This window comes from Arthrobacter sp. R3-55, assembly GCF_054161505.1.
The window spans coordinates 277,068-389,498 of the sequence record NZ_CP096423.1 but is presented as its reverse complement, the minus strand read 5'-3'; the positions used below and the strand labels follow the sequence as shown (position 1 = coordinate 389,498).

Sequence of the window (112,431 nt, the reverse complement as noted above, 5' to 3'; positions counted from 1 at the left end):
CTGATCGCCCGCGAAGCCGTGGACGCACACCTTGCCGCGGCGGGCGACCTCGCATCAGCGGACGCAAGCCTGCAGGACAAGGCGAGGGCCGCCGTCGGGGCTTCCGGCTTTTACGCCAAATGGCTGCCGAAGCTCGTGGCAGGTGCCGGCATGGATCCGCGTTCCTATGCGGAATTCGGGCGTTTGGCCAAGCAGTTGCGGTTCGTCGAGAGGTCCTCGCGGCGGCTCGCGCGGCAGACTTTCTACGGCATGGGCAGGTGGCAGGCGAAGCTCGAGCACAAGCAGGCGTTCCTGGGCAGGATCGTGGATATCGGTGCCGAGCTGTTCGCGATGGCGGCGTGCTGCTCGCGGGCCGAGATGCTGCTGCGCAAGCACCCCGAACAGGGCGCCACAGCGTTCGAGCTGGCCGAGGCGTTCTGCGAGCAGGCGCGCGTGCGGGTGGACGAGTACTTTGACCAGCTGTGGAGGAACACCGACGACGCCGACCGCGGCCTCTCCCGCAAAGTCCTTGACGGAGATTACACCTGGCTGGAGGCCGGAATCCTTGACCAGTCCGAAGGCACGGGGCCGTGGATCGGTGACGCCTCACCCGGCGCCACAACCAAGGAGAACCTGCACCGGACGTACCGGTGATGAGCTAGAGCACGTCCCCGTCCACGTAGAACCATTGCTTGTTTTCCCGTAGGAACCGGCTGAGTTCGCGCTGGACGCTGCGTTCGCCGTCGAGCCTGTAGTGCGCAGCGAACTCCACGGTGCCGGTAGTGTCCAGCGGGCCGCCCTTGGCTGTGTTGAGAATGTCCAGCCTGCGCCACTGCATGTCTGAATCCAGGCCTATGGATCCGGGCCTGGTTGAGGCGTGCCAGGTTCGCAGGAGGTAAGCGGGGTCCATGACCACAAAGGCCGAATAACGGGAGCGCATCAGCTGCTCGGCTGTGGGCGCGTCGGCGTCCCCGCGGTGGAACCGGGCGCAGCAATCGTCATAAAGCTCCCCGGAAAGGCAGGGACAGGCGCCGTTGCGGAGCCGGGCGAGGTCAGGGGTCACAAGGGGCCAATCTGAAGCGGTAAATGAGAGCTGGGCAACATATTTTCCCACGTCATATAACAGCTTTGAAACAACCCCGCCAGAGGAGGGGGCGGCGCGTGATTCCGTCGGTGCTGGACCGTAGGCTGGATACGCAAGCTGGGTGGGCAATGCGCGCATCACAAAACGACAGCCAGGGGAGGCTACGTGGAGGATCCGACAACACTCGCCATCAATCTGACGTATTTGGGAACGCTGGGACTCGCTGTCCTCATGTTCCTGGGGCTCGGGTTGATCATTATCATCACTCTGGTGGTCGCTGGAGTCGGGCGGCTGCTGTCGATAGTTCTCCTGGCGATGGTAGGGATCTTCCCCAAGAAGGAAACCACGCCGATCGTGCACCTGCCGCCGCGCCCCGCCCGTGTCCCTGACCCCGTGACCGGCGTGGAGTCTCCAGCACCCGGGGAGTCTCCACTGGACGACCTCGCCTACCTTGAAACCGGGTCCACTGCCCGTGTTGCTCCGGCTGCGGGGGTCGCTCCGGCTGCGGCCGTAGCAACTTCACCGGCACCTGCCGCACCCGCAACTTCACCGGCTCCTGCCACTCCCGCAGCTTCCCCCGCGCCTGCCGCACCCAAGCGCGACGTCCTGGCCGACGTTCGACGACGACTCTCGGGCGCGTCGACTGCCGTCAAGGAGGGAGCGTGGAAGACCAAAGTAGACCCCCGCAACCTGCCGAAGCCGGCGGAGGTCAAGTCCGTCGTCGAAAACCAGGCGGCCCACCATCCAATCGTCGTGGCGGCCACCAAGGAACCGCCGGTCCTGGCGAAGGACTGGGCTGACGCCGTGGCGGAGGCGGACCGTCGTGCAGCCGCCCGCGCGCAGGCTGACCAGCCGCCCGCCATCAAGGTGACCGTCCGCGAGTTGGATGAGCCTACTCCTGCCGCCAATGGCACAGCGCCTGGGCCGACCACCCCGGATGCTTCGGCGAAGCCGGCGGGCAGTGAGGGGTCCGGCGGCGGCAACGGCGGCGGCGGCAACGGCGCAAAGAAATCGGGCCCGAACACTTCCAAGAATGGGAAGTCTCCAAGCCCGATCCGCAAAGGGTCGCTCAGCAGCGCCAGCCGCAACTCATAACCGCGCCTACGCGGCCAACTGCCGGAACGTCGCGCCGTGATAGATGAGCGGCTTCGAATCAGTATTAATGGTGGTTGCTTTCACTTCCAGGACGACGATCGCGTGATCCCCGGCGGGCGTCTCCGAGACAACCTCGCACTCGAAGCCCAGCACGGCGCCGTCGATCAGTACTGCACCTGAATCACCCACGCTGGTGGCCAGCCCGGCGAATCGATCCCGCGTTTTCGAAGCCAACTGGAGCGCGGCAGCTTCCTGCCCTTCAGCGAGGACCGAGACACCCAAACGCCTGGCCTGACGGAGCTTGGGCCACGTGGTGGAGGAGTTCTGCACCGCGAACATCACCAGCGGCGGCTCCAGTGAAACACCCACAGTAAATGAGGACGCCACCAGGGCTTCCGGCGTGAAATCCACCATCGCGCTGAACGCGGCAACTCCGGACGGGAACTGCGCAAAGGCAGCCTTGATGGCTGCTGTTTCTTCAACTGTGGTCTGTGTCATTCCGGTTCCCCTCATCGTGCGGTGCTTGAGTTCCTTTCCCATAATTCACCTGCCGGCGGGATCGGCAATATTTGTTGATCCGAAAGACATTTGTGTTGCTGCATGTCAAGAAATGTCGCGAACCAAGGCCTCTTCCATTACCTCGCAAGACGAAAAACGAAGAAGTTCTACCGCTTGCGTTTCTGCGTCCAAATGCCGTGTGTAGCCTCGATTGAACAGTCCCACCCCTCCAGCAGTCCCACCACAGGAAGCCTGACATGAGCCTCAACGAGCTACGAACGCTTGGACGCACTGGCGCCCTGATCAGCCCCCTCACTCTGGGAACCTTGAACTTCGGCACCGGAGCCGCGCCCACAGGTCCCGCGGAGAGCATCCGCATCATCAAGGCAGCGCTCGACGCCGGCATCACCAGCATCGATACCGCGGACATCTACTCCCAGGGCGAGGCCGAAACCGTGGTTGGCCAAGCCATTCACAGCCGACGCGACGACGTATTCCTTGCCACCAAGTTCCACGGGCAGATGGGCTCCAACCCAGCGCACGCGGGCAACTCCCGCCGGTGGATCGTCAGGGCTGTGGAGGACAGCTTGCAGCGGCTGAACACGGACAGGATCGACCTCTACCAAGCGCACCGCCCGGACTACAACACCGATCTGTTGGAGACCATCACTGCGCTCAATGACCTCATCCGCCAAGGCAAGATCCTGTACTACGGCACCTCGGTCTTCAGCCCCGCCCAGCTCGTGGAGGCTCAATGGATTGCGAACACCAATCATTTGACGCCGCCTGTGGTGGACCAGGTTCCGTATTCGCTATTGGTGCGCGCCAACGAACGCGACGTTTTCCCCATCACCCAGCAGTACGGCGTCGGGGTTTTGAGTTACGGACCGCTCGACGGCGGGTGGCTGGCCGGCGGATATCGCGTGGGTGCGGGGCAGCCTGAAAGTTCCCGATCGGCTGCCGTTCCTGGCCGTTTCGACGTCAACGCGCCCTTTAACCAGGGAAAGCTGCACGCTGCCGACGCCTTGGCCCAACTCGCAGCCCGGCATGGACTGACCCTCATCCAGCTCGCGGTGGGCTTCGCCCTGAGCCACCCGGCGGTGACCAGTGTGGTGATCGGGCCCCGCACCGAGGACCACCTGACCGACTACTTGAAGGCCGCGGATGTGGTGCTGAGTGAGTCGATCCTCGATGAAATCGACGACATCGTTGCCCCGGCCGTGAACTTCCTGGAGCGCGACGCGGGCACTGTTGCGCCGCACCTTGAGTACCCGGAGTTACGACGCCGGTAGCCCCCTTCCGTTGTGAGGCCCGCTCTGCGTGGTGTGTTCTTGTTTTGACGCGCAGAGCAGGCCTCGCAACGAGCTATTGACGCAGGTTCGGCCGTAGCATGATCCTTGTCCTAAGTGCTGCGGCGCTCCGCAGCACTTAGCTTCCAGTAGAACGCCGCCGTCCCATGTCCAAGCACCCCGTCAAGCAAAGGGCAGCGAAAGCCGCCACCGCCGGGCAGCCGACCGAAGGTCCCCTGACCCCTGAAGAACTGCAACTCTCCGGCCGGAACCATTCCATGCCGCTTGAGGCCCTGCACGACGACATCACGCCGGCCGGCCTCCACTACCTGCTCATCCACTTCGACATTCCACACGTCCCCGCTGATACCTGGCGGTTACGGCTGAGTGGAGCTGTTGATCGCGGCTTTGAACTGAGCCTGGACGACATCAAAGCCCGCCCCTCTGTCACCATGCCCGTGACCATGGAATGCGCGGGAAACGGCCGGTCCCTGTTGAAACCGCGGCCCCTGAGTCAGCCGTGGGTGGTCGGCGCGGTGGGCACGGCCGAGTGGACCGGAACTCCCTTGGCACCCCTGCTGGAGGAAGCTGGTTTGGCGAGTGACGCCGTCGAACTTGTCTTCACCGGTGCGGACGCTGGAGTCCAGGGCGGCGTCGAAGAGCCTTACGCGCGAAGCCTGTCTGTGGCCGAGGCGATGCATCCCGAAGTCATGCTGGTCTATGCCATGAACGGACATCCCTTGCCGATCCAGCATGGGTTCCCCCTCCGCCTGTTGGTGCCCGGCTGGTACGGGATGGCAAGTGTGAAATGGTTGACGTCGATCGAGGCCGTGACGTCGCGGTTCATGGGTTTCCAACAGGCTGTTGCCTATCACTACCTGCAAGGTCCCGACGGTCCCGGGCTGCCCGTGACTCACATTCGTGTGCGCTCCCTGATGATCCCTCCCGGAATTCCGGAATTCTTCACGCGACGTCGGATTGTGGAAGCTGGTCCGGTCATGCTGCACGGCCGCGCCTGGTCCGGGCACGGCGAGGTGGAACGCGTTGAAGTGGGGATCGACGGCGAGTGGATGCCCGCGCATATTGACCCGCCCGTGGGTGATTTCGCGTGGAGGTCGTGGTCCATGGTGTGGGTCGCGAGTCCGGGTGACCATGTGCTGCGGTGCCGGGCGATGGATACATCGGGAGCGCTGCAGCCCACGGAACAGGTGTGGAACTATCAGGGCATCGGGAACAACATGGCGCAGGTGGTTGAGGTGACGGTGCGGTAGGGCTCCTGGCTGCGCCCCGCCTGCCTGCCTGCCCGCCCGCCCGTTCGAGATCGCCGAGATCGCTGGAATGCTGCGGGATCGCCGGAACTTTCCGGGGGTTTTGGCTGGCTTCCCACGACCTCGGTGCTTCTGGGGTTCCCGCAGGGCTTGCGAGGCCCGGTTAGACTCTTCCCAATCATGAGTATCCCGTCATCTTCACCGGCAAACGTCCGAGTCGACGCCTGGCTTTGGGCGATTCGTGCCTACAAGACCCGCTCGGCGGCCACCGCTGCCTGCCGTGCCGGCCACATCCGCATCAACGGAAACCCCGTCAAGGCGTCGCAAAGCGTGATCATCGGCGACACCATCCGGGTCCGGGAATCGGGCTGGGAACGGATCCTCGAAGTCCGGAGGCTCATCGCGAAGCGTGTGGGGGCTGAGGCCGCTTCCCATTGCTTCACCGACCACACTCCCCCGCGTCCCGTGGCCCCCAAGCTAGGGCTCCCCCAGCGCGACCGCGGCGCCGGCCGGCCCACCAAGAAGGACCGCCGGGATATGGAGAAGCTGCGCGGGTAGGTGGTTTTCCACAGGCCGCAGTTACCGACGTGAATCTGGCTTCCCTCCCGACCTAGACTGACCGGCACAACGCCAAACAGCTGCTGGGGAGCCTGTCATGTCACGCCTTTCGTTTGCCACTTTTCCGTCTGTCCGGCCATGGACGGTGGCCGTGGGTCTCACCCTTACGCTGCTTGTGAGTGGATGCCAAGGCGGCTCTCCACCCAGCGGCAAAACTTCCGAACCAAGCACGACGACGGCGTCGCCCGCCACGAGCGCATCGGTCCCGGCTGCTTCGGCTACTCCTTCAGCATCCGCCGTGTACAAACCTGCGGACGCGAAGGGGAAAGCGGAGAATGTGCCCGTTCCCGTGATGCCTGAGCTGGCGAAGGAGAACTCGAAGGCGGGGTTGGAGGCGTTTATTGGGTACTGGTTCCAGCTGCTTAGCTACGCGTACGAAACCGGTGATTCGAGTAGCACGTCATATTTGGCCTCTTCTACATGTGCGCTTTGCCAACATTTGGCGAAATCGGTCGACGCCAATTACACGGATGGGCGCTGGCTAATAGGGGGAAGATTCCGAGCTCCAGTCGCGGAAGCCAGTTGGGACGCTGACTCATCGTCGCAGCAGGGCCGTGTTCAGGTCATCCAAGAAGAGATTCACTACATGGACGGCAACGGGACTGAGAGCCGCGGACTCACAATGGCAACGAATGATGCTGCAGCTTTCTTCGCTAAATATCAGGGCGGGTCTTGGGTTGTCACAGACTTGGGCATAATCCAATGATGTTCCGAACCGTGGTATCCCTGTCGGCCTTTGCCATTCTGGCCCTCGTGGCCGCTCCCGGGCACCTGCCAGCGGGCCGAGCGGACTCAGGTGCCGAGGCTCAAGACAACCGGAATTCCGCACCGGACGCAGGCTTCAAAGAGGGATCGGTGTTTATTGGCGCTGTCTGGAAGTTCGACCCCCAAACTGGAAAATCGACGCCGAAATCTGACAGCTCGTCTCCGGGCGCCGAGGACCCCAATCAGTACATGGCTGACACCCACTGTCGCGCCGATGGGCCCGACACCAAGGACCCCGGTTGCGATGCCCTCGAATGCCCAGCCACCGCAACCAACACTGAAGCAGGCACCCCCGTCATCTGGAAGGAAGCCCCCAAAGCCATCACCAACCCAGGATGGACAGACTGGATCCCCGTCAGCGGACCCACCTGCCTCTACGCAGCCCAACCCGAAAACGTCCTGGCCAACATCGCCGAACGTATCCTCAACGACTTCCAACAACTACCCATCAACCCCGGAACCCTCCAAGCCCAACCCTTCCCCCACACCCTCAAAGGCGGACCCACCAACTTCTACACCACAACCGGCGAGCAAGCCTTCGACGTCACCATCCTCGGCCAAGCCGTCCACCTCACCGCAACACCCGCCAACTACACCTACACCTACGGCGACGGCACCACCCTCGGACCAACACCAGCCGCCGGCTACTCCATCCCCGAAACCGAATGGCTCAACAACCAAACCCGCACCAGCCACAGCTACACAGAAACCGGCAACTACCAAGCCACCCTCACCACCCGCTACACCGGCACCTACTCCGTCAACAACGGCCCACCCCTGCCCATCAACGGAACCCTGAACCTCACCACACCAGCCCAAACCATCCACGTCTGGAAAACAGAAAGAGCACTCGTCGCCGACACCTGCCAGGAAAACCCCAACTCCTGGGGCTGCCCCGACGCAGAACCGAAATAGCCGGCGGCTCACCTTGGGCCCTTGCCCGCATCACGTACCACGTACCACGTACCCCGCACCACGTACCCCGCACCATGTACCGCCATCACCCACTTCGAAGGCGAACACCACGGCAACACACCGTGCAGATGGCGAGTCAAGCAATCCAAGATTCAAAGTGGGTGGTGGCGGGCTGCGGATTGGGCACGCCAAAAGAAGAAAGCACCGGTTCCGAAGAACGGTGCTTTCCGCTGGCTGATTTCTAGGAGAACCAGGTACCTGGAGGGCCCATGAACAACAGGAAGCTGAACACGGCACCCACGGCTACCAACGTGACAACGACGGCCAGAATGGGATTGCGCAGAACCCAAGCCTGGGCTTTCTCGAACCCGCCCCGCGGCGATTCTCCCCCGGCTGCCAGGCGCCAACCGCCGGCGAGGAGGCCACGGCGGTCCAGCGACTTCTCCATGGGAATGGTGGCATACGGAATCACGGCTGAACCGATGGCAAGGAGACCGGTTCGTGTTGACCACTTCTGGTTGATCCAGGTGAAGGCGGCCGTCGCGGCGTAGCAAAGGAACACGAAGCCGTGAATACCTCCAGCGATGCTCACTCCGACATCGGTGGTGCGCGTGACGTACTTAAGGAACAACCCGATCAGCAGCAGCGTCCAAGTCACGGCCTCGGCAAAAGCTACGGTGCGGAACAAAGTGCGGGGCTGCATGGAAGTCCTCAGGTAGGAAACGGGAGACACCTCGTATTTTACCGGCTGTAGAACTTCCCGTGGGTCACCTACAAACAACAAGTCACTTCACCGAGGGCAGTGCCTGCCCGTTCCGGATACGGGAATCGCCAAACTCGATGGCAACGGGCGCAATCTGCATCTGAGGTTCGTGCCTTGTCCGGACTTTGCCGACGGCGACGTGAGGCAACCAGCGGGGCGACCTGTAACCCAGCGCCGGTGAGCTCAGGATGAAGTCGTCAATGTTGTCCAGGCCCAGGTCGTCCAGAAGTGTGTGGAGCCCTTGCACCAAAAGTGCCTGATAGTCGTGCACTTCCTGTGGCACATCCACCTCGAGCCCCATCAGGCGGCCACCGCCCAAAGGGATCAACTTTTCCGCCTTCCCCAGAAAGCCCTGCAACACCGGCAGTTCGGTCAACCAACTGGCGATCTCCGGAAGTGCCTGTTCAGGTGACGACAAACCCTTGGTCCAGGCTGCGATGTCCTTGCCAAGTTCATCGAGTATTCCAACGTGGAGCAGGGTCAGGTGCAGTCCCGGCGGATTTCGGAGCGAATCCACATACCGGGATAAGCCGTCATAGTCAGCTGGTCCCGCGCCGATACGGAGAACGGGTACCTCAACCGTGATGCGAGGTCCATGCGGTTTGCTTCCAGTGGGGTTGCTGGCCGTCATGGTTGCCATTATGCGCCGAACGCCCAGCAAGCGGGAGGCCGACGGCGGAACTCGCCGAACGCCGTCGGGCCCTGATCCTTACTTCTTGGGACGGGCCTGGACAAGGTTGGCGAACGGAAGCCGCCCGTGGGCCGCCACGAAGTCGGAATGGTAGGCGGCCTCGGCCGCATTCACCTCGGAGGCGGGGAGTTCCTTCCACGCAACCACCAAGTCCAAAGCATCACGCAGCTGCCAGATAAGCCGTGCGTCCCAAACGACCGTGGGCCGCCCGCGGCCGTAATCCATGAACTCCTGGATCTGCTTGCGCAGTCCCCGGTTGCCCTGACTGCCGGCGCTGGCTTTGCCCAGGTAAAGCACGGAAGCGTCCGCTATCCACTCGGATTCCAGGGCTTCACGTTTGAGGGAGGGGTCCTTCTTCTTGAACGTGCCGGCAGTGCTCTTACTGAGGAACATCGGCTCAAAATCCGCGGGGCACAGGATGGCGAAGATTCCGGGGCCTTGGGGAATCCTCATGGGATCGAGTTCGTCGAGCGGCCGGAACCCGGTGAACCCGTCCTGCATGAGCGACTTTTTGGTGAAGAGCATGGTCCATTGTGTCAAGCTCCTGGAAAGACATCGTCTCGTGCCAAATTCTTCAGGCAAACCCAACCTCAAGGGGCCAGCTGTCGACGTAGGCAACGACTACTAGTGTCGGCGTACGGCGACTTTTCGAAAAGTTGCCGTACGGCGACAGGTGTCGAGATTGCGCACTGTACGTGAGGCTGGCCCGCTAGCCCGGATGCGCTGCTCGGTGATGACAAGATCGGACAGTTGATCAGCATCCTCCGCTCCATGGAGAACCACGCGAAGGTGGGCTGAACGCGAGCGGTCGGTGCCGCACGGGACCCCCAAACCGTGAAGCAAGCCTTTCAGCGTTGACAGCCGCTTGTGACCCGTGCCATATTCGAAACGTGAACCTGTCAGACAGCCGGACAGCCGGACAGCAAGAGCCCCAGGGCGGGCATATGCCCATTTCCCGCATCTCCGCAGCTGAAGCGGTCTTCGCGGCCCTGCGGCGTGCGATCGAAGGCGGGCAGTTCGATATCGGCACCAAGCTGAGCTCGGAAGCAACGCTCGCGGGCCAGTACGGCGTGAGCCGCTCCGTCATCCGGGAAGCGCTGAGATCCTGCAACACCTTGGGCCTCACGGTAACCAAAACGGGCAAGGGCACGTTCATCGTGGCCAACAAGGTCGCTAATGACCTTACCTTGGGTCAGTACAGTGCGCGTGATCTCAACGAAGCACGCCCGCACATCGAGATTCCCGCAGCCGGGCTTGCCGCGCAAAGAAGAACGGACGAGGAACTTGAGCACCTCAAGGACATCGTCCAGGAAATGCTCAGCGAAAACGATCCCGAAGCCTGGGTGAACCTGGACGCGAGCTTCCACTCTGCCGTGGCCCGCGCCAGCGGAAACCGGGTCTTCGCCAGCGTCGTTTCGGACATCCGCGAGGCCCTGGCACACCAATCCGAAACCCTTAACCTCGTGGCAGACCGCCAACACCGCTCCGACGAAGAGCACGTCGCCGTGCTCAACGCCATCGAAGCCGGCGACTCCGAGGCCGCAAGTAAAGCGATGGCAGCCCACCTGCAGGCCGTCAGCGTTGCACTGGACAGGATCCTCAGCAAATGACCCACTCAAAGGACACCATGCCCGCCCCCGCAACAACCGCCAGCCAGCCGGAACTGGCGGCAAAGACGCCGCACCACGTCCCACTCGTGGAGGTAACCCGTGACGGCTTGGTGGAAAGCATCCACTATGGATCGCTGATCGCCCTCCGCAGCGACAACAGCACGGCGCTGGAAGCCGGCGAACCCGAGGCACCCATGTACCCGCGTTCAAGCCTGAAGCCTCTGCAGGCTGTGGCGCTGCTCAAAGCCGGGTTGGATATACCCCAGGACCTCCTCGCGCTGACCGCGGCCAGCCACTCCGGTGCCCGGATGCACCGCGATGGCGCCACCGAAATCCTGAAGCTGCACGGCCTCACCGAAGCGGCACTGGGAAACAGCATGGACCTCCCTTACGGCGTGGCTGAACGCGAAGAGTGGCTCCGCGCCGGCAATGGCCCCACCCAAATTGCACAGAACTGCTCTGGCAAACACGCTTCCATGACCGCCGTCTGCGTCATCAACGGCTGGCCTGTGGAGGGGTACTTGCACCCCGAGCACCCGCTGCAGGTACTGGTCCGCGAGACCATCACTGAACTGACCGGCGAAGAAGCTGCCGCGGTCAGCACGGACGGTTGCGGCACTCCGTTGTTCGCCCACTCGCTTCATGGCATGGCCCGCGCCTATGGCCGCCTCGCCGCAGCCGAAGAAAGCACCGACGAGGGCAAGGTTGCCCACGCCATGCGCCGCTACCCGCAGATGGTGGCCGGCGAAGGCCGCGATGTCACCGCCCTTATGCGGGCAGTCCCGGGACTCCTGGCAAAGGACGGTTTTGAGGGCCTTCAGCTGGTCGGCCTCCCGGACGGCACCGGCTTAGCAGTAAAAATTTCCGACGGCGGTGATCGCGCCCGCATGCCCGTCACCGTTGAGGTTCTCCGCCGGTTGGGCGTCGACGGCGGCAGCCTGGACACGCTTCAGGGCCCACCTGTGCTGGGCGGCGGCCTTCCGGTCGGCGAACTCCGTGCAGCCCAAATTTTCAGCAACTAAACCAAGGACAGCTATGACCACCGTCGATCAGGCGATCCCCCTCCGTTCCGAACACGACCTTTTGGGCGACCGCAATGTACCTGCGGATGCCTACTGGGGCGTCCACACCCTGCGGGCCATCGAGAACTTCCCCATTACAGGGCAGCCACTCTCCACTAACAAGCACCTGGTCAGGGGCCTGGCCGCCGTGAAGCAGGCAGCCGCACGCACCAACCACGAGCTTGGCCTGCTGGATGCCGAGAAGGCCGCGGCCATTGAGCAGGCTTGCCAGGACGTTATGGACGGCATGCTCCACGAGCAGTTCATGGTGGATGTGATCCAGGGCGGCGCGGGAACCAGTTCCAACATGAACGCCAACGAGGTCATCGCCAACCGTGCGCTGGAAATCCTTGGACACCCCAAGGGCGATTACTCCAAGCTGCACCCGAATGACCACGTAAACCTGAGCCAGTCCACCAACGACGTCTACCCGACGGCGGTGAACCTCGCCACGATCTTCTCCGTGAAGGAACTCCTGGAAGCCCTCGAAGAACTCGAGCTGGCCTTTGCCGAGAAGGGCCGGGAGTTCCGGACCGTGGTGAAGATGGGGCGCACCCAACTGCAGGACGCTGTTCCCATGACCCTGGGCCAGGAGTTCGGTGGTTACGCCGTGACCATTGGCGAGGACCGGGCACGCCTGGACGAGTCCCACATGCTGATCCACGAGATCAACCTTGGTGCTACGGCAATCGGCACGGGCTTGAACGCCCCGGCCGGCTACGCTGAAGCCGCCTGCCGCCACCTGGCCGAGATCACGGGCCTTCCCCTCCTCACTGCCGCTGACCTCATTGAGGCAACCCAGGACGTGGGAGCTTTCGTCCACCTCTCCGGCGTGCTGAAGCGCGTGGCAGTGAAACTCTCCAAGATTTGTAACGATCTCCGCTTGCTGTCCTCCGGACCGCGTGCGGGTTTGGGCGAGATCAACCTTCCGGCCGTGCAGTCCGGCTCGTCGATCATGCCCGGCAAGATCAATCCGGTGATCCCGGAAGTGGTCAGCCAAGTGGCGTATGAAGTCATCGGCAACGATGTCACCGTCACCATGGCCGCGGAGGCCGGCCAGCTTCAGCTGAACGCCTTCGAACCGATCATTGTGCACAGCCTGCACAAGAGCATCTCCCACCTGGAAGCAGCGTGCCGCACCCTTACGGCGCGTTGCGTCCGGGGCATCACTGCAAACACCGAACGGCTACGGCTTACCGTGGAGCAGTCGATCGGTCTCGTCACGGCATTGAACCCCCATATCGGTTACGCCTCCGCCACAGCTATCGCCCAGGAGGCGCTGGCAACGGGTAAGGGCGTTGCGGAACTCGTGTTGGAGCACGGTCTCCTGACCGCCACCCAACTTGAGGAATTGCTGAGCCCCGAACGTCTGGCAAATCTCAGCAAATAGGCCGAAACTGGCCTGTAAACGCTCCAACCAGCCGTCACGCCCCATGAGGCATACCCTCACGAGGCCTTGTTTTGTGTGCCCGGACTCCCTGCCGGACGCGCCCAGGACACCCCCAACAGGACACCCCTAAGGATTCCAATGACCAATCCCATTACGGACCACACGGTCCCGGCCCAAGCGCACGCCAGCGAGAAAGCCCTCCACAAGGAGGACTCCGGCTACCACAAGGACCTCAAGCCCCGCCAGATCCAGATGATCGCGATCGGCGGCGCAATCGGTACCGGCTTGTTCCTGGGCGCCGGTGGCCGGCTCAACGCAGCAGGCCCTTCCCTCGTGATCGCCTACGCAATCTGTGGCTTCTTCGCCTTCCTGATCCTCCGGGCACTCGGTGAACTCGTTCTGCACCGCCCGTCGTCGGGATCCTTTGTCTCCTACGCCCGTGAGTTCTACGGCGAAAAGGCAGCCTTCGTTTCGGGCTGGTTCTACTGGATCAACTGGGCCACCACCACCATCGTGGACATCACCGCAGCGGCACTCTACATGGAGTTCTTCGGCAAATACGTCGCGTGGATAGGCGCCGTTCCGCAGTGGGCGTGGGCGCTCATTGCACTGGTTGTGGTGCTCTGCCTCAACCTGGTCTCCGTGAAGGTCTTCGGTGAAATGGAGTTCTGGTTCGCGCTGATCAAGGTGGCCGCGCTGGTGGCCTTCCTCCTGGTGGGCACCTACTTCGTCATCTTCGGCACCCCGGTGGAGGGTCAGGAAGTCGGTTTCAGCCTCATCGCGGACAACGGCGGCGTCTTCCCCAACGGCGTCCTTCCCATGATCATCCTCATGCAGGGTGTGCTCTTCGCTTACGCATCGATTGAACTCATCGGTACTGCAGCCGGCGAAACTGCCAACCCGGAGAAGATCATGCCCAAGGCCATCAACTCCGTGGTCATCCGCATCGCCCTCTTCTACGTTGGCTCCGTGATTCTGCTGGCTCTCCTGCTGCCGTACACCTCTTACGAGAAGGGCGTCAGCCCGTTCGTGACGTTCTTCGGCTCGATCGGTGTGGAGGGCGTGGACGTCATTATGAACCTCGTGGTCCTCACCGCAGCACTGTCTTCGCTGAACGCCGGGCTCTACTCCACGGGCCGCATCCTCCGCTCCATGTCGGTGGCCGGCTCTGCCCCGAAGTTCGCCCAGCGCATGAACAAGGCAGGCGTCCCCTACGGTGGCATCGCCATCACGGCCGGCGTTTCCCTGCTCGGTGTTCCGCTGAACTACCTCGTTCCGGCCGACGCTTTCGAGATCGTCCTGAACGTCGCTTCCGTGGGCATCATCGTCACGTGGGCCACCATTGTCCTGTGCCAGATGCAGCTCAAACGCTGGGCTGACAAGGGGTGGCTGAAGCGCCCCTCCTTCCGGATGTTCGGCGCCCCGTACACAGGCTGGTTGTCCTTGATCTTCCTGGCGGCAGTGCTGATCATGGTGTTCATCGAGTCCCCGTTGACCATGCTGGTCACAGGAATTGCCTGCGGACTCATGGTGTGGGGCTGGTTCCTGTGCCGCAAGCAGATCCATGAGCTCGCTGCTACCCGCGACGGCTACACCGGCAGCGCGCCGGTCATTGCCAACCGCCCGCTGCCCGGCGGCGACAAGTAACAAGCAACACCCGCTGACTCACGACGGCGGCACCGCGGGTTCCGTGACAATCGGAACCCAGGTGCCGCCGTCGTGGGTTAACGCCCCCAACCAAGTGGCAGCTGAGCGCGTTTTGAGTACTGAAAACGCGCTCAAATGCGACTCAGCTGGGTGGGGACGCGGCGGAGACAGACATCGGATCATTCGTGGCTACTATTGGTCCATGGCTGTCACAGATGAGGCGATCAGCAAGATCAAGGACATGCTGATCCGCGGCGAACTCAAGGCCGGCGATCGACTTCCGCCGGAAAAGGAACTGAGCGAGCGGCTCGGTCTTTCGAGGAGTTCGCTGCGTGAAGCCGTGAAAGCCCTGGAGCTGATCCGAGTGCTGGATGTCCGCCGCGGTGACGGCACCTATGTCACCAGCCTCGACGCCAAGCTGCTCAACGAAGCCGTGGCTTTCGTGGTGGACCTGCACCAGGACAGGTCCATCCTGGAACTCTTTGAGGTCCGACGAATCCTGGAACCCGCCACGGCACACTTGGCCGCGGGAAAAATCACGCCGGACGAGCTCCTGGCGCTGAGGGGCACCATGGACGGCATCGACGAGAACACCGACGTCGAGGAACTGGTAGCCCATGACCTTGAGTTCCACAGCATCATCACCGAAGCCGCCGGAAACGACTACCTCGGCAGCCTGTTGGAAGCGTTGTCCAGCAGCACCGTGCGGGCCAGGATCTGGCGTGGCCTGACACAGGAAAAAGCTGTGGCCCACACCTTGGCCGAGCACCGTGCAATCGCCGACGCCCTCGAACGAGGCGACGCCGAACTGGTGCGCGCGCTGGTGACCGTGCACATCAGCGGCGTGGAGAACTGGTTGCGGCAGGCGCTCTAGCTGTACTAGCCCTCGGCCAAGGGAGTGACAGCCAAGCCATACGTCCGGATGGCGGTCTCTTCCAGCACGGCGTCCTGCTCCGATGGGCTCAGCGAAGACACCAACTCCAACAACACGTCCAGCGTCCGGCCATACGGCGCCCCGAGCGTGCTGACGGGCCAGTCGCTACCGATCATCAAACGCTCCGGCCCGAAGGCCTCCAAGGCTGATTCGAACAGGGGCTCCAACGCATCTGCGGTGTACGCAACGCCCGGCAAATGCAGCCCCGAAAGCTTGGCCACCGTATTCGGCTCCCGCCCCAGCGCCCGGAAGTCAGCACTCCACGCCTCCATAAGCCCAGCATCAGCCAGCGGCGGCTTCCCCAAATGATCCAGCACCACGGTCAGTTCCGGCATCTCGCGGGCAAGCCGGACCGCCCCTCCCACATGCCGGGGGAAAGCATCCGGTATATCCAGGGTGAGCCCGCGCTGAGCCACCAAGGCCAGGGAATCACGGACCGCGGGAAGATCCAGGAAATCATCCCTGGGATCCTCATGCACCAAATGCCGGACACCCTTGAAAACCGGGTGGGCCGTGAAGCGGTGCAACTGCTCATCAGCCTCTGCCGGCGCATCCAGCCTGATCCAGCCCACCACTCCGAAGACCCACGGGTTCCTCGAGGCAACAGCCAACATGCTCTCGGTGTCGGCAACGGTATCGTCGGCCTGGACCAGCACCGCTCCCCGCACACCGGCCGCATCCAACGTCTCATGCGCCTCGTCCTCGCCAAAGCTCCGGAAAAGCGCACCGTGCTGCGGACCGAGCCAACCATAGGGCCGCACTCCCCCGGTGACGAAGGAGTCCAACGTCCACAGATGCAGGTGCGAATCAATCACCGGCCAACACGCTCCAAAGCCTCCCAGAGCTCTTCGGGCACGGTCTCTTCCATGCGGGCAGCGTTCGTGGACACCTGTTCAGCGGAAGTCGCTCCGGCTGTCACGTTCACCACCGCCGGATGCCGCAACGGGAACTGGAGTGCCGCCGTCGGAAGTTCCACGCCGAAGTCGCGGCAGATGGCCGCGAGCGCACGCGCCCGCTCCAGCACTTCCGGGGGCGCCTGCTGGTAGTTGTAGTGTGCGTCTTCGGGGACCTCGGGGCGGGCGAGGAGCCCTGAGTTGTAGGCACCAACGCTCACGACGCCGGTGCTGCGCTCAACGCAGCGTTCCAGCAGCGGGACGTCGGGCTGCTCAAGCAGGGTGTAGCGGCCGGCGAGCATCACGAGGTCAAGGTCCGCAGCTTCGACGCATTCCAACGCCGCTTCAGCAGAGTTGATGCCCACGCCTATGGCCGTGACCAACCCTTCGGTGCGGAGCTTTTCAAGCACAGGCAAGGCCTGGGAGATTCCCGCCTGGAGATCGTGGATGTCGGGGTCATGCAGGTAGGCGATGTCCACATGGTCCAGGCCCAGCCGTTCCAGGGAGTCTTCGATGCTGCGCCGGATACCGCCCTCGGAGAAGTCCCAGACGCGCCGCGTGGTGGCGGGTACATCGAAGCCTTCCGGGTCCCTGCCGCCGTCGGAGTTGGGTTCCAACAGCCGGCCCACTTTGGTGGAGATGACGAACTCGTCCCGGGGTTTATCCCTGAGGACGGCGCCCAGCCTTTGTTCCGAGAGGCCCAGCCCGTAGTGCGGCGCGGTGTCGAAGTAGCGGATACCCGCATCCCAAGCGGCCAACACAGTGGCCAGAGCCTCCCCGTCCGGGATGGCCCTGTAAAGATTTCCGATGCCCGCTCCGCCGAAGCCGAGTTTGCCGAGACTTCCCGGTTTGCCGGGTTCGCGTGAGTTCATGGCAGCTCCCATACCTTCTGGATACCCGCATCCTCCCCCGAGTAATCGTCCTGGACGGCCAAAAGTTCAGCCATTCGGGCTTGCCACGGCACATTGGCCGGGTGACCGGCGAGCGCATGCCGCATGGCCTGGTAGTCCTCGACGTCCACCACGTGAAAGAGATCCAGTCCGCTGCGCCAGATCCGCCAGTTCTTCACCCCTGCCTCTTTGAGGGCTGCCACCAATTCGTCGGGAATGTTCGCGTGCGCGTTGGCGTACTCCTCTTCGGTCCCTGGTTTGAGCTTGGTGTGCAGGGCGATGCTCTCAGCCATTTACTGCCTCTGTCTCCCCAGCCGACGGCGTCAGGAACAGTTCCAGCACCGGGACGGCGACGTCGGGCCGCTGTACGGGCAGCTTGATGGTGAGTGTTCCGGGTGGTTGGCCGCCGGGGGTCATGTTCATGGCTTGCTGCGCAGGGTCCAGTTCGCGCAGGAACACCTCCGAGGCGTCATTGAGCAGCTGGGCGTATTCCACCTTGCCGGCGAGGTTGGGCAGGTGGACGTACTCGAACGGCCAGGCGAACAAGTGAACGTAGAGCCGGTTTCCGCGCTGGGTATAGCGGGCATCCGTCGGTGCTGTGAAGGTCGAGGCACCGGCACCGTGGATGGCGCGCGAGTGCAGCTTCATCCATTCGCCAATGCCCTCCAGCGAACCCAGCGCCCTCGGGTCCAGGCTGCCCCTCCCTGTGGGGCCCACGTTGAGCAGCAGGTTGCCGCCCTTGGACACGCCATCCACCAGCATGCGGATGAGCAGGTCCACGGGCTTGTAGTTCAGGTTGTCCCTGTCATAGCCCCAGCTGCCGTTCAGCGTCTGGCAGGCTTCCCAGGTGACCGGTTCGCCGTCGACCATCATGGGGCCGGCGGGCTGGTACTGCTCCGGTGTGACCAGGTCTCCCGGGATTTCCAGCCGATCGTTGACCACAATGGCCGGTTGCAGTTCCCGCACCATGGCAAGCAGGGCATCGGAGTCCCAGTCTTTCCGGCCTTTGCCGCCCCAATATTCTTCCTGGTGTCCGCCTGTGTAGGAGAAGTCGAAGAACAGGTAGTCGATGGTGCCGTAGTCGGTGAGGAGCTCACGAACCTGACCGTGCAGGTACTCGCGGTACCGGTCCATGTCACGCCCGGCATTCAAACTTTCGACGTCGGACGAGTTGCGTTGGGGGTGTACCCCGTCCACGGTGAAATCGGGATGGTGCCAGTCGATGAGCGAGTGGTAGAAACCGACCTTCAGCCCCTCGGCGCGGAGGGCTTCCACATACGGCGCAATCAAATCACGGCCTGCTGGCGTGTTGGTTGCTTTGTAGTCCGTCAGGGCCGAATCCCACAGGCAGAAGCCGTCGTGGTGCTTGGTGGTGAGGACCACGTACTTCATCCCGGCGTTACGTGCAGCCCGGGCCCACTCGCGGGGATCGTAGAGGTCCGGATCGAAGCGCCGGAAGTACTTTGAGTACTCCTCCACAGTAGTTTCCTCCTTGTTCATCACCCACTCGTGGCGTGCAGGCAGGGCATAGATACCCCAATGAACAAACATCCCAAAGCGTGCCTCTTCAAACCAAGGTGCGTGCTGGATCAACGGGATTCCTTCCATACGGGGCCGTTCGGAAAGCTGTACGCGGCCAGTGTTTCACGGAGCATTTGGTTCCCCGCGCCAGGATTCGACGGCGGCCAATACGCGCCGCCGTGGACAACAACGGGTGTGACGAAGTGTTCGTGGAGGTGGTCCACGAATTCGATGGTCCTGTTCTCCTTGGTTCCGGACACCGCAACGAAGTCGAACATGGACAGGTGCTGCACGGCTTCACACAGGCCAACCCCGCCGGCATGTGGACAGACCCTCACACCGAACTTGGCGGCGAGAAGGAGGATGGCGATGTTCTCATTGACCCCCGCTACCCTGGCTGCGTCAATCTGCAGGACCTGCAGCGAGCCGGCCTGGAGCATCTGTTTGAACACCACCCTGTTCTGTACGTGTTCGCCGGTAGCCACAGGGATGGGCGCCACTCCGCGGGCGATGGCAGCATGGCCAAGGATGTCGTCCGGGCTGGTGGGCTCCTCGATCCAGGCGATGTCATACGGGGCAAGGTGTGCCATCCAGTCGATGGCTTCCTGCACGTCCCAGCGTTGATTGGCGTCCACTGCGATCTTGATATCCGGACCAACCGCAGCACGAGCCGCCCTCACACGGCGAATGTCGTCCTCCAAGGAGGCACCCACTTTGAGCTTGATCTGGGCAAATCCGTCAGCCACGGCTTCCTTGGCCAAACGCGTCAGTTTCTCGTCGCTGTAACCCAGCCAGCCCGGCGTCGTGGTGTACGCGGGGTAGCCCTCGGCGCGAAGTGCGGCTTTCCTCGCTTCCCGTCCGGGCTCGGCGGCCCGGAGGATTTCAAGGGCCTCGCCAGGGGTCAGGGCGTCGGTCAGGTAGCGGAAGTCCACCAGTGCCACCAGCTCTTCCGGCGTCATGCCGGCGAGCAACTCCCAGAGGGGCAGGCCTGCCCGTTTCGCCTTTAGATCCCAGAGCGCATTGACCACGGCGCCGATGGCCATGTGCATCACACCCTTCTCGGGCCCCAGCCACCTGAGTTGGGAATCGTGGGCCAGCAGCTTCCAGGTGGCGCCCATGTCTGCCAGCAGCGCCTCAACATCGGCGCCGAGGAGGTGTTCGCGGAGCGCGTTGATGGCCGCAGTTTCCACCTCGTTACCCCGACCGATGGTGAACACGAAGCCGTGCCCTTCATGCCCGTCATCGGCATCTGTGCCAATGATCAGGTAGGCAGCTGAATAGTCCGGGTCCGGATTCATGGCATCGGAACCGTCCAGTTCCAAAGAGGTGGGGAAGCGAATATCAAACGTTTCCATTGCAGTGATGATGCTCATGCGGCTCCTGAAAGTGCGTCACGATTCTCCACCGAGCCTAAACATCCGATGTCTGCCTTGTCAATGGGTCACATTTCCGTATTATGGGGGAAAACACCACACTAGAGCTCGGATGTTAGTCCCGAACACGGAGGAAGCCATGACCTTGAAATTCGCCAGGCTGGGAACGGCCGGAAACGAGCAACCGGCCGTCATCGCCCAAGACGCTCACGGTGCTGAAAAGTACTTCAGCCTCACGCCCTTGACGCAGGACATCGACGGCGGTTTCCTCGCCTCGGATGGCATCGAACGCACCCGCGAAGCCCTGAACAGCGGAGAACTTCCCGAAATCTCCCCCGAGGGCCTGCGCATCGGCGCGCCGGTTGCCCGACCCGGCGCAGTAGTAGCCATCGGCCTCAACTACACCGCCCACGCCGCCGAATCGGGTGCGACGCCGCCCGAGGTTCCCGTGGTCTTCCTCAAGCCCACCAACACGATTGCCGGACCTTTCGACGCCGCACCCATCCCGCCGTCGTCGGAAAAGTACGACTGGGAAGTGGAACTGGCGATCGTGATCGGCAAGGAAGCGTCATACCTTTCGTCCGTTTCCGAAGCCAAAGCGTGCATTGCCGGTTATGCCGTGGCCAACGACCTCTCCGAGCGCGACTACCAGATTCCCGGTGCTGCGGGACAGTGGACCAAGGGCAAATCCCTCCCCGGTTCCACCCCCCTGGGCCCATGGCTCATTCCGGCCTCGGACATCGATGCCGGCAACCTCCGCCTGCAGACGTTGGTCAACGGCGAGGGCCGGCAAGACTCCAGTACCTCGGACATGATCTTCGAACCCGCCACGATCGTCCACCACCTCAGCCAGTACATGGTCCTGGAACCGGGCGATGTGATCATCACGGGCACGCCCGAAGGCGTGGCATTGTCCGGCAGATTCCCCTTTATCCAGCCCGGCGATGTGGTGGAGTTGGAGATCGAAGGACTGGGACGCCAGCGCCAGGAGTACTTCCGGGCCCAAGCCGCTTCGCCAATCACCGCTCCTGACCGCGTCAGCGCCTGAGGTGATCATGGCATCCTCAGCGGGCAACGACTTTGAGGGCCTCGCGGCACTCGTGACCGGCGGCGCCTCCGGCATTGGGGCGGCTATCGCGGACCGTCTCGCTGCCGGAGGTGCGCAGGTCGCTGTGCTGGACCTCTCCCCCGAAAACAGCCCGCACTTTGGTGTCCAGTGCGATGTGGCTGATGACGCGTCGGTGCGTGCCGCCGTCGAGCATGTTGTGCAGCAGTTCGGACGACTGGACATCGTCATCAACAACGCGGGCATCGGTGCGCAGGGCGATATCTCGGCGAACGACGACGACGAGTGGTTGCGCGTCCTCAACGTCAACGTGGTGGGCATCGCCCGTGTCAGCCGCGCGGCGCTGCCGTATTTGCGCGAGTCTCCGGCGGCCGCGATCGTGAACACCTGTTCCATCGCGGCGACCGCGGGACTGCCGCAACGTGCCCTGTACTCGGCGTCAAAGGGTGCGGTCCTGTCCCTCACGCTGGCCATGGCCGCCGATCATATCCGCGAGGGGATCCGGGTCAACTGCGTGAATCCGGGCACCGCTGATACTCCCTGGGTAGGACGATTGCTGGATTCCGCCACCGACCCCGCCGCCGAGCGGGCAGCCCTGAACGCCCGGCAACCCCACGGCCGGCTGGTCGAGGCTGCCGAGGTGGCCGGGGCTGTTGCATACCTTGCAAGCCCCCTGTCCGGTTCGACGTCGGGAACCTCACTGGCTGTGGACGGCGGCATGCAGGGTCTGCGGCTCCGCCCGGTTCAATAGGGTTTTCGTAACGCAACTGGCCCGCAACCTCCTGCAGCAGTGCTTCGCCTATGCTCAACTCCAAGAGATCAACGGCGACTCATTTAGCAGACTCAGGAGATACAGCCATGAGCAATTGGCGCATCAGGGACTTCCACTCGTCCGATTTGGACGGCATCCTGCACCTCTGGGAGTCCCTCAAAGCCGACGGCGTGGAGCCGGTCTACGCGCTGTCCGAGGTCCTGGCGTCCTGCGAGAAGGACCACGCCGTGGTGGCAGTCCAAGGCGAGCAAGTGGTGGGTGCCGCCGTGGGGCGTGCCGCACACGATCAAGGCTGGATCGTGTTCCTGGCAACGTTGACCGAGTTCCGTGGCCGCGGCATCGGCACCTCGCTGCTGTCCGCCGTCGAGAACCGCATGGCCCCGCACGGCCTCAACAAACTCTCCGCACTGATGCCCGAGACCGAAACCCGCGTCGAAGCGTTCCTGGGGCGCGGCTTCGTGGTGAAGAAGAACCTGCGCTATTTCGAGCGGACCATCCCGGTGCAGCGGCAGGAACTAGGCGCTTTGGGACTCCTTGGCGGGCGTATTCTGGCCCGGGACCTGTGGGAGAACGTGGCTGGCATGCGCCGCGAAAAGGAGTTGCTGGAACGCCGGCTCGTTTTGCCCTTGGCCGAGGCCGACCTCGCCGACGAATACGGCGTGGTGCCGCCGCGCGCCGTCGTGCTTTTTGGTCCTCCAGGCACCGGTAAGACAACCTTCGCCAAGGCCATCGCTTCCCGCCTCGAATGGCCGTTCGTGGAGGTCTTCCCGTCCCGCTTGGCCTCTGATCCCAAGGGCCTGGCCGGAGCGTTGCGCGAGACGTTCCTGGAAATTGCCGAGCTGGAACACGCCGTGGTGTTCATCGACGAGGTGGAGGAAATCGCGTCGCAGCGCGCCGGTGATCCGCCGTCGCCGTTGCAGGGCGTCACCAACGAACTCCTCAAGATCATTCCGGCCTTCCGCGAACAACCCGGCCGGCTGCTGGTCTGCGCCACCAACTTCATCCGCGCCCTGGACACCGCATTCCTGCGCCACGGCAGGTTCGACTACGTCATCCCCATCGGGCTCCCGGATGTCCACGCCCGCGAAGCGATGTGGCAGCGGTTCATCCCCGCCAGTGTGGTGGACTCGGTGGACATCGCCCAGCTGGTGGAACGGACCGAGGGCTTCTCACCCGCCGACATCGAGTTTGCCGCCCGCAGTGCCTCCCAGCGCGCCCTGGAAAAAGCAGTGTACGACGACGGTGCTGCTTCGGGCGGTTCAGCCGGCGCTGCGTCCGGGGTTGGGGCTGGGGCCAACGGGCGCAAGGGACCCGTGACGCAGGACTACCTCGATGCGATCCGGGAGACCCGGACCACCGTCAGCGCCGAGGTGCATCAGGACTTCCTGGAAGACATCGACGTCCTGGGGCGCGTGTAGGGGCTGCTTCTCCTCGAGATCGCCGGAACGCTGCGGGGTCGCCGGAAGGTTCCGGGGGGTCTCGACGCATTCCGGCGATCTCGGCGCAGAGGCAAGGGCAGCGGTAATCTTTGAGCCATGTCCTCGAATCCCCTCCGCCATGCACTTTCCCGCATGGGCGGCCGCGATCCCCATGAAAAGCACCGCACAGCAACTCCGCTGGAGCTCTTCTTCGACCTGACCTTCGTCATCGCTTTCGGTGTAGCCGGCAACCAGTTCGCCCATGCCGTGGCGGAAGCGCACTTCTGGCCCGGGCTCCTCGCCTTCTCCTTCGCCATGTTTGCCGTGATCTGGGCCTGGATCAACTTCACGTGGTTCGCCAGCGCCTATGACACCGACGATTGGGTGTTCAGGGTGGTCACCATGATCCAGATGGTGGGCGTCCTCATCCTGGCCATGGGTGTCGAGCCGGTGTTCCACTCGATCATCGAGGGCAAGCACGTAGACAACTTCACCATGGTCCTGGGCTACATCGTGATGCGGGTGGCCCTGATCTTCCAGTGGCTGCGTGCAGCCCGCCAGGATCCCGAACGCCGGGAAACGTGTTTGCGCTACGCAAAGTACGTGGCGATCGTCCAGGTGGGGTGGGTTGTGGTGCTCCTGGTTGATGCAAGCGTCCTCACCACGTTCCTCATGGCAGCTCCACTGTTCGTCATGGAAATGGCGGCCCCTTACTTCGCAGAACGGAACATCCGAACCCCGTGGCATGCGCATCACATCGCGGAAAGGTACGGACTCCTGGCCATCATTGCCTTGGGTGAATGCTTGATTGGCGCCATTGAAACCCTGCGTGCCATTGTGGCCACGCACCAATGGTCCATGGATGCAGCCTTGGTTGGATTGAGCGGGACAGGGCTGGCCTTCGCAATGTGGTGGATCTACTTCATCCTGCCCTCAGGCCCGGCACTGCACGTCCAACGGCACCGTTCATGGGTGTTCGGCTACGGGCACATGCCGGTCTTCGCAGCCATTGCCGCCACAGGTGCCGGACTGCATGTTGCCGCCTATTTCATTGATCACGAAACCCATATTCCCGCAGCCGCCGCGGTGGCCTCCATCGCCATTCCCATCATTCTGTTCAAAGTCTCGCTCAGCACGTTGTACGGGATCCTGCTCGGCATGGACCGGGAACACCTGTGGAGCTCCACACTGGTGGTGCTGGGTTTGGCGTCCAGTATTGCCCTGGCCGCAGCCGGGGCATCCGTGCCCATCTGCATGCTGGTCATGATGGTGGTTCTGGGCCTGTCCATTGCCTACGACGAACGACGCGGGCACAAGGGCCGGGCGGCGGCACTCCGACGCTTGGAAACCGCCGCGGGCTAGGCCACAACCAACCAACCCTCACGTTGCGGGGCCCGCAAAACACCCCAAAACCCACACCAAGCACGCAAAACAGGCCCCACAACCCACCAACCCTCACGTTGCGGGGCCCGCAAAACGCCCCAAAACCCACACCAAACACGCAGAACAGGCCCCACAACGGAGGGGGCAGGGGTCACTCGGGGGCGATCTCGTCCAATTCGCGGAGCAGGTAAGGGTTGATCCGCTCCAGGATCATCCGGACTTCTTCGCGGGGAACGGCCGTGTACAGCACGGGGCGGGCATCGGCATAGCGGGTGACCGGGGGCTTGTCCGGCCACTTTTCAGCAAGCGCTTTGACCCTCTCCGGCAGGGAATTGTGGGCATTGTCCGCGATCTTCACCAACGTGGCGTCGTGGTCCTCCGCAACGAAACGGATGCCGGCGTCGTAATCATCCGGGTCGTCGTGGAAGCGGCGGGTGACGCGCTCAATGATGTCCACCGCCCGCTCCGACACTCCCATTTCCAACAGGGCTTGCCTGGTGATGGGCGTGTCCTCGGCGATGTCGTGAAGGTAGCCGGCGATCCGGATGTCGTCGTCGAAGTCGGCGAGTGCGTCGCCAACAGCCAGGACATGCTCGCGGTACGGCCGCTTGAGCTTGTCCTTCTGCCGGTTGTGGGCCACCTCCGCCAAGACTTGGGCTGTTTCTACGGTGAAGCGTGGTTCGGTCATACTGGCCTCCGGGTTGGGCATGGGACCAACGGGGATTGGTCCCATGCTCAGGCTATCCGGTGTTCCGGATCCGTAAGCACCGGTGGCCGGACCTACCAGTACTACCAGTCCTGAACTGCCCGGGCAGCGATGGCGACGGTAACAGCCCTCGGCATACGCTGGGCGAACCCGGCGGTAACCCGGTTGACCCAGCCCGAAACCACGCTGCCGGGTGTGTCCTTGCGATCGAGTGCCTTGAGCGCAGTGCCGACCACCTGCTCAGGGGTCTGCATCTTGCCAACTGCCGCGGATTCACCACCGAGGACTTCAAAGAACTCAGTGCTCGTCGCACCGGGGCAAAGGGCCAGGACGCTGAGTCCAGAGTTCTTGGTTTCGTGGGCAACGGCTTCGGTGAAGCTCAGGACGAAGGCCTTGGTGGCGCCGTAAACGGCCATACCGGGGATGGGCTGGAACGCGGCAGTACTGGCCACGTTCACCAAGGAGCCCTTCCCGGAGGCGAGCAAACCGGGGAGGAATGCCCGGGTGATATCCACCAGGGAAGACACGTTCAGGGAGATCTCCGAGGCAATGGTCTCAGGGTCCTCCTCCACCAAAGGACCATGGGTTGCGAAACCTGCATTATTGATCAGCGTATCCACGGCGATACCGCGGCCGGTCAGTTCGTTGAAGAGCTCGCGTCCCGCCCCTGCCTGGCCCAGGTCCAAGGGCAACACGGTCACTGTGACACCGTGGCGGGAGCGCAGGTCCCGGGCCAACTCCTCCATGCGGTCCGCGCGCCTTGCCACCAAGACAAGATTGGAGCCTCGGGCAGCAAACTGTCCGGCGAATTCAGCGCCGAGGCCGGAACTGGCGCCCGTGATCAGAGCAGTAGTGCCTTGGTAAGTCATGGTCATGGCGGAATCCCATCGGTTGAGTCGGAGACTAATGTAGTCGCTGTCTACATGGTAGGCAGCGTCTACTTTGTTGTCAATGACTACATTGGCTTAGACTCTATCCATGACTGCCCAGCCGTACCACCATGGCAAACTTCGCGAGGCCCTCTTGGAACGCGCCAGGGAGACCATCGAAGAAGCCGGCGTGGACGGACTTTCCCTACGTCAACTGGCCCGGGATGTGAATGTCAGCCACGGCGCCCCAGCCAAGCACTTCCGTGACAAGCAGGCTTTGATTGACGCCGTGGCATTGGCTGGCTTTGAGTCAATGAATCGCCGCATCCAAGATGCCGCGCAATCCGGGCACGAACTCCGGGGCCGATTCGTGGGGATCGGCAAAGCCTACGTCGACTTTGCTGTTGAGCACCCCGCCCTGCTGACGGTGATGTACTCCACCAAACACCACCCCGATTCCAGTGATGAGCTCAGAAGCACTGGTGCACAAGGAATACACGTTGCCCGAGCCATGATCACCGAGGCGCAGGAGGCGGGCGTCCTGGCCGCAGGCGACCCCGAAACACTGGCCATGGTGTGCTTCGTAAGCCTTCACGGAACGGCCCTCCTGGCGGCCGGCGGGCACCTGGACGGGAATTCCGTGGAAGACGTCGTCACCGCCACCACAGATACCTTGTGGGCAGGAATGGCGGCAGGAGTCCCGGCAGCACAACAAAGCTAAACAGCGAGCCCCGCGATCACTTCCCGCACCGCCGAGCTCAACTGGAAGTTGCGGCACCCCACTCCCCCGGGCTCCGCCGTTTGTGGCACGTACCCAAAGCCGAGTTCATACACAGGGTCCGCGAACCCCAAAGATGCGCTGGCGCCGTCGTGCCCGAACGCGCGGTAACTGCCGAACGGCATCCGGGTGTGGGACTTCATGAAAACGGTGGCGAAGCAGCCGGTCTCACCAAAGACGCGGTCGATCCCGAAGATCTGTTCGGCGGACACCGTCCGGATGGTCTCTTCAGTCAGGAGGGGCATGGGATCCCCGGAGCCGGCCAAGCCCGTCAGCGCCGCAGCATAGATCCTCGCCATCCCCTCCGCACTGGCCACACCGGCAGCGGAACTCAGCCCCGCGGCCCGCACTTCCCGGATGTTGGGCAAGTCCAGGATGTCGCCCACGGCCGCATTGGCAGCCAGCCCAAAATGGCTGGCGGGATCCACCCACGGCCAGGAGGGATCCGCTGCCCAGCGGAACGGTGCGAAGCGGTCTTCTTCGGCCTCGGGCAGGCCCAGGTAAAAGTGGGCCCCGGTTACTGCACGGATGCGTTGCTCGAAAACATCCTGCAGCGTGGAACCGGTGATGCGTCGGCAGAGCTCTTCCATGAAGATGCCTATGGTCAGTGCGTGATATCCAAAAGCCGAGCCAGGTTTCCACAAGGGCGGCAGCCCGGCGAGTTTGGCCGCTGCAAGCCCGGAGTTGTTGACCTCGTTCAAGGTCAGGCCGCCTTCCACCCCCAGGAGCCCCGCCTGGTGCGATAAAAGCTGCGCCACGGTGATGGAGGATTTGCCCTCGACACCAAACTCCGGCCAATATTTGACCACCTCTGCGTCAAGATCCAGGGTGCCGTCTTGAACCAGCAACGCCATCACCAGGCCAGCCATGCCTTTGGAGCATGAGAAGACGCCGGTCACGGAGTCCGGCCGGATGTGCGGGCCCCCGCTAAGATCCAGAACCTTGACGCCACGATGGTAGGCCGCCACCTGCGCAGAATAGTCAGGATCCTGGGCGAGGAAACTACCGAAGAGCTCGGCGACGGGCTCGAAACCTGGGGCGATCAGCTGTGAATGCATCCAGCCAGCCTACGCGGTGGCTGGTTCAGGACCGGGGAGTTTTCCACACCCACGGCTCCGTGGGAAGGGTCCCGGGGTGGAAGTGCGGCAGCGCGTTATCCAAGGTTCCGGCCGGGAGTCCAAGCGACTCAAGGATCAGGTCACGCACACGTTCTGCAGGAATTCCGACGGCGGCGAGGTCGGCCAGCGTGACGGCACCGTCGCGCTTTGCCAGCCTGACGCCGTCGTGGTTCACCACCAAGGGAACATGGGCGTATTCCGGCAAAGGCAGCCCCAACAGCGTTGCCAAATATGCCTGCCTGGGGGTGGACGGGAGGAGGTCGTCGCCGCGCACCACCTGGTCAATTCCCTGGGCGGCATCGTCCACCACTACTGCCAGGTTGTAGGCGGTCACTCCGTCATTCCTGCGGAGCACAAAGTCGTCCACGACGCCCACATAATTACCCTGCAACTGGTCCTCAACAGCCCACTCGGAGACGTCGGTCCGCAGCCGGATGGAGGCGGGACGCGTCGCACGCCGAATCTCGATTTCAGCGTGGGAAAGCCGTCGGCATGTCCCCGGATAGGCGCCCTGCGGGGCATGAGGCGCGGAAGGGGCCTCCTGTATCTCCCGCCGCGTGCAGAAGCATTCATAGGTGCGGCCTTCAGCCGTCAGGCGGGCAATCGCTTGGTCATACAGTTCCGCACGCTCGGTCTGGCGCACGACGGCGGCGTCCCACCTGACGCCGACGGCCTGCAGATCGCGGAGCTGCTCCGCCTCAGCGCCGGAACGGGCGCGGTCCAGATCCTCGACCCTCAGCAGGAAGTCACGGCCGCTGGACTTCGCGAACAGCCACGCAAGAATGGCGGTTCGAAGATTGCCGATGTGCAATTCGCCGGAGGGGCTCGGGGCGAAACGGCCGGCAGAAGTCATGGTTCAAGCCTATGTGCCGGCGGCGGTAAACATCTCCAGAGAACACAAGAGCCCCTCAGCTACCGCAACGATCCGGTAGCTCAGGGGCTCTTGCTGTGGCGCCCGGATGAACGGGCGGGTGCGGAATGACAATGCTGTGAACAAGAGTCAATCAGCGGCTGCTTCCTTGCGGGAAACCTGTGCAGGGCTCCGGGTGGTGTTCCGGGTTCCTGTTGCCTGCGGGTTTTGGCGGTAGCCTCGTCCTGCTTCGTTGTCACCATTTCAGCAGGAGGCATACAGTTGGTGCAACGGACGTGATAATAGTTGGTCGATCTGACCAGTCTCATGCGAAAAACTCGACAGGAAGTGGTCACTTTGCAGGAACTCGACGCCACGGACCGGCGAATTCTGGCCGCCCTTGATGAAGATCCCCGCGTGCCCATCATGGTGCTGGCCCAAAAGCTGCACCTTGCACGCGGAACAGTTCAATCGCGCCTGGAGAGAATGACGGCGTCCGGTGCGCTCCGTCCCAACAGCAGCCGCGTCCTGCCCTCAGCCCTGGGACGCGGCGTCGCTGCCGCCGTCAGCGCCGAACTCGACCAGAGCCACTTGAACGAGGCGATCGCCGCCCTCCGGGAGATCCCTGAAGTCCTCGAATGCCATGCCCCCGCCGGTGATACCGACCTCATCATCAGGGTGGTGGCAAAAAGCCCGGACGATCTCTACCGGGTCTCCGAAGAGATCCGGCTGTGCCCGGGAATCGTCCGCACGTCCACCAGCATGTTCCTCCGCGAAGTCATTCCTTACCGGACAACGGGCCTGCTGGCGGAGTAGGCCCTAGACGGGTGGGCCGATGTTGGTCTTCAGGTTTTTCATTACCAGCGTGGATGTCAGGCGTTCCACCGCAGGAAGTGCCGCGAGTTCGTCGTCGTAGAAGCGCTGGTAGGCAGGCAGGTCCGCGGCGATGACCTTCAGCAGGTAGTCGGGAGAGCCGAACAGCCGCTGGGCCTCCACGATGTTGGGACTGGCTGTTACCCGCTCCTCAAACTCCGCCATGATGGTGCGCTCCACCTGCTTGAGCGTGACAAACACTATGGCCTCGAAGCCGAGCCCCACCGCGGCGGGATCGATGTCAGCCCTGTAGCCGCGGATCACTCCGGACGACTCCAGATCGCGGAGCCGCCGATGACATGGAGCCACCGTCAACCCCACCTTCGAAGCAAGCGCAGTGGCAGTCATCCGGCCGTCCTCTTTGAGGTGGCGCAAAATAGTTCTATCAATCCCGTCAATCACGCAAATATCTTACCCAAAAGGCCATCGGCTGGGCTAAAAACGGGAACACTTATGGCGCAGATTTCCCTAGAGTTTTCCTACCACCTAGCCCTGGAGAGAAAACGTGAACCCGCAGCTGTTCCTGGCCTTCATGGTCGTCGCCGTCAGCCTGGCCTGCACGCCCGGCGTCGACTGGGCGTACTCGATTTCGGCCGGCCTGCGGCAACGCAGCTTCGTCCCCGCAGTGGCAGGTCTTTGCAGTGGCTATGTCATTCACACTTTGCTGATGGTGGCAGGATTGGCAGCCCTCCTGGCCGGCGTTCCAGGGCTCCTGGGATGGCTGACCATAGCGGGAGCTGCCTACCTGCTGTGGCTCGGCGTCGCGACCCTCCGCTCGTGGCGAGGCGCGAGCTTTAGTGCGGAAGGCGGCGTCGTGCAGTCCGGAAACCAGCTCCGTACGTTCCTTCAGGGGATGGGCACCAGCGGCATCAACCCAAAGGGGCTGCTTTTCTTCGTTGCACTGGTGCCGCAGTTTGTCAGCCCCGAGGCAACACTGCCCGTGCCGATCCAGTCGGGCTTGCTGGGCCTGACGTTCGTGATCCTCGCCGGCGTGATCTACACGGCCGTGGCATTGACCTCCAGGAAGCTGCTGGCTTCCCGGCCGGGCGCCGCGCGTGTTGTGACCTTGGTCAGCGGAATCATCATGATCGGGCTGGGGACAGTGTTGCTGTCGGAACAGCTTCTCCCCCTGCTGCCTCAGATTCTGGCGGCCGGCCACTAGGCGGCTACGCGCTCAGCAGCTAGGCGGCAGGGCGTCAGGCAGCTACGCGCTCAGCAGCTCGTCAAGGCGCTCGTATCCTTCGATCACGCCGTAGTCCATCCCGGTCGCCAGGGCCATGTCGCGTGCTTCAACCGAGGGGTAGACCTCGTGCGCCGACATCCGGGTCCGCCCATCGATCTCCTCGAAGGTTGTGGTGCTGATGACCACTTGGTTGGGCGCGCCCTCGAACTCGATGGTCTGGATGATCAAGGCATCCGGCTCAACCGTGTGGAAGACCCCGCGGAAGCCGTACATTCCGTTGTCGTCGCCGCTTTCATAGCGCCAGCTGCCGCCTGTGGTTGCGTTGTACTCGGTGATTTTCGTCTGCGTGCTACGCGGGCCCAGCCACTTGGCCAAGAGGTCCGGGTCTACGTGGGCCTTGAAGACGGCACTGACCGGGGCATCGAATTCGCGGACTGTGTCAACGAACGGGACGCCACTATCAGCGGTGATTGTTGTTGGGTTGCTCATCTCAGTTCCTCTTTCTTCTTTGCTGTGTTCTCTTGTTCCGGGTTCTCTTGTTCCGGGTGGGAGGCGGCGGCATTTTGCGAAGCGCCCAGCAGCTCGTCCAACTGCCGGAAACGGGACTCGGCCAGCAGCCGATACTGGTCGATCCAAGCCGTCAGCCGCTCCAAAGCTGCCGCATCCAAGTGGACCGGCCTGCGCTGTGCGTCGCGCGAGCGGGTGACCAATCCTGCATGCTCCAGGACCTGTATGTGTTTGGAAACCGCCTGCTTGGTGATGGCGAATGGCTCCGCGAGCTCGTTGACGGTGGCGTCCCCTCGGGAGAGCCGGGCCACCATGGCCCGCCTCACCGGATCAGCCAAGGCCATGAAGGCCCTGTCGAGAGCATCTTGTTCCATTCCGTATTGCACCCTTCTCATCACCCAACGGTTAATCAACCTTCCGGTTGATCAACCGTTGGGTTGATTAAGACACTACGCCTGTCCCGCTTAACGCACAAGGGTGTTTTATTCGCCGCCCAACTGCCTGAAGTCGTTCTCCCACAGGCGACGCATCTCCGCGTCCTTGCGGATAACTTCCAAGGTCTCCAGCTCTGCCGGCGGAGCAGGACGCTTGGACCGCGGAGTCAGGGTACGGCGTCCTTGATCCAGTGCCAGGAGTGCCCGGTCAGTCAAGGCGTCGTTCTTTAGCGCCAGATTGGTCTTCCGACGACGCAGGACCTCCTTCAAAGCCACCTGCGCGGACTCGAAGTCGCCCCTGGCCCGCTGCGACCGCGCGCGGATCAACAACAGCGCCGCCGAGAGGTCGTCGGTATTCAACAGGCCTTCGGTCCAGAGCACCACGTCGCGGTGGCGTTCCAACGAATACGCCGCCGTGCAGCGCGCCAACGCAGAAGGCAACGACGGCGGCAAAGTCACCACCGCTTCCAAGGCGGCCTCGGTCATCCCCATTTCCCGGAGGCAATGGGCCAGCGCCAGGAACACTGATTCCTCGCTGAAAAGGACTGGAACCTCCACGCGCTCGGCCACCTCGACTTTGGTGACCACCTGCCCCAGGTACGTGGCCGAGAACAGGCTGGCGTCGTCGTCGATCCTTGTTGTTAAACCGCGCTGCAGCAACTCCGAAGCCCTCAAGAAACCGCCGTGCTTGTACGCGAGCAGTCCCGCCATCACGTGGCATAAGCCCGCCCATCCCGGATTCATGCGGCCGAAAGCTAGAAGCCGATCCGGTTCCGTGGACGTGAACACGGCGTCGTGCATTGCCTTGGCCGTTTTGGAGGACAACATCCTCAGCCGCGGGATGTTACCCACCACGGATAACCTCGCATGGTCACGGCCGCTGAGGACGCCGGACAGGACATCGTTGACGCCGTCGGCCAAGCCACGGACCGGGGTGCGGACGTAGCCCTCGCGGAAAGGCGTGAGATCGCGGGTGTCGTGGAATATCGTGTGCACACGTCCGTTGGGAGCTTGGCTCATAAATCCATGCTAACCGCCGCTGAACAGGCCCTATCCCCTGCTATCGGAGGCGTTTGAGGAGTATTATGGCGGCGTCGGCAAGGTTTTGCGACACCCCTTGCCGCACGCGGCTCTCCATGAGAAGAGCCGGCAACCGCGTGAAAAGGGAGGACTGATGACCACCGCTTCGCACCCCGCCGAACACCACCACATGATGGGGTTGACGCTTCGCAACACCGCCATGGGCGTTGGCATTGTATTTCTGCTGGTAGGCATCCTGGGCTTCATCCCGGGAATCACCACCAATTTCGGCGCCATGACCTTTGCGGGACATGAATCCGGCGCCATGCTGCTTGGAATCTTCCAAGTGTCCGTACTCCACAACATCGTTCACCTGCTGTTTGGCGTGGCCGGCTTGGCCATGGCAAGGAACGCACGCATGGCCCGCATGTTCCTCCTGGGCGGCGGCGCCGTGTACATCGTTCTTTGGATCTATGGCCTGGTCATCAACCAGGGAACAGCTGCCAACTTTGTCCCGTTCAACACGGCCGACAACTGGCTGCACCTGATCCTCGGCATTGTCATGATCGGGCTTGGCGCCTGGCTGGGCAGGGATGCCATGGACGAGCCACGGACGGCCCGAAGGAACATGTAACCTTCACGTACGTCATGTGAACAACGACGGCGGCCACCCCCTTTCGCGGGACGGTCGCCGTTTTTTGTGCCTAATAAGCGCTCGACGGCGGGTACCCGGCTTAGCGCGGGGCGCGCCCACCCAGCCTCGTTGTGACCTTTGCTGCTGCTGCTGAACAGGCTTCACCGAGGCTGTCCAAGGTGTCCTGGGAAACCCGGAACTTGGGAGCCGGAATCAGGACCGAGGCCACAATGTCGCCACGATGGTCATAAACGGGTGATGCCACTCCGACTTCTTCAATGGAAGTCTCCCCAAAGTTAACTGCCCAGCCGCGCTCCACGGATTCCTCAACCCTCGCCAGGTACGCCTCAATGGCATCCCCGTCCAGGCCGGGAAGGGTGATCGACCCGCTGCGCAGGAGCTGCCGCACACGATCCTTGTCCTCCGCGCCGAGGAACACCTGCACCGACGAGCTCAGGGCCTCGTTGTAGCGGGCACCCAACGGAGCAAGGTGTTTGACCTGATGGCGGCTGGGGATCTGTTCCACGCACATCGACTCGTTGCCATTCCACACCATGAGGGCGCTCGTCTCCCCCGTGCGTTCTGTCAGTTCGCGCAGCACGGGGTAGGCCACGCGGCGCTCTTCGAGTTCCGCCAGGAGGGGGCCTGCCATGGCGATCATCCCCAGCCCCAAGCGGAACCTGCGCGAATCGACGTCGCGCTCTACCAGGTTTTCCTGTTCCAGCGTCGCCAGGATGCGCGAAACGGTGCTCTTGTGCAGGCCAATACGGCCGGCGATTTCGGTGACTCCCAGGAGCGGTTCGTCGGCGGTGAAGCTCCTCAGCACCGCGATGGCGTTGACGATTACGGAGGTGTTTTTGCTGTCACCAGTGCTGTTGCTGTTCTCAGGAGTGTCGCTGGATTCAGTGGGAGTCATGGGTTCACTATATTTCGCTGGAGATATTCCGACGGCGGCCGCCCCACCGGGTTCGGCCGGTGGACACCACGCTGTGTCCACCGGCCGGGTCATTAGGCTCCGATGATGTTGTACTCGGGACCGAACGGGAACTTGGTGATGTTCTCCGCACCGTCCTCGCCCACCACCAGGATGTCGTGCTCACGGTAGCCGCCGGCACCCGGCTGGCCGTCCAGCACGGTGATCATCGGTTCCATGGAAACCACCATGCCCGGTTCCAGGACGGTGTCGATGTCCTCGCGCAGTTCCAATCCAGCTTCACGGCCGTAGTAGTGGCTCAGCACGCCGAACGAGTGACCGTAGCCGAACGTCCGGTTGGCCAGGAGCCCGTGGCTGACGTAGATCTCGTTGAGCTCTGCGGCGATGTCCTTGCAGACGGCACCGGGCTTGATCAGTTCAAGGCCGCGCTTATGTACCTCCACGTTGATGTTCCACAGCTCCAGGGAACGGGCGTCCGGTTCGCCGTAGAACAGGGTCCGTTCCAATGCGGTGTAGTAGCCGCTGGTCATGGGGAAGCAGTTCAGCGACAGGATGTCGTGTTCCTGGATTTTGCGCGTGGTGGCCCAGTTGTGGGCGCCGTCGGTGTTGATGCCGGACTGGAACCATACCCAGGTATCGCGGATTTCCGAGTCCGGGAATGTGCGTGCGATCTCGTGGACCATGGCTTCGGTGCCGATCAACGCGACCTCGTACTCGGTGATGCCGGCTGTGATGGCGTTGCGGATGGCCTCGCCGCCGAGGTCGCCAATGCGGGCGCCGTGCTTGATGACCGCGATTTCCTCGTCCGACTTGATCATGCGCTGACGCATCGCAGCCTGCGCCACATCCACCAACGTTGCTCCGGAGAAGGCGGCTTGGATCTTGTTGCGGTTGTCCAAAGGCAGCGAGTCATCTTCGACGCCGATGCGGCGCGGGTTGATCCCGCGGGTGCGCAGGACTTCCTGGATGGCGTGGATGTAGTTGTCCCGGCGCCAGTCCGTGTACACCAGGTTCTCGCCGTAGCTACGGCGCCAAGGCATTCCGGCGTCGATATTTGCCGTAATGGTGACCGTGTCATCCTTAGTGACCACCATGCCGTAGGAGCGGCCGAAGTAGGTGAAGAGGAAGTCGGAGTAGTACTTGATGGAGTGGTAGCTGGTGAGGACCACGGCGTCGAGGTCCTTCTCGGCCATGATGCTGCGCAGGCCGCCGAGGCGGCGTTCAAACTCAGCGTCGGAGAAGGTCAGCGAGACTTTTTCGCCATTGTTGAGGACTTTGGTGCGCTCGAGCTTGGCCACATCGTTGACGGCCTCGTTCTGAGTGATGGTCATGGTGGTTCCTTTCAATGGGTGGGAAACTATGGCGGCCGCTGGCGGTCATGACGATCAAGATGGCGGCCATGAACGGTGCGCTGCCATGGAGGATTCATGGTCAGGTGTCCAACAAGGTAAGAGTGGTTGCGCTCAACGCAACGCTGTTGCACCAGACTATGTGCGGGAGTGGTGGCGGTCAAGGGTAATCCTGAATGTGTTTTCCCTGCCCAGTGGTGTCCCTCGATAATTTCGGCGTTGATGGCATGTTGTTTCAGAGGAGACATAGTTGCATCAGACGCATCACTCCCGTACCGACGCTCTCCCACATCCCTAGCCCTTCAGCCCATCGCTATCCCACTTCTTGAAGAAAGCCGGCAACCGGACGGAAACTTCAGCGCGGATGCCATAGTTCGAGCCCGCGCACGGCAACACGCTCCCAGGCACCCGAAAGGTTTGGGCCTGGGCTCAAGCACGCGGGGCGTGGGAGGGGGACGCGATCAAGCACGCGGGATGTGAGAGAGCAACGCGATCAACAACGCGGGATGTGAAAGAGCGTCGCCCTCAAGCACGCGGGATGTGAAAGAGCGTCGCCCCCAAACACGCGGGATGTGAGAGACGGTTAGAGGACCTTGCGGATGGTTTCTTCGAAGCTGACTACGTGGTGCAGGGCGAGTTCGGCGGCGCGGTCTTCGTCGCCGTCGGCAATGGCGGTGAGGAGGTCGGCGTGTTCGGAGATGTGGCCGGAGACGGAGGGCATCTTCTCGAGCATGTGGCACCAGATGCGGGTTGCGAGGTTGTCGTACCGGATCAGGACGTCCTCGAGGTGTGCGTTGGCCGAGGCCTTGTAGATGAGCCGGTGCACCTGGATGTCGTAGCGCATGAGTTCCTGCGAGGAATTGTCCTGGCCGTCAAGATCACGAATGGCGGCGGCGACGGCTCGGAGCTCGGAGCGCATGGCGGGGCTGGCCATGCGGGCAGCCTTCCTGGAGGCAAGGGGTTCCAGGAGCTCGCGGATTTCGGAGACTTCGGCGAGCTGGGTGATGTCCACGCCGGTGGCGAACGTGCCGCGCCGCGGATATGAGACCACAAGGTGGTCGCTTTCGAGTCGCTTGATGGCTTCACGGACAGGAGTGCGCCCGATGCCCAATTCGGCGGCAATTTGGCCGTCGTTGATGGGATCGCCGGGTTTGACGTCCAGCATGATGAGCCTGTCGCGCAGCAGCAGATAGGCGTTCTCCGCGAGGGACGTACCCTGCGGAACTGATTCCAGTGCTTCCAATGCGGCGCTCATTGCTCTCTCCCGTCGTCGTACCCCTGCCTGCTGGATGAGTTACCGCAGACCCGTTGACGACCATGTGACCTTCAACATACTATGGCAATAGTTCTAATATATCAGTTGCCTAACAGTCGGCCACTAGACAAGCCTTTGAAGGAGAACACCATGGTTGAACCGCTGATCCGCCCCCTTGCACAGGCGGACCCGGAGGTCGATCAGGCGATCGCCCAGGAACTCATCCGCCAGCAATCCACGCTGGAAATGATCGCCTCTGAGAACTTCGCACCAACGGCCGTCATGGAAGCCCAGGGCTCGGTGCTGACCAACAAGTACGCCGAGGGCTACCCCGGTAAGCGTTACTACGGGGGCTGCGAACACGTTGATGTGATCGAACAGCTGGCCATCGACCGCCTGAAGTCACTGTTTGGTGCAGAGTTCGCCAACGTCCAGCCCCACTCCGGCGCCCAGGCCAACGCCTCGGCCATGCATGCGCTCATCACCCCGGGCGACACCATCATGGGCCTGAACCTCGCCCATGGCGGTCACCTGACCCACGGCATGCGCATCAACTTCTCCGGCAAGTTGTACAAGGTTGTTCCTTACGGAGTCCGCGAGGACACCCACACCGTAGACATGGCTGAAGTTGAGCGTCTGGCCCTTGAGAGCAAGCCCCAACTGATCGTCGCCGGCTGGTCGGCCTACTCCCGCCAGCTGGATTTCGCCGAATTCCGCCGGATCGCGGACCTGGTGGGCGCCTACCTCATGGTGGACATGGCCCACTTCGCGGGTCTCGTTGCTGCAGGGCTGCACCCGTCGCCTGTCCCGCACGCGCACATTGTCACCAGCACTACGCACAAAACCCTTGGCGGCCCCCGCGGCGGCGTCATCCTCACTAACGACGCCGACATCGCCAAGAAGGTTAATTCCGCCGTCTTCCCCGGCCAGCAGGGTGGTCCGTTGGAACACGTCATCGCCGCAAAGGCCGTGGCCTTCAAGATGGCAGCCGAACCGGAATTCCAGGAACGCCAGGTCCGCGTCCTGGAAGGATCCAAGATCCTGGCCCAGCGCCTCCTCCAGGACGACGTAGCCGCAGCCGGCATCTCCGTTGTCAGCGGCGGAACCGACGTCCACCTGGTGCTGGCCGACCTCCGCCACTCCGTCCTTAACGGCCAACAGGCGGAAGATACCCTTCACCGGATCGGCATCACGGTCAACCGCAACGCCGTCCCCTTCGACCCCCGCCCGCCCATGGTTTCCTCCGGCCTGCGTATCGGCACTCCCGCCCTCGCCGCCCGCGGCTTCGGCGCCGAGGACTTCACCGAAGTCTCGGACATCATTGCGACGGCGTTGATCGCCGCAGCGAACAGCGGCACCAAAGACGGCGGCACTGAGGCAGGCACCGAAGCAGCCAGCAGCGAAGCCGACGTGACCCTGGACGAGACCACCGCCGTCGAGCTCCGCCGCCGCGTAACCGCCCTGGCGGAGAAGTTCCCGCTTTACCCCCACCTGAACAACAACGGCAAAGGCGCCGTAACCGAAGCAGAACTGATTGGAGCAGCCCAGTGAGTGCCGACCACCTCCCCGAACACCCGGACTTCCTCTGGCGTAACCCGGACCCGAAGAAAAGCTATGACGCCGTGATTGTGGGTGGTGGCGGGCATGGCCTGGCCACTGCGTACTTCCTGGCGAAAAACCACGGCATGACCAACATCGCCATCCTGGAAAAGGGTTGGCTGGCCGGTGGAAACATGGCCCGCAACACCACCATCATCCGTTCCAACTACCTCTGGGACGAGAGCGCTGCCATCTATGAGCACGCACTCAAGCTCTGGGAGATCCTCCCGGAAGAGCTGGAGTACGACTTCCTGTTCAGCCAGCGCGGTGTCATGAACCTGGCCCACACCTTGGGCGATGTCCGTGAAAGCGTTCGCCGCGTGGGTGCCAACCGGCTCAACGGCGTGGATGCTGAGTGGCTGGATCCGCAGCAGGTCAAGGAACTGTGCCCCATCCTGAACATCAGCGACAACATCCGCTACCCCGTCATGGGTGCCACGTACCAGCCGCGTGCAGGCATTGCCAAGCACGACCACGTGGCCTGGGCCTTCGCCCGCAAGTGCGATGAGCTCGGTGTGGACATCATCCAGAACTGCGAAGTCACCGGCTTCATCAAGGACGGCAACCGGGTCACCGGTGTCCAGACCACCCGCGGCACCATCAACACCGAAAAGGTGGGCCTCTGCGCCGCCGGCCACAGCTCGGTCCTGGCAGAAATGGCCGGCTTCCGCCTGCCGATCCAGAGCCACCCGCTCCAGGCACTGGTGTCCGAACTCCACGAGCCTGTCCACCCCACGGTGGTCATGTCCAACCACGTCCACGTCTATGTATCCCAGGCCCACAAGGGCGAACTGGTGATGGGTGCCGGCGTCGACTCTTACAACGGCTACGGCCAGCGCGGCTCGTTCCATGTGATTGAGGAGCAGATGGCAGCAGCCGTGGAGCTCTTCCCGATCTTCGCCCGGGCCCACGTGCTCCGGACCTGGGGCGGCATTGTGGACACCACCTTGGATGCCTCACCGATCGTGGGCCTGTCCCCCGTGGAGAACATGTTCGTCAACTGTGGTTGGGGAACGGGCGGCTTCAAGGGCACCCCGGCCGCGGGCCTGACCTTCGCGCACACCATTGCCACGGGCGCACCTCACAAGCTGAACAAGCCCTTTGCTCTGGAACGCTTCGAGACCGGCGCCTTGATCGACGAACACGGCGCCGCAGCCGTGGCCCACTAGCGCCCACCCAGGACAGGACAGGAAAAGACATGCTCCTCATTTCATGCCCCAACTGCGGGCCACGCGACGAAACCGAATTCCACTACGGCGGCCAAGCACACGTTGCCTACCCCGAAAGCCCCAATGACCTCACGGACCGCGAATGGGCTGAATACCTGTTCTACCGGGAGAACACCAAGGGCACCTTCGCCGAGCGCTGGGTTCACAGCACCGGCTGCCGGCAGTGGTTCAACATGCTCCGCGACACCGTGAGCTACGAGATCCACTCCATTTACGGGATGGGCCAGGCCCGCCCGGACCTTGCACCCGCCGCCCCAACCACCGGCGTCCCGATCTCCGGCTCCACAGCACCCACCTCCTCGGAAGGAGTCTAGAAGTGACCAGCAAGAACGCACGTCTCGCCACCGGCGGACGCATCGATCGCAGCATCTCCTGGCGCTTCACGGTGGACGGCCGGGAATTCACCGGCCACCCGGGCGACACCATCGCTTCGGCGCTTCTGGCCAACGGCCACATCAACGCCGGCAACTCACTGTACGAGGACCGCCCCCGCGGCATCATGGCCGCCGGCGTGGAAGAGTCCAACGCCCTGGTCAAGATCGCTCCCCGTTTCCGCGGACACGTCGCCGAGTCCATGCTTCCCGCCACCGCAGTTTCCTTGGTGGATGGCATGAACATTGAGCTCCTCTCCGGACTTGGCAAGCTGGATCCCAACGAGGACAAGGCCGAGTACGACAAGAAGTACGTACACACCGATGTCCTGGTGGTCGGTGGAGGCATTGCCGGCCTGGCAGCAGCCCGCGAAGCTGTCCGTACCGGCGCCCGTGTCATCCTCATCGACGACCAGCCTGAACTCGGCGGCTCCCTGCTCTCCGGCTCAACCGCAGAAGGACTGGCCGAGCAGATCGAAGGCAAGCCAGCGCTGGAGTGGGTTGCCGACGTAGAAGCCGAGCTGGTTTCAGCCGGCGAATGCACGGTGCTGAACCGCACCACGGCTTTTGGCTCCTACGACTCCAACTACTTCATCGCAGCCCAGAACCGCACGGACCACTTGAGCGTTCCGGCAGCTTCGGGTGTTTCCCGCCAGCGTATTTGGCACATCCGTGCCAAGCAGGTTGTCCTGGCCCCCGGCGCCCATGAGCGTCCGCTGGTGTTCGAGAACAACGACCGCCCGGGCATCATGCTTGCCTCAGCGGCCCGCACTTACCTCAACCGCTACGCTGTGGCAGCCGGTTCACGCGTGGTCATCAGCACCACGAACGATTCCGCTTACGCCCTGGCTGCGGACTTGCAGGCAGCAGGCGTGGCGGTTGCCGCCGTCGTCGATGCCCGTCCGCAGATCAGCGCGAAGGCCGCCGCCGCCGTCGAGTCCGGTATCCGGGTCCTGATCGGCAGCGCCGTGGCTGACACGTCCGCGGATGAAATCGGCCGCCTGAATGGGGTGACCGTCCGCAGTATCAACGACGACGGCGAACTCACCTCGGGCGTCGAACAGCTGGCTGCCGATCTCCTGGCAGTTTCCGGTGGTTGGAGCCCTGTGGTCCACCTCCACAGCCAGCGCCAGGGCAAGCTGCGTTGGGATGACGAGCTCGCAGCGTTCATTCCCGCCGCTCCCGTCCGCAACCAACAGGTGGTGGGCGCAGGCCGTGGCAGCTTTGAACTCCAGGACTGCCTGGCAGAGGGCATCTCGGCAGGAGCAGCAGCGTCCATCGCCGCCGGCTTCGAGTCCGAAACCACACCGGTGCAGCTTCAGGCACCGGCGGCAAGCGCTCCGAGCCGCCAGCTGTGGCTGGTTCCCGGCCAAACGGGTGAGCCCGGCGAATGGCACCACCACTTCGTGGACTTCCAGCGCGACCAGTCCGTAGCCGACGTCCTCCGCTCCACCGGGGCAGGCATGCGGTCCGTGGAACACGTCAAGCGGTACACCTCCATCAGCACGGCCAACGATCAGGGCAAGACCTCCGGTGTCAACGCAATCGGCGTCATCGCCGCGGCGCTGAAGTTCGGCGGAGCTGAGAACATTCCGGGCGTTGGCGAGATCGGAACCACGGCATACCGTGCACCGTTCACCCCCGTGGCCTTCGCAGCATTGGCAGGCCGCCAGCGCGGCGAACTGTTCGACCCCGCCCGCGTCACCTCGATCCACCCATGGCACGTAGCACAGGGCGCATTGTTCGAAGATGTTGGGCAGTGGAAGCGCCCCTGGTACTACCCGCAGGCCGGGGAGGACATGGACACCGCCGTTCTGCGCGAATGCGCAGCGGTCCGTGACTCCGTGGGCTTCATGGACGCCACCACCCTGGGCAAGATCGAGATCCGCGGCAAGGACGCCGGTGAATTCCTGAACCGCGTGTACACCAACGCCTTCAAGAAGCTCGCCCCGGGGTCCGCCCGCTACGGTGTCATGTGCACCTTGGACGGCATGATCTTCGACGACGGCGTGACCCTCCGCCTGGACGATGACCGCTACTTCATGACCACCACCACCGGCGGCGCAGCCAAGGTGCTGGACTGGTTGGAAGAGTGGCACCAGACGGAGTGGCCCGAGCTCGATGTGGTCTGCACCTCCGTCACGGAACAGTGGAGCACCATTGCGGTAGTTGGCCCGAAGTCCCGCGCAGTGATCGCGAAGGTTGCTCCCCAGCTCGCCGAAAACGGTGGCCTGGATGCTGAAAACTTCCCGTTCATGACGTTCCGCGAGACCACCCTGGCGTCCGGAGTGCAGGCACGCGTTTGCCGGATCTCCTTCTCCGGTGAACTGGCCTACGAAATCAACATCCCGTCCTGGTACGGCCTCAACACCTGGGAAGCAGTTGCCGCCGCAGGTGCCGAGTTCAACATCACCCCGTACGGCACCGAAACCATGCACGTCCTCCGCGCCGAGAAGGGCTACCCGATCGTGGGGCAGGACACCGATGGCACGGTCACCCCGCAGGACGCCGGCATGGATTGGATTGTCTCCAAGGCCAAGGACTTCATCGGCAAGCGCTCCTACCTTCGGCAGGATGCAAGCCGCGAGGACCGCAAGCACCTGGTGAGCGTCCTTCCCGTGGACCACTCGCTGCGGTTGCCTGAAGGCACCCAGCTGGTGGAAAAGGGCATCCCGGTCAACCCGGCTAAAGGACCCGTTCCCATGGAGGGATTTGTAACCTCCAGCTACCACAGCGCCGCACTGGGCCGTTCCTTCGCCCTGGCCCTCATTCAAAACGGCCGCAACCGCATCGGCGAGACCCTGGTGGCCTCGTTGGGAGACCAATTGGTGGACGTGGTTGTTGGCGAAACCGTACTTTTCGATGCTGAAGGGACCCGCAAAGATGGCTGAAACAGCAACACCAGCAGAAACCGCACACGTCAACCGCGTCCGGGGCGCCCGCCGCAGCCCGGCCGAACACCTCGCGGACGCTTTCACCTCCGGCTCCGTGCCGGGCACGGTGACGCTCACCGAAATTCCGTACCAGACCATGGTGGGCGTCCGGGTTCACCCAGCGTCCGACGCCGGTACCCGGGTTGCGTCCGTCACCGGCGGCTTGCCTGCCACGTGCGGCGCCGTGACGGGGACCGGTTCCGTGAACACCCTGTGGCTCGGCCCCACCGAGTTCATGGTGGTGGCACCGGAAGAGGCCCACGATTCCTTGGTCGGCGATCTGACCAATGCCTTGGGCAACGACGCAGGCCAGGTGGTGGACCTGTCCGCCAACCGCACCACGTTCGAGCTCTCCGGCAGCCACGCCCGCGCCGTTTTGGAGAAGACCTGCGCCTTGGACCTGCACCCCCGCGTCTTCAAGGCCGGTACCGCTGTCTCCACTGAGCTCGCGCACATTCCGGTGATGCTCTGGAAGACTTCGGACGAGTCCTACCGGATCTTTCCCCGGGCCTCGTTTGCCGACTTCCTGGGACGCTGGCTCCTTGACGCCATGCGGGAGTACGCCTCCCCCGAGGTCCCCTAATGGCATTGAGTGTGCTTGACCTGTTTTCTGTTGGCATCGGGCCCTCGTCTTCACACACGGTTGGCCCCATGCGCGCGGCAAAACAGTTCACGGACGGACTTGAATCCTCCGGCCAGCTCCCGGCTACGGTGCGCGTCCAGGCTGAGCTTTTCGGCTCCCTGGGCGCCACCGGCCGGGGCCACGGCTCAGACAAAGCTGTGGTTCTGGGGCTGCAGGGCCACTCACCCGAAACCGTGAACACCCACACCGCCGATGACCAGGTGGCCGCCGCGGCCCTCGACGCCGAACTCCGGCTGGGCGGCAACCACCGGGTGGACTTCAACTGGGACGAGGACGTGGTCCTGCACCGCCGCAAATCGTTGCCCGCCCACCCCAACGGCATGACCTTCCGCGCCTTGGACCACACGGGCACCGTGCTCCGGGAACGCAGCTACTACTCCATCGGGGGCGGCTTCGTGGTGGACGGTGACGTCTCGGGAGCCGACAAAGTGGTAGCCGATGACACCGTGCTGCCCTACCCGTTCACCACAGCGGACGAGCTACTGGCCATCTGTCTCCGCGAGGGAAAATCGATCTCGGACATCATGCTGGCCAACGAGCTTGTGTGGCGTTCCGAGGATGAGCTCCGCGAACGCTTGCTCAGCATTTGGGCCGTCATGCAGGAATGCGTGGACAACGGGTGCTCTGCCGAGGGAATCCTGCCGGGAGGTTTGAAGGTCAGGCGACGGGCGCCGTCGTTGTTCAAGAAGCTCTCCGAAACTGACGCCGAGCTGAACGGAGCAAGTTCAGCGGACCCCCTCCTGGCCATGGAATGGGTGAACCTTTTCGCCTTGGCCGTGAACGAGGAAAATGCTGCGGGCGGCAGGATCGTCACCGCGCCCACCAACGGTGCCGCCGGGATTGTGCCCGCCGTGCTGCACTATTACACCAAGTTTGTTCCGGGAGCCAACGACGACGGTGTCGTGCGGTTCCTGCTGGCGGCGGCCGCCGTCGGAATCCTGTTCAAAATCAACGCGTCCATCTCCGGTGCCGAAGTAGGCTGCCAGGGCGAGGTGGGTTCCGCCTGCTCCATGGCCGCCGCCGGGCTCTGCGAAGTCCTGGGTGGAACACCGGAGCAAGTGGAGAATGCCGCTGAAGTGGGCATCGAACACAACCTGGGCCTCACGTGCGATCCCGTGGGTGGGCTGGTGCAGATTCCCTGCATCGAACGCAACGCAATCGCCAGCGTCAAGGCCATCAACGCCGCGCGCCTTGCCCTGCATGGCGATGGCAGCCACAAAGTTTCTCTGGACAAAGCCATCAAGACCATGCGCGAGACCGGCGCAGACATGAAATCCAAGTACAAGGAGACCTCCCGTGGAGGCCTCGCCGTCAACGTAGTGGAGTGCTAGCCATGACTGCCATCCAAACTGAAACTGCCGCACCATCCTCCGCGGAAACCACGGTGGAACACGTCCTCACCCTCGACTGCCCCGAAGGCCCGGGAATCGTGCACGCAGTGTCCGGTTTCCTGCTGGAACACGGCTGCGACATCATCGACAACAAGCAGTTCGGCGACCGCGCCGAAGGCCACTTCTTCATGCGGGTGCACTTCGCCTCGTCCGGCGACACCTCAACGGTCGATGCCTTGCGGACCGCCTTTGCCCCCGTGGGGGAGAAATACAGCATGAATTGGGAGCTTGAGCGCCAGGGCTACAAGCGCCGTGTGCTGATCATGGTCTCCAAGTTCGGGCACTGCCTGAACGACCTCCTGTTCCGCGCGAGGATCGGCGAGCTGCCCATCAACGTGGTGGGCGTAGTGTCCAACCACACCGACCACCAGGGCCTGGCGGAATGGCACGGGATCCCGTTCTTCCACGTTCCCGTCACGGCTGCCACCAAGCCTGCCGCCGAGGGGCGCCTGCTGGAGATCATCGACGAACTGGACGTGGAACTCATTGTCCTGGCCCGGTACATGCAGGTGCTCAGCGATGATCTTGCCCGCAAGCTGGACGGCCGGGCCATCAACATCCACCACTCGTTCCTGCCCAGTTTTAAGGGTGCCAAGCCCTACCACCAGGCCTACGCGCGTGGCGTCAAAACTGTGGGCGCCACCGCCCACTACGTGAATGGCGAATTGGACGAAGGTCCCATCATCGCCCAGCAGGTAGTGGAAGTGGACCACACGTTCGGGCCGGACGATCTCGTAGCCGCCGGCCGGGACACCGAATGCAAGGCCCTCAGCAACGCTGTTCGCTGGCACTGCGAGGGGCGGATCATCCTGAATGGGAACAGGACGATCGTGTTGAAGTAGGGCTCTGCAAAGCAACCATTTCGATGGTTCCCTGCGTATACGCTGTTGCGAACGGCACCGTATGCAGGGAACCATCGAATTGGCGTTTAACGGGGGCCTACAAACGGGCCAGCCGGGTTGCCAGATGCAGCGCGGCCAGCCGGCCTGTCCCCCGGGGATCTCCCCCGCACAGGTCAAAAATCCGTTGGAGCCGGTGATGCAGCGACTGCCGCTCCAGATGCAGCTCGCGTGCCGCCTGGGCCGTGTTGCACCCCGTATCCAGCCAAACGGCCAGCGTCAGCATCAGTTCAGACTTTTTCACGCGGTCATGCTCGACGACGGCCCCCAGCTGCCGCTCCACGAACCCTTCACGCGTGGCCGGGTCCAGCGACTCGTCCGCAAGGAGCTCCACTGCCAAGGTGTCAGCATCCACCACACCATTGCCTGCCGGCGCTAGTTCAAGTGCCCGACGCGCCTCAGCCAAGGACCATGGCGCCTGGGCAATTCCCCTGCCCAACGGGCCCACCGCCACCAAGGATCCGGCCGGAACTTCCAGTTGGCGCAGGGCATCCAAAAGGCCCCGCCGGGTGGCAGCCCCATCGCCCAAGGCAGCGAGCGCCATCAGCTCAGCATTGTTGGCATAACTCGCACTGTGCGGAACGCACTGGCGGAGCAGCGCGTCCACGGCCGGACGTAGGTGCCCGGCCCCGGTGGAGCGGATCACCACGGCGGCCACTGCACCTTTAACAGGAAATCCCGACGCCGGCCCGAGCTGCTGCAGCTGCCACTGCTGGCTTCCCGAATTGATGGCCCGCATGAGTTCGATGCCTGCGAGTTCCTTCAGCCCGGGCGGCATCCGTTGCAACAGCGCCAGGCCCAGGATGTCTACGGATCGTTCACCGGCCACCCGCGCCAAGGCAGCGTCGCCGCCGTCGTGCATGTGAAGTTCCAGACGCGCCGCCAGGACACCGCGCACCGGCACGTCCACCGTGGTGACGCTGCCGCCATCGTCCATGGCAATGGTGTTGTTCGTTGCCGGACTGCCGTCCGGTGCGGAGGCGCTGCCGGCGGGAAAGGTGCCGCCGGAGGCGCCGAGGGTGAGGCCCGACGGCGAGACCAGCCTTGCACTTGCGCCTGTCCTTTCGGACAGCACTGCCAGGAGCTGGTCGAGCCCGCCGCCGTGGGCAAGCTCCGCAGCCATCGCGTGGCTTGCTTGGTCGCCGCGCTGAAGATGCTCCACGGATTCGCTGACCAGGAGCGAGTTGATCTCCTGCATGACTCCAACAAACGGGACCACGTGGCGCAGCTCAATGACGGGCAACCCAGCGGCCTCGGCTATTGCCAGCATGGCTTCCGGCACTTCGGGAAGGGCAGGACCGGTTTCCAGCGCCAGCGCCGCAATCCCCCGGGCTGCCAGTTGCCGGACGTAGTCCGCCTGCCGTTCAGGGGTAACGCCTGCGAGCGCCTGCCCGCCGCTCAACAACAATTCGCCACCGCTGAGGAGCGGTGCGATGTCCAGGACCTCGCTGGAATGCACCCAGCGAACCGCCCTGTTCATGGCATCCGGGACCAAGTTGAGGACCCGGGGAGCAGCAGATTTCAGGCTTTCGTACTCCAAGGCTGCGCCTAAAGGGATAGACATGACACTCCGTATGGTGAGGCGGCATTTGCTTAGACACATCGTATCTTGTTGCTGTGATCCGGGGCACATACGCTGAAAGGGTCCCTTTCACACACGGAGGCTCTCCCCATGCAAGACAACCTCTCCCCCGCGCCTTCAGGCCCAGCGCCGTCAGGCCCAGCGCCTTCCAACTCAACGCAGTCAGATCCGGCAACGGCGCCGGGTCACGACAGCGAAGCCTGGCTTCAGCCCATCCCCGAAGCCGACCGCACCCGCAAAGTTTCCGGACAGTTCTGGATCTGGGCCGGCGCCAACCTTGCGCCCATCAACTGGGTGCTCGGCGCCCTTGGTATTCACCTCGGCCTCGGCTTCGCGGACACCGTGATTGTCCTTGTCCTCGGAAACCTGATCGGCATGCTGCTGTTCGGCTGCTTCGTCCTCCTCGGCCAGAAGACCGGCGCCACGGGCATGGTGTTGGCCCGCGCCGCTTTCGGCCGTCAAGGCAACTACCTCCCGGCCGCCATCCAAGCCCTGCTGGTGATCGGCTGGTGCGCAGTCAACACCTGGATCATCCTGGACCTGGTGATGGCGCTCTTCGGAACCCTGGGCTGGGTGGATCCGGAGGCAAAGAACTACGCCTGGAAGATCGGAGTCGCCACGGCCATCATGGCGGCCCAGGTGGCCATCGCTTGGTTTGGCTACAAGGCCATCGCGGCCTTTGAAAAATGGACCGTCCCGCCCACCATCATCATTTTGGCTGTCATGTCTTGCGTGGCCTGGTTCGGGATGAAGATCGACTGGGGCTACGCAGGACCCGCCGGCAACATCCTGGAAGGGTCCGAGCGCATCGCGGCCATGAGCGCCGTGATGACGGCCATCGGCATCGGCTGGGGGATCACCTGGTTCACCTACGCCGCCGACTACTCCCGCTTCGTCAGCACCTCGGTTCCCAAGCGCAAGGTCTACCTCGCTTCGGTCCTGGGCCAGTTCATCCCCGTGGTGTGGCTCGGCGTTCTCGGCGCAAGCCTGGCCACCAACAGCGGTGAGATCGACCCCGGCAAACTGATCGTCCAAAACTTCGGCGTCCTCGCACTCCCCGTCCTGCTGATGGTCCTGCACGGCCCCATCGCCACCAACATCCTGAACATCTACACGTTCTCCGTGGCCACCCAGGCCTTGGATATCAAGATCAGCCGCCGCAAACTGAACTTGTTCGTGGGCGTCTTCTCGCTCATCGCCGTGGTGTTCTTCATCTTCCAGGAGGACTTCGCAGCAGTGCTCGATGCCTGGCTGATCGGCCTGGTGGCCTGGGTGGCTGCCTGGGGCGGGGTGATGCTGGTGCATTACTTCTGGCTCGAGAAGCGCTGGCCGGCCAAGGTGGATCGTCTCTTCGACGGTGTTGGAACGCACCGCTTGCCGGTCATCAACTGGGCTGGAATCACGTCCCTCCTGGTGGGCATCTTCTCCACCTGGTTGTTCATGTACGGGCTCGTTCCCGCCATGCAGGGCCCCATCGCCGTGGCCCTGGGCGGCTGGGACCTCTCGTGGCTGGCCGGTGGACTCACCAGCGCGGCGAGCTACGCCATCCTCGGCCCACGGGCCCACAAGAAGTTCCTCCTGGCGGACTCAAACCATGTCTCAGTCACCCAGCCCGCCCCCACCCCGGCTGTTGAAAGGACCACAGCATGAACAACCCCGCTTTCGCTGATTCGCTCCACCCGATCACGTGGCCTGAGGGATACCAGGCAGCAGCGTCCTTCACCTTCGACGTCGATGCCGAGTCCTGCACCATCGCCCATGACCCTGCCAGCACCAAGCGCATGTCCCTCATGAGCCACCAGTCCTACGGCCCCAAGATCGCAGTACCGCGGCTGCTCAAGATCTTGGACCGGCAGGACATCAAGGCAACCTTCTTCATTCCCGGCTTCACGGCGGAAAGCTACCCGGACGTGGTCCGCAGGATTGCCGACGGCGGGCACGAAATTGCTCACCACGGCTACCTTCACGAACCCATGCAGGGCATCGATGCCGCCACCGAGGCCAGCTACCTGGACCGCGGCCTCGAAGCACTGGCCAACGTCGCCGGAATCCGGCCGGTTGGTTACCGGGCACCGTGGTGGGAGCTGAACTGGCAGTCCCCGGCGCTGCTGGCGGACCGCGGATTCCTCTACGACTCAAGCCTGCTCGACGGCGACGCCCCCTACCGCATGGCCGTGGCCGAGGACGACTCCCGGGACATTGTGGAGATTCCCGTGGACTGGGCGCTCGATGATTGGGAGCAGTACGGGTTCTACCCCGGAGTCACCGGCAGCGGGGTCATCGAGAGCCCGGCCAAGGCGCTGGAAATGTGGACCCTCGAAGCGCAGGCGCACCACTCCCAAGGAAGTTGCTTCGTCCTGACCAACCATCCGTTCATTTCCGGACGACCGTCCCGCGCCGTTGCATTGGAACAGCTGATTGAGAGGGTCAAGGATCTGGACGGCATGTGGGTCACCACGCTGGCTTCCATTGCCCAACACACCAAGGACACCGTGCAGGAAATCCACACGCACGCACGGATCGACCTCCCGCTGTTCCCCGGTGCCGGAGCCGCCTTCCGCCCGGCGCAGGTCCACGCCCCCGTTGGAGCGCCCGCACACCACTAAACGCCCCGCAAACTCCCGCCGAGTTGGCACTTCACCCCCATGTTTGGCCGCGACATGGGGGTGAGTTGCCAACTCGGCGCAGTTTTTAAGGGGAAGGCACAGTGTTTAAGGGGAAGGCACAGTCTTTTAGGCGCAGTGCTTTAGAGGGAATCTAGCCGTTCACGGCGTTGATCCACACACCAATGATCCACGTACTTGCAGCGGCACAAGCGAGTCCGAATTCCACCAGGATGCCGATGCCGGTGGCTTTGAGCGCGGCACCGCTCGAACGGACGGCTGTGCGGAATTCACGGGTCCGCTGGACTTCGCTCAGGAGCAACCCGACGGCGAACCCCACGAAGAGCCCCACCACCGGAATGACGAACATCCCCACCACGCCCAGCACCACGCCAATCAGTACCGACCTGTTGGGGATGCCGTGTTGTTTCAGTTTCCGTCCGGTAAGCACGGCACTGGCTGCCATGCCGGCCACCACAAAGACCATTCCGACGGCGAAGATCACCCAGCCGAGCGGACCGGCGCCTCCCCAGATGGCCCATGCCAACAAGCTGGCACCGATGAGGATACTTCCGGGCAGCACGGGAATGATGGTTCCGGCGACACCGACCGCAATGGCCAGGCCGCACAGGATGGTCACAATGAGTTCGGCGTTCATGGCCCCCAGTCTATGGGCCGCTTGGCCGGCAGACGGCGCAGCCGGACCGGCTTAACCACAAACGACGGCGACGCTCCCCAGCACGGGGGCGTCGCCGTCGTCGGTCCAGCAGTAGTAGCCGCTACACAGTCGTGGCTACTCAGTCACGGCTGCGGCAACCGCCGCGGTGACAGCCGGTGCCACGCGGGCATCCAGCGGGCTCGGCACGATGTAGTCGGCAGAAAGGTCTTCGGCTGCCAGCTCAGCGATGGCGTTGGCAGCGGCAATCTTCATGGCGGGCGTGATGCGGCGGGCCTTGGCGTCGAGGGCGCCGCGGAAGATGCCGGGGAAGGCCAACACGTTGTTGATCTGGTTGGGGAAGTCGCTGCGGCCGGTGGCCACAACGGCTGCGTACTTCCGTGCAACCTCCGGGAGAACTTCCGGGTCCGGGTTGGAGAGGGCGAACACGATCGACTGATCGTTCATGAGCTTCAAGTGTTCTTCGTCCAGCTTGGAGGAGGAGACACCAACAAACACATCCGCACCCGTCAGTCCCTCACCCGGGCCACCGCTGACGCCACGGGGGTTGGTGCGCTGTGCCATGCGTGCCTTGACGCTGCCGGGATCGGCCACGAGGTCGGCACGATCGGCGTTGACCACGCCCTTTGAGTCGAGCAGGATGACGTCCTTGACGCCAACAGCCAGAAGAATTTCGGCAATGGCAATGCCTGCGGCACCTGCGCCGGAAACAACAACCTTGAGCCCGGCAAGTTCGCGCCCGGTCACCTTGGCAGCGTTGGTCAGGGCGGCAAGAACCACGACGGCGGTGCCGTGCTGGTCGTCGTGCATGACCGGGCAGTCAAGGGCTTCGATGAGGCGCTCTTCGAGTTCGAAGCAGCGGGGAGCTGAGATGTCCTCGAGGTTCACGGCGCCAAAGCTGGGGCGCAGGCGGACCAGGGTCTCGATGATCTCATCAACATTGGTGGTGTTGAGCACCAACGGGATGGAGTCAAGGTCCCCGAAGGACTTGAACAGCGCGGACTTTCCTTCCATCACCGGAAGGGAGGCGCTCGGGCCGATGTTGCCAAGGCCCAGAACGGCGGTGCCGTCGCTGACCACAACTACCAGGCGCTCGGCCCAGGTGTGGGTGCGGGCAAGCTCGGGGTTGGCGTGGATTGCGCGGCTGACCTGCGCAACTCCGGGGGTGTAGGCGATGGAGAGGTCGCGCTTGTTGTTCAGCGGTACGGTGCTGGAAATGGTCAGCTTGCCGCCTTCGTGGGCTGCGAAGATCTCTTCTTCGCTCAATACCAGGGCGTCGTTGTCTGTAGCAATTGTCTCAATGGACACGTCTTTGTCTCCTCAGGCTAGCCGTGGACCCACGGCATGGTTCGGGCAGGAACAGAACTGCTGTTGCGGACCAAGGATGGCTGGTCCGGCGTTGCTTCTGCAGATAGGGGGCTGCTAGCCGCTTCGGTGTTTCCAGCCTAAGGAGCGTGAAGGGGTACAAGATTCAATACCAAGAGAGACGATTCGAGAGTAAAACGTTCAACCAGCAGTAAAAGTGATCCAGCTCACGCGAAAAAGCGCATTCCGAGGAGGAGGTGGTCTAGACCGGAGAGCACATTTCGTCATTCACCCGTCAGCAGGGTGCAGGCCTTCTTCAGATCCTTCTCCGCCTCAAACAGGGACAGCCTGCGGCACCGCACCGCCTGCACAAGGCCGCTGACCAGGTGCAACAAGATCCTCGCCCGGACCGCGTCCTTGCCGGTGTCCTTGCTGAGCGAGCCCACCACTTCCTCGGACAACGCATCAATTTCCCGCAGAAGCTGCGCCGTGTCATCGTCCTTGCCTGCAGGCCGGATCAGGCAGTGCTCCACGCCGGGCTGCATGACCCTCAGGTGGAAAATTTCCATCATCAACCCCGCGAGCGCGTGCCCTTTGCCTTCGCGCCGACGGACGCCGTCCCGGAGCTCCCGCAACTGCTGCCTGTACACGGCCAGCATCAGGTGGGCTGTAGAGGGAAAGTAGCGGTAGAGCGTGCCAAGGGGGATGTCAGCGCGGGCCGCGACGTCGGAGAGGCTCAAAGTATCAAACTGCCGCTGGGCAAACCCTTCCGCCGTTTTCAAGATGCGGGCATAGCGCAGCTGCTGCCGCGGGGTGGTAGGCGCGGCAGCCATACGGGGCAACCCCGTGGTCAGGTCAAGGGAATATGGTTCCAGTGAGTTTGAGGCGGGCATTTCCGGCGATCTCTTGGCAGGCTGACAAGGAAGCGGCCGGCTGGGTCAAGGACCCGCGGCTGGCCGATCGCATCAATGATACGGGAGCTAAATGACCGTTTCCTGAGAGCGTGCCGGCCATGAATGCACGCACGCCGTTCCCGTGTATTGCTGCTCTGCGCACATACACTGCATGCAGGTCTGGAGCACAACCGGGCACGCAACGGGAGGAATACCACCATGGGGACATTTCGACGCCGGATGGCAGCGGCGCTGCTGACCGCCGCTGTGGCGGCCATGACACTTGGTCCCGTCCCGGCGTCGGCCGCTCAAAGCAGCGGACCCGATCCCGTGCTCAGCGGAAAAGCTTTCGTCGGCCACAAGCTCACCGCGGACATCGGCCCCTACACTTTCTACGGCTGCGGAGGCGGAAAAGGCCCCGATTTCACCATCTACTGGACCCGGGACGGTTTCCTGGTAGCCGGCGAGACCGCGCGCACTTACGCGCTGCAGCCCGACGACACCGGGGCGCGGATGGCCGCCCACGTGACCGCCAGCAAGACCGCCTGCAGCGGCGAGTCCCTGCACAGCGACGAAACCAAACCCGTGGGCGCCGCCAACCGGGCGGCCGGGTTTACCGGCAGGAGCTTCGAGCTGCTGGCACGCGGCAATGACGGCGCGTTGCAGCTTTACGGCCGCAAGGGAACCGCATGGGAGGCTGCCCGGACGGTGGGCTGGGGCTGGAACATCTTCAACCTGACCTTCTCCCCGGGTGACTTCAATGGCGACGGCAAGGGCGATGTGATCGCCAGGGACGCCGTCGGAACCCTGTACCTGTATGCGGGCGATGGAACCGGCGGCTGGAAACCAGCCCAGACCATCGGCAAGGGCTGGAACATCTTTGACACGATCGTGAGCCCCGGAGACTTCAACGGCGATGGCCACAACGACATCCTTGCCCGCGAACCGGGAGGTGCCCTCTATCTGTACCCGGGAAATGGTGCCGGAGGCTGGTTGGCAAGGACCGCCGTCGGGCAGGGCTGGCAAATGATGGACGCGCTGCTGACGCCCGGGGACTTCAACGGCGACGGCAATGTGGACGTGCTGGCACGGGACCGCAGCGGCTACCTCTACTTCTACGGCGGCAACGGTGCCGGCGGCTGGACAAGGTCGTGGTTGATCGGGGTCGGCTGGAACGCGCTGAAAGCAGCGGGTGCCGCCGGGGACTTCGACAATGACGGTTTCAATGACGTTTATGGCGTAGACCAGCAGGGCCGGCTGGTGATCTATTACGGCAATGGGCGCGCAGGGTGGCGCGGGTCCGAGGTCGCCGGTAATGGTTGGGGCGGATTCACCGCGATCTTCTAGAGAAATCCCCGTCGCGGTAGAATTGGCCGCATAAAGTCTGGGGAGGACATCATGAATGCACCAACGCGCCCTACGTCAGGTGTGCGCCGGGTGGTGGCTGGAATAGCAGCGGCGGTTGTCGCCGCCATCGCCTTCACGCCGGCACCCGCAATGGCAACCATGGACCCGTCGGATCCCGTGATTCATGGTGCACCCTTTGTAGGCTCAACGCTCACGCTTGAAATCGACCCCGCGTCCTACCGGGGTTGCGGCGCTGCCGCCGGACCGGACTACGGCATTTACTGGACCCGCGACGGCGTTCGGGCCCAGGACCACTCGGCATGGTGGACTTACACTCTCGATGAATCAGACCGCGGCAAGACCATTGCCGCCCATGTGGTGGCCAGCCAAAACGGCTGCGAACCCTTGGAAGTTTCCAGTGAAGAGACCGCACCGATCGCTGCTTCGAACAGGGCGAACGGATTCACCGGACGCGGCGCCTATGAATTGCTCGCCCGGCGCACTGACGGCACCCTCATGATGTATCCGCGCGTTGGCAATGCCTGGGAATCTCCCCGCACGGTCGGGCCAGGCTGGAACAGCTTCGGAACAGTGGTCTCCCCCGGCGACTTCACCGGCGACGGCGCCAACGACATCCTGGCCAAGGACTCCGCCGGCAATCTCTTCCTTTATGCAGGAACGGGCAACGGTGGTTTCCTTGCCGGACGCCAGGCAGGCAGCGGTTGGAACGCCTTCACTTCGATCGTTTCCCCGGGCGACTTCAACGGTGACGGCAGCAATGACATCCTGGCACGCGACGCCGGTGGCCTCCTCTACCTCTACCCGGGCAACGGCAAAGGCGGCTGGCTCAACCGTTCCGTGGTGGGCACAGGTTGGAACGCGGTTAACAAGATCATCACCCCTGGCGACTTCGACGGCGACCACAACGTAGATGTCATGGCACGCGACGCCGCTGGAGCCTTGCGCCTCTACAAAGGCAACGGCGCGGGCGGCTGGGCCGGCATGGCTGTGGTTGGCCAGGGCTGGGGCGGCATGACTACCATCGGCGTGGCGGGCGACATTGACGGCAACGGCAACGTAGACGTCTATGCGGTGGACGGCTCCGGCCAACTGCTCGCCTACTACGGCGACGGCGACGGCGGTTGGAACGGCGCCGGTGCCATCGGCTGGGGCTGGGGCGGTTTCAGCGCAGTCTTCTAAAGATTGGGGGATTCCATGACACTTCATTCTTCCGTTCTTCCTTCACGGCAGCCCATGCGGCGTGGTTTCCACCTTCTGCTGGCAGTACTCCTGTGCGCCGCCCTCGCCATCGCCATCCCACCGACGCGGGCAACCGCGGCAGGACCGGCGCCGCTCCCCACCGTCGTCACGCGGACATCACCTGCCACAGTGGTTCCCGGCAACGTCATCTCCCTGTCCTTCACCCTCAGCGGCCCTGCCCAGGAAGTCGGCTTCGCCTACGTCAACGAGGACACGTTGGAGCAGGCCATCCTCTACGGACCCACCAGTACCGCTCCGGGGCCCTACAGTGCGCAGGCCAAAGTGCCGGTCAACGGAAGCGCATTCAAACGAACGGGCCGGTACAAACTCCTCAGCGTCAACATTGTGCTTCCTTCCGGACAAGGGTCCGTGCGCTATGGCCGCGACGGCAACATCCTCTCCTTGAGCCAAGGCCTCGAAGCACCTACGCAGCGGCCAGGCGCTTTGGACGGCGTCGACTTCGCCGTGAACAACCCCAACTTTCCGCTCATCGACAATCCCAACACCAAGCCACCAGTGGTGTCCGGGGTGGCCCGCTACGACCAAGTGCTGACCACGGACAACGGCACCTGGACCTACCCGCCCACCGGCTTCGTTTACCAATGGCTGCGGAACGGTCAGCCCATAGCCGGCGCCACCGTCAACAGCTACCGGGTAGCCGAAGCCGACCTCGACCAGACCCTGTCCGTCAGGGTCACGGCCACCCGGTCAGGCTACCGGGCTGTATCGGCATCTTCCCTGCCGCTCACACCCACCTCGCCCATCACCGCAACTGCCCCCACGCTCCTGGGGAAACTGACCATCGGCGAGAAACTCACCGGCCTCTTCAACGAGGCCGGCGTTTCCGCCGGAACAGCCGGCGGTACCGTCAGCATCAGGTATGAATGGGTGCGGAACGGTACCCCGATCAACGGGGCCACCGCCAAAACCTACACGCTGACCGCGGCCGACCGTGGCGCCGTCGTGGGCTTCCGTGCAGTAGTCCAGGCCGGCAACCCGGCCACGGCCACGCGGCCCTTCACCGTGTACAGCCGCACCGTGGTGCGGAACAAAGCCCACACAGCAGGATTCGACGCCGGTACCTCCTTGGACCTGTTCGCCCGGAACGCCTCGGCGAATCTGCTGCTCTACCCCACCGACGGCGCCGGACGCTGGCAGGCCGCGAAGACAATCGGATATGGCTGGGATGTCTTTGACCGCGTGTTCAACGCCGGTGACTTCAACAGCGACGGGTTCAACGACGTCCTGGCACGCGACGACGCCGGTACCCTGTTCCTCTACCCGGGCAACGGAACCGGCGGATGGCTGCCCCGCAAGGAAGTCGGCTGGGGTTGGGACGTCTTTGACGCCGTCATTCCGGCCGGCGACTTCTCCGGGGACGGCACCAACGACCTTCTGGCACGCACGCCCGCAGGAGGCCTGGTCCTCTACCCCGGCAACGGCAGCGGCGGTTTCCGCTCCCCCGGCGCGGTAGGCCAAGGTTGGGATGCCCTGAGCCAGGTCTTCTCCCCCGGCGACTTCGACGGCGACGGGAATCCCGATGTCATGGGCCGCGACAATGCCGGGAATCTCCGGCTCTACGGCGGGAACGGCAGCGGCGGCTGGACTACAGCGCGCGCCGTCGGCACCGGTTGGAACGTCATGGCACGCATCGGCGGCGCAGGCGACTTCAACGGCGACGGCATCAACGATGTCTGGGCCATCGACTCCGCCGGCCAGCTGAACATGTACTACGGCAATGGCAGCGGAGGCTGGAAGGGCGCTGGCGTTGTCGGTTGGGGCTGGGGCGGGTTCACAGCGGTGTTCTAAGCCGATTTTGGTTGAGTTTCGGGTTTGACTTGTCTTTTCCCTGAATTTTTGCCAGCAAATTCCCAGACTGTCGTTCCGCCGTTGTACTCTCAAGTCACTTACACCCGCCGGCCATCCGGGACCGGCCCGATTTGGGGGAACAATGGGGATCACTCCTTTGCGCCGTGTGCGCAGCTGGCTGGCAATGATGACAGGCAGCATCGTCTTGGTTGGCGGGCTGGGCTTAGCCCCGGCAGCGCAGGCCGATGACACTTTTGCGCCGGTCCCGGTGGCGGTCTCCACTACGCCGGACTCGATCGCTGCGGGCGGACAAGCGACATCCAGAATTACGGTCCAAGCCTCAGGTCCTATCAACGACGTTTACGTGCTCTTCCGCAACACCGCCACCGGCAAGCTGCACACGCAGATGACGCAAGGCTCCTACAGCGCTGCCGACTCGACGTACTCGTTCGACGTGTTCTTCGCTCAGGGGACTTCGCCAGGAACGTATGTTGCGCAGTATCTGCAGATCCTCACCGCTGCCGGTCAGGAACTGGGCTACTGGCGCGACGGTTCGCTGATCCACAACCCGGGCAATTTGCCGGGCTCCGGCACTGCTGCTGTTGCCCTGGATGCCTTGGACTTCAACTACGTGACGCCAGTGGACATTGACCGGCCCCACACCTCAGGCTCTTACCGCACAGAGTACTGGGATCCCTACACCATGAGCCTTTTCATCCGTGACTCCTCAGGCCGCTTGGGCTTGTTTCCCACCGGAGGCAACGGTACGTGGAAGCAGGCCTACGAAGTTGGCTCCGGTTGGAACATCTTCAACCTGATGTTCTCCGCCGGTGACTTCAACAACGACGGCGAGAACGACGTCATTGCCCGTGACAATGCAGGTTCTCTTTTCCTCTACCCGGCAGATGGCCAGGGCGGCTGGTACCCCCGCCAGCAAATTGGTTGGGGCTGGGGCATCTTCAGCTCGATCTTCCCTGCCGCCGACTTCAGCGGTGACGGCAACAACGATCTCCTGGCACGCAAGCCCTCCGGTGAGCTCGTCCTGTATCCGGGCAATGGATACGGCGGATTCCTCGGTGCGTCAACAGTTGGCTGGGGTTGGAACGGCATGACATCCGTCTTCTCACCAGGCGACTTCAACGGTGACCACAAGCCCGACGTCCTGGCCCGCGACGCTGCAGGTAATCTGCGCTTTTATGGCGGTAACGGTTACGGAGGCTGGACCACCAGCGGCGTGATCGGCCAGGGGTGGAACGCCATCACCAAGCTGGGAGGAGCAGGTGACTTCGACGGCGACGGCGCCAATGACGTCTGGGGTATAGACACCTCCGGCCAGATGCGCATGTACTACGGCAATGGTTCCGGTGGATGGAAGACCTCGGCCGTTGTCGGATGGGGCTGGGGCGGCTTCAACGCCGTCTTCTAGTAGCTTTCGCTACTTTCACCAACGAGTCGCCCCGCCGAGACCCGGGCAGGGTTCCTCCGAGTATTTTTCAATGCATCTACCGCTGCCGGAACCAGGCAGCCTCTTTCCCTGGAGGAACCCTTTGGAGACCAGTACTCCTACGCCCGCGGTTGCACGCAAGCCACGGCGTTTGTTTTCAGTCCTTGCCGCGTCCTTGGTGGCTGGTTTGCTCGTAGCCCCGGCGCTGCCTGCAGAAGCGGCCGTGCCCGCGATTGGAGTGCCTGCGCGCTTGGTTTATGTCAGTACCCCACCCCAACTGGGCGGCGACGCAACCGTCGGGGGCTTGCTGGTGATGGACATCTCAAACACATTCGCCCATGTGTCACCCGAAGGAGGGAGTCCGGCCGTCTCATTCGCCTGGATGCGTGACGGAGCTGTAATCCCTGGTGCAACTGGAACAACGTACCGCGCAACGTCAGCTGACTTGGGACGAGTCGTAGCCGCTTCCGTCACGATCACCTATGACGCAGACTCCACAACGACGGTTCAAGCCTCCCACCCGCTGCGCATCGCGGCAGCTGCCCGCGCCCGCGGATTCAACGGCGACGGTACCCTGGACATCTTTGCGCGGGACGCCTCGGGCCGGCTCCTGTTGTACCCCACGGACGGGCGCGGCAACTGGCAGCCAACCCAGGTGATTGGGTGGGGTTGGAACAACTTCAATATATTGGTCTCACCTGGTGACTTCGATGGCGATGGCACGGTGGATGTCCTGGCCCGCGACGGTCAGGGACGCCTATTCCTGTACCAAGGAAACGGTTCTAGCGGCTGGAAGAAGGCACTCCAAGTTGGCCAGGGTTGGCAGAGTTTCACGGACCTCATCGCGCCCGGAGACTTCAATGGGGACGGCACCAATGACATTCTCGCCAAGGACTCAGCCGGCAACTTGGTCTTGTATCCCGGCAACGGTTGGGGTGGCTGGCTTACCCCCCGCAAGATCGGCCAAGGATGGGAGGGTTACTATGCCGTCGGTGCTGGGCACTTCCTTGGCACGCCAGACCTTGTTGTTCTCACCCGTCCTTTCTGGGGAAATCTCGAAGTGCGAACCACTCACCGGAACGGTTGGTTCGAAGAATATGGCTTGCCTGGCGGTTTTGCCGGCTCCATCGGCTGGGGTTGGGAATCGGTAGCGCGCATCGGCGTGGCCGGTGACTTCAATGGCGATGGAGACTTCGACGTTTACGGGATAGATGGCAACGGCCGTCTCACCATGTACCTGGGCGACAATTCGGGTTACTCGCGCTTCGGCATAGCCGGTTACCGCTGGAAGGGTTCCTCGGTTGTCGGCTGGGGTTGGGGCGGCTTCACAGCAGTGTTCTAATCCGAACCCTTCGGCTTTTTGGCTACTCAGCACTCAATAGGAGATGTGAAGATGACGAACTCGCCAACCCCACCCCCAGGGCGCCATCTGCGTATCCTGGCACTGGTCCTCACGGCTATGCTGGCCGGTCTTCTACAGCACAGCCCAGCGGCTGAGGCGTCGCCGTTGGAGGCTGAATCGTCGACCGTGGAGTCCTACGTTTGGCCACCGGACCCTGCCTTCCTGACTCTGGGAGCAGCTACCACGGCCCCCATACCTGTGTCAGGCGAGATGCGCTTGAACTTCACAGTGGCTCGTCCGGCCACTCGTCTTACTATCGTGATGGTCGACCCATCACAAGCCACCGAGATATACCTGCATTGGAGTATGCCGGCCGGCGGAGAACCACGGACATCCGGATCCGTGGTGCGGACTGTCAACGAGAAAGACGCAGCAGGGAAATACACGCTTCGGCAAGCCGCCGTTGACTTTGCAGACGGCTCAAACACCACCATAAAGCCTCGAAAATACGGAGGGGATAAATCGGCTACCGAGGACTTCCCAAAAGCTGCTTTCGAGGTCATCAACCCGGCCGTGCGACTTCAGCAGAATGTCAATCTGGCGCCCGCCTTCGTTGAGGGGGTTCCCGAAACCGAAATCTGGGCGAGAGCCAATCTTGGTCAATGGCAAGGCAGCGTGTCCCACGCCGACTATCAGTGGATGCGGGATGGTGTGGACCACTACCGAACGACATACGACTATGACTTTTCTTCTTTTGACGTCGGCTCCCTGATTTCCTTCAGGGCGGTGGTCTACGCGCCCGGATACCTGCCCACAGGGATTGTTTCGAAAGCGGTAGGACCCGTCATTCAGCCTCGACGCCCGAAAGTCTTGGGCGAAGGAGCAGTTGGTTCCATTCTCCGTACTGACTTCAGCCTTGCCGAAGTTCCTGTTCCGTCCGGGGCAAGTCCAGTTGTCAAGTACCGCTGGGTGGGACCTCCCTATGCCGAACGCCCGGGCGGTGCGACGTATCGTCCCACCCCGCAGGACCAAGCGCACAACTACCCAAACCACTTCGTCGCCGCTGAGGTCACTGTTTCCTCCGGCTGGGACACCTTGCGGCTTGTAACCAGCGAATGGAAGGAAAATATCAAGGATTCCCACTGGTCCAGTGGTTTCGATGGCGATGGAACGACGGATGTCCTGGCCCGTGACCGCGCCGGCATCCTCAACATGTATCCCACGTCTGCCCAGGGCGGATGGCAGACGCCGCGTGCGATCGGGCAGGGATGGTCTGAAATGACGTCCATTTTCAAGGCAGGTGATCTTGACCGCGATGGCAGGAACGACGTCGTGGCCAGGGACGCTGCGGGACGCCTGCTCCTGTACCCGGGAGACGGCCAAGGCGGCTGGCTCCAGCAGCGTCAAATCGGCACTGGCTGGAGTGTCTTCAACACCATATTTGCGGCAACCAGTACAGCCAGCGACGGTGGTCACAGCGGCATCTACGGCCGCGACTCCAACGGAACTCTCTGGCACTTCGCCAGTTACAGCGGTGGGGGCCTTACCTACGGCGGGAACCCGGTCGGAACTGGCTGGAACATGTTCAACACAGTCTTCCCTGCCGGCGACTTCAACGGCGACGGCGTCGAGGACCTCATGGGGCGGACACCCTCCGGACTGCTTTACAGCTACCGACTGAATGGCTCGGCCATCGACCAACGCCAGGTCATCGGTGTTGGGTGGCAGGTCATGGCCAGAGTTGGAGCTGCCGGTGATTTCAACGCAGACGGTCATCAGGATGTTTATGGCATCGACTATTCAGGCCGAATGCACATGTACTACGGAAACGGGGCCGGTGGCTGGAAAGGGTCCACCGTAGTCGGCTGGGGCTGGGGCGGTTTCACAGCCGTCTTCTAGGACTAGTCGACGCTCTTGATCTTCACCACGAACACGGCACCCAAGAGCCCGATGACTGCGGCGGCTACGTAAAGCGAGACGTAGCCGCCCCAGTAGAGGACAAACGGAGAGGCGATCAACGGGGCGATCACCTGGGGCAACGAGTTGGCAATGTTGATAACGCCCAAGTCCCGGCCGCGGTCCATCCCCGTCGGGAGGACCTGCGTGATGAGGGCGAAGTCGACGGCGAGGTAGGCTCCAAACCCGATCCCCAACACCACCGCACCGGCAAGCCCGCCGATCCATGTTGGTGCGAAGGCGAGGATCAGCGAGGCCAGCGCAATGATGACCGACGACGCGATCACCAATGGCTTCCGTTTGCCCATCTTGTCGCTCAGCCGGCCCCCAAGCACGCTGGTGATAATGACCGAGACCGCATACAGCCCGGTAAGTATGAGGACACCAAACGAGGGATCGATTCCCTCAGTTTCCTTCAGACGCACAGCATCACTAAGGAAGAACAACAGATACAACGTGACCATGTGGTTGCCCGTGCTTACCAGCAGACGGGTCAGCCAAGCCCACGCGAAATCCGGATAGCGTTTAGGCGAGACCCAGAAGCCCTTGAGGAAGTCTGCCAGGTTGAACGGCGGGCGCTCAGTTGGCGGAAGCTGCTGATCGTCATTCTTGAAAAGGTAAAGCACGACGCCGGCCAACAACGCCGCAGCGCACAGCCAGTACCCGGCGGCGAAGTTTCCAACGACGACCGCCGCGATAACCGCGCCGATCAAGATGCCTACTGTCTGCCCCATGGCGGCTAGTCCACCTACAGTTCCACGCTGTGGAACAGGGACGCGGTCAGGTACGGCGGCCGTAATGGCGGCGTACATGGCGTTGGCTCCGGCCTGCACAAGGCACCAAAGCAACGTCATGGCTGCAACGTTGGGAGCACCGGCCAAGGCAACGAGCGCAACAGCTCCCAGGATGGCGCCCATCAGGACCCAAGGAACACGCCGACCAAACCGGGACGTCGTGCGGTCGCTGAACGCCCCGAACAGCGGGTTTGCCACCATGGAAACGGCTGCTCCACAGCCAGTGACCAAGGCAAGGATCGCTTCTTTCTGGCCTTCGTCAAAGTGGGCTGCCTGCAGGCCGAGGAGCACTTGGAGGGGGCCGAAGAACGCTGCGTTGATGCCGAGGTTGACCAGCACAACGCCGGTAACCCAGATCGGCCGGACCCGGGCAACAGGTTCGGCAAGTGCCGTGGTGGTTCCGCCGCGAATGACGGCAGGATCCGGCACCGGACCCGGCAGGTCGGACAAGCTCATGGCAGGTTTCCCCTCATTTGAATGTTTGGATTCAGCCTAGCGCGGCGAAGCGACCATGAGCCGCCGTCGCGCCTTTTATCCACATAGGCCGCTACAAGCGGTGCTATGGCCCCGTCGCGAGCGTTAGTGTGGCCTCACAGCGACTGAGGAGAAGCATTGTGAGCGAGCAAGTGAATACGGCCGATCTCTACGACGAACGTGGGGAGGAACTGGAGTCCATAGCCATTCAGTTCCACAACCTGGGTGGGAACACCCATTTCAGCGGACCGGTACGCACCATACGGTGCTTTGAAGACAACGCCCTGGTGAAGACCATCCTCAACACCCCCGGCGAAGGAGCCGTTCTGGTCATTGATGGACAAGCGTCACTGCGGACTGCCCTCATGGGAGACCTTATTGCGGCGAGCGCTGTGGCCAACGGCTGGTCCGGCGTGGTGATTAACGGAGCCATCCGGGACCGCGAGGCCATCTCCCGCCTGCCCCTTGGCGTCAAAGCCCTCGGCAGCAACCCTAAGAAAAGCGCCAAGACGGGTGTTGGTGAGGTGGACGTTGAACTGGTCATTGATCGCGTTCGCATCCAACCCGGCGTGATGATCTACTGCGACCCGGACGGCATCCTGATCGAGCGCTGACTCTTCCGCGGCTCCCGACTTAGAAAGGAAAGTGGAAGAAATATTCTCCCGGAGGGAATCAACCCGGCAGTAAGATAGTTACTGAAAGCAACTATCCTGCTTAACCCACTTTTCTGCCACCTCTGGAGAAGATATGTCCAAAACCACGCCCGTACGGGCCGCCGGCGAGGTGCTGACCCATCGTCAGACACTCACCGTCATGGTGGGACTCATGCTCGGCATGTTCCTGTCGTCGCTGGACCAGACCATTGTGTCCACGTCCATCTACACCATCGCCAACGATCTCGATGGCCTCTCGCTTCAGGCGTGGGCCACTACCGCGTACCTCATCACTTCGACGGTGAGCACGCCCCTGTACGGCAAGCTCAGCGACATCTTCGGTCGCCGCCCGCTGTACCTCGTGGCCATCGTAATCTTCCTGGTGGGATCGCTCTACGCCGGATCCGTGCACTCCATGACCGAGCTTGCCATTGCCCGCGGCATCCAAGGCCTCGGAGCCGGCGGCTTGCTGGCGTTGGCACTGACCATCATCGGTGACATCGTGGCCCTGAAGGACAGGGCCAAGTACCAGGGCTACTTCATGTCCGTTTTTGGCATTTCTTCCGTGCTCGGTCCGGTGATTGGCGGGGCTTTCGCGGGCTCCGCCAACATCCTGGGTTTCGAAGGCTGGCGTTGGGTCTTCTTCATCAATCTACCCATTGGGCTCGCCGCCCTTGTGGTGGTCTTCATGTACCTGCACTTGCCCGCGCGGCACGTGAAGCAAAAGATCGACTACTGGGGTGCCGCAGCCATCACCTTGGCCATTGTTCCGCTGCTTCTGGTCGCAGAGCAGGGCCGCGTCTGGGGCTGGGCATCGGGAGCCTCTTGGCTCTGCTACGGTCTCGGCGTCATTGGCATCGTGGCGTTCCTGCTCGCTGAAAAGCGGGCCGGCGACTACGCCCTGATTCCTCTGCGTCTCTTCAAGAACACCACTTTCGGCTTGTCCTCGCTGCTGAACTTCATCATCGGCATCGGAATGTTCGGCGCCATCGCCATGCTGCCCATGTACCTGCAGCTCGTGAAGGGGCTGACTCCCACCGAGGCCGGCCTGATGATGATCACGTTTACTGTAGGCATCCTCTTCGGATCGATTTCCGCAGGCCGAACCATCTCCTCATCAGGGGTGTACCGGGTCTTCCCGATCATGGGTACGGCGATCCTGGCTGCTGCCGCTACCGTCATGGGCCTGGTCCTCGGCGTCGATACCGGCCTGTGGGTTCCCGGGCTGATTGCCGTGTTCTTCGGTGTAGGTTTGGGCTTCTGCATGCAACCCCTGACCCTTGCCATGCAGGTATCCGTTCCGCCTAAAGATATGGGCGTGGGCACGTCAACGGCCGCCTTCTTCCGCTCGATGGGTGGCGCGGTGGGAACTGCGGTGTTCATCTCCATGTTGTTCAGCGTTGCGGCCGACAAGATCGCCGAGGGCATGAAGACCGCCGCTTCCAACCCGGACTACCAAGCTGTCATGAAGGACCCGGCTGTGGCATCCGATCCCGCCAACGCCAAGCTCTTTGACTTCTTCAAGAATGGCGCCAACAACGAATCCTTGAATGACACCAGCTGGCTCCACACCGCCAACAGCACGCTGACACGGCCCATCACTGAAGGCTTCGCCCAAGCGATCGACATCGTCATGCTCACGGCTGCCGGGCTCATGGTCATTGCCTTCCTGATCAGCTTCGCGTTGCCGAATAAGAAGCTCACCGATCCGAAGGCAGCAGCCAAGGAGTCAGTGCCGGCGCACTAGCAATAGTTCACCTCAGCATCTCTCCGCCTCTAGTAGCGGTGGCGACGTGGCGACGAACGAAAGGCAGCCCTCGGGCTGCCTTTCTTTCTTGAGCTACCAAGGCATCCCGCGCTTCAAGCGATGCGTTCAATTAGTTCTGTCATCTGCTGCGTTTTCCACATCCTCGGACGTCATTTTCGCAACACAGCTAGCATGTAGGGGCCACCCAGCAAGCTCACAGGCCCCCAATAGACGTCCATACGTTAACAACCTGAATGCATGTCGCGTCGGTCACTTGACTGGAACTCGGGCGATATGACGTGCCACACTGTGTAGCGCGAGTGCACCGGCGTCCCCGTCGGACAGCCGACGACGTCCCGCACCGCGATCCCACCACACCATTCCCCAAGGGAGACCCATGTCCAGTTCCAGCACCGAAGAAGGCGCGCCACCAGTTTCCAGGAAAGTGATCGGCCTGGCCGTTGCAGGTGCCGTGGGCGGCTTCCTCTTTGGCTTCGATTCGTCCGTTGTCAACGGTGCGGTGGATGCAATGGCGGACGAATTCGTCATGAGCGAGGCACTGACCGGATTCGCCGTAGCTGTCGCATTGTTGGGCTGCGCCGCCGGCGCCTACTTCGCCGGGAAGATAGCCGACCGCTACGGACGCATCCCCGCCATGAAAATCGGTGCGCTGCTCTTCCTGGTGAGTGCGGTGGGAACCGGCCTGGCCTTCGGTGTCTGGGACCTCATCTTCTGGCGTCTGGTGGGAGGCTTGGGTATCGGACTTGCCTCTGTCATTGCCCCTGCATACATCTCCGAAATTTCCCCGCGCCACGTACGCGGGCGCCTGGCATCACTCCAGCAACTGGCCATCACCACCGGCATTTTTGCAGCCCTCCTCTCCGATGCGGTGCTCGCCAACTCGGCCGGCGGCGCCGACGGCATTTTGTGGCTGGACATTGAAGCCTGGCGTTGGATGTTCATCGCTTGCGCCCTGCCGGCCGCGGTATACGGGTGGATTGCCTTCCGCTTGCCGGAGTCCCCGCACTTCCTGGTGCTCAACGGCAAGGAAGACCAGGCCCGCACCGTCTTCAAGAAGCTCATCCCGGGTGACGACATCGAGCGCCACATTCGTGAAATCCGGGACTCCATCCAACAGGAAAAGCTCTCCACCAAGAAGGGCTCACTCCGCGGCAACAGGTTCGGCCTGCTGCCGGTGGTCTGGATCGGCATCATCCTGTCCGTGCTGCAGCAGTTCGTTGGCATCAACGTGATCTTCTACTACTCCACCACCCTGTGGAAGGCAGTTGGGTTCCAGGAAAAGGACTCCCTGACAATCTCCGTTGCAACGTCCGTGACCAACATTCTGGTGACCCTGGTTGCCATCGCTTTGGTGGACCGAATCGGCCGCCGCCCTATCCTCCTGACCGGATCCATTGGCATGGCCGTGTCCCTCGGCGTCATGGCACTGGCCTTCTCCTCGGCGGTCGGTACGGGTTCAGAGATCAGCCTCCCGGGCGCTTGGGGTCCCGTTGCCCTGGTTGCCGCCAACGTTTTTGTTATCAGCTTCGGGGCTTCATGGGGTCCGCTCGTGTGGGTTCTGCTGGGTGAGATCTTCCCGTCCCGCATCCGCGCCCGCGCCCTCGGTCTGGCCGCCGCGGCACAGTGGATCGCGAACTTCGCCATCACGCTCAGCTTCCCCATCATGGCAGCAGGTTCGCTGCCATTGACCTACGCCATGTACGCGGCGTTCGCGGCGGCATCGTTCTTCTTTGTGATGTTCAAGGTTCCCGAAACGAACGGCATGTCCTTGGAGCAAGCTGAAACCTTGTTTGTTCCCAAGGGCGCACCGGTAGCCCCGCTTCCGGTCACCTCCGACGAAGCAAAGTAGCGCGAAGAAAGCCCGGCGGATTGATTCCGCCGGGCTTTCCGGTGTTTAGGAGCTGTTCAGCCGCGGTGAATCACACCAGGTGTGGCTCGTGCGATTTCAGGTATGTGCGGCCACCAAGCGCAATGAAGATGGCGATCGCCATGGCAACTGCGCCCGCGAAGAACGGAATCTGCGGTCCGAAGTGTTCACCGAGCTGAGCTGCCGCGAAGGGGGCCAGTGCCCCGCCCATCCAACGCACAAAGTTGTAACCGGCGGAAGCGACAGGACGCGGTGAATCGGAGACTCCCATGGCCAACTCGGTGTAGACAGTGTTGTTGATGCCCAGCAAAGCACCGGCAGCAATGACAAGCACGACGACGGCGGTCACCGAGTGCCCAGCGGCCAGTCCCAGCCCGATGAGGTCGAGCATGAGCACGGCCAGAGTGCCGGTGAGGACCTTGACGGCCCCGAACCGCTTCTGCAGAACTGGGGCGACGAAAACCGAGAAGACGGCGACTGCTACTCCCCAGCCGAAGAACACTCCCCCGATCCCGTAGGCGTCCATGCCGAGAATGAACGGGGTGAACGCGAGGATGGTGAAGAACCCGTAGTTATAGAACAGGGCACTCGCCGCGGTGGTACGTAGCCCCTTGTGTCCGAGCGCCAGCAGTGGATCCCTGAGGCGGGATTTCTTAGCGGGCGCTGGTGTTTTGGGCAACAACGCCAGCAGTGCGATAAAGGCTGCCGCCATGAGGACAGCGGTGCCGAAGAAGGGTGCCCGCCACTGCCAGCCACCAAGGAGAGCGCCCAGAAGCGGCCCCAGCGAGATGCCAAGGCCCAAGGCTGCTTCATAAAGGATGATGGCCGTGCCGGTTCCCCCGCTGGCCACGCCGACGATCACGGCGAGGGCCGTGGCCACGAACAGTGCGTTGCCGAGGCCCCAACCCGCCCTAAACCCCACCAGTTGCTCAACACTGCCAGAGAAGCCGGACAAGGACGCGAAAACCACGATGATCGCCAAACCGATCAGCAAGGTTTTCTTGCCGCCAATCCTTGAAGATACGAATCCGCTGATCAACATGGCAATGGCCGTCACCAGGAAGTAGCTGGTGAATAGCAGCGAGACTTCGCTGGTGGATGCCTCGAGGTTCTTGGCAATCGCGGGCAGGATCGGGTCCACCAGCCCGATACCCATGAACGCGAAAACGGCAGCCAGGGCGGTGGCCCACACCGCCTTGGGCTGCTTGAGGAAGGAGGCTTTCTCCGCCTCCAGCGTGGTTTCGATGGCTGTTTCGGCGCTTGCTGAAGCGTCAGCCAACTGGCGTGACATTCAATGGCTCCTTGTCGGTGCTGGTCTTTTTAGTCCTGCGGCTTTTCTTAGTTCTGGAATGAGCTGTTGAGCTTGGCGATGACCGGCAATGCTGCGGCGAGGTGCTCAATTTCGTCGCTGCTGAGGTCCGCCAGAAGTTCGGCCACCATGGCGTTGCGCCGCTGATTGGCAGAGCTAACCGCGGACGTCCCGGATTCAGTAATGACTACCTGCACCGCGCGGGAATCGTCGGGATCCTGCTGGCGCGTAATCAGGCCGGCGCGCTCGAGCTTGATGATCTGCTCCGTAGCGCTGGGAACCTTGATACCCAGATTCCTGGCGATATCGCCCACGCGGAGGCCGCCGTCGGAAATCATGGACAGCAGGCTCAGTTGCGCGGCAGTAAGGTCGCCGTCGGGATCGAGCCGGCGGAACATGTACACGCCGAGGCGCAGTGACTCACGAAATTCCTGGGCGAGATCAAGTAACCGAGGATCAAAGGTGCTCATATTTAGGTATCCTAATAGTTAGGGTACCTAAGAGTCGATAAGCCTAACCCCGGGGACTAAAGACCCCCAGCCGCCTCGACCGGCGCACCCGTTGATCGAAGATGGCCAGGAAGTGGCGGCGCTGATGATCGGTAGGCATGCCCTGTTGGTGTGCTGACTTCCAAAGTGTGCACATCCTCGGGCACCTGACGGGCCGCCCAGCCAGGATTTTCCTTGACGTGATTGCATGCTTCGCAGAGCCCTGCACCATTGGTCACTGTGGTGGTGCCGCCCGAATGCCATGGCACGACGTGATCGATATGCCTGATGGGTGCATCACAGTAAGGAGTGCGGCAGGCGTCATCCCGGATCTCGATAAACCGCCTCAATCTCGGGGGAAAGAGCCGCGCCTTGGAGTCCATAGTGATGAGATCCCCGGTGGAAGGCGCTGTGTAGAGGCGGCGAAGCCATACAGTGAACTCCGGATCCGGCGTTGACACCGGGCCGCCGCCCGAGGTGGAAGGCTCCTGCCCAGGGGTCTTGTCCGCTTGAACCGCACCGGCGCCGACCAATGCCCTCGCCCACTCAGCGGGGACTATTCCGTAGCCCTTCAACCGGGCAGGTTCACTGTCACCCTGCAATAACGTGCGGTCCGTCATGATGAGCTCGAGATCGACTCCGCTGATACCGCCCCGCCTGCCGGTGACGCGTTCCACCAAGGCATCCGCCATAACTTGGCCCCGATTCCGGGGGTCTCCGCCGGCGCGCGCGGAGTCTGCCTTTCGAGAAAGCGCGGCATAGACGGCAACGCCATGGGAAACAGGAAGCAGGGCGGTCAGGTATGTCATGGCGTCCGGCGCGGGGCGCAGGCTGACAGTCCGCTCTGTGGCAGCGCGGCTGGCGCGCTGGGAAACGGTGCGGGGATCGCGCCGATAGGCGGCGGCTTTGGCCGCGGCGATGATTGTTTTGTCACCGACGCCCTCAAAGGTACCTTCATCCGGCGCGAGTTCCTCATCCACGGCACGCCGATCTTCCAGGGAGAGGCAAGCTGTTTCCTTCACGAGCAACGTGGCACGCCACTCGTTGAGCTGGCCCGATTCCAAGGCGGCCATGGTGCGCGGCATCTCCCTCACCAACGCTTTCGCCAACCCCAGAAGGCGCGAGCCCCGGCTTGGTGACTCGCGGCGCGCCAGGGCAATCTGCGCTCCGGAACCTTGCCCTTGCTCCGATGCTGGAACACCGGCGAGTGTCTGCTCTTGCCGTTGCGCAAGGTCGAAAGCCACTGCGGCATGGGCCTGAACGCCGGCAATGGCGGACTTCAGGCTCTCTAAATCGCGTAGCTGATCAATCAGCTGAACGCTGGAGGACCCCAACCGGACGGCCTTCAGCAGGGTAATGAGGTCCGAAACATCGATCGCGGAGTCCCTGGCCTTATGGCCGACTCCGGGTTCAAGTGAGCCACCACCAACACCTTGCCGCTCTTGAATCTTCTCCATAGCCCCACCCTTCCAGCGGGCCCAGGGCCCCATAAGGGCGGAATCGCCCTATGTGGAAAACAGTGAGGAGCCAGCCCCCTAAAGCGTCAACTTCATGCCCTCATGGCTGGCGACGAACCCCAAACGCTCGTAGAAACGATGCGCCGCTACGCGGGATTTGTCGGTGGTGAGCTGAACCAGGGAACAGCCCCGATCCCGCGCCTGGTCAACAGCCCACTGGATCATCAGCGCCCCAACACCTTGGCCCCGGAGGACATCAGCCACCCGGACCGCCTCGATCTGAGCACGCCAGGACCCCTTGCGGGACAGCCCTGGAAGGTAGCTGAGCTGGAACGTGGCCATCACCTCGCCGGCGAGTTCGCCCACCACTAAAAGGTGCGACGGATCGGCGTCGATCGCCTCAAAAGCCTGCTCGTACGGCGCTAAATCGTCGGCATTTTCGCGGACGGCGCCCAGCTGATCGTCCACCAGCAGTTCGAGTATCCGCGGCAGGTCGCCCCTGCGGGCGCGCCTGAGGGTGAAGGTTCCACCCTCGACGGCGGCGGTGAACAAGGCGGGCACGGTACCGGATGGAGTAGTCACTACCCCAGCATGCCACTTGGCAAAGTATCCTCAGAACTCAGTATTGCTAAGTACCGGTACTTAGTTCTACTATGTAGTGGTAGCTAGTAATACTGAGTAGCGAGGGAGGTGTCCGATGGGCAAGCAGATGACAGAGATGCTCAAAGGCACATTGGAGGGCATAGTTCTAGCCCTTCTGACCGGAAAGGCAGCGTACGGATACGAAATCACCACGCTGCTCCGGGAGCAAGGATTCACCGAGATCGCTGAAGGCACCGTGTACGCGCTGCTGGTCAGGATCGAGCAAAAGGGGCTGGTGGACGTTGAGAAGCGTCCCTCCGAAAAAGGGCCGCCCCGCAAGGTCTACACACTCAATGCGCAGGGCCAAAAAGAACTGAACGAATTCTGGAACACCTGGAGCTTCTTGTCCGGACGGATTGAAGAGCTCCGCAAGGAAGGAAAGTAACCATGGCAGCAAAATGGATCGAACTGGTCACCGGGTCACTCGAGCAGAAGAAGCAGTACAAGCAAGCCAAGGGCCGCATGGATGCACTGCCTGAGCCCTATCGGACCGTAGCGTCGGCCTTCAACCGCTACCTGATGTACTACGGCGGCGTCACCGACGGCGACACCATGGTCCAGATGTTCACGGACCTGGCAGACCTGTGGGAAAGGGCTGCTATTGAAGGCACGCCGGTGACCGAAATGGTGGGCGAAGATCCGATCGAATTCGCCGAAACCTTCGCCCAGGCGTACGGCGGCAAGCGCTGGATCGACAAGGAACGCGAGCGCCTGAACAAGGCAATCGACAAGGCGAAAGAAGCGGAATCATGACTGCTGCGGCAATACAGGTAAAGGGCATCGAAAAGTCCTACAAGGATCTCCATGTACTCCGCGGAGTCGATTTCGAGGTAGCCCCCGGCAGCATCTTTGCCCTGCTGGGCTCCAACGGAGCGGGCAAGACCACTATGGTGAAAATCCTCTCTACGCTGCTGAAAGCGGACGCCGGCTCGGCCGCCGTCGAGGGCTTTGACGTTGCCGCCGAGTCGCTTCAGGTGAGGCAGTCCATCAGCCTCACCGGTCAGTTCGCCGCAGTGGACGAAGTCCTCTCCGGCAAGGAGAACCTGATCCTGGTAGCGAAACTCAGGCACTTGAAGAATCCGGGCGGAATAGCCGATGACCTGCTGGCGCAGTTCAGCCTCACCGAGGCGGCGTCCCGCAAGGTGGCGACGTACTCGGGCGGCATGCGTCGTCGTTTGGACATCGCCATGAGCCTGATCGGTGATCCGAAGGTGATCTTCCTGGATGAGCCAACCACCGGCCTCGACCCCGAAGCGCGCCTTGAGGTGTGGCAGATCGTCAAGAATCTCGCCCATCAGGGGACCACAGTCCTGCTCACCACGCAGTACTTGGACGAAGCCGAGCAGCTCGCGGACCGGATCGCGATCCTCCATGAGGGACGCATCATCGCAAACGGCACTCTCGCCGAACTCAAGCAGCTGCTGCCGCCGGCCAAGATCGAATACGTCGAGAAGCAACCAAGCCTGGAGGACATCTTCCTGGCGCTGGTGGGTACGGGCACAGGCACCGGCGCCGGCGTTCAAGCAGGCGCCGGCGCTGGAGTTCAACCAGGCAGCAACGAGTCAGTAAAGGACAGGTCATGAGCACCCATTTCTTCGCCGACACATCGGTCCTGCTGGGCCGTTCCATGCGGCACATCTTCCGGAGCGTGGACACCATCATCACCACCGCGATCACCCCGATCGCACTGATGCTGCTGTTCGTCTACGTGTTCGGCGGCGCCATCAGGACCGATACCGATAACTACGTGAACTACCTGCTGCCGGGCATCATGCTGATCGCCATTGCTTCCGGCATCGCCTATACGGCCGTCCGCTTGTTTACGGACATGCAGAGCGGCATCTTCGAGCGGTTCCAGTCCATGCCGATCGCACGTTCGTCGGTCCTGTGGGCCCACGTGCTGACATCGCTGGTGGCCAACGGGCTCTCACTGGTGATCATCGTCCTGGTGGCGCTCCTCATGGGTTTCCGCACCTCGGCCAACGTGCTGGACTGGCTGGCGGTCGCGGGCATTTTGGCACTCTTCACCTTGGCACTGACGTGGATCGCCATCATCGCCGGTCTCTCAGCGAAATCCGTGGACGGCGCAGGGGGCTTCTCCTACCCGTTGATCTTCCTGCCCTTCATCAGCTCGGCCTTTGTCCCGACGGAGACCATGCCCGGCCCGGTGCGCTGGTTCGCCGAGAACCAGCCCGTGACGTCAATCGTGAACACCATCCAGGATCTGTTCGCGCAACGCCCGGTGGGCGGCGACATTTGGGTGGCCTTGGCCTGGTGCCTTGGGATCCTCGTTGTTTCCTACGCCTTTGCCACGGCAGCCTACAAGCGTCAGATCGCCTAGCCGCCGCAAAGTAATGAACACCGCCAAACCACGGCCTAAGCTCCTCTTTTCCACAAGGGGAGCTTTCGCCATGCAGACCGATTCGCCATTTGTCAGGCATTGGCTATAGCTTTATCGAACACATTTGTAACGGCCGTCACTATTGTGGCGGGTCCTTCGAAGGGTTCTTGAACTAATGTCCGATCAGACAACACAGGGGCAGCTCCGCGCCTCCAGCAGGGACAGCGAGCCCCACCTGTCACGCTCGCTCAGCAACCGCCACATCCAGCTCCTGGCCATCGGCGGCGCGATCGGAACCGGCCTGTTCATGGGCTCCGGCAAAACCATCTCCGTTGCCGGGCCTTCCGTGATCTTTGTGTACATGATCATCGGCTTCATGCTGTTCTTCGTCATGAGGGCCATGGGTCAACTGCTGCTGTCCAACCTGAACTACAAGTCCTTCAGCGATTTCGCGGGCGACCTCCTGGGCCCTTGGGCAGGATTCTTCACCGGATGGACCTACTGGTTCTGCTGGGTTGTCACGGGCGTCGCCGATGTCATCGCGATCGCGGGCTACGCCAACGAGCTCTGGCCGGGAATCCAACTCTGGATCCCGGGCATCGCCACCATCATCATCCTGCTTCTCCTGAACCTGCCCACGGTGAAGGCTTTCGGTGAGACCGAGTTCTGGTTCGCACTCATCAAGATCGTGGCCATCGTGGCGCTGATCGTGGTGGGCCTGGTGATGATCTTCACCGGCTTCCAGTCCAACGCGGGCACTGCGAGCTTCACCAATCTCTGGAGCCACGGCGGGTTCTTCCCCAAGGAATTCATGGGCTTTGTGGCCGGATTCCAGATCGCAGTCTTCGCGTTCGTGGGCATTGAATTGGTGGGCACCGCCGCTGCCGAAACCAAGAACCCGGAGCACAACCTCCCCCGCGCCATCAACGCCATCCCCCTGCGCGTCATGCTGTTCTACGTAGGCGCCCTCATCATCCTCATGTCCGTCACCCCGTGGACCGAGTTCAAGGCAGGCCAAAGCCCCTTCATCGCCATGTTCTCGCTGGCCGGGCTCGGCATGGCAGCTACCGTGGTCAACCTCGTGGTGCTTACCTCGGCCATGTCATCGGCCAACTCGGGCATCTACTCCACGTCACGCATGGTCTACGGCCTGGCCCACGATGGCGATGCCCCCAAGCTCTTCGGCCGGCTCTCCAGCCGCAAAGTACCCCAGAACGCACTGTTCCTGTCCTGCGTCCTGCTGCTGGCCGGCGTCGCGCTTCTCTACGCGGGCAAGGACGTTGGCGTGGCGTTCGACATGGTGACCACCGTGTCCGCTGTCTGCTTTATGTTCGTCTGGTCCATCATCCTGGCCAGCTACCTCGTGTACCGCAAGCGTCGCCCGGAGCAGCACGCGGCCTCACCGTTCAAGATGCCCGGCGGCATTCCCATGGTGTGGGTGGTCTTCGCGTTCTTCGCCTTCCTTGTGTGGGCGTTGACCACGCAGCCGGACACCCTCACCGCATTGCTGGTGACGCCCATCTGGTTCGCCATCCTCGGCATCGCGTACGCAGTAGTCCGTAAATCGCCCCTGCATCAGGCCCGCGTGGCTGAATGGAAGGCGATGTCGGAAGCGGAAACCGCAGCAGTACGTTAGCCGCGACAGCAGAAAGAGTACGACGTCGGCACCCGGCTTGGGTGCCGACGTCGGCGTTTAACTCACATCACCGGAGAGCCGGCATCACCGCGGCTGGGCCGGGTTGGTGGGAACACCCTGGGACGGAGGGTTGATCGGCGGGCCGGACGTTGCCGGGCTGACGGGCGAACCCGTGCTGGTCCGGCTGACCTCGGGCGTACTGGGCGAGGTGCTCCCGCTGGGCTTAGCGCCGTTCTTGAGAGCCTCGAGCCGGTGCTCCAGGATCTGGACGACGGGGAGCCTGTTCCCATGCGCGTGCTCGTAGTTGAGGAGCTGCTCGATCCCGCCCTCATCCAGGCCCGAGATCCGGGACGGCAAGGTTCCACTGGGAATGTGATCGTAGTCAGCCAAAGGCAGTTCATTGTGCTGAGGGGTGTCGTTCACTGAAGATACCTCCTGTTTTCCGCTGCCGGGCCACGGTCCGGTCCGGCGATCCACATCAGCGATGCTGCCAAAGTAGCAGCCTTTTTCCTCGAAAGTAAGGTTGCTGACATTCCTTCGGGCCTGTATGCCGGAGCGTCAGGCGAAGTACACGCCGATGCGGTTGCCGTCGATTTCCTCGATGCGGATATCGATGTCATAGACGTCGTGCAGCATCCCCGCGCGCATGATCTCCGATGGCGTTCCCTGATGGATGAGCCGGCCGTTCTTCATGGCCAGGATGGTGTCCGAGTAGCAGGACGCGAAATTGATGTCATGGACCACCAACACGATGGTCTTCCCTAGCTCGTCCGACAAACGCCGGAGCAGGCGCATCATCTCCACGGAGTGCTTCATGTCCAGGTTGTTCAGCGGCTCATCCAGCAGCAGGTACTCAGTGTCCTGCGCCAGGACCATCGCAATGTAGGCACGCTGCCGCTGACCACCGGAGAGCTCGTCAACGAACTTGTCCGCCATGGACGTCAGATCCAACTGACGGATGGCCTCGTCCACATACTCAAGGTCCTCAACAGTGGGCCGGCCACCACTGTGCGGGAAGCGCCCGAAGGCCACGAGATCGCGCACGGTAAGCCGCATTGTCAGATGGTTTTCCTGCCGGAGGATGGCCATGGTCCTGGCCAGTTCCTTGCTGGGGGTGGCCGTGACATCCAGTCCGGCAACTGAGACTCCCCCGGCATCCATGGGCTGCAGCCGGCTGATCAGGGAGAGCAGCGTCGACTTGCCCGCACCGTTGGGGCCGATGATGGACGTAATGCCGCCGCGGGGAATCTCGCAGGACACATCGTCCAGCACGGTGGTGCCGCCGTATCGCTTGGTGACGTTCCGGACGGTAATCATTTCAGCGAGCCTTTCAGCAACAGGTAAAGGAAGAGGATGCCCCCGGTGAACTCGATGATGACGCTTAGGGCAGTGGCAAAGCCAAACACGCGCTCCAGCAGCAACTGGCCGCCAACCAACGCAATGGCACCAATCAGCACCACGATCGGCAGCAACCAAGCGTGCCGGAAGCCACGGCAGAGCTGATAGCCGAGGCTGACCACCAGGAGCCCGAAGAACGTCACGGGACCCACCAGGGCGGTTGAAATCGCAACGAGCAGTGAGCAGGCAAGCAACACCCTCATCACCACGCGCTTGTGGTCCACGCCGACATTGATGGCCACTTCACGGCCAAGCGCCAGCACGTCCAAGGTGTGCCGCATGCGCCACACGCCAACGCACACCCCGGCAATCAGCGCAGCGGAAACCGCCAGCAGCCCCGGGTCCACATTGTTGAAGCTGGCGAAGAACAGGTCCTGCAGGATGATGAATTCGCTCGGTTCCATGAGCCGCTGCAGGAGCGATGAAAAACCGCGGAACAACGTCCCCAGAACAATCCCCACGAGCAACAGCAGATGCAGGGATCGCGTGGCTCCGGTAAACATCCACCGGTACAGGAATGCACTGAACCCCACCATCAGCAGGATTTCGACGCCGAACTTCAGCGTGGACGGCGCGGTGGCCAGCGTCGCGGCACCGGCAACGAACGCCAGGGCAGTCTGAACCAGGATGTACAGGGAGTCGAAGCCCATGATGGACGGCGTCAGGATCCGGTTGGCAGTCACCGTCTGGAACAGCAGCGTGGAGACGCCCACCGCCACGGCCACCAGGAGCATCGCGGACACCTTGATGACGCGGCGCGGCAGGATGTAAGCGATGTTGCCCTTGAGGTCGATCGTCAGGAAAACAGCAACAAGCACGACGGCGGCAATCGCCAAAATGGCGATCACCAGTCCCGGCGGGGTGCTTCGGATGGCGTCGCGCCAGCGGGCCACCGCGGAAACGGGAGCAACCGACTTCAGGGGCATTGGCGTCAGGGAAGTTTCAGGCATTGCGTTTCCTCAACAGCAGGAAAAGGAAAAGGATGGCGCCAAGAACTGACATGACCATGCCCACGGGAACCTCGTAGGGGAACCGGATGGTCCTGCCGATGATGTCGCACACCAGCACGAACGCTGCTCCAAAGAGCGCCGTCCAAGGAACAGCCCGGCGGAGGTTGTCGCCGAACAGCAGCGAAACAATGTTGGGGACCACCAGGCCGAGGAACGGCACGGCACCCACGGTGGTGACAACCACAGCCGAGATCAGCGAGACGATCATCAGCCCCAGCCGCATGGTGCGGGCGTAGTTCAGGCCAAGGTTGGTGGTGAAGTCCTGGCCCATGCCGGCCACCGTGAAGCGGTCGGCAGCAAAGAGGCCCACCAGCACCAGGACAGCAACGATCCACAGCAGTTCATACCGGCCACGGAGCACACCTGAGAAGTCGCCGATCATCCAGTTGCTGAGGGTTTGGAGGAGGTCAAAACGGTAGGCGAAGAACGTAGTGACGGCCGCGATGATGCCGCCCAGCATGATGCCCACCAGCGGAATCAGCAGGGTGTTCCGGGCAGGAAGCCTGCGGAGGATGGCCAGGAACAGGGCCGTACCCAGGACGGCGAACACCGAAGCCACCAGCATTTTGCTGAGGATCGGAGAGTCCGGAGCCAGCACAGTGACCACCAGGATCCCGAGAGTGGCCGACTCAACGGTGCCCACCGTGGACGGCTCAACAAAACGGTTTCGCGCCATGAGTTGCATGATCAACCCGGCAACGGCCACTGCCATCCCGGCCAGGACCACGGCAACGGTGCGCGGCACTCGGGAGACCCAAAAGATTTCCCAGGCACCGGCGTCGTTGGCCAAAAAAGCGGGCAGCGAAACATCGCTGACGCCCACGAAGATGCTGCCAACAGCGATCACCAGCACCGCGACAGCAGCCGCAACCAGGCGGGCGGTTTCGCCCGTCCGGTTGCGGCTCGCTGCTGCCGTGGGGCGCACGGCTGTAGTTGTCACGTCAGGATTTCAGGTGAAGCGGAAGGTCAGGCGACGGAGTCGGCCACTGCGGTGACCATGGCCTGGACGTTGTTCAAGCCGTAGCCAACGATGTACCAGCCGGCGGGATCGAGGTTGACGATCTTGTTGTTCTTGGCGGCGTTGGTGGACTTCACGAGCTCGTTGTCCAGGACGGGGTTGGCGGTGGAGCCGGCCGTGCCGATCGCGGTGTCGCGGTTGATGACGTAGAGGATGTCCGGGTTGGTGTCCTTGATGTATTCAAAGGAAACGGCCTCACCGTGGGAGCCTTCGGTCTTGACGTCGGCGGCGGTGGGAACGCCAAGGACGTCGTGGATGATGCCGAAGCGTGAGCCGGCGCCGTACGCCGTGACTTCGCCACCGGAGGTCAGGACGATCAGGCCCTTGCCGGCAGAGGCGGCTTTGGCCTTGGTCTCTGCCACCGTCTTGTCTACTTCTGCAAGCTTGGAGGCGACTTCGTCTTCCTTCTTGAAGATCTTGCCGAGCTTCTCGGTCTGGGCCTTGAAGCTTTCCATCGGCTTGGCGGCGTCCACGGAGAGATCGATGGTGGGGGCGATCTTGCTCAGTTCCTCGTAGGCGCCGGCGGTGCGGCCGGAGACGATGATGAGGTCCGGAGCTGCGGAGCTGACGGCTTCGAAGTCGGGTTCCTTCAGGGAGCCAACCTTGGCGTACTTGGCCTCGGAGAACTTCTTCAGCGCCTCCGGGTAGCTGGCCTCGGGAACACCGGTGGGCTCGACGCCGAGCGCGTTCATGGTGTCCAAAACGCCGAGATCGAAAGTAACAACCTTGGCCGGGTTCACGGGAACGTTGGAGGTGGAGCCTTGGGCGTGCTCAATGGTGATGGTGCTGGCTTCCTCGGGCTGCGACGCCGTTGCCCCGCCTCCACACGCCGTAACGGTCAGCAAGGCGGCCCCTGCAGCCAGTGCCCCGATGTAGCTCGACAGCCTCTTTTTCACGCCGGTACTCCGCTCACTAATAAGTCATAGATGTGTTGCCTAATTGCTTTTTGACTCTATTAGTAAGGTGAGGCTAACTTCAAAACCGAAAGGCCCTCCAGCGGGTCTTTGTGACTGAAGTCACGCAATTTTCTCCCGCTGGAGAGCCTTTGTTACTTTCGGATGGCGTTTAGGCTTCGGCTTGCCGGTCCTCCACAAGCTTCCGGACCGCCGGGAACAGCGGGTGCGAGGCCGTCAGTTCCGTAATGCGCTCGACGACGGCGGCCGCGTCCAGTTCGGACAGCAAGGAGGCGAGCTCCACGGCTTCGTCATCGTTGCCGTCGTCGAAACGCAGCGCTGCGGACATCGCTTCCAGGAGAGCCACCGGCGTCACGCCGCGCTCTGCCAACTCCGCCGCAGGACCAACAAAGCGCTCGTGCCGGCTGAGCTTCCGCAACGGCGCACGGCCCACCCGGTTTACGGTGTCCGGCAGGTGTGGATTGGTGAAGCGGGACAGGATCTTCTGCACATACGCTTCCTGCTCCGCTTCAACGAATCCATGCTTGGCTACCAGCAGTTCCTTGGTTTCCTCCAGCACAGCCCGGACCTTGGCAGCCACGGCCGGATCAGCCATGGCATCGGAGATCTTTTCCAGCCCGGCTTGGTAACCGAAATACGCTGCCGATGCATGGCCGGTGTTGACCGTGAACAGCTTGCGCTCAATGTACGGGCCCAGCTCGTCCACGAAGGTAGCGCCCGGGATTACCGGCGCATTTCCGTCAAACGGCGTGCGGTCAATGACCCACTCATAGAAGGTCTCCACCGTGACGTCCAGGCCCTGGCCGGGCGCCTGGTTGGGGACAATGCGGTCCACAGCGGTGTTGGCAAAGACCGCGACGGCGTCCAAGTCGCCCGCCGAGTCGTCCCAGGCCGCCCGGATCTCCGTGCGCAGGAGGTCCGTGGCGTTGATGGCGTTCTCGCAGGCCATGACCTGCAGCGGCGGCAAATCCGTGGACCGGGCGGCCAGCCCGCGGGCGATCACCGGCGCCACGAACTTCAGGATGTGCGGCCCCACAGCAGTGGTGACAACATCCGCCGTCGAGATTTCCTCCACTACCGCGGCTTCCTGCGAACCCGAGTTGAAAGCGCGGAAACCGGTGACGGTCTTGACCGCCGGATTCTCGCCGACCTCGTGGACGTCGTAGCTGCTGGCCGATGCAAGCTGGCTGATCAGCGCGTCCGCAACATCAGCGAACACCACCTCATAGCCGGCCTCGTGCAACAGCAGTCCCACGAAGCCACGCCCGATGTTGCCTGCCCCAAAATGGACTGCCTTCACTATGCATTGACCTTTCCGAACAGCTCCAGGACTTCGTCAACCGTGGTGGCTTCTTCCAGCTGGGCAACCTGTGCCTTGTTGGTGAAGATCTTGGCGATTGAAGACAGGATATGGAGGTGCTCATTGTTGAGGCCGGCCACGCCGACCACGAACTTCACTTGCTTGCCGCCCCAGTCGATTCCCTGGGGGTAGCGGATGATGGACACGGCCGAGTGGTTGATGTGTTCCTTGGCATCGTTGGTGCCGTGCGGGATCGCCAGGAAGCTGCCCATGTAGGTGGACACGGATTCCTCGCGCTCGTGCATGGCGTGGACGTAGCTGACATCCACGGCACCGCGGTCCAGCAGGAGCTTTCCGGCCTCGTCGATCGCTGCGTCACGGTCCATTGCGGTTCCGTTCAGGATCACGCTTTCGCGGAGCAGGACACCTTTACCTTCGACGGCGGCGGCCGGTTCAGCGGTATGCGCACCATGGGCGTGGGCTGCTGTTGTGGCAGCTGCGGCGGGCTGTGCCCCGGCGGCGGGTTCCGTCGTCGTGCCTGAAGCCGCGCCGTCAGTGTTGCTGCTGCGGACCAGCTCAACAATGTCGTCATACTCGGGGCTGTTCATGAAGTTGTCCACCGAGTAGTGAACGGCGCTGGCCGTCCTCGGCTGGGCGCGTTCGGTCAGGTCCTGGTGGGTGACCACAACGTCGTAGTTGTCGTTGAGGTTGGCAATGGCCGAGTTGGTGACCTTGACGTCAGGGAAGCCGGCCGCCTTGATCTTGTTGCGCAGGACCGAGGCGCCCATGGCACTGGAACCCATTCCGGCGTCGCAAGCGAACACAATGTTCCGGACCGGACGGGTGAGCACGGTGCCGTCCTGGGCGCCAGCGCTGTTGCCGGTCAGCGCCGAGGAGACCGAGCTCTTCTTGCCCTTCATGGCTTCCATGCGGGAGGTGGCCGCGGAGAGGTCGTCGTCGCCCTTGTTCTTGGACGTACGCAGGATGACTGCGGCAATCAGGAAGGACACGGCCGTGGCCAGGATGACCGCCAGGATCACGCCAACGTAGCTGTCACGGGATGTCTGCGCGAGCACCGCGATGATGGAACCCGGAGCGGCGGGAGCCACAAGACCGGAGTTGGTGATGGCCATGGTGGCGATGCCCGCCATGCCGCCGCCGATTGCAGCAAGGATCAGGATGGGCTTCATCAGCACGTACGGGAAGTAGATCTCGTGGATACCACCGAGGAAGTGGATGATTGCTGCGCCCGGAGCCGAAGCCCTGGCGGCGCCCCGTCCAAAGAACATGTACGCCAGCAGGATGCCGAGGCCCGGGCCGGGGTTGGCTTCCAGCAGGAACAGGATGGACTTGCCCTGTTCCAAGGACTGCTGGATGCCCAGCGGGGTGAGTACGCCGTGGTTGATGGCGTTGTTGAGGAAGAGGACCTTGGCCGGCTCGATGAAGATGCTGGTCAGTGGCAGCAGGCCGTTGTTGACCAGGAAACCAACCACTGCACCGGCGCCATCAGTGAAGCGCTGGACAACCCAGGACAAGCCGTAGAAGCCGCCCAGTGCCAACAGCGCGCCCCAGATACCGGCGGAGAAGTTGTTGACCAGCATTTCGAAGCCCGGGCGGATCTTGCCATCCCACAGGGCGTCGATCTTCTTCATGGTCCAGGCACCCAGCGGGCCCATGATCATGGCGCCGATGAACATTGGCGCATCCGTGCCTGCGATGACGCCCATGGTTGCGATAGCACCCACCACACCGCCGCGGACGTCATAGACCATCCGGCCGCCCGTGTAGGCGATCAGGATTGGAAGGAGGTACGTGACCATGGGGCCGACGATGCCCCCGTTGGGATCACCCTCGGCATTGGTGCCGAAACCGCCCAGTTCAGCGACTGGAAACCAGCCCTTCTCGATGAAGAGGGCCGTGATGAGGCCCCAGGCGATGAAGGCGCCGATGTTGGGCATGATCATTCCGGACAGGAAGGTGCCGAACTTTTGTACACCAACGCGCACGCTGGTGCGGGGCTTCGCAACTGTCTCTGTTGCCATGTGAATTCCTAACGTGTGTCCCGCGGCGGCGCGGGGTCAGTCGATATAGATCGAGAGAGAGCGCAGCCTTAGGAGCTGCTGGAAATGCGGTGAAGCCATTCAAGGAAAAGCTTCAGTTCAGAGCTGGAAAGTTGGTCCGAATGCGAGGCCTGCAGTGCCGCATTCAGGGCGATTGCCGCAACAACTACCGAGGACTTACCGGAATCCTCCGCTGCGGCGCCACGGGCGGTGTCCGTGGAGACAGCAAAAATCATGGAATCCCGGGTCATCGTTGAGAGCTCGAGGTTCCGTTCCTCCACCGGTTCGGCGATCAGCATGAGCGTGACGCCCACGTTGGCCGCCAGGATGCTGCGGGCAGCCTCGCGGGGCGGCACGTTGATCTGACCGGCAATGGCGGCCTTGTTCAGCATTTCTTCCAGGAGTGCTTCAGCATCTGCCACGATTGCCGGGCGACTCTCAGGCCTGATGTTGCCGAACATGACCAGGTAAAGATGGGGTTGGCTCAGCCCGAAGTGGACGTGGTTGTCCCACATCCGCCGGACGTCTTCCAAGGGCTCCCCGGACGGTGCAAAATCCCGCTCCCCTGCCACATACTCTTCAAATCCGGCCGATACGACGGCGTCGAACAAGCCTTCTTTGTCGCCAAAGTGGTGGTAGAGCGTTGGCGCCGTGACCCCGGCAAGCTTGGTGATCTGGCGCGTTGAGACCGCTGACCCCTCCGAATTCGCCAGCAACTCGGCCGCTGCGCGAAGCAACCGAATTTTGGGCGGAAGCTGGTCATCGAAACTCATAACCGCTACCCTAGCACCTATAGCGTTGCTATATGAAGTGGCTCACAAAGGAATTTTGTAGGCTAGTTTTCGAGGCTCCCGGTGCCGTCGCCGGAGGCCTGAACCACAAGCAGGAACAGAGGATTCAGTGCAGAATTTCCAAGGAGTAGGGGTAAGCCCAGGCCGCATCATTGGCCCCGTCCGCCAGATGCCCAAGCCGGTGAGCGAACCGCCGTCGGGAGAACGATTGGGCGCGGACGTCAGTCCGGACGACGCCGTCGCGGGCTTGAAAGCGGCCGCACAGGCCGTCCATGACGAGCTCAAGGCACGCGCGGACAACGCTTCCGGCGACGGCAAAGCCGTCCTGGAAGCCACCGCCCTCATGGCCAAGGACACCATGCTCCTGAAATCGGCCGGCAAGCTCATCAAGGCCGGCTCCTCTGCTGAGAGGGCCATATGGGAAGCGGGCGCGTCCGTCTCCGAAATGCTGCACAACCTGGGCGGCTACATGGCCGAGCGCGCCACGGACGTCCTGGATGTGCGCGCCCGGATCGTGGCCGAGCTCCGTGGAGTTCCTGCTCCCGGCATCCCCGCCTCAGACACGCCCTTCATCCTGGTGGCCGAGGACCTCGCTCCCGCCGACACCGCAACACTGAATCCCGCGGTGGTGCAGGCACTGGTGACCTCAGGCGGCGGACCGCAGTCCCACACAGCCATCATCGCCCGCTCGCTCGGCCTGCCCGCAGTGGTGGCGGCACATGGCGTTGACGACATCGCCGATGGAACCGAGATCTATGTGGACGGCGCGGCTGGTTTCGTTGCCGCTTCACCCACGGATGAGCACCGCGCGGCCGCTACCGCGTGGGCGGAAACCTCCGCTACCCTCGCCGAATTCGACGGGAACGGCACGACGGCGGACGGCCACTTGGTCCCGCTCCTCGCCAACGTCGGCGGAGCCAAGGACGCCGTGGCAGCTGCCGCTTTGGGCGCCCAAGGAGTTGGGCTGTTCCGCACCGAATTCTGCTTCCTGGAGCGGGACACCGAACCCTCCGTGGACGAGCAAGCCGCAGCTTACAAGGCCGTGTTCGATGCTTTCCCGGGCAAGAAGGTTGTCCTGCGCACCCTTGACGCCGGCGCGGACAAGCCCCTGCCCTTCCTCACCGATGCCACCGAACCCAACCCCGCGTTGGGTGTACGCGGCTACCGCACCGATTTCACCACGCCAGGGGTCCTGGAGCGCCAACTCGAGGCAATTGCCCGGGCCGCTTCGGAATCCGAGGCCGATGTGTGGGTCATGGCTCCCATGATCTCCACGGCTGCCGAAGCCGGCCGTTTCGCCTCGCTGTGTGCCGCGGCCGGGATCCAGACGCCGGGTGTCATGGTGGAAGTTCCTTCCGCTGCATTGACTGCCGCCACCGTGCTGCGGGAAGTCGGGTTTGCCTCGCTGGGAACCAACGACCTCACCCAGTACGCCATGGCTGCCGACCGCCAGCTCGGACCCCTCGCCGAACTCAACACCCCCTGGCAGCCTGCCGTCCTTCGGCTGGTGCAGCTCACTGTTGAAGGTGCGGCGCAGGAAAGTTCAGGCCGGGAGGGCGCTGCAAAGCCCGTTGGCGTCTGCGGTGAGGCGGCTGCGGACCCGGCCCTCGCCGTCGTACTGACCGGCCTGGGCGTCACCACACTGTCCATGACTGCGCGCTCGTTGGCCGCCGTCGGGACCGTGTTGAAAACAGTCACGCTGGAGCAGGCGCAGGAACTGGCGCAACTCGCTTTGTCGGCACCGAGTGCTCTTGAGGCCCGCGATTGGGTCCGCGCCAAGCTCCCCGTGCTCGAAGAGCTCGGCCTCTAACCTCTGTTTGTTTCCGTCGAAGGAGAAACCATGCCCGAACGCACAGCCACCATCGCCAGCCGCTCCGGACTGCATGCCCGTCCCGCCGCCTTGTTCGCGGAAGCCGCGGGCGAGCAGCCTGTGGAGGTCACCATTGCCATGCAAGGTGACCCTGCCGATGACGCGCTCGACGCCGCCAGCATCCTCTCGCTCATGACGCTCGGCGCCGCCAAGGGCGACGTCGTGGTGCTGCGGGCCGAGGGTGACGGCGCCGACGCTGCACTGGACGCACTGGTGAAGCTGCTGGAGACGGATTTGGACGCGGAGTAGCTTTCTCCGGGCTCCCCGATTCGATGGTTTGCTGCGTGTTAGAGGGCAGGAGTCGTCTATCACGCAGCGAGCCATCTAAATGGCCGGGGCCTGCCAGCACCCGGCTCGCGCTAGGCTTCTGCCATGGCATTGATAGCTCCCCGCGTCACAGCAGGACTCCCGGCCGATGACGCCAGGAATCTGGCGCGCTCCCTCCAGGACAGCAACGACATCACCGTGTTCGTGGACGGCACGGTCCACCGCCTGCCGGACGAGGCGAGGGACGCCGTCGTCGACCTCCTCGCGAGACTGGGCAGGGGTGAAACCGTGACGGTCAGCAGCGTGGAGGAAATGCTCACCACCTCGCGGGCCGCGGAGCTCGCCGGCATCTCGCACACCTACCTGCGCAATATGACCGACCGCGGTGAAATTCCCGTGGAGTACCGCGGAACGCATCGTCGGATCCGCCAGGCGGCCATCATGGCGTGGCTGGAAACGCAGAAGACGAAACACTCTGAAACAACAGCCGCCCAGCCAGGGGAAAATGACTCCGACGCCGGCTGATGGTCTCGGAGTGATAAGGATCAAGCAACGATCCCAGTCAACGGACCAGCACCCCTTAAAGCCGGGGTTACGCTTGATCGGTGGGCAATTTCAAAGGGTGGCATATCGTGGCCGGGTTGGCCGCCATGGCCCTCGCCGCACCCTTGGGCTCTGCCATGGGGTTGAACTTTGTGGCAACCTTCATGTTTGCGTGCACAGTATTCGTAGCCGTAGCCATGTGGACGGAATCAAAAATCGCACGACGCCGGGGTGCGGCCAACGCTTCTGCCGCGCCTGAGTCTCCGCAACCGGCGGCGGACCCCAGCGAATCCGACGACGCCACCAGGGAGTAGCCGGTGACTCAGGGGAAACGCGGACGGTACACGGCTTCCCGGAACCGCCGGGGCCGGAGAGCGCCACGGACCGGGCCATGGGGTTCAATAGCGGTATGGCTCTGACCTCCCCTTCCGTTGTGTGGCCCGTAGTGCATGAGGAACGCCGTGCCCTGATCCGGGATCTTGAACCGCTCCAGCCCTCCCAGTGGAAGACGCCCTCGCTGTGCCCTGGCTGGGACGTCCATGATGTACTGGCACACGTGATCGACAGCGCCAAGACCACTCGCCTCGGTTTCATTCGCCGGATGTTGGCCGCCCGGATGGATTTCGACCGCGACAACGCCGTGGGAGTCGAGCGCGAAAGAGCCCTCGACCCCGCCAAGCCCTTGGTCCAGTTGCAGGCTGTGGCTTCCCGGACATCGGGTCCGCCTGCAGGACTGGCCACCCGGCTGGTGGAAGCTTTCGTCCACGGGGAGGACATCCGCCGCCCGCTGGGGCTGCGCCGTCACTACCCGGCAGCTCATGTCGCCACAGCCCTCCACTACCAGGTGCGCACCACCACCAAGATGGGCGGAGGCAAAGAGGTGGCCGAGGGCTGGCGCCTGGTGGCTACTGACGCATCCTTTGATCACGGGGAGGGTCCCACTGTTGAGGGTTCGGCAATGGCCCTGCTGCTTGCCGTGTCCGGGCGTCCGATCGGGCACGCCGAAGTGAGCGGGCCGGGGGCTCCAGTGTTCCTGCAACGCGTGGGCACCCAGTGAACCCGCGCGCCAAGGCAGCAACCCTGCAGTCCGCCGACGTCGACGTCATGGGCCTGACGGGACGGATTCTCTGGGCCGAAGGCACGCCTCCCCCGGAACCGGGCGCAGAGCCCCGGAACGAGCCTGCGTACATCCTGATTCATGGCATTGGGGTATCGCACAGATATTTGGCACGGTTGCATGCAGTCCTGGCCGCGAGTGCACCTGTCTACTCGCTTGACCTGCCCGGTTTTGCCGGTACGCCCAAGCCTGGGCGCCAGCTGTCCGTGGAGGATTACGGCGCGTACATTGCGGAGACACTTAAGACTTGCGGCATCGAGTCCTACGTGCTGGTGGGGCACTCGATGGGAGTGCAGTTTGCCATTGAAGCGGCCTTGCATGCTCCGGAGCAGATCAGTCAGTTGGTGCTGATGGGTCCGGTGGTGGATTCCCGGCACAAGAACGTTCGCCGGCAGTCCTTGGCCCTGTTCCTGGACGGATTGCTCCGGGAGAGCCCATCGTCCAACTGGATCGTCATCTCTGATTACTTCAAGTGTGGTCCACGCTGGTACCTCACGGAGCTTCCCGTCATGATGGGTTACCCCACGGAGAAACGGCTGGCCGGAGTACAGGTGCCGGTACTGATTCTGCGTGGAAGCCGTGACCATGTGGCAGGGCCAGACTGGGCGCTGCGGTTATCGCGGGTAGTCGCGCAGGGTCGTTTGGTGGAAATCCCTGGGGTGGGGCACGTGGCGCAACACATGCGTCCCCAAGCTGTGGCCGAGGCCATTAGGAGCTTCGTCGCCGCCACGTCGCCAAACCGCTAAGTATCAACGCACGACGCCGGCGCCCGGCTTGCGCCCGCTTGTTGAGTCAGCTGCTCCCGGCTAGGCTGACAAAGCAAGCGCATTAGTAAGTTTGCTTACGAAAGGGCTGATCGTGACCGACAAAGACTCGAATGAACAAACCCAGGGCTTCGGCGCAAGCGGCGCAACCGGGCCGTTTGACACTACGGCCGATGCCGACAGCATCCACGAGGACCCCGACATGCGCCAGGACGAGGACGAGGATCCCGCAGCCTCCGCCAACCCCGACCCCCTCGACGGCAACGTCACGGGCTTGGAACCCGGCGGCGGGGTACCCCCGGGAGAAACGCCGCCGGCCGAGGGCAGCATGAGCAGCGACCAAGGGCACGAAGAGTAACCAGCTGCCACGGCTCAACGTCCAGGCAGTACGGCTACGGCAACCTCAGGATCTCGCCGAGATCGTACGCAACCGGTTCCTCCAACTGTGAGTACGTGCAACTCTCGGGGGTCCTGTCCGGCCGCCACCTGCGAAATTGGGTGGTGTGCCGGAACCGGTCCCCCTCCATGTAGTCGTAAGCCACCTCGATCACCAGTTCGGGGCGCAGGGGGACGAAGGAGAAATCCTTGCCTGCGCTCCACCGGCTTTGGGCGCCGGGCATGCGCGAACCCCCGGCAGACTCATCCTGCTTGGCCCACTCGCCCCACGGGTGCTCACCGAGGTCCACTTGGTAGGGCTCAAGCTCAGCCACCAGGGCCTCTCGCTTGGCCATGGGGAACGATGCCACCACTCCTACGTGATGCAGCCGACCAGTGTCGTCGTGGAGGCCGAGCAGCATGGAACCAACTACTTTTGCGGTCTTATGCCAGCGGAAACCTGCCACCACGCAATCCGCAGTGCGCTCATGCTTGGTCTTGAACATCACCCGCTTGTTGGGCTGGTACGCACCATCCAGCGGCTTGGACAGCACGCCGTCCAGGCCCGCGCCCTCGAGTTGCACGAACCACTCCTGCGCCCGTTGAAGGTCAGTTACAGCAGGAGTCACATAGACGGGCGGCTTGGCCTTGGCGAGCGCACTTTCCAGGATGGCCCGACGCTCGGAGAATGGCTTATCCATGAGGTTCTCGTCGCCGAGCGCGAGGATATCGAACGCAACCAGGGACGCAGGAGTCTTCTCGGCCAGCATCCTCACCCGGCTGTCCGCCGGATGGATCCGCTGCTGAAGCACCTCGAACTCGAGCCGCGTTCCCTCGATCAGGATGATCTCGCCGTCGATCACGCATTTGTCCGGCAGGTTCTTCCTGAGAGCCTCCACCACCTCAGGGAAGTAGCGGGTCATCGGCTTCTCGTTGCGGCTGCCAAGGATGATCTCGTCACCGTCCTTGAAGACGATGGTCCGGAACCCGTCCCACTTGGGCTCGTAGTGCCCAACATCAGGAATGGCCGGAACTGACTTGGCGAGCATGGGCGAGACGGGTGGCATCACGGGCAGGTCCATAGACAATGTCTACCTGCAGGTGCCCGCCGAAGCTAGTGTTAGGCCATGGACATCTTGCTCGTGTTGGCTGCAGTGCTTGGCGCTCCGGCCTTGCCAGCCCCGAAGCGTAGGTCATAGAACCCTGCCGCTTGGCTAGACGTACCGTCCGTTACATTAATGTGACTTTACTTTCCTGCTCATGTACCGTCGTAGGGCGACCCGTATCTCCGCTGGGCCGCTTCCGGAATGACGCCGAGCTCTGCCGCACTCCGGAATCCGCCAGACCCGCGGCAGAGGCGGGGGACCCACAAGTTCCCGGACTTTTCCAAGTCCTTGGGGTGAAGCCGCTACGGCGGCCGGACGGCCTCGTCCGAACCCGACAGCTAACCTCGAAGGCGTTGAGAGGCAACCACCATGTCCCCAACCATGGATCAGCCGCGCCGCGCCCGAACTGAAGGCGAGCGCACCAAGCCAACCGGACGCCGCCGGGCCCAACCCAGCGGATCCTCCAGCAGCGTGCAGGCAAGTACCGCTGCACCCGAAACTCCCGAAATTTCAGGCACGACGCCGGACGCCCCCACTGCGGCCATTCCCACCGTCGCGCCGCCCACCACGCGGGCGGCCGCGCGGGCAGCCGAGCGGGAGCGGGCCGCCGAGCAGGAGCAGGCCGCGCAAGCCGAAGCCCGCGTATCCACCACGCCCGGGCCTCCGACAGCCGCCATTCCGATCGTCCAGGCTCCCAAGCAGCCGGCATACCCCCAGCCCACCACCCCGGAGCCGGCCACCGCCGCCATTCCGATCGTTCAGGCCTCCGAGCAGCCGACCAACCCTCAGCCCGCGTCCGAGCCGGCCACAGCCGCCATCCCGATCGTGTCCGCAAACCCGGAGCCTGCAACCACACCCGTGACACGCGTTGCCGCGCCGACCCCCGCTTCGCCGGCCCGGGCTACATCCCCGGCCCCGGTTGCTGCGGCTGCTTCGGCATCGGCCTCACTGGCTAGCCGGAAGGACGTTCGCCAACAGTCGGGCGCTCCCACGGGTTCACGCTCCGGGCAGGGTTCACAGCCAGGGCCGGGTTCCCGGTCAGGATTGGGCGGTTCGTCGCTTACACGCGAACCCCAGGCGGTCCTGGTGAAGGCGGCTTCGGTCAAGCACATCAGCCAGCGCATGGCCGTGGTGGCGGGTGCACTCGGCCTGGTCCTGACGGCCGGCACCGTGGGGCAGGCCCTCGAGTTGCCGTTCTTCGGCCAGGAGGCACCCGCGCAGGAAGCCAGCGGCGCCGACAGGAATTCGGGTTCCGCATCGCCGGCCCCCAGCGCTTCCTACTCCAGGGCTTCTTCTCCGTCCGCCTCAGCTGCTGCGACGTCGGCGGCCGGCCAACCGGCCACGGTTCCGGAGGCACCTGCGCCAGTGTCGCCGTCGTCCGTTCCCACGCCGAAAGTTTCCTTGGCTGACCCCGTCTGGGTCCCGTCCGCAGTGCCGGCGACCATCGCTGCGGCACCGGGCACCACCAGTCCGGTCCCCACACCGCCGGCTCCGGCACCGGTTCCGAGCGATGTGCCATCGGACACCGTCACCACGCCGCCGGCCACCCCGACGCCAACAACTCCCCCGACCGTTACGCCGAGCCCCAGCCCTACTCCCACCCCCACGCAGACCACCAAGCCACGTCCCACGGGCAAGCCCACCGCGTCCACCACGCCGGCGCCCACCCAGTCTGCGCTCGACCAGATCCTTGACTCCGCAAAGGACGCCCTCAAATGAGCACCCGGCTTCCCCGCATCACCACCCACGTAGGCTGGCACAGCCGGTACTGCAGCAGCAGCCGCACAGCCACCTTCCGGCGTCGGCTGGGCCGCTGGAGCTGCCAGCGCTTGAGGCGCTCGTAGGGAACCAGGAGCAGCACACGCCAAAAAGGAGGCGGGCACCCACACCGGGTGCCCGCCTCCTTTTGGTTCAACGCTCAGATCCGCGGCCGGCCCGCCCAGCGCCGGGCCTTCAAAGCGGCGTGCAATTCGAGGCGGATTGCGCCGCTCAGCGGGTCAGCGCCAATGAGCTGGCGGATGCGGCCCAGCCTGTTGTAGATGCTGCTCCTGTGGAGGTGAAGTTTGGCGGCGACGTCCTGTACTGAACCGTCGCTGTCATACAGCAGTTCCAGGACGGGCAGGAGCTCGCCGTTCTTGTCCTGGTCCTCCAGGGTCCGGAAGTGCACTGAGCCGGTGTCATCCCAGCCGCCCGGCGCCAGGAGACGGTCGAAGAGCTGATAGACGCCCACCGTCCGGCTGTCCACGAGTTCGCCAAGGGGCTGATCGACGGCGGCCGCCTGCGCCGCAACCTTCGACTGCCGGTACGCTCCCGCGAGCTGCCGGATGACCTGGAACGGCTCGCTGATTCCCAGGATCACCCGGTCCACCTTACGGCCGGCACGCTTGGCTAGCTCCAGCTGATAGTGCACCAGTACCTGCGCATGGTCTGCCCGCCCACCGGACTCGCGGAACAGGACCACCGAGTGCGTCTCCGTTCCGGCGCTGAACAACGCGGCATTGACGCCGATGGTGGACTGCAGCGCGGCCGAGCGGTGGGTCAGGGTCGCGGCAATGGGATCGACGTCGGACCTCGCACTGTCCGCGTCCAGGATGGTCACCAGCTGCCATGGACCACGGCCTTGGATTTCCTTCCATCCGGCCACGGCAGCCACTGCGTTCGATTCGCCGCTGCAGGCCGAGAGGAACTCCTGCTCACGCCTGCGCCGGAACTCCGACTCTGCCGTGTTGGAGTCAAGGAGCAACCCCGCCAACAGGTCCAGCTCATCACGCACGCCGGGCAGTTCGGCGAGTATCGCCGTCGCACTTTGCTCTTCAAGGTCCAGCTGGACCCACAAGTAGCCCACGCGGAATCCGCGGACCAGGAGCGGCACGCAGACGCGGCCCAGCATGCCCAGTTCCTCGTTTGCGGGAACCACAACGGGGCGGACCGCTGTGGCGATGCCGTGGGACAGCTGCCAGACGCTGACATCGCCGGGGACCCGTTTGCTCAGGAGGAAGTTCACGCGGACCCGGTCGGCATGGGATTGGTTGGAGCTGTAGGCGAGGAGGACGCCGTCGAGGTCCTCCAGGGAGAGGCCGCGGCCCAGCTTCAACGCCACCCGCTCAACGATCTGCTCCACGTCTTGCTGCATCCTCCAGAGCTTACCAACAGCAGGCGACACCTGACGCTCCATGGCTCGACAAATGTCGAGTCAAATGATGCCGGATCCTTGAATTTACGGGGTTCATCGGTGCCCGCACCTTGGCGTCCATGTCGCCTGCCTCACAGCCGGATTTATTCTGGAATCACAGCCCGCAACACATTTTTCGGCCGAAGAGGCCGCTAACGATGGAGCCCACAGATGATCATCGGCGTCCCCAAAGAAATCAAGAACAACGAATTCCGCGTAGCCATCACGGCCGCAGGTGTCCACGAGTTCCGCACCCACGGACACACCGTTCTGGTTGAGCGCGGCGCAGGCCTGGGCTCGGGCATCACCGACGAGGAATACTCGATCGCCGGCGCTGAAATCGTCAATGAAGCCGACGACGTCTGGGGCCGTGCGGACATGGTCATGAAGGTCAAGGAACCCATCGCGGCCGAGTACCACCGCTTCCGCAAGGGCCTCATCCTCTTCACCTACCTGCACCTCGCCGCTGAACCGGAGCTCACCGCAGAGCTCATCAACTCCGGCGTCACGGCCATCGCTTACGAGACCGTTCAGGAGGGCCGCACCCTCCCGTTGCTCGCCCCGATGTCCGAGGTAGCAGGCCGCTTGTCCGTCGTGGTCGGCGCTTCCTCGCTCATGGCTCCCGCCGGCGGCAAGGGCGTCCTCCTGGGTGGCGTACCCGGCGTCCGCCCGGCCAAGGTAGTTGTCCTCGGCGCAGGTGTTGCCGGAACCAACGCCGCCGCCATGGCCTTGGGCCTCGGTGCCGATGTCACCATCATGGACATCAACATCAACCGGCTGCGCGAACTCGACGCCCTCTACCAGGGCCGCCTGAAGACCGTAGCCTCCAACGCCTACGAGATCGAGAAGTCAGTCATCGACGCAGATCTCGTGATCGGCTCCGTCCTGATCCCCGGTGCCAAGGCTCCCAAGCTGGTCACCAACGAGCTCGTTGCCCGCATGAAGCCGGGCTCTGTCCTGGTGGACATCGCCGTGGACCAGGGCGGCTGCTTCGAGGACACGCACCCCACCACCCACCAGGAACCGACGTACAAGGTCCACAACTCGATCTTCTACTGCGTTGCCAACATGCCTGGCGCCGTTCCGAACACTTCCACGTACGCACTGACCAACGTCACCCTGCGCTACGCCGTGGCACTGGCCAACCTGGGCGTCAAGGCCGCCTTCGACCGCGACCCCGCACTGGCTGCCGGCCTCAACATCGCCGCAGGCCACGTGGCACACCACTCCGTTTCCGAGGCGCACAACCTGCCTCTCGTCAACGACTGGCACAGCCTGGTTACCGCGTAACCATAACCGCCAAGCACGACGGCGGGGTGCGGCTTCCACACGAAGCCGCACCCCGCCGTCGTGGTTTAATCCGCGCCGAGACTGCACTTAACACTGATGTCTTGCCCCCCCAAACATAGGTGTTAGGTGTCACTTCGCAGGGAGGCTCGGGTTGCCCGGATCCGCAGGGAGGCTGGGAACCACGTGGGTGGGAGCCGGCACAGGTACGCCAGAGGGGCGGAGCTTGGCCGGATCAATGGTCGCGGGGTCCATCCCGGGCGGCGTAACAGTGACCGCTGGCTTGGGAACAGCGCCCTTCCCGGGGTCGCGGAGTGACGGATCCTGCGGTGCGTTGAGCGAGGCTCCCCCACCGGGTTGCCGATGATCCCCTGGAGCCGGGTTCCCGGAAGGATTCGGGGCAGGAGGCGCCGGCTGTCCGCGGTCCGGAACTGCGGGCGTCTCCGGAACTGTTGGCGCCGGCGTTGAACCGGCAGGGCCGCCCTGCCGGTTGGCGTCGCCGGACGGAGGAGTGAGCTTCGAGACCGCTGAGCCGATGGCTGCGCCCAGATGCTGGAAGGCACCCGGGATTCCGCCGTCGGACGCAGCCGCAGCAGAGGCACCGCCGGCCAAGGACACCACGACGGCGAGGCCGGCAATGGCCGTGCGCCGCTTTGCCCGCCGCCGCGCAGCAAGTTCGTCGGCAGGGAGGGCACCCGCACGGGCCGGGTCAGCCGCACGTGCAGGGTCTTCAACCCTGGCGAGTACCGCCGTTGGCGCGCCCGACGACGCAACGGGACCGGCCGTCGTCGTGATCTGCTGGGTGGCCGCAACCTGGCCGCGAACCATGAGCGCACGAACTGCCTCGGACGGCACGGGGGCAGTATCGGCCAGCGAACGAAGTTCCAGCAGTTCTGCGCGGAGTTCGGCGTCGCCGTCCAGGCCGGATTCGGCCAGGAAACGGTCGACTGCCTGCTGGTGCACTGCCTGCTGGTGGCTGCGTCCGCGGGGCGGAAGGTGTTCGCTCATGATGTGCCGTTCGTTCGTTGTGCACGTTTCTTCAGTGCGCCCAAGGCCCGGCGCTGCAGCTGCTTCACGGCGCCTTGGGATTTGCCCATGATGTCCGCTGTTTCCTCCACGGAAAGGTCGGCAATGACACGCAATGCCAGGACCTCCCGGTAGTCGTCAGCGAGATCGGTCAAGAGTTCCGTCACGCCCAAGCCGGAGGAGCGCCCGAAGGCCTGTTCTTCCGCCGACGGTGCTCGTCGTGAGTCCAGTTCCGATTCGTAAGGTGTGGAGTCAGGCGTCCGTTCTCGTTTGCGGTAATGGTCCACCATCCGGGCGTGGGCAATGGAGAACACCAGGGTTTTGGCACCTTGGAGGCCGCCATGGAGGGTTTCGAGCTTTGGGTAAAGGGCCAGGAAGACGTCCTGGGTGACGGCTTCCGGGTCCTCCACTCCGCGGGCCCGGAGGTAGCCAAAGACCGGCCCGGAAAGGCTGTTGTAGGCAGCCGTAAAGAGCAGTGCGGGGTCATCATGGTCCGCCTGCACATATTCGTCAGCCAAAGGGTCAAGCACCCGTGGACGCCTCCATCCCGCGTTACGAGGGCGGGGTTCCTTGCCCTAAGCCAAGGAACCCCGCCGTTAAACCGTAGCCGCTGCGTGCTTAGCGGACAGAATCCAGGGGCGCTCCCGGAGCGGCCGGAACGTCCGCCGGAACCTCGCTCGGAACCTGCGAGGGGAGTGCCGGAGCAGCAGGAGTCGCCGGGACTGCGGGGGTGGCGGGCAGCTCAGGGGCGGCCGGGGCGGCAGGCTTCGCGGGGACGGCCGGTACCGCCGGCGTTGCCGGGAGGTCGGACGTTACAGAAGCGTCGACGTCGGCCCCTGCCTTGGCCGAACCGTTCACCTTTGCGTCGGCGGCCTTGCCGGCATCGACCACTGCCTCGCAGTGCGCCTCCACCTTCGCTTCGCCGCCGGCGGCAATGGTCAGGGACTCAAAGCCCGGGACCTTGGCATCGGACTTCAGGCCACCGTTGAGGAACGCGGTGCACAAGCCGAAAGCCTCCGGGGACGTGGCGTCCTCCACTGTGGCTTTCGCGCCGGATACAGCGTCGGCAGCCCTTGCCTGACCGGCTTCTGCGGCTTCGGCGGCCTTTGCCTGCGCGGTCCCGACGGCGTCATTCGCCTTGGCGGTGGCGGTCCGGGCGGCGTCGGCTGCTTCGGCGGCCGTGCCGTCAACCGGAGCAGGGGCGCCCACAAGGTCGTGCGCGGCCTGCTGGATCCCGGTGGGGAGCGCACCGTTGAAAGCAGCTACACCGGTTCCACCGGCAGCTACAGCTCCGGCGGCCAGAACGCCCGCGGCGACTTTGCTGGTGGCGAGGACAGTGAACAAGGACATAAAACCCTCCGACAAATTCTTGGGATTGCCCCGGCAGCGGTTGGGTCGCTGCCGGATGATCAGCATGCGGACGTGGCCCGCACTCCCCTTACATCGTTTGCGGCGGCGGCGAGGTTACGCCTTGTCCACAAAAAACTTTTAGGTCACGGCGTCCCGCTCAGTTGTCCACACTGGCTAGATGTCCCCATGGCCGGGCCGGCTGCAGCCAACTATGCTCAGGAAAATGCCTGCGCCGTTGGTTGCCTGGCTTTGTATGTCACTACGTTCAGGGGATACGTGATGGGACTGGGTACCTAAATGGGACAAGGATTAGTCGGCGCGGACGTCGGAGATCTTCGGCGCTTATCGGCCGTGATGGATGCTGAAGCCGAGAAGATCACGGGTCTTCAGCGGCAACTGACCGCGATGATTCAGGACGGAACGTATTGGCGCGGAAATGACGCCGACCAGTTCCGCAGCAGGTGGCAAAGCGATCTGCACGGACGGCTGAGCGCGGCTGCGACTTGCCTTCGGAACAATGCCCGCGCACTGAAGCTCAACGCGGAGCAGCAGGAACAGGCGTCCATAGGTGGCGCGGGAGGATCCAAGGGAGGCCCCTCTGCCGGGTCCTTCAAGGGTATTCCGGGGGAGCTTGGCTTCACTTTTGATTCCACCAGCTATGGGCCGTTCACCGTTGAAGGCGAAGGCTCCATTGACAGCCAGGCAACGGGTGAGTCACACGGTTCATTTGGTCCGGGTGGGATCGACGTCGGGGGTTCCGGCGAGGCTTCCTCTGGAGGGGACATGACCTGGAAGGCGGAGTCCGAGGTAGGGCCCGTCAAGACGACTGTCACCAATGAAACCTTTGTTGGGGCCCGCGCAGAAGGCGAGTACGGGGCCAGTGTGCCATTCGGGCTCGGACTTCCCAGCGCCCACGCCACCGGCGAAGCATTCGTAGGCGCAGAGAACGTGACCACCACACGATCCGACTTCTTCGACGGATGGGTCACCAACACCTCCACCACGCGGATGATGGCAGGGGTCGAGGCCAGCGCCCACGCCAATGCCAGCAGCCCGTTCCTGTTCTCCGCGGGCGGTGAAGGCTTTGCCGGCCAAAAACTCACTATGGATAACAAGACCGAGTTCGCCGGCGGGCTGTTCTCCCTGGGGCAGGGCGGCGAATTACGCGCCGGAGCCTGGGCAAGCGCGGGCGAAGGCGAAATGAGCGTCAAGGGCGGCGAAACAACCGGCACAGCGTTCAGCGCCGGCGCCGGGGCGGAACTGACCGGAAGCCGGTACGTAGAAGTTCTGGGCCAGACGTTGACCCTTAATGCAACAGTCGCCGCCGGAGCCGGCGAGGGCCACTTCTTCACCGCTTCCATGGACGAGGACGGGCTCACTCTCGGCGCGGGTGCCAAAATCACTGCGGAGCTGGGGCTGGGAGCCGGTGGCCAGATCACCATCAGCCCGTCCGGGTTGGTGGATTCCGTGACCGGGTTCGTCGACTTCCTCAGCAAATAGCTTCCTGTACTGACAACGCACCGAAAGGGCCCCATGACCTCGCACCAGGTTTTCCCGTCCGCAGCATTCCCCGCCTACCCCACCATCAAACTCAACCCGCCGGCAGGGTGGACAGGTCAAGTGGTCCCGGACGCCGTTGGTGCCCTGATGGCCCCTGCCGCGGAAGGGCGCTACACAGCAAACGTGGTGATTTCCGTGTCGCGCCGCTTGCCCGGATACCAGCTCCAGGACATTGCCGCGTCAGTGGACTCATTCCTGGATGCCTTGCCGGATGCCGTTCTGCTGGGCACGGAACCGGTGGTGATCAACGGCCGGGATTGGCACGTACGCGAGGCACGCTACACGCGCCCGCAGGCCGGTTCCCTGGCCCAGTTCACGGCCGTCACGGTAGTACAGCAGGAAACTGCTGTTGATATCATCCAGCTGACCGGCAGCTGCCAGCCGGACGAGGGGAACCAGGACCTCAAGGCCATCTACTCGCTGGTTGCCAGCGCGGACGTTACGCCAGCGTCCTAGCCTGCTCGATCAGTTTCAGCACAGCAACCGAGCCTGCCGGATCCACCGGTAACGGAAGCGCGGACGCCGCGCCGCCGTCGTCGAGCTTGTCCGCCAGAATCCGGTAAAACTCGGGGTAGGCGCCGCGCTCAGTGGGGACCGCCGTGCGCTGCCCGTTCCGCTCCAGCGTGCCATGGTTTTGGGCCGGTTCGACGCCGTACTCGGCGTCCGTAGGCAGCCCGCCCGCCAGCACGTGGGGTTCCTGCGGGTCGGTACCGAACTTCACGAAACCGCCCTCCGTGCCCAAAACGCGGAAGCGCGGGCCGTGCAGGTGGCTGGTCAGGTTGATGCGGACGTGGCTGACCACGCCCGACTGGTGCCTGAGTGCCAGGAAGACATCATCGTCCGCTGATTCCTGGGGACGGCGGGCCTGGATTTCCGCGTAAGTGACGGTTGCTGGGCCAAAGAACTGCAGGCATAGATCCAGAACGTGGGTGCCGAGGTCGAACAGGACACCGCCGCCTTCCTCCGCCGTGGCACCGGCCTTCCAGGCTTTGGCGATCTCCGGTGCCCAGCGTTCCATCCCTACCTCGAACCGGGTTACGGAGCCCAGCGTCCCGGCGTCGAGCAGTTTCTTGACGGTAAGCGAGTCGCCGTCCCAACGCCGGTTTTGGTACACGGTGAGGACGCGGCCCAGTTGTGCGGCCAGGCTGATCAGTTCTTCGCCCTCTGCGCTGCGGACCGTGAACGGTTTATCCACCACGACGTCGAGCCCGGCTTCCAGCGCTGCCTTCGCGAGCGGGAAGTGCGTTGCGGGCGGTGTGCCCAGGACGATGAGGTCCAGCTGATCGGCGAGGGCCAGGATGTCCTCGGGCGTGTTGACAATGGTGGCGTGCGGATAGCGAGCTTTTGCTTTCGCCTGCCGTCCGGCATCGGAGGTGGCAATGACGGCTAGTTCGTAGGCGGGGTTGGCGGCGATGAAGGGCGCGTGAAAGACGCTCCCCGAAAGGCCAAAACCTGCGACGGCGGTACGGATCGGCTGGGAAGTCATGACCCTAGGCTACCGATCCTCTCTCACGTAATAGCCCTTTCACGCCAACCCTCTATCACCGGGTGATAGAGCGTGCGGCTCAAGCACGCGGGAGGTGAGAGAGCGTGCGGCTCAAGCCCGCGGGACGTGATAGAGCGTGCGGCTCAAGCACGCGGGAGGTGATAGAGCGTGCGGGTGAGGGACGGCGAAGGCCGGGAACCTCCGCGAACCGATCAACAGGTTCAGGGAAGCTCCCGGCCTTCAGGAAACTACTCTTGGGAATTTACAGCTGTGGGGCTACTTCTTGGCGCCCTTTTCCCAGCCGAGGGTGGTCCAGTCCGGAACGTTGGAGAGGCTCTGGAACAGCGACGGGCCGTAGTTGGCCAGGCCTGTCCGCACGAACTGGATCTCCGGGCCGTTCATCACGACGCCCATGGAGAAGTACTTCTCCATGTGCTTCTTCTCTACGTCCATGGCGGCCTTGTTGCGCTCGGCGTCATCGGCAATGGTCGAAAGACGCTTGATTTCTGCATCAAGCTCAGCGTCGCCGAGGCCGTTTTCGTTGGTCTCGGACTCGTAGTACTGCTTCACGGCGTCGGTAGCATCCGGGCCCACGGTGTAGCCGGAGATGGTGACATCGAACTCGCGGGAGCCAACAACCTTGCCGAAGTCAGCATCGCCGCGCTGGTCGATGGACACATCCATGCCGGCAGCCTGGAGCTGCTTCTGCAGCGTCTGCGTGGTGGCAGCGGTGGTGGGGTCATCACCGAAGTTGGTGATCTTGAAGGCGACGGGGACGCCGTCCTTGGCCATGATGCCCTTGTCGTTGGCCGTGTAGCCAGCGTCCGTCAGGACCTTCTTGGCAGCTTCAGCACCGGTGTCCTTCACAGGGTAGTTGTCCTGGTAGTACTCGGAGAACGGCATGAGCATCATGGAGCCCGAGCTCTCTTCGGACCAGTTCAGGCCGTTGAAGCGGACGTCGCGGATGGCCTTGCGGTCGACGGCGGTGAAGATCGCCTTGCGTACGGCAACGTCGGTGAGGGCGGGGCGCTTGGCGTTAAGGTTCAAGCCACCGGCAAACAGGCGCTGGCCACGGCGGATCTCGGAGTTGGTGGTCCCTTCGAGCTGCTTGTAGCGGCCCAGGGTACGTCCGTTGGCTGCGTCGATTTCACCGTTCTTGAAAGCAGCGATCGTTGCGCTCGGCTCCATCTGGCGCCAGATGACCTTTTCGAGGACCGGCTTCTGGCCCCACCACTTCTCATTGGGAACCATGGTGACGGTCTTGGCGGTGGTGTCGTAGTTTTCCACCTTGAACGGGCCGGCCATCCACTCGGGGTGCATGTTGCCGGCGAATCCGGTGTTGAAGGTCTCCGCGGTGTTGTTGGCGGGGTGGATCAGACCGAAGAAGAGGGAGTCCAGCGGGTAGACCGGCTGGGTGGTGGTGACAACGACTTCCTTGTCATTGGCGCCGGCCTCCACCGAGTCAACAAAGGCGTAGTTGCCTGCGGTGACGATGTCGATGGCCTTGTCTTCGCCCTTCAGCATGTTCCAGGTGTTTTGGAACGTCTTGACGTCGATGGGCGTGCCATCGTTCCAGGTGGCCTTCTCATTGACCTTGATGGTGATGGTCTGCTTGCCATCCTTGACTTCGCTCTTGACCTCTTCGCAGAAGTCCTTGTTGGGCTCAGCCTTGCCGCTGAAGTCCAGCTTCCAGCAGCCACCAATGCCACCGCTGCTGATGGCAGCCGTGTTGACCGGTGTCAGCAGTGCCGAAGTATCGGCGCTGTTACCAACGTTTGAGAAACCGTTGAAGTCAGGACCGATGCTGCCTACGGCCAGGGTGACTGTGCCGCCCTGTTCCAGGTCCTTCGCTTCCTTGGCGTTGACGCTGATCAGCTTGCTGATGTCACCGCCACTTTCTTCTGCCTTCTGCGAGGCCGGACCCGACGGCGTTCCCCCGCCGCAAGCGGTCAGCATGAGCGTTGCTACGAGCGCTACGCCGCCGATCGTCGTGTATTTCTTCATGGTTTGCCCTTCATGTTTACGACTGGAAATTCATTTGCGAGTTGAGACCAGGGATTCATTTCAAATGCGTCATATGTCGTCAGGCATGCACCACCAGCATGTCGGCGTCTATCTCTCCGTCCGGGAAGAAGCATGCGAAGTCCTGTGCGCCTTCCTTCTCAGAAGCCAGTGGCGGCTCCAGAGTAAGGCACTTTTCCTGCTTTGCGGCAGGTAGTGCGGCAAATACGGGACAACGGGTGGCGAAATTGCATCCCTTGGGCGCATCAAGCGGGCTGGGCAGGTCGCCCTGCAGGATGATGCGTTCCCGGGTGCGTTCAAGCTGCGGATCCGGTACGGGGATCGCCGACAGCAACGCCCTGGTGTAGGGGTGGCGCGGGTTGTCGAACACATCGTCCACGTCACCGGTCTCCACGATCTTGCCGAGATACATGACGGCAACGCGGTCCGAGATGTGGCGGACCACTGAGAGGTCGTGGGCCACCATGAGGTAGCTGAGCCCGAGTTCGGCGCGAAGTTGGTCCAGCAGGTTGATGACTCCGGCCTGCACGGAAACGTCCAGTGCGGAGACCGGTTCGTCCAGGACCACGAGCTTCGGGTTGACCGCGAGCGCCCGGGCAATGCCGATGCGCTGGCGCTGGCCGCCGGAGAACTGGTTGGGGAAGCGGTTCACGTGGTCCGGCTGGAGGCCCACCAGTTTCATGAGTTCCATGATGCGTTTCCGGATGGCGGCCTTGGGCATGCCCAGGTTTTCCAGCGGTTCGGCCAGGACCTCGTACACCGTGAAGCGCGGATCCAAGGCACCCGTGGGGTCCTGGAACACCATTTGCATTTCCTTGCGCATGGCCATCTTGGTCTTGTGGTCCGTGGCTACTTTGTTGCTGACGCCGCCGATCACCACTTCGCCCACCTGGTCCGGGTGGAACTCCATGATTTCCAGGAGCGTGGTGGTCTTGCCGCAGCCGGACTCGCCCACGATCGAGACGCACTCGCCTTCGCGGATGTCGAAGCTTAGGCCATCCACGGCCTTGACCGTGCCGATCCGTCGCTTGATCAAGGCACCCTTGAGCAGCGGGAAGTGCTTTTTTACGTCCTTGAGTTCCAGGACCTTGTCGCGCTCGACCCGGGCTACGCCGTCGAACTTTGAAACGGGCTTGGGCGGCGCGTGGAAGATCTTGTGCGCGTCGGCGTTGCCGGAAAGTTCCTCGGCTTTGATGCAGGCGGCCTTGTGTCCCAGGGTTTGGCCCTCAACTCCGGGCACAGAAACTCCGGGCACGGGGAACAGTTCCGGCTCTCCGTGCAGGCACGCGTCGCTGACCATGGGGCAGCGGGCCGCAAACGAGCATCCGGTGACGGGGAGCGCGAGGTTGGGCGGAGTGCCCTCGATGGGAACCAGCGACTGCTTGGTGGCGGTGTCGATCCGCGGAACGGCGCCCAGGAGGCCCAGCGTGTACGGCATCCGCGGGTTGTAGTAAATGTCCTCCACGGTGCCGGTTTCCACCGGCTTGCCCGCGTACATCACCATGATGTCGTCGGCCATGCCGGCCACAACACCGAGGTCGTGCGTGATCATGACGACGGCGGCGCCGGTCTCCTCTTGCGCCGTGTGCAGGACTTCGAGCACCTGCGCCTGGATGGTGACGTCCAACGCCGTCGTGGGTTCATCCGCGATGAGCACCCGCGGATCGTTGGCGATGGCGATCGCGATCATGACGCGCTGGCGCATACCGCCGGAAAATTCGTGCGGGAAGGCCTTCAGCCGGTCCTTGGGGCTGGGGATGCCCACCATTCGCAAGAGGTCGACGGCGCGGGCTTCTTTGGCCTGCTTGCTCATGGTGGGGTTGTGGACCGTGAGCGCCTCAATGATCTGGGTGCCCACCGTATAGACGGGTGTGAGGGACGAAAGCGGGTCCTGGAAGACCATGGCGATGTCGCTGCCGCGGTGCTTGCACATGGCTTTGTCGCTAAGCCCCAGCAGTTCCTTGCCCTTGAAACGGACGGAACCGGTGATGTCGGCGGTCTCGGGGAGGAGTCCCATGACGGCCATGGAGGTGACGGACTTGCCCGAGCCGGATTCGCCCACGATGCCCAAGGTTTTGCCCGGCATGAGGTCGAAGTCCACTCCGCGGACGGCGTGGACCACGCCATTCTCGGAGTTGAAGCGGACGTTGAGGTCCCGGACGCTCAGGACGGCGTCTCCGGGTGCGTAGAGTCCGGCGTCGCGGAGGCGCTCGACGGGTGTGGTGTTGGTGCTCATTTGGTGACCTTCTTTGCGGTCTTGGTCTTCGCCCGGCCGATGGAGCTGGAGCTGGGATCGAACGCGTCACGGAGGCCGTCGTTCATCATGGCCAGCGAACCGGTCAGCAGGAACATGACGGTCAGCGGGACCCAGAACATCCAAGGGAAGGAGGACACTTGGCCCGTGGCCTGACCGATGAGGACACCGAGGCTGACGTCAGGGAGTTTGATGCCGATGCCGATGAAGGAGAAGGCCACTTCGGCAAGGATCGCGCCGGTGATGCCGCGGGTGAAGTCCAGGACCAGCAAGGAACCGATGTTGGGAACCAGGTGGCGCCAGACGATCCTGCGGGACGGGACGCCCATGTACTTGGCGGCTTTGACGTAGTCGCGCTGCATGAGGGACATGGACAGCGAGCGCACCAGGCGGGCGGTTCCCATCCAGCTGAAGAACAGCAGCACCACTACCAGCAGGAGCCAGCTGGGAAGGTCCTTCAGTCCCCCGCTGCCGCTGGTTGCCACGGCGACTACCAGGATGGCGGGCATCATGATGAGGGCTTCGAGGATGAAGAGCATGGTGGCGTCCACCTTGCCCCCGAAGAACGCCATGGTGCAGCCATACACGGCGGAGATCAGCACGGACACCCCGCCCACGATCAGGCCGATGAGGATCGATGTCCGGGTGCCGTCCACAATGAGCGCCATGAGGTCGATGCCGGCCTGCGTGGTTCCGAGCAGGTGGTCCGGTGATGGCGGCATGCCGATATTCAAGGGATCAATGGTGTCCTTGTCCCATTGGGTCAGGAACCCACCGAAAATAGAGAAGAGGAACAAGGCAACGAAGATGAATAAACCCGCGACGGCGGTCCGGTTGCGCATGAAGCGACGGAAGATGATGCGGGACTTCCCGATCACGACGTCTTGGTCGCCTACCCGGGACTCGTCGATTTCCGCAATGGGGTCAATGATGTTGGTCATTACTGGACCCTCACTCGTGGATCGACCAGCGTGGTGGCGAAGTCGGCAAGGATGGCGCCGATCGCGAAGATCACCGAACCGTACGCCAGCGTGGCAGTGGCAACGTTGACGTCCTGAAGGCTGATGGCCTGGATGCTCCAGAGTCCGATGCCCGGCCAGGCGAAGATGGCTTCGGCGAAGAAGCCGCCGGTGAAGATTGCGGGGATAGTGAACGCAATGCTCTGGGCCACCGGGATGAAGGAGACGCGCAGTGCGTGCTTCCTGATGGCTTGGTTGCGGGTGAGCCCCTTGGCCCGTGCGGTGCGGACGAAGTCGGCATTGACGTTGTCCAGGAGGTACTGCCTCTGGGCGATCTGGTAACCGGCCCAACCGAAGATGGTCATCGCGAAGGTGGGCACGGCGTAATGGGCCACAAGGTCAACGAAAGCCGGCCAGCCTGGCTCGATTCCCGGCGTCGAAATTCCCGTGACGAAGAAGATGCGCTCGCCCACGGCCTCGTTGATGCTGATGGCGCCGAGCTGCACCAGGAAGTATGCGATGGGTGCGGGGAGGATGTGGACAAGGTAGCTGTAGGACGTGATGACGCGGTCCTGGAACTTGTACTGGCGCGCTGCTGAGTAGACGCCGAGGGCGACGCCGATGACCAGGGTCAGGATGATCGAGGCGATGAACAGCCGGGTTGAAACCATCACGCGGTCGGCGAACTCGGCATTGACGAATGCGCCGTTCGGGCTGCGGCCCCAGTCCCAGCGGGTGAGAATGCCACCGAGCCATTCGATGTAGCGTTCCCAGGCATTCTTCTCCGGGTCCAGGCCCAGCCCCCGGAAGGAGGCATTGACCTGCTCGGGAGTTGGCCGCGGAATCTTCTCTTGCTCCAAAACTGCGGGCTTGAGCGATGAGACCGCCAGGAAGTACCCGGCGCTTGTGGTCAGGAAGATCATGATCAGGTAAATGCCCGACCGCTTCATCAGATATTTCAGCATGTCGGGTGGCTGCCCCGAATCGTGGCAATACTCAAAGCTCGTCCTTCCGCGGTTCCCGGCTGTGGCCGGCGTCAGCTACGAATTGGCGCAGCGGGTTGTTGGGTCCCCCGCACCCCTTCAGTGATCACCAGCCGTGTATGGCATGCGTCACATTCAAGAGGAAACTACCACAATAACTGCTTCACGTTTTGCCAGCACGCCTCCAGATTGGCGCCTTGCAGCCAGATTGTTATGTGCAGACTGCGTCACAATATTGATGCGCCGGGCACTTGAGCGCACACCCTTGGGACTTGGGGCCTCGGGGCCCTGGGGATTGCCTGCTCGCGGCTGGGGGAATGGGTGCGCTAACAGGGCCGCGGGAGGCTCGGCCAACACCCCGCTCACCCATGGAAAAGGGTTGACTAATAAGGGTACTTACCAATATGTTGGAACAGTGCAGTGATGTGAATCACACGTCCTCACGCCCGAGGTTCGCTCCAGAACATTCGGGTCTCCAGCAAATCAACAAGTTCCACCGGTTCTCCAGGGGCTTCGTTGGGGGTGGATGGCCGGGGGTTCAAACGCCACTGATTGTGGCGCTGAAAGGAACATTCGAGATGCGAACACGATTAATTGCACCCCTTACTGCCGTCGCCTTGTCTGGAGCCATGCTCTTTGGCGCCACAGCACCCGCGTCAGCCGCACCGCCGCCCAGCGCCAGCGCCCAGCAGTTGGCCAACGTCTCGGCCGTCATCAACGAGACAGTTCCCGGTGTCGGAACCTTCGTCGGCTCCTTCACTCCCACGGAGTTCGGTACAAGCGATGGCGCGCTGACCGTGACCGGCTTGCTGCAGGGCACGTTCACCAGTGTTGCGGGAGTTGTCACAGCTGTGAATGAAACGGTGACCACCACTGTGACCGGCGCAGCTACACAAGCCGCCTGCCAGATCCTCAACCTGGACCTCGGGCCGCTGGACTTGAACATTCTCGGCTTGCGCGTCCAGCTCAACCAAGTCCAACTGGACATCACGGCCGTCCCGGGCCCCGGTAACCTCCTCGGCAACTTGCTGTGCGCCGTAGCCGGGCTTCTGGATGGCAGTGGCCTCAGCGGCCTTGCCAACCTGCTGAACCGCCTCCTGGGCCTCTAACTACACAGCCCAAACAAGATACTTACGCATAGCCGGTAAGTGATAGCCGGTAAGTGAGGTGAGGCGTCCCCCCCGGGGGCGCCTCACCTCGTTAAGGACGCATTGGCCCTCTCGGATCGGGTAAGGCGCCGTCCCCACACCGACCCCCACCCCTCATCTCAGGTGAAGTCACCTTCATCCGCGACGGACGCACGGCGCGCACTCCGGGTCAGGCGACGCTTGCGGCGGGACAGCGCACGCTGAGCATCCCGACGCGCCTCAGCCCTGGCCTTCCGCTGCGCCCTGTCAAGTGCAAAGAGCATGCCAAAAACGAACCCGATCCACAGCACAGCCGCCCCCAGAACCACACCAATCCATATCAGTGACTCCATACCCCGAAACGTACCCTCAACGCGGGGAAAGTATCAGGGGCACGCGCGCTGCGGGGTCAGGCGGTGCGCAGCAGGCGGGTGACCAGTTCGCGCCAGGAATCCGTGAGGCGCGTGGGCGATATCCCGCGGACGCGGACGTCGTCCACAATGCGCTCGGGGTCCAGTGCGTACGTCAGGGACATGGCCATGACCCATGGATCGGCGATCCCGGCCTCCCGCAGCAGGACTTCCATATGACGGTGCGAGAGCTTGGTGGCCGGGACATCGAACCTGTTGCGGGTGGCAGCTCCCGCGGCTTTGAGGAGTTCGCCGTTTTCCAGGACGAAGTAGATCCGCCCTTCGCCAAAGGCAATGAGGCGTTCTTTCGGTGCGGCGCCGGGTCCCAACGGAGGCGGTCCGAACATGAATCCCCGCTGGAATTCGGACTCCGAGTCACTCAGCAAGGTCATCATGAGCCCCGCCCTGCTCCCGAACCGGCGGAAGACAGTCCCCTTGCCCACGTGCGCTTTACAGGCGAGGGCATCCATGGTCAGGGCTTCAGCCCCGAACTCAGCCACGAGGTCCCGGGCAGCATTGAGCAGACGCTCGCGATTCCTCGCTGCGTCGCTGCGCTCATGGGGCGCACCTAAGGGCACGTCCGGCCTCATGGGGATCGAGCTCACAGAAATATTCTAGACCCGGGAATAGAAACCGGACCGCAGTCCGTTTAGTATCGATGAAGGCCCCAAAGCCAAGACATCGAACGGCCGGCACCCCAATCGGCCAGACACAAGGAGACACCATGTCCAAGAGCACCGTTCTTACCCTCGTCGGCAGCCTGCGCGCCGACTCCCACAACAAGAAGCTCGCCGAGGCCATCCAGCTGAACGCTCCGGAGAACGTTGACGTGCAGATCCATGGCTCCCTGGGCACCATCCCGTTCTACAACGAGGACATCGACGTCGAAGGTCAGGTCCCCGCCGAAGCCGCAGCACTCCGTGCCGCAGCAGCCGAGGCCGACACCATCCTGCTGGTCACCCCGGAGCACAACGGCACCATGCCCGCATCGCTGAAGAACGCCATCGACTGGCTGTCCCGCCCGTTCGGCGCCGGCGCCCTGTCCGGTAAGCCGACCGCCGTCGTCGGAACCGCCTTTGGCCAGTTCGGTGGCGTGTGGGCCCAGGACGAAGCCCGCAAGGCCGCGGGCATCGCCGGCGCCAAGGTCCTCGAAGACGTCAAGCTGGCCGTTCCGGGTTCCATGATCCGCTTCGCTGAACTGCACCCGAAGGACGACGCCGAGGTAGTAGAGCAGATCAAGGGCATCTTCGAGCCGCTGACCGCCGCTCAGGACGAAGAAGCAGCAGCCTAGTCTTTCGCCTTCAATGCCCCCGTTCCGCTTTCCGCGGGGCGGGGGCATTGACGTTCCCGACGCCTTCCCGGACTGCTGGCTGCTTCAGCGTGATCAACTCTTGTCCGAACCGTCACCGTAGCGGGATGTTGTGTTCCGCCCACCCGTCCTAACGTTGGAGATACAGGTGGACGGACAGGAGCGCGGGGCTGTCATGCATGCCGGACGGGGACCAAAAAGTACGACGGCGATCGCAGCTGCCTGCCTCGTCTTCGGCCTGTGGGTGGCTGGCTGCAATGCTGTCCCCGCAGATCCTGCTGTTCCCGAAGGTGCAGCCCCTCTGCCGACCGTCTCCGTGACGCCGCCGGCACCTTCGCAGAGCGCTACGCCTTCTGCGTCCGGCCCTGTTGCCTCGGCTTCTGCCCCCGCAATCACTGGCAAGCCTTCCGTTTCCGTATCCGCCGGGCCGCCTACGCCGGCAACACCAACACCGCCGGCACCTTCATCCGCTCCCCCAGGCACCCCGGACGCTTCCGCGGCCGCCCCTACCCAGCCACGTGCCGTCGTCGAGCCTTCCCCCGAACCGGGAACCAGCGCTCCGGAGCCCTCAGAAACCGGGACGGTCATGACCGTGGATGCTTCCGGTCCCGCGGTCTACTACGTGGCAATTGACGACGGCGGCTCCCGCGGCGTGCGGTTCGGCTGCAACGACAGCCTGGTGCCCGTCAGGGGCGTGGCCGCGCCCGGCGACCCATTGTCCGTGGCGCTCGGCCGGTTGCTGGAGGCCGGGATGCCCGTGGACGGCGATGCCGCCCTCTACGACGCCTTGGCCGGTTCCTCCCTGCGCTACCTTTCCGGCTACATGAGCGGGGCTACGGTGGTGGTGAACCTCAGCGGAACACTGCGGCCCGGTGGCGTGTGCGACATTCCGCGCATACAGGCTCAGCTGACGCAGACAATCGTGGCAGCCAGTGGTGCGTCGCGGGCCGAGATCTACGTCAACGGCAGGACCTTGACGGAGGCCCTGAGCGTACGCTGAGCATAGCTTTGGCCACTGGCCAGGCGTGACTAATGGGGAAAACTTGGGGGAAGCTGCATGACCAGTCCGAATCTGCACCAATGGCCTACTGCCAGCATGGGCTACCGCCGCTCGGAGGTATCAGCCGTGGTGGGATCCGGTGACGCATCGTGGGAACGCGCCTCGGAGCAGGTGCTCCGGTGGGGAGTGAAAACCGCTAGCGGCTTCTCCGTCGACTCACCGGGGCCGGTCTCTGTTGGTGACCGGGTGCTGGTCACCGCCCATTTCCTCGGCCTCAGGGTGCTGGAACCGGTAGAAGTGGTTGCAGTGGTTCACGAGCCGGACCGGGCGGGCTTCGCTTACCGGACCCTCCCAGGGCATCCGGTCTCGGGCGAAGAAGCGTTCATTGTTCACCGTGCAGGGAGCACCGTGCACCTGACGATCCGGTCGCTGACAAGACCCGCGCCTCAACAACCGTGGCGATTGTTCTACCCGGCTCTTCTTGTCCTGCAGAAACTGGTCCGGCGACGGTATCTTCGAGCGCTGGGCTGACGCATCACGCCGTCGCGATGGCCAGCACCCGGCGCAGCGCCCATGCCACCCGCAATAACGCCAGGACGGAGGCGAAGGCCAGCACGAACACGAGAGCTTCGGGAATCCACAGCCCGGTGGATGCGCCTCCTTCCAGCACCATGGTGACCAAGGCAGCAACCAACAGCAGCCCAAGCCCCGGGATGGCGAACAGGAACACTTCCCCGATCTGCCGCCGATGGGTTGCCGAGAGTTTCTCCAAAGGGAGCTCCCGTTGGCCTGGCGCGGCCTTCTTGCCCAGCACGTTGATGAGCATGGAGACGCTGGTGAGAGTCAGCCCGGCAGTGGCCCCCGCCAAGGTGGCGAGCGTCTGGAAGAGGGTCCGGCGGGTTCCGGCGTCGGCCCCTTCAAGTAACAGCGGTTGCCGGGCCAGCAGCGCGATGCCAAGCCAGATCAGGACCGCAAACACCGCCCACAGGTAGTCGGCAGTGGGGTGCAGCAGGAACCACCGCCACAGTGTGCGTCGCCGCCCGTTGCGTTGGATATCAACCTCGTACAAGCTCATGGCCCGCACCGCCCGTCGCGGTTTTGTCAGGGAGCGCAGCGGCTTTATTGGGCAGCGTCCCAGCTTTGTCAGGGAGTGTCGCCGCGCCAAGGGCCTCCCGCACAGCAGCCATTCCGCCGGCAACAAGGTCCGGCACGAGGCCTGGGTCAGCGGTGCCTTTGACGTCCGGCAGGGTCCTTGCAAAGAATGCCTCGTTATCCCTGGCCTGCTTGTTGAGGACGGTGACGGCCTCGGCTACGGATTTCTGCGGATCATTGAATACATCCGGATCAACGTCAATGTGCGAAATGAACCGCTCCTTCAACAAATCCACCACCTCGCGGTCACCGGTCAGGGAATCCTTGCCCTCGGCCACCACGTAGTCAAAGTGCTCCACGGAACCGGCGCGGCGGAAAAGATCGATGAGTTGTTGAATGCGTTCCCTGATCCGCTGTTTGTCCTCCGCTTTCCCGGCCCGCCCAACACTCAGGGAAATTCGGAATGTCCCTTCATTCATGAGGCGCGAGGCACTGTCCAGGACGTCGGCCCATTCGCCTTCCATCAGTTTCCCCGAGAGGCGCTCGGCGGGGAGTGCGAACTCGAAACGACTGACTTCAAGCCGGGTGAGGATCTCCTCAATGTCCTCCCTCACAACGGGGACAAGGGTGGGTTCCAGCCCGAGCATTCCGCCAAGATACTCACCCATTCGGGATGCCCGGGGGCCGTTGCCGCTGGTGAGCACGGCAATCACGTTC

110 protein-coding genes and 1 riboswitch (2 of these 111 running past the window's edge) are annotated in these 112,431 nt (G+C 63.1%); of the genes, 58 read left to right on the top strand and 52 right to left on the bottom strand.

All coding sequences use genetic code 11. The features are described 5' to 3' along the window. Positions 1-633, top strand: the end of a protein-coding gene (locus M1D51_RS01950; RefSeq protein WP_458108326.1) for an acyl-CoA dehydrogenase family protein. The gene continues 1,332 nt to the left of window position 1, outside the view; only the last 633 of its 1,965 coding nucleotides appear in the window; its start codon lies off the left edge, out of view; it ends in the stop codon at positions 631-633. Between the two features lie 4 nt (positions 634-637). On the opposite strand, the gene M1D51_RS01945 is transcribed toward M1D51_RS01950, so the two are convergent. Further along, complete coding sequence (locus M1D51_RS01945; RefSeq protein ID WP_458108325.1) at positions 638-1,093, bottom strand: YchJ family protein; 456 nt, start codon at positions 1,091-1,093, stop codon at positions 638-640. Between the two features lie 135 nt (positions 1,094-1,228). On the opposite strand from M1D51_RS01945, the gene M1D51_RS01940 reads away from it, so the two are divergent. After that, positions 1,229-2,158, top strand: coding sequence for a hypothetical protein (locus M1D51_RS01940; RefSeq protein WP_458108324.1), 930 nt, complete (start codon positions 1,229-1,231; stop codon positions 2,156-2,158). A 6-nt stretch (positions 2,159-2,164) separates the two neighbouring features. On the opposite strand, the gene M1D51_RS01935 is transcribed toward M1D51_RS01940, so the two are convergent. After that, positions 2,165-2,656 (bottom strand): flavin reductase family protein, encoded by a 492-nt coding sequence (locus M1D51_RS01935; protein ID WP_458108323.1) that lies wholly within the window; start codon positions 2,654-2,656, stop codon positions 2,165-2,167. Positions 2,657-2,913: 257 nt separating this feature from the next. On the opposite strand from M1D51_RS01935, the gene M1D51_RS01930 reads away from it, so the two are divergent. From M1D51_RS01930 to M1D51_RS01910, 5 genes are all read left to right on the top strand, one after another. Then, positions 2,914-3,948, top strand: coding sequence for an aldo/keto reductase (locus M1D51_RS01930; RefSeq protein ID WP_458108322.1), 1,035 nt, complete (start codon positions 2,914-2,916; stop codon positions 3,946-3,948). A 164-nt stretch (positions 3,949-4,112) separates the two neighbouring features. Further along, the gene (locus M1D51_RS01925; RefSeq protein ID WP_458108321.1) at positions 4,113-5,216 is read left to right on the top strand and encodes a sulfite oxidase; all 1,104 of its coding nucleotides are present in this window, start codon (positions 4,113-4,115) and stop codon (positions 5,214-5,216) included. 177 nt (positions 5,217-5,393) lie between these two features. After that, complete coding sequence (locus M1D51_RS01920; protein WP_018779945.1) at positions 5,394-5,771, top strand: RNA-binding S4 domain-containing protein; 378 nt, start codon at positions 5,394-5,396, stop codon at positions 5,769-5,771. 97 nt (positions 5,772-5,868) lie between these two features. After that, the gene (locus tag M1D51_RS01915) at positions 5,869-6,537 is read left to right on the top strand and encodes a DUF6318 family protein (protein WP_458108320.1); all 669 of its coding nucleotides are present in this window, start codon (positions 5,869-5,871) and stop codon (positions 6,535-6,537) included. Further along, positions 6,537-7,511: a hypothetical protein gene (locus M1D51_RS01910; protein WP_458108319.1), complete on the top strand. Its 975-nt coding sequence runs from the start codon at positions 6,537-6,539 to the stop codon at positions 7,509-7,511. Before M1D51_RS01915 ends, M1D51_RS01910 begins: the two co-directional genes overlap by 1 nt. A gap of 241 nt (positions 7,512-7,752) precedes the next feature. Here M1D51_RS01910 and M1D51_RS01905 read toward each other — a convergent pair whose 3' ends face one another. The 3 genes from M1D51_RS01905 to M1D51_RS01895 form a co-directional block, all read right to left on the bottom strand. Further along, positions 7,753-8,214 (bottom strand): DUF3817 domain-containing protein, encoded by a 462-nt coding sequence (locus M1D51_RS01905; RefSeq protein ID WP_216659694.1) that lies wholly within the window; start codon positions 8,212-8,214, stop codon positions 7,753-7,755. Between the two features lie 82 nt (positions 8,215-8,296). Further along, entirely contained in the window at positions 8,297-8,905 is a 609-nt protein-coding gene (locus tag M1D51_RS01900; protein ID WP_458108318.1) for a hypothetical protein, read from the bottom strand. A 78-nt stretch (positions 8,906-8,983) separates the two neighbouring features. Next, a complete protein-coding gene (locus M1D51_RS01895) occupies positions 8,984-9,490 on the bottom strand; it encodes a hypothetical protein (protein WP_458109529.1) in 507 nt (168 codons plus the stop codon). A gap of 365 nt (positions 9,491-9,855) precedes the next feature. Here M1D51_RS01895 and M1D51_RS01890 point away from each other — a divergent pair, with 365 nt between their 5' ends. The 5 genes from M1D51_RS01890 (at position 9,856) to M1D51_RS01870 (ending at position 15,547) form a co-directional block, all read left to right on the top strand. Beyond that, entirely contained in the window at positions 9,856-10,575 is a 720-nt protein-coding gene (locus M1D51_RS01890) for a FadR/GntR family transcriptional regulator (RefSeq protein ID WP_172322497.1), read from the top strand. Then, complete coding sequence (locus M1D51_RS01885; protein WP_458108317.1) at positions 10,572-11,597, top strand: asparaginase; 1,026 nt, start codon at positions 10,572-10,574, stop codon at positions 11,595-11,597. The genes M1D51_RS01890 and M1D51_RS01885 overlap by 4 nt, the downstream gene beginning before the upstream one ends. Before the next feature lie 13 nt (positions 11,598-11,610). Next, complete coding sequence (locus tag M1D51_RS01880; RefSeq protein ID WP_172322496.1) at positions 11,611-13,026, top strand: aspartate ammonia-lyase; 1,416 nt, start codon at positions 11,611-11,613, stop codon at positions 13,024-13,026. A gap of 138 nt (positions 13,027-13,164) precedes the next feature. Further along, on the top strand, positions 13,165-14,673 hold the full coding sequence (locus M1D51_RS01875) for an amino acid permease (RefSeq protein WP_172322495.1): 1,509 nt from the start codon (positions 13,165-13,167) through the stop codon (positions 14,671-14,673). Positions 14,674-14,875: 202 nt separating this feature from the next. Beyond that, positions 14,876-15,547, top strand: a complete 672-nt coding sequence (locus M1D51_RS01870; RefSeq protein WP_458108316.1) for a FadR/GntR family transcriptional regulator — start codon at positions 14,876-14,878, stop codon at positions 15,545-15,547. A 5-nt stretch (positions 15,548-15,552) separates the two neighbouring features. Here the strand turns inward: M1D51_RS01870 and M1D51_RS01865 are convergent, their stop codons facing one another. Genes M1D51_RS01865 through M1D51_RS01845 form a run of 5 tightly spaced genes read right to left on the bottom strand, consistent with a single transcriptional unit; the run spans position 15,553 to position 20,284 of the window. Next, the gene (locus tag M1D51_RS01865; RefSeq protein ID WP_458108315.1) at positions 15,553-16,422 is read right to left on the bottom strand and encodes an amidohydrolase family protein; all 870 of its coding nucleotides are present in this window, start codon (positions 16,420-16,422) and stop codon (positions 15,553-15,555) included. Continuing rightward, the gene (locus tag M1D51_RS01860) at positions 16,419-17,384 is read right to left on the bottom strand and encodes an aldo/keto reductase (RefSeq protein ID WP_458108314.1); all 966 of its coding nucleotides are present in this window, start codon (positions 17,382-17,384) and stop codon (positions 16,419-16,421) included. Before M1D51_RS01860 ends, M1D51_RS01865 begins: the two co-directional genes overlap by 4 nt. Next, entirely contained in the window at positions 17,369-17,683 is a 315-nt protein-coding gene (locus M1D51_RS01855) for an L-rhamnose mutarotase (RefSeq protein WP_458108313.1), read from the bottom strand. Before M1D51_RS01855 ends, M1D51_RS01860 begins: the two co-directional genes overlap by 16 nt. After that, positions 17,676-18,983, bottom strand: coding sequence for an alpha-L-fucosidase (locus M1D51_RS01850; protein ID WP_458108312.1), 1,308 nt, complete (start codon positions 18,981-18,983; stop codon positions 17,676-17,678). Before M1D51_RS01850 ends, M1D51_RS01855 begins: the two co-directional genes overlap by 8 nt. Beyond that, on the bottom strand, positions 18,980-20,284 hold the full coding sequence (locus tag M1D51_RS01845; protein WP_458108311.1) for an L-fuconate dehydratase: 1,305 nt from the start codon (positions 20,282-20,284) through the stop codon (positions 18,980-18,982). Before M1D51_RS01845 ends, M1D51_RS01850 begins: the two co-directional genes overlap by 4 nt. A gap of 139 nt (positions 20,285-20,423) precedes the next feature. On the opposite strand from M1D51_RS01845, the gene M1D51_RS01840 reads away from it, so the two are divergent. The 4 genes from M1D51_RS01840 to M1D51_RS01825 all read left to right on the top strand — a co-directional run bounded on the left by M1D51_RS01840 (position 20,424) and on the right by M1D51_RS01825 (position 24,902). Beyond that, complete coding sequence (locus M1D51_RS01840) at positions 20,424-21,332, top strand: fumarylacetoacetate hydrolase family protein (protein WP_458108310.1); 909 nt, start codon at positions 20,424-20,426, stop codon at positions 21,330-21,332. A gap of 7 nt (positions 21,333-21,339) precedes the next feature. Then, positions 21,340-22,101 carry an SDR family NAD(P)-dependent oxidoreductase gene (locus M1D51_RS01835; RefSeq protein WP_172322487.1) on the top strand — a complete coding sequence of 254 codons (762 nt, stop codon included), beginning with the start codon at positions 21,340-21,342 and terminating at the stop codon, positions 22,099-22,101. 107 nt (positions 22,102-22,208) lie between these two features. Next, a complete protein-coding gene (locus tag M1D51_RS01830; RefSeq protein ID WP_458108309.1) occupies positions 22,209-23,540 on the top strand; it encodes an ATP-binding protein in 1,332 nt (443 codons plus the stop codon). Positions 23,541-23,657: 117 nt separating this feature from the next. After that, positions 23,658-24,902, top strand: coding sequence for a low temperature requirement protein A (locus M1D51_RS01825; protein ID WP_458108308.1), 1,245 nt, complete (start codon positions 23,658-23,660; stop codon positions 24,900-24,902). A gap of 172 nt (positions 24,903-25,074) precedes the next feature. Here the strand turns inward: M1D51_RS01825 and M1D51_RS01820 are convergent, their stop codons facing one another. Together M1D51_RS01820 and M1D51_RS01815 are read right to left on the bottom strand one after the other, a co-directional pair. Further along, the gene (locus tag M1D51_RS01820; RefSeq protein ID WP_172326396.1) at positions 25,075-25,611 is read right to left on the bottom strand and encodes a phosphohydrolase; all 537 of its coding nucleotides are present in this window, start codon (positions 25,609-25,611) and stop codon (positions 25,075-25,077) included. A gap of 101 nt (positions 25,612-25,712) precedes the next feature. Beyond that, positions 25,713-26,504, bottom strand: a complete 792-nt coding sequence (locus tag M1D51_RS01815) for an SDR family NAD(P)-dependent oxidoreductase (RefSeq protein ID WP_458108307.1) — start codon at positions 26,502-26,504, stop codon at positions 25,713-25,715. Between the two features lie 103 nt (positions 26,505-26,607). On the opposite strand from M1D51_RS01815, the gene M1D51_RS01810 reads away from it, so the two are divergent. Next, positions 26,608-27,219, top strand: coding sequence for a TetR/AcrR family transcriptional regulator (locus M1D51_RS01810; protein ID WP_458108306.1), 612 nt, complete (start codon positions 26,608-26,610; stop codon positions 27,217-27,219). On the opposite strand, the gene M1D51_RS01805 is transcribed toward M1D51_RS01810, so the two are convergent. Together M1D51_RS01805 and gluQRS are read right to left on the bottom strand one after the other, a co-directional pair. Beyond that, positions 27,216-28,334 (bottom strand): serine hydrolase domain-containing protein, encoded by a 1,119-nt coding sequence (locus M1D51_RS01805; RefSeq protein WP_458108305.1) that lies wholly within the window; start codon positions 28,332-28,334, stop codon positions 27,216-27,218. The genes M1D51_RS01810 and M1D51_RS01805 overlap by 4 nt on opposite strands. A 25-nt stretch (positions 28,335-28,359) precedes the next feature. Further along, positions 28,360-29,247 carry a tRNA glutamyl-Q(34) synthetase GluQRS gene (gluQRS, locus tag M1D51_RS01800; protein ID WP_458108304.1) on the bottom strand — a complete coding sequence of 296 codons (888 nt, stop codon included), beginning with the start codon at positions 29,245-29,247 and terminating at the stop codon, positions 28,360-28,362. A gap of 354 nt (positions 29,248-29,601) precedes the next feature. On the opposite strand from gluQRS, the gene M1D51_RS01795 reads away from it, so the two are divergent. After that, positions 29,602-30,060 (top strand): Lrp/AsnC family transcriptional regulator, encoded by a 459-nt coding sequence (locus M1D51_RS01795; protein WP_024818488.1) that lies wholly within the window; start codon positions 29,602-29,604, stop codon positions 30,058-30,060. Positions 30,061-30,063: 3 nt separating this feature from the next. Here the strand turns inward: M1D51_RS01795 and M1D51_RS01790 are convergent, their stop codons facing one another. Continuing rightward, positions 30,064-30,519 carry an Lrp/AsnC family transcriptional regulator gene (locus M1D51_RS01790; protein WP_091463568.1) on the bottom strand — a complete coding sequence of 152 codons (456 nt, stop codon included), beginning with the start codon at positions 30,517-30,519 and terminating at the stop codon, positions 30,064-30,066. 103 nt (positions 30,520-30,622) lie between these two features. On the opposite strand from M1D51_RS01790, the gene M1D51_RS01785 reads away from it, so the two are divergent. Then, positions 30,623-31,279 carry a LysE family translocator gene (locus M1D51_RS01785; protein WP_458108303.1) on the top strand — a complete coding sequence of 219 codons (657 nt, stop codon included), beginning with the start codon at positions 30,623-30,625 and terminating at the stop codon, positions 31,277-31,279. 42 nt (positions 31,280-31,321) lie between these two features. Here M1D51_RS01785 and M1D51_RS01780 read toward each other — a convergent pair whose 3' ends face one another. The 3 genes from M1D51_RS01780 to M1D51_RS01770 all read right to left on the bottom strand — a co-directional run bounded on the left by M1D51_RS01780 (position 31,322) and on the right by M1D51_RS01770 (position 33,261). Then, complete coding sequence (locus M1D51_RS01780; protein ID WP_458108302.1) at positions 31,322-31,789, bottom strand: SRPBCC family protein; 468 nt, start codon at positions 31,787-31,789, stop codon at positions 31,322-31,324. Then, complete coding sequence (locus tag M1D51_RS01775) at positions 31,786-32,181, bottom strand: ArsR/SmtB family transcription factor (RefSeq protein WP_172324204.1); 396 nt, start codon at positions 32,179-32,181, stop codon at positions 31,786-31,788. The genes M1D51_RS01780 and M1D51_RS01775 overlap by 4 nt, the downstream gene beginning before the upstream one ends. Before the next feature lie 108 nt (positions 32,182-32,289). Continuing rightward, positions 32,290-33,261, bottom strand: coding sequence for a hypothetical protein (locus tag M1D51_RS01770; RefSeq protein WP_172324203.1), 972 nt, complete (start codon positions 33,259-33,261; stop codon positions 32,290-32,292). Positions 33,262-33,415: 154 nt separating this feature from the next. Here M1D51_RS01770 and M1D51_RS01765 point away from each other — a divergent pair, with 154 nt between their 5' ends. Beyond that, positions 33,416-33,895 (top strand): DUF4383 domain-containing protein, encoded by a 480-nt coding sequence (locus tag M1D51_RS01765; protein WP_172324202.1) that lies wholly within the window; start codon positions 33,416-33,418, stop codon positions 33,893-33,895. Positions 33,896-33,995: 100 nt separating this feature from the next. Here the strand turns inward: M1D51_RS01765 and M1D51_RS01760 are convergent, their stop codons facing one another. From M1D51_RS01760 to M1D51_RS01750, 3 genes are all read right to left on the bottom strand, one after another. After that, positions 33,996-34,811: an IclR family transcriptional regulator gene (locus M1D51_RS01760; RefSeq protein ID WP_172324201.1), complete on the bottom strand. Its 816-nt coding sequence runs from the start codon at positions 34,809-34,811 to the stop codon at positions 33,996-33,998. 92 nt (positions 34,812-34,903) lie between these two features. Next, on the bottom strand, positions 34,904-36,160 hold the full coding sequence (locus M1D51_RS01755) for an aminopeptidase P family protein (RefSeq protein ID WP_458108301.1): 1,257 nt from the start codon (positions 36,158-36,160) through the stop codon (positions 34,904-34,906). 601 nt (positions 36,161-36,761) lie between these two features. Further along, a complete protein-coding gene (locus tag M1D51_RS01750) occupies positions 36,762-37,433 on the bottom strand; it encodes a GntR family transcriptional regulator (RefSeq protein ID WP_172324199.1) in 672 nt (223 codons plus the stop codon). Positions 37,434-37,583: 150 nt separating this feature from the next. On the opposite strand from M1D51_RS01750, the gene glyA reads away from it, so the two are divergent. From glyA to purU, 7 genes are read left to right on the top strand one after another with little or no spacing between them, the layout of a single operon-like run. Next, positions 37,584-38,984, top strand: coding sequence for a serine hydroxymethyltransferase (gene glyA / locus M1D51_RS01745; RefSeq protein ID WP_458108300.1), 1,401 nt, complete (start codon positions 37,584-37,586; stop codon positions 38,982-38,984). Further along, complete coding sequence (locus M1D51_RS01740) at positions 38,981-40,201, top strand: sarcosine oxidase subunit beta family protein (protein ID WP_011776430.1); 1,221 nt, start codon at positions 38,981-38,983, stop codon at positions 40,199-40,201. The genes glyA and M1D51_RS01740 overlap by 4 nt, the downstream gene beginning before the upstream one ends. Before the next feature lie 29 nt (positions 40,202-40,230). Continuing rightward, complete coding sequence (locus M1D51_RS01735; RefSeq protein WP_172324197.1) at positions 40,231-40,575, top strand: sarcosine oxidase subunit delta; 345 nt, start codon at positions 40,231-40,233, stop codon at positions 40,573-40,575. 2 nt (positions 40,576-40,577) lie between these two features. Continuing rightward, positions 40,578-43,523 carry a sarcosine oxidase subunit alpha family protein gene (locus M1D51_RS01730; RefSeq protein WP_458108299.1) on the top strand — a complete coding sequence of 982 codons (2,946 nt, stop codon included), beginning with the start codon at positions 40,578-40,580 and terminating at the stop codon, positions 43,521-43,523. Continuing rightward, on the top strand, positions 43,516-44,148 hold the full coding sequence (locus tag M1D51_RS01725) for a sarcosine oxidase subunit gamma (RefSeq protein WP_458108298.1): 633 nt from the start codon (positions 43,516-43,518) through the stop codon (positions 44,146-44,148). The genes M1D51_RS01730 and M1D51_RS01725 overlap by 8 nt, the downstream gene beginning before the upstream one ends. Further along, complete coding sequence (locus M1D51_RS01720) at positions 44,148-45,539, top strand: L-serine ammonia-lyase (protein WP_172324431.1); 1,392 nt, start codon at positions 44,148-44,150, stop codon at positions 45,537-45,539. Before M1D51_RS01725 ends, M1D51_RS01720 begins: the two co-directional genes overlap by 1 nt. A 2-nt stretch (positions 45,540-45,541) precedes the next feature. Then, complete coding sequence (gene purU / locus M1D51_RS01715; RefSeq protein ID WP_458108297.1) at positions 45,542-46,441, top strand: formyltetrahydrofolate deformylase; 900 nt, start codon at positions 45,542-45,544, stop codon at positions 46,439-46,441. A gap of 97 nt (positions 46,442-46,538) precedes the next feature. Here purU and M1D51_RS01710 read toward each other — a convergent pair whose 3' ends face one another. Further along, positions 46,539-48,062 (bottom strand): PucR family transcriptional regulator, encoded by a 1,524-nt coding sequence (locus M1D51_RS01710; RefSeq protein WP_458108296.1) that lies wholly within the window; start codon positions 48,060-48,062, stop codon positions 46,539-46,541. A gap of 108 nt (positions 48,063-48,170) precedes the next feature. Here M1D51_RS01710 and M1D51_RS01705 point away from each other — a divergent pair, with 108 nt between their 5' ends. Both M1D51_RS01705 and M1D51_RS01700 read left to right on the top strand, forming a co-directional pair. Further along, the gene (locus tag M1D51_RS01705; protein WP_458108295.1) at positions 48,171-49,730 is read left to right on the top strand and encodes a purine-cytosine permease family protein; all 1,560 of its coding nucleotides are present in this window, start codon (positions 48,171-48,173) and stop codon (positions 49,728-49,730) included. Continuing rightward, positions 49,727-50,686 carry a polysaccharide deacetylase family protein gene (locus tag M1D51_RS01700; protein WP_458108294.1) on the top strand — a complete coding sequence of 320 codons (960 nt, stop codon included), beginning with the start codon at positions 49,727-49,729 and terminating at the stop codon, positions 50,684-50,686. The genes M1D51_RS01705 and M1D51_RS01700 overlap by 4 nt, the downstream gene beginning before the upstream one ends. A gap of 151 nt (positions 50,687-50,837) precedes the next feature. On the opposite strand, the gene M1D51_RS01695 is transcribed toward M1D51_RS01700, so the two are convergent. From M1D51_RS01695 to M1D51_RS01685, 3 genes are all read right to left on the bottom strand, one after another. Beyond that, positions 50,838-51,341: a DUF456 domain-containing protein gene (locus M1D51_RS01695; protein ID WP_458108293.1), complete on the bottom strand. Its 504-nt coding sequence runs from the start codon at positions 51,339-51,341 to the stop codon at positions 50,838-50,840. A gap of 135 nt (positions 51,342-51,476) precedes the next feature. Further along, entirely contained in the window at positions 51,477-52,667 is a 1,191-nt protein-coding gene (locus M1D51_RS01690; protein ID WP_458108292.1) for an NAD(P)-dependent malic enzyme, read from the bottom strand. A gap of 281 nt (positions 52,668-52,948) precedes the next feature. After that, positions 52,949-53,557 (bottom strand): TetR/AcrR family transcriptional regulator, encoded by a 609-nt coding sequence (locus M1D51_RS01685; protein ID WP_172324425.1) that lies wholly within the window; start codon positions 53,555-53,557, stop codon positions 52,949-52,951. A gap of 219 nt (positions 53,558-53,776) precedes the next feature. Between M1D51_RS01685 and M1D51_RS01680 the strand changes: the two genes are divergently transcribed. From M1D51_RS01680 to M1D51_RS01655, 6 genes are all read left to right on the top strand, one after another. Next, the gene (locus M1D51_RS01680; protein ID WP_458108291.1) at positions 53,777-54,904 is read left to right on the top strand and encodes an FG-GAP repeat domain-containing protein; all 1,128 of its coding nucleotides are present in this window, start codon (positions 53,777-53,779) and stop codon (positions 54,902-54,904) included. Between the two features lie 51 nt (positions 54,905-54,955). Beyond that, a complete protein-coding gene (locus M1D51_RS01675; protein WP_458108290.1) occupies positions 54,956-56,104 on the top strand; it encodes an FG-GAP repeat domain-containing protein in 1,149 nt (382 codons plus the stop codon). Between the two features lie 15 nt (positions 56,105-56,119). Further along, on the top strand, positions 56,120-57,973 hold the full coding sequence (locus M1D51_RS01670) for an FG-GAP-like repeat-containing protein (protein WP_458108289.1): 1,854 nt from the start codon (positions 56,120-56,122) through the stop codon (positions 57,971-57,973). 142 nt (positions 57,974-58,115) lie between these two features. Next, on the top strand, positions 58,116-59,399 hold the full coding sequence (locus M1D51_RS01665; RefSeq protein ID WP_458108288.1) for an FG-GAP repeat domain-containing protein: 1,284 nt from the start codon (positions 58,116-58,118) through the stop codon (positions 59,397-59,399). Positions 59,400-59,568: 169 nt separating this feature from the next. Beyond that, positions 59,569-60,759 (top strand): FG-GAP-like repeat-containing protein, encoded by a 1,191-nt coding sequence (locus tag M1D51_RS01660; protein WP_458108287.1) that lies wholly within the window; start codon positions 59,569-59,571, stop codon positions 60,757-60,759. Between the two features lie 51 nt (positions 60,760-60,810). Continuing rightward, positions 60,811-62,658 carry an FG-GAP repeat domain-containing protein gene (locus M1D51_RS01655; RefSeq protein ID WP_458108286.1) on the top strand — a complete coding sequence of 616 codons (1,848 nt, stop codon included), beginning with the start codon at positions 60,811-60,813 and terminating at the stop codon, positions 62,656-62,658. 2 nt (positions 62,659-62,660) lie between these two features. Here M1D51_RS01655 and M1D51_RS01650 read toward each other — a convergent pair whose 3' ends face one another. Continuing rightward, entirely contained in the window at positions 62,661-63,965 is a 1,305-nt protein-coding gene (locus M1D51_RS01650; RefSeq protein WP_172326246.1) for an MFS transporter, read from the bottom strand. Between the two features lie 158 nt (positions 63,966-64,123). Here M1D51_RS01650 and rraA point away from each other — a divergent pair, with 158 nt between their 5' ends. From rraA to M1D51_RS01635, 3 genes are all read left to right on the top strand, one after another. Further along, positions 64,124-64,597: a ribonuclease E activity regulator RraA gene (rraA, locus tag M1D51_RS01645; RefSeq protein ID WP_458108285.1), complete on the top strand. Its 474-nt coding sequence runs from the start codon at positions 64,124-64,126 to the stop codon at positions 64,595-64,597. 133 nt (positions 64,598-64,730) lie between these two features. Further along, the gene (locus M1D51_RS01640; protein ID WP_172325964.1) at positions 64,731-66,383 is read left to right on the top strand and encodes an MDR family MFS transporter; all 1,653 of its coding nucleotides are present in this window, start codon (positions 64,731-64,733) and stop codon (positions 66,381-66,383) included. Between the two features lie 397 nt (positions 66,384-66,780). Continuing rightward, positions 66,781-68,253: a sugar porter family MFS transporter gene (locus tag M1D51_RS01635; RefSeq protein WP_458108284.1), complete on the top strand. Its 1,473-nt coding sequence runs from the start codon at positions 66,781-66,783 to the stop codon at positions 68,251-68,253. A gap of 70 nt (positions 68,254-68,323) precedes the next feature. Here M1D51_RS01635 and M1D51_RS01630 read toward each other — a convergent pair whose 3' ends face one another. The 4 genes from M1D51_RS01630 to M1D51_RS01615 form a co-directional block, all read right to left on the bottom strand. Further along, positions 68,324-69,562 (bottom strand): MFS transporter, encoded by a 1,239-nt coding sequence (locus M1D51_RS01630; protein ID WP_458108283.1) that lies wholly within the window; start codon positions 69,560-69,562, stop codon positions 68,324-68,326. A gap of 47 nt (positions 69,563-69,609) precedes the next feature. Then, positions 69,610-70,050, bottom strand: a complete 441-nt coding sequence (locus M1D51_RS01625; protein ID WP_458108282.1) for a MarR family winged helix-turn-helix transcriptional regulator — start codon at positions 70,048-70,050, stop codon at positions 69,610-69,612. A gap of 56 nt (positions 70,051-70,106) precedes the next feature. Beyond that, positions 70,107-71,525 carry an HNH endonuclease gene (locus M1D51_RS01620; RefSeq protein ID WP_458108281.1) on the bottom strand — a complete coding sequence of 473 codons (1,419 nt, stop codon included), beginning with the start codon at positions 71,523-71,525 and terminating at the stop codon, positions 70,107-70,109. 78 nt (positions 71,526-71,603) lie between these two features. Beyond that, positions 71,604-72,107 carry an N-acetyltransferase family protein gene (locus tag M1D51_RS01615; protein ID WP_458108280.1) on the bottom strand — a complete coding sequence of 168 codons (504 nt, stop codon included), beginning with the start codon at positions 72,105-72,107 and terminating at the stop codon, positions 71,604-71,606. Positions 72,108-72,222: 115 nt separating this feature from the next. Between M1D51_RS01615 and M1D51_RS01610 the strand changes: the two genes are divergently transcribed. From M1D51_RS01610 to cycA, 5 genes are all read left to right on the top strand, one after another. After that, entirely contained in the window at positions 72,223-72,552 is a 330-nt protein-coding gene (locus M1D51_RS01610) for a PadR family transcriptional regulator (RefSeq protein WP_026542986.1), read from the top strand. A 2-nt stretch (positions 72,553-72,554) separates the two neighbouring features. Next, positions 72,555-72,920, top strand: coding sequence for a DUF1048 domain-containing protein (locus M1D51_RS01605; RefSeq protein ID WP_026542987.1), 366 nt, complete (start codon positions 72,555-72,557; stop codon positions 72,918-72,920). Continuing rightward, positions 72,917-73,750, top strand: coding sequence for an ABC transporter ATP-binding protein (locus M1D51_RS01600; protein WP_458108279.1), 834 nt, complete (start codon positions 72,917-72,919; stop codon positions 73,748-73,750). Before M1D51_RS01605 ends, M1D51_RS01600 begins: the two co-directional genes overlap by 4 nt. Continuing rightward, complete coding sequence (locus M1D51_RS01595; RefSeq protein ID WP_172325213.1) at positions 73,747-74,508, top strand: ABC transporter permease; 762 nt, start codon at positions 73,747-73,749, stop codon at positions 74,506-74,508. The genes M1D51_RS01600 and M1D51_RS01595 overlap by 4 nt, the downstream gene beginning before the upstream one ends. Positions 74,509-74,683: 175 nt before the next feature. Then, the gene (gene cycA / locus M1D51_RS01590) at positions 74,684-76,144 is read left to right on the top strand and encodes a D-serine/D-alanine/glycine transporter (protein WP_172325214.1); all 1,461 of its coding nucleotides are present in this window, start codon (positions 74,684-74,686) and stop codon (positions 76,142-76,144) included. 84 nt (positions 76,145-76,228) lie between these two features. Here the strand turns inward: cycA and M1D51_RS01585 are convergent, their stop codons facing one another. From M1D51_RS01585 to M1D51_RS01550, 8 genes are all read right to left on the bottom strand, one after another. After that, positions 76,229-76,567, bottom strand: coding sequence for a hypothetical protein (locus tag M1D51_RS01585; protein ID WP_172325215.1), 339 nt, complete (start codon positions 76,565-76,567; stop codon positions 76,229-76,231). Between the two features lie 135 nt (positions 76,568-76,702). Beyond that, a complete protein-coding gene (locus tag M1D51_RS01580; protein ID WP_458108278.1) occupies positions 76,703-77,461 on the bottom strand; it encodes an iron ABC transporter ATP-binding protein in 759 nt (252 codons plus the stop codon). After that, positions 77,458-78,492 carry an iron chelate uptake ABC transporter family permease subunit gene (locus M1D51_RS01575; protein ID WP_458108277.1) on the bottom strand — a complete coding sequence of 345 codons (1,035 nt, stop codon included), beginning with the start codon at positions 78,490-78,492 and terminating at the stop codon, positions 77,458-77,460. The genes M1D51_RS01580 and M1D51_RS01575 overlap by 4 nt, the downstream gene beginning before the upstream one ends. Beyond that, positions 78,485-79,492, bottom strand: coding sequence for an ABC transporter permease (locus M1D51_RS01570; RefSeq protein WP_458108276.1), 1,008 nt, complete (start codon positions 79,490-79,492; stop codon positions 78,485-78,487). The genes M1D51_RS01575 and M1D51_RS01570 overlap by 8 nt, the downstream gene beginning before the upstream one ends. Positions 79,493-79,518: 26 nt before the next feature. Further along, positions 79,519-80,466: a siderophore ABC transporter substrate-binding protein gene (locus M1D51_RS01565; protein WP_458108275.1), complete on the bottom strand. Its 948-nt coding sequence runs from the start codon at positions 80,464-80,466 to the stop codon at positions 79,519-79,521. Between the two features lie 169 nt (positions 80,467-80,635). Then, a complete protein-coding gene (locus M1D51_RS01560; protein ID WP_458108274.1) occupies positions 80,636-81,784 on the bottom strand; it encodes a mannitol-1-phosphate 5-dehydrogenase in 1,149 nt (382 codons plus the stop codon). Then, a complete protein-coding gene (locus M1D51_RS01555) occupies positions 81,784-83,826 on the bottom strand; it encodes a PTS mannitol transporter subunit IICBA (protein WP_458108273.1) in 2,043 nt (680 codons plus the stop codon). The genes M1D51_RS01560 and M1D51_RS01555 overlap by 1 nt, the downstream gene beginning before the upstream one ends. Positions 83,827-83,894: 68 nt before the next feature. After that, entirely contained in the window at positions 83,895-84,617 is a 723-nt protein-coding gene (locus tag M1D51_RS01550; protein WP_458108272.1) for a TetR/AcrR family transcriptional regulator, read from the bottom strand. 127 nt (positions 84,618-84,744) lie between these two features. Between M1D51_RS01550 and ptsP the strand changes: the two genes are divergently transcribed. The 7 genes from ptsP to M1D51_RS01515 all read left to right on the top strand — a co-directional run bounded on the left by ptsP (position 84,745) and on the right by M1D51_RS01515 (position 89,554). Beyond that, a complete protein-coding gene (gene ptsP / locus M1D51_RS01545; RefSeq protein ID WP_458108271.1) occupies positions 84,745-86,445 on the top strand; it encodes a phosphoenolpyruvate--protein phosphotransferase in 1,701 nt (566 codons plus the stop codon). A gap of 30 nt (positions 86,446-86,475) precedes the next feature. Continuing rightward, on the top strand, positions 86,476-86,754 hold the full coding sequence (locus M1D51_RS01540; RefSeq protein WP_011776464.1) for an HPr family phosphocarrier protein: 279 nt from the start codon (positions 86,476-86,478) through the stop codon (positions 86,752-86,754). 123 nt (positions 86,755-86,877) lie between these two features. Continuing rightward, positions 86,878-87,297, top strand: coding sequence for a helix-turn-helix domain-containing protein (locus M1D51_RS01535; protein WP_458108270.1), 420 nt, complete (start codon positions 86,878-86,880; stop codon positions 87,295-87,297). A gap of 80 nt (positions 87,298-87,377) precedes the next feature. Continuing rightward, positions 87,378-87,629 carry a hypothetical protein gene (locus M1D51_RS01530; RefSeq protein WP_458108269.1) on the top strand — a complete coding sequence of 84 codons (252 nt, stop codon included), beginning with the start codon at positions 87,378-87,380 and terminating at the stop codon, positions 87,627-87,629. Positions 87,630-87,706: 77 nt separating this feature from the next. Then, the gene (locus tag M1D51_RS01525; RefSeq protein WP_458108268.1) at positions 87,707-88,372 is read left to right on the top strand and encodes a maleylpyruvate isomerase family mycothiol-dependent enzyme; all 666 of its coding nucleotides are present in this window, start codon (positions 87,707-87,709) and stop codon (positions 88,370-88,372) included. Between the two features lie 47 nt (positions 88,373-88,419). Continuing rightward, entirely contained in the window at positions 88,420-89,178 is a 759-nt protein-coding gene (locus M1D51_RS01520; protein WP_458109528.1) for an alpha/beta fold hydrolase, read from the top strand. 112 nt (positions 89,179-89,290) lie between these two features. After that, positions 89,291-89,554, top strand: a complete 264-nt coding sequence (locus tag M1D51_RS01515) for a DUF6480 family protein (protein WP_458108267.1) — start codon at positions 89,291-89,293, stop codon at positions 89,552-89,554. Positions 89,555-89,588: 34 nt separating this feature from the next. Here the strand turns inward: M1D51_RS01515 and M1D51_RS01510 are convergent, their stop codons facing one another. Then, positions 89,589-90,653, bottom strand: a complete 1,065-nt coding sequence (locus M1D51_RS01510) for an ATP-dependent DNA ligase (RefSeq protein WP_172325684.1) — start codon at positions 90,651-90,653, stop codon at positions 89,589-89,591. A 246-nt stretch (positions 90,654-90,899) separates the two neighbouring features. After that, a riboswitch (cyclic di-AMP (ydaO/yuaA leader) is annotated at positions 90,900-91,044 on the top strand. Between the two features lie 2 nt (positions 91,045-91,046). On the opposite strand from M1D51_RS01510, the gene M1D51_RS01505 reads away from it, so the two are divergent. Next, positions 91,047-92,396 (top strand): hypothetical protein, encoded by a 1,350-nt coding sequence (locus M1D51_RS01505; protein ID WP_458108266.1) that lies wholly within the window; start codon positions 91,047-91,049, stop codon positions 92,394-92,396. A 199-nt stretch (positions 92,397-92,595) separates the two neighbouring features. On the opposite strand, the gene M1D51_RS01500 is transcribed toward M1D51_RS01505, so the two are convergent. Then, the gene (locus M1D51_RS01500) at positions 92,596-93,810 is read right to left on the bottom strand and encodes a PucR family transcriptional regulator (protein WP_458108265.1); all 1,215 of its coding nucleotides are present in this window, start codon (positions 93,808-93,810) and stop codon (positions 92,596-92,598) included. Between the two features lie 210 nt (positions 93,811-94,020). Here M1D51_RS01500 and ald point away from each other — a divergent pair, with 210 nt between their 5' ends. Continuing rightward, a complete protein-coding gene (ald, locus tag M1D51_RS01495; protein ID WP_026548484.1) occupies positions 94,021-95,139 on the top strand; it encodes an alanine dehydrogenase in 1,119 nt (372 codons plus the stop codon). 129 nt (positions 95,140-95,268) lie between these two features. Here the strand turns inward: ald and M1D51_RS01490 are convergent, their stop codons facing one another. From M1D51_RS01490 to M1D51_RS01480, 3 genes are all read right to left on the bottom strand, one after another. Continuing rightward, entirely contained in the window at positions 95,269-96,144 is an 876-nt protein-coding gene (locus M1D51_RS01490) for a hypothetical protein (protein WP_458108264.1), read from the bottom strand. Further along, a complete protein-coding gene (locus M1D51_RS01485) occupies positions 96,141-96,692 on the bottom strand; it encodes an RNA polymerase sigma factor (RefSeq protein WP_458108263.1) in 552 nt (183 codons plus the stop codon). Before M1D51_RS01485 ends, M1D51_RS01490 begins: the two co-directional genes overlap by 4 nt. 88 nt (positions 96,693-96,780) lie before the next feature. Next, positions 96,781-97,512: a hypothetical protein gene (locus M1D51_RS01480; protein ID WP_458108262.1), complete on the bottom strand. Its 732-nt coding sequence runs from the start codon at positions 97,510-97,512 to the stop codon at positions 96,781-96,783. 297 nt (positions 97,513-97,809) lie between these two features. Here M1D51_RS01480 and M1D51_RS01475 point away from each other — a divergent pair, with 297 nt between their 5' ends. Both M1D51_RS01475 and M1D51_RS01470 read left to right on the top strand, forming a co-directional pair. Continuing rightward, complete coding sequence (locus M1D51_RS01475) at positions 97,810-99,012, top strand: WXG100 family type VII secretion target (RefSeq protein ID WP_458108261.1); 1,203 nt, start codon at positions 97,810-97,812, stop codon at positions 99,010-99,012. A gap of 33 nt (positions 99,013-99,045) precedes the next feature. Beyond that, positions 99,046-99,528 carry a hypothetical protein gene (locus M1D51_RS01470; RefSeq protein ID WP_458108260.1) on the top strand — a complete coding sequence of 161 codons (483 nt, stop codon included), beginning with the start codon at positions 99,046-99,048 and terminating at the stop codon, positions 99,526-99,528. On the opposite strand, the gene M1D51_RS01465 is transcribed toward M1D51_RS01470, so the two are convergent. From M1D51_RS01465 to M1D51_RS01445, 5 genes are all read right to left on the bottom strand, one after another. Next, positions 99,512-100,558: a Gfo/Idh/MocA family protein gene (locus tag M1D51_RS01465; RefSeq protein WP_458108259.1), complete on the bottom strand. Its 1,047-nt coding sequence runs from the start codon at positions 100,556-100,558 to the stop codon at positions 99,512-99,514. The two genes, M1D51_RS01470 and M1D51_RS01465, sit on opposite strands and share 17 nt — an antisense overlap. A 276-nt stretch (positions 100,559-100,834) precedes the next feature. Beyond that, positions 100,835-102,562, bottom strand: coding sequence for an ABC transporter family substrate-binding protein (locus M1D51_RS01460; RefSeq protein WP_172323725.1), 1,728 nt, complete (start codon positions 102,560-102,562; stop codon positions 100,835-100,837). 79 nt (positions 102,563-102,641) lie between these two features. Beyond that, positions 102,642-104,816 (bottom strand): dipeptide ABC transporter ATP-binding protein, encoded by a 2,175-nt coding sequence (locus M1D51_RS01455; RefSeq protein ID WP_458108258.1) that lies wholly within the window; start codon positions 104,814-104,816, stop codon positions 102,642-102,644. Beyond that, positions 104,813-105,775 carry an ABC transporter permease gene (locus tag M1D51_RS01450; protein ID WP_458108257.1) on the bottom strand — a complete coding sequence of 321 codons (963 nt, stop codon included), beginning with the start codon at positions 105,773-105,775 and terminating at the stop codon, positions 104,813-104,815. Before M1D51_RS01450 ends, M1D51_RS01455 begins: the two co-directional genes overlap by 4 nt. Then, positions 105,775-106,758, bottom strand: coding sequence for an ABC transporter permease (locus M1D51_RS01445; RefSeq protein WP_172323722.1), 984 nt, complete (start codon positions 106,756-106,758; stop codon positions 105,775-105,777). Before M1D51_RS01445 ends, M1D51_RS01450 begins: the two co-directional genes overlap by 1 nt. 596 nt (positions 106,759-107,354) lie before the next feature. On the opposite strand from M1D51_RS01445, the gene M1D51_RS01440 reads away from it, so the two are divergent. Next, entirely contained in the window at positions 107,355-107,885 is a 531-nt protein-coding gene (locus tag M1D51_RS01440; protein ID WP_458108256.1) for an ABC transporter substrate-binding protein, read from the top strand. A 158-nt stretch (positions 107,886-108,043) separates the two neighbouring features. Here the strand turns inward: M1D51_RS01440 and M1D51_RS01435 are convergent, their stop codons facing one another. Then, positions 108,044-108,256, bottom strand: a complete 213-nt coding sequence (locus tag M1D51_RS01435; RefSeq protein ID WP_458108255.1) for a hypothetical protein — start codon at positions 108,254-108,256, stop codon at positions 108,044-108,046. A 56-nt stretch (positions 108,257-108,312) separates the two neighbouring features. Continuing rightward, the gene (locus M1D51_RS01430; RefSeq protein WP_458108254.1) at positions 108,313-108,918 is read right to left on the bottom strand and encodes a TetR/AcrR family transcriptional regulator; all 606 of its coding nucleotides are present in this window, start codon (positions 108,916-108,918) and stop codon (positions 108,313-108,315) included. Between the two features lie 119 nt (positions 108,919-109,037). Between M1D51_RS01430 and M1D51_RS01425 the strand changes: the two genes are divergently transcribed. The 3 genes from M1D51_RS01425 to M1D51_RS01415 all read left to right on the top strand — a co-directional run bounded on the left by M1D51_RS01425 (position 109,038) and on the right by M1D51_RS01415 (position 111,153). Beyond that, positions 109,038-109,604 carry an NAD(P)H-dependent oxidoreductase gene (locus M1D51_RS01425; protein WP_172323720.1) on the top strand — a complete coding sequence of 189 codons (567 nt, stop codon included), beginning with the start codon at positions 109,038-109,040 and terminating at the stop codon, positions 109,602-109,604. A gap of 166 nt (positions 109,605-109,770) precedes the next feature. Further along, positions 109,771-110,622, top strand: coding sequence for a GerMN domain-containing protein (locus tag M1D51_RS01420; protein ID WP_458108253.1), 852 nt, complete (start codon positions 109,771-109,773; stop codon positions 110,620-110,622). Between the two features lie 57 nt (positions 110,623-110,679). After that, a complete protein-coding gene (locus M1D51_RS01415) occupies positions 110,680-111,153 on the top strand; it encodes a DUF1990 family protein (protein ID WP_458108252.1) in 474 nt (157 codons plus the stop codon). A 4-nt stretch (positions 111,154-111,157) separates the two neighbouring features. Here the strand turns inward: M1D51_RS01415 and M1D51_RS01410 are convergent, their stop codons facing one another. After that, positions 111,158-111,697, bottom strand: coding sequence for a hypothetical protein (locus M1D51_RS01410; protein WP_458108251.1), 540 nt, complete (start codon positions 111,695-111,697; stop codon positions 111,158-111,160). Continuing rightward, positions 111,678-112,431, bottom strand: the 3' portion of a protein-coding gene (locus M1D51_RS01405; RefSeq protein WP_458108250.1) for a hypothetical protein. The gene runs 320 nt beyond the window's last position; the window shows 754 of its 1,074 coding nt (coding positions 321-1,074); its start codon lies beyond the right edge, outside the window; its stop codon occupies positions 111,678-111,680. Before M1D51_RS01405 ends, M1D51_RS01410 begins: the two co-directional genes overlap by 20 nt.

What these genes read in the sequence shown, in the direction of transcription:
- M1D51_RS01465 (WP_458108259.1), bottom strand. Translation starts at nt 100,558, where the DNA reads ATGACTTCCCAGCCGATCCGTACCGCCGTCGCAGGTTTTGGCCTTTCG.
- cycA (WP_172325214.1), top strand. Translation starts at nt 74,684, where the DNA reads ATGTCCGATCAGACAACACAGGGGCAGCTCCGCGCCTCCAGCAGGGAC.
- M1D51_RS01445 (WP_172323722.1), bottom strand. Translation starts at nt 106,758, where the DNA reads ATGCTGAAATATCTGATGAAGCGGTCGGGCATTTACCTGATCATGATC.
- M1D51_RS01710 (WP_458108296.1), bottom strand. Translation starts at nt 48,062, where the DNA reads ATGTCTATCCCTTTAGGCGCAGCCTTGGAGTACGAAAGCCTGAAATCT.
- M1D51_RS01935 (WP_458108323.1), bottom strand. Translation starts at nt 2,656, where the DNA reads ATGACACAGACCACAGTTGAAGAAACAGCAGCCATCAAGGCTGCCTTT.
- M1D51_RS01875 (WP_172322495.1), top strand. Translation starts at nt 13,165, where the DNA reads ATGACCAATCCCATTACGGACCACACGGTCCCGGCCCAAGCGCACGCC.
- M1D51_RS01505 (WP_458108266.1), top strand. Translation starts at nt 91,047, where the DNA reads ATGTCCCCAACCATGGATCAGCCGCGCCGCGCCCGAACTGAAGGCGAG.
- M1D51_RS01605 (WP_026542987.1), top strand. Translation starts at nt 72,555, where the DNA reads ATGGCAGCAAAATGGATCGAACTGGTCACCGGGTCACTCGAGCAGAAG.
- M1D51_RS01535 (WP_458108270.1), top strand. Translation starts at nt 86,878, where the DNA reads ATGGCATTGATAGCTCCCCGCGTCACAGCAGGACTCCCGGCCGATGAC.
- M1D51_RS01455 (WP_458108258.1), bottom strand. Translation starts at nt 104,816, where the DNA reads ATGAGCACCAACACCACACCCGTCGAGCGCCTCCGCGACGCCGGACTC.
- M1D51_RS01830 (WP_458108309.1), top strand. Translation starts at nt 22,209, where the DNA reads ATGAGCAATTGGCGCATCAGGGACTTCCACTCGTCCGATTTGGACGGC.
- M1D51_RS01595 (WP_172325213.1), top strand. Translation starts at nt 73,747, where the DNA reads ATGAGCACCCATTTCTTCGCCGACACATCGGTCCTGCTGGGCCGTTCC.
- M1D51_RS01825 (WP_458108308.1), top strand. Translation starts at nt 23,658, where the DNA reads ATGTCCTCGAATCCCCTCCGCCATGCACTTTCCCGCATGGGCGGCCGC.
- M1D51_RS01675 (WP_458108290.1), top strand. Translation starts at nt 54,956, where the DNA reads ATGAATGCACCAACGCGCCCTACGTCAGGTGTGCGCCGGGTGGTGGCT.
- M1D51_RS01500 (WP_458108265.1), bottom strand. Translation starts at nt 93,810, where the DNA reads ATGCAGCAAGACGTGGAGCAGATCGTTGAGCGGGTGGCGTTGAAGCTG.
- M1D51_RS01805 (WP_458108305.1), bottom strand. Translation starts at nt 28,334, where the DNA reads ATGCATTCACAGCTGATCGCCCCAGGTTTCGAGCCCGTCGCCGAGCTC.
- M1D51_RS01490 (WP_458108264.1), bottom strand. Translation starts at nt 96,144, where the DNA reads ATGAGCGAACACCTTCCGCCCCGCGGACGCAGCCACCAGCAGGCAGTG.
- M1D51_RS01845 (WP_458108311.1), bottom strand. Translation starts at nt 20,284, where the DNA reads ATGAGCATCATCACTGCAATGGAAACGTTTGATATTCGCTTCCCCACC.
- M1D51_RS01930 (WP_458108322.1), top strand. Translation starts at nt 2,914, where the DNA reads ATGAGCCTCAACGAGCTACGAACGCTTGGACGCACTGGCGCCCTGATC.
- M1D51_RS01680 (WP_458108291.1), top strand. Translation starts at nt 53,777, where the DNA reads ATGGGGACATTTCGACGCCGGATGGCAGCGGCGCTGCTGACCGCCGCT.
- M1D51_RS01835 (WP_172322487.1), top strand. Translation starts at nt 21,340, where the DNA reads ATGGCATCCTCAGCGGGCAACGACTTTGAGGGCCTCGCGGCACTCGTG.
- M1D51_RS01655 (WP_458108286.1), top strand. Translation starts at nt 60,811, where the DNA reads ATGACGAACTCGCCAACCCCACCCCCAGGGCGCCATCTGCGTATCCTG.
- M1D51_RS01755 (WP_458108301.1), bottom strand. Translation starts at nt 36,160, where the DNA reads ATGACCATCACTCAGAACGAGGCCGTCAACGATGTGGCCAAGCTCGAG.
- M1D51_RS01635 (WP_458108284.1), top strand. Translation starts at nt 66,781, where the DNA reads ATGTCCAGTTCCAGCACCGAAGAAGGCGCGCCACCAGTTTCCAGGAAA.
- M1D51_RS01540 (WP_011776464.1), top strand. Translation starts at nt 86,476, where the DNA reads ATGCCCGAACGCACAGCCACCATCGCCAGCCGCTCCGGACTGCATGCC.
- M1D51_RS01925 (WP_458108321.1), top strand. Translation starts at nt 4,113, where the DNA reads ATGTCCAAGCACCCCGTCAAGCAAAGGGCAGCGAAAGCCGCCACCGCC.
- M1D51_RS01440 (WP_458108256.1), top strand. Translation starts at nt 107,355, where the DNA reads ATGCGAACACGATTAATTGCACCCCTTACTGCCGTCGCCTTGTCTGGA.
- M1D51_RS01725 (WP_458108298.1), top strand. Translation starts at nt 43,516, where the DNA reads ATGGCTGAAACAGCAACACCAGCAGAAACCGCACACGTCAACCGCGTC.
- M1D51_RS01735 (WP_172324197.1), top strand. Translation starts at nt 40,231, where the DNA reads ATGCTCCTCATTTCATGCCCCAACTGCGGGCCACGCGACGAAACCGAA.
- M1D51_RS01555 (WP_458108273.1), bottom strand. Translation starts at nt 83,826, where the DNA reads ATGGCAACAGAGACAGTTGCGAAGCCCCGCACCAGCGTGCGCGTTGGT.
- M1D51_RS01695 (WP_458108293.1), bottom strand. Translation starts at nt 51,341, where the DNA reads ATGAACGCCGAACTCATTGTGACCATCCTGTGCGGCCTGGCCATTGCG.
- gluQRS (WP_458108304.1), bottom strand. Translation starts at nt 29,247, where the DNA reads ATGACTTCTGCCGGCCGTTTCGCCCCGAGCCCCTCCGGCGAATTGCAC.
- M1D51_RS01510 (WP_172325684.1), bottom strand. Translation starts at nt 90,653, where the DNA reads ATGGACCTGCCCGTGATGCCACCCGTCTCGCCCATGCTCGCCAAGTCA.
- M1D51_RS01415 (WP_458108252.1), top strand. Translation starts at nt 110,680, where the DNA reads ATGACCAGTCCGAATCTGCACCAATGGCCTACTGCCAGCATGGGCTAC.
- M1D51_RS01670 (WP_458108289.1), top strand. Translation starts at nt 56,120, where the DNA reads ATGACACTTCATTCTTCCGTTCTTCCTTCACGGCAGCCCATGCGGCGT.
- M1D51_RS01610 (WP_026542986.1), top strand. Translation starts at nt 72,223, where the DNA reads ATGGGCAAGCAGATGACAGAGATGCTCAAAGGCACATTGGAGGGCATA.
- M1D51_RS01860 (WP_458108314.1), bottom strand. Translation starts at nt 17,384, where the DNA reads ATGGGAGCTGCCATGAACTCACGCGAACCCGGCAAACCGGGAAGTCTC.
- M1D51_RS01880 (WP_172322496.1), top strand. Translation starts at nt 11,611, where the DNA reads ATGACCACCGTCGATCAGGCGATCCCCCTCCGTTCCGAACACGACCTT.
- M1D51_RS01480 (WP_458108262.1), bottom strand. Translation starts at nt 97,512, where the DNA reads ATGTCCTTGTTCACTGTCCTCGCCACCAGCAAAGTCGCCGCGGGCGTT.
- ald (WP_026548484.1), top strand. Translation starts at nt 94,021, where the DNA reads ATGATCATCGGCGTCCCCAAAGAAATCAAGAACAACGAATTCCGCGTA.
- M1D51_RS01475 (WP_458108261.1), top strand. Translation starts at nt 97,810, where the DNA reads ATGGGACAAGGATTAGTCGGCGCGGACGTCGGAGATCTTCGGCGCTTA.
- M1D51_RS01640 (WP_172325964.1), top strand. Translation starts at nt 64,731, where the DNA reads ATGTCCAAAACCACGCCCGTACGGGCCGCCGGCGAGGTGCTGACCCAT.
- M1D51_RS01550 (WP_458108272.1), bottom strand. Translation starts at nt 84,617, where the DNA reads ATGAGTTTCGATGACCAGCTTCCGCCCAAAATTCGGTTGCTTCGCGCA.
- M1D51_RS01770 (WP_172324203.1), bottom strand. Translation starts at nt 33,261, where the DNA reads ATGAGCCAAGCTCCCAACGGACGTGTGCACACGATATTCCACGACACC.
- M1D51_RS01920 (WP_018779945.1), top strand. Translation starts at nt 5,394, where the DNA reads ATGAGTATCCCGTCATCTTCACCGGCAAACGTCCGAGTCGACGCCTGG.
- glyA (WP_458108300.1), top strand. Translation starts at nt 37,584, where the DNA reads ATGGTTGAACCGCTGATCCGCCCCCTTGCACAGGCGGACCCGGAGGTC.
- M1D51_RS01410 (WP_458108251.1), bottom strand. Translation starts at nt 111,697, where the DNA reads ATGAGCTTGTACGAGGTTGATATCCAACGCAACGGGCGGCGACGCACA.
- M1D51_RS01820 (WP_172326396.1), bottom strand. Translation starts at nt 25,611, where the DNA reads ATGACCGAACCACGCTTCACCGTAGAAACAGCCCAAGTCTTGGCGGAG.
- M1D51_RS01905 (WP_216659694.1), bottom strand. Translation starts at nt 8,214, where the DNA reads ATGCAGCCCCGCACTTTGTTCCGCACCGTAGCTTTTGCCGAGGCCGTG.
- M1D51_RS01450 (WP_458108257.1), bottom strand. Translation starts at nt 105,775, where the DNA reads ATGACCAACATCATTGACCCCATTGCGGAAATCGACGAGTCCCGGGTA.
- M1D51_RS01895 (WP_458109529.1), bottom strand. Translation starts at nt 9,490, where the DNA reads ATGCTCTTCACCAAAAAGTCGCTCATGCAGGACGGGTTCACCGGGTTC.
- M1D51_RS01620 (WP_458108281.1), bottom strand. Translation starts at nt 71,525, where the DNA reads ATGGAGAAGATTCAAGAGCGGCAAGGTGTTGGTGGTGGCTCACTTGAA.
- M1D51_RS01885 (WP_458108317.1), top strand. Translation starts at nt 10,572, where the DNA reads ATGACCCACTCAAAGGACACCATGCCCGCCCCCGCAACAACCGCCAGC.
- M1D51_RS01520 (WP_458109528.1), top strand. Translation starts at nt 88,420, where the DNA reads ATGGGCCTGACGGGACGGATTCTCTGGGCCGAAGGCACGCCTCCCCCG.
- M1D51_RS01435 (WP_458108255.1), bottom strand. Translation starts at nt 108,256, where the DNA reads ATGGAGTCACTGATATGGATTGGTGTGGTTCTGGGGGCGGCTGTGCTG.
- M1D51_RS01705 (WP_458108295.1), top strand. Translation starts at nt 48,171, where the DNA reads ATGCAAGACAACCTCTCCCCCGCGCCTTCAGGCCCAGCGCCGTCAGGC.
- M1D51_RS01460 (WP_172323725.1), bottom strand. Translation starts at nt 102,562, where the DNA reads ATGAAGAAATACACGACGATCGGCGGCGTAGCGCTCGTAGCAACGCTC.
- M1D51_RS01600 (WP_458108279.1), top strand. Translation starts at nt 72,917, where the DNA reads ATGACTGCTGCGGCAATACAGGTAAAGGGCATCGAAAAGTCCTACAAG.
- M1D51_RS01840 (WP_458108310.1), top strand. Translation starts at nt 20,424, where the DNA reads ATGACCTTGAAATTCGCCAGGCTGGGAACGGCCGGAAACGAGCAACCG.
- M1D51_RS01810 (WP_458108306.1), top strand. Translation starts at nt 26,608, where the DNA reads ATGACTGCCCAGCCGTACCACCATGGCAAACTTCGCGAGGCCCTCTTG.
- M1D51_RS01910 (WP_458108319.1), top strand. Translation starts at nt 6,537, where the DNA reads ATGTTCCGAACCGTGGTATCCCTGTCGGCCTTTGCCATTCTGGCCCTC.
- M1D51_RS01775 (WP_172324204.1), bottom strand. Translation starts at nt 32,181, where the DNA reads ATGGAACAAGATGCTCTCGACAGGGCCTTCATGGCCTTGGCTGATCCG.
- M1D51_RS01665 (WP_458108288.1), top strand. Translation starts at nt 58,116, where the DNA reads ATGGGGATCACTCCTTTGCGCCGTGTGCGCAGCTGGCTGGCAATGATG.
- M1D51_RS01575 (WP_458108277.1), bottom strand. Translation starts at nt 78,492, where the DNA reads ATGCCTGAAACTTCCCTGACGCCAATGCCCCTGAAGTCGGTTGCTCCC.
- M1D51_RS01760 (WP_172324201.1), bottom strand. Translation starts at nt 34,811, where the DNA reads ATGACTCCCACTGAATCCAGCGACACTCCTGAGAACAGCAACAGCACT.
- M1D51_RS01780 (WP_458108302.1), bottom strand. Translation starts at nt 31,789, where the DNA reads ATGAGCAACCCAACAACAATCACCGCTGATAGTGGCGTCCCGTTCGTT.
- M1D51_RS01580 (WP_458108278.1), bottom strand. Translation starts at nt 77,461, where the DNA reads ATGATTACCGTCCGGAACGTCACCAAGCGATACGGCGGCACCACCGTG.
- M1D51_RS01630 (WP_458108283.1), bottom strand. Translation starts at nt 69,562, where the DNA reads ATGTCACGCCAGTTGGCTGACGCTTCAGCAAGCGCCGAAACAGCCATC.
- M1D51_RS01470 (WP_458108260.1), top strand. Translation starts at nt 99,046, where the DNA reads ATGACCTCGCACCAGGTTTTCCCGTCCGCAGCATTCCCCGCCTACCCC.
- M1D51_RS01815 (WP_458108307.1), bottom strand. Translation starts at nt 26,504, where the DNA reads ATGACCATGACTTACCAAGGCACTACTGCTCTGATCACGGGCGCCAGT.
- M1D51_RS01750 (WP_172324199.1), bottom strand. Translation starts at nt 37,433, where the DNA reads ATGAGCGCCGCATTGGAAGCACTGGAATCAGTTCCGCAGGGTACGTCC.
- M1D51_RS01765 (WP_172324202.1), top strand. Translation starts at nt 33,416, where the DNA reads ATGACCACCGCTTCGCACCCCGCCGAACACCACCACATGATGGGGTTG.
- M1D51_RS01685 (WP_172324425.1), bottom strand. Translation starts at nt 53,557, where the DNA reads ATGCCCGCCTCAAACTCACTGGAACCATATTCCCTTGACCTGACCACG.
- M1D51_RS01870 (WP_458108316.1), top strand. Translation starts at nt 14,876, where the DNA reads ATGGCTGTCACAGATGAGGCGATCAGCAAGATCAAGGACATGCTGATC.
- M1D51_RS01900 (WP_458108318.1), bottom strand. Translation starts at nt 8,905, where the DNA reads ATGACGGCCAGCAACCCCACTGGAAGCAAACCGCATGGACCTCGCATC.
- M1D51_RS01855 (WP_458108313.1), bottom strand. Translation starts at nt 17,683, where the DNA reads ATGGCTGAGAGCATCGCCCTGCACACCAAGCTCAAACCAGGGACCGAA.
- M1D51_RS01915 (WP_458108320.1), top strand. Translation starts at nt 5,869, where the DNA reads ATGTCACGCCTTTCGTTTGCCACTTTTCCGTCTGTCCGGCCATGGACG.
- M1D51_RS01700 (WP_458108294.1), top strand. Translation starts at nt 49,727, where the DNA reads ATGAACAACCCCGCTTTCGCTGATTCGCTCCACCCGATCACGTGGCCT.
- M1D51_RS01525 (WP_458108268.1), top strand. Translation starts at nt 87,707, where the DNA reads ATGGGGTTCAATAGCGGTATGGCTCTGACCTCCCCTTCCGTTGTGTGG.
- M1D51_RS01720 (WP_172324431.1), top strand. Translation starts at nt 44,148, where the DNA reads ATGGCATTGAGTGTGCTTGACCTGTTTTCTGTTGGCATCGGGCCCTCG.
- M1D51_RS01625 (WP_458108282.1), bottom strand. Translation starts at nt 70,050, where the DNA reads ATGAGCACCTTTGATCCTCGGTTACTTGATCTCGCCCAGGAATTTCGT.
- M1D51_RS01425 (WP_172323720.1), top strand. Translation starts at nt 109,038, where the DNA reads ATGTCCAAGAGCACCGTTCTTACCCTCGTCGGCAGCCTGCGCGCCGAC.
- M1D51_RS01650 (WP_172326246.1), bottom strand. Translation starts at nt 63,965, where the DNA reads ATGAGCTTGTCCGACCTGCCGGGTCCGGTGCCGGATCCTGCCGTCATT.
- purU (WP_458108297.1), top strand. Translation starts at nt 45,542, where the DNA reads ATGACTGCCATCCAAACTGAAACTGCCGCACCATCCTCCGCGGAAACC.